Origin of the sequence: Stenotrophomonas sp. SAU14A_NAIMI4_5, assembly GCF_003086795.1 — a bacterium.
Classification (GTDB): domain Bacteria; phylum Pseudomonadota; class Gammaproteobacteria; order Xanthomonadales; family Xanthomonadaceae; genus Stenotrophomonas.
In genome coordinates this window covers 4,228,977-4,342,938 of sequence record NZ_CP026003.1, presented here as the reverse complement: position 1 = coordinate 4,342,938, position 113,962 = coordinate 4,228,977, and the positions used below count along the sequence as shown (strand labels likewise).

General features: G+C 66.4%; 101 protein-coding genes, 1 tRNA gene and 2 pseudogenes (1 of these 104 running past the window's edge). 53 read left to right on the top strand and 51 right to left on the bottom strand.

The genetic code is table 11. The features are described from left to right. Positions 1 to 52 precede the first annotated feature (52 nt). On the top strand, positions 53 to 1,849 hold the full coding sequence (locus C1925_RS19860) for a DUF885 domain-containing protein (RefSeq protein WP_108770399.1): 1,797 nt from the start codon (positions 53 to 55) through the stop codon (positions 1,847 to 1,849). A 153-nt stretch (positions 1,850 to 2,002) separates the two neighbouring features. Here the strand turns inward: C1925_RS19860 and C1925_RS19855 are convergent, their stop codons facing one another. Then, the gene (locus C1925_RS19855) at positions 2,003 to 2,461 is read right to left on the bottom strand and encodes a hypothetical protein (protein ID WP_108770398.1); all 459 of its coding nucleotides are present in this window, start codon (positions 2,459 to 2,461) and stop codon (positions 2,003 to 2,005) included. Between the two features lie 183 nt (positions 2,462 to 2,644). Between C1925_RS19855 and C1925_RS19850 the strand changes: the two genes are divergently transcribed. The 4 genes from C1925_RS19850 to C1925_RS19835 all read left to right on the top strand — a co-directional run bounded on the left by C1925_RS19850 (position 2,645) and on the right by C1925_RS19835 (position 5,275). Beyond that, positions 2,645 to 2,893 (top strand): hypothetical protein, encoded by a 249-nt coding sequence (locus C1925_RS19850; protein WP_108770397.1) that lies wholly within the window; start codon positions 2,645 to 2,647, stop codon positions 2,891 to 2,893. A gap of 152 nt (positions 2,894 to 3,045) precedes the next feature. Further along, a complete protein-coding gene (locus C1925_RS19845; RefSeq protein ID WP_108770396.1) occupies positions 3,046 to 3,963 on the top strand; it encodes a bestrophin family ion channel in 918 nt (305 codons plus the stop codon). A gap of 19 nt (positions 3,964 to 3,982) precedes the next feature. After that, positions 3,983 to 4,972, top strand: a complete 990-nt coding sequence (hemB, locus tag C1925_RS19840; protein ID WP_108770395.1) for a porphobilinogen synthase — start codon at positions 3,983 to 3,985, stop codon at positions 4,970 to 4,972. A gap of 33 nt (positions 4,973 to 5,005) precedes the next feature. After that, positions 5,006 to 5,275, top strand: a complete 270-nt coding sequence (locus C1925_RS19835; protein ID WP_108770394.1) for a hypothetical protein — start codon at positions 5,006 to 5,008, stop codon at positions 5,273 to 5,275. Between the two features lie 82 nt (positions 5,276 to 5,357). Here C1925_RS19835 and C1925_RS19830 read toward each other — a convergent pair whose 3' ends face one another. Then, a complete protein-coding gene (locus C1925_RS19830) occupies positions 5,358 to 6,221 on the bottom strand; it encodes a PD40 domain-containing protein (protein ID WP_108770393.1) in 864 nt (287 codons plus the stop codon). Between the two features lie 48 nt (positions 6,222 to 6,269). Here C1925_RS19830 and aroE point away from each other — a divergent pair, with 48 nt between their 5' ends. The 4 genes from aroE to C1925_RS19810 all read left to right on the top strand — a co-directional run bounded on the left by aroE (position 6,270) and on the right by C1925_RS19810 (position 10,311). After that, positions 6,270 to 7,115 (top strand): shikimate dehydrogenase, encoded by an 846-nt coding sequence (gene aroE, locus C1925_RS19825; RefSeq protein WP_108770392.1) that lies wholly within the window; start codon positions 6,270 to 6,272, stop codon positions 7,113 to 7,115. 3 nt (positions 7,116 to 7,118) lie between these two features. After that, positions 7,119 to 7,484 carry a hypothetical protein gene (locus C1925_RS19820; RefSeq protein ID WP_108770391.1) on the top strand — a complete coding sequence of 122 codons (366 nt, stop codon included), beginning with the start codon at positions 7,119 to 7,121 and terminating at the stop codon, positions 7,482 to 7,484. 228 nt (positions 7,485 to 7,712) lie between these two features. Next, positions 7,713 to 9,815 carry an ATP-dependent DNA helicase DinG gene (gene dinG, locus C1925_RS19815; protein WP_108770390.1) on the top strand — a complete coding sequence of 701 codons (2,103 nt, stop codon included), beginning with the start codon at positions 7,713 to 7,715 and terminating at the stop codon, positions 9,813 to 9,815. A gap of 205 nt (positions 9,816 to 10,020) precedes the next feature. Next, positions 10,021 to 10,311, top strand: coding sequence for a hypothetical protein (locus C1925_RS19810; RefSeq protein WP_108770389.1), 291 nt, complete (start codon positions 10,021 to 10,023; stop codon positions 10,309 to 10,311). Positions 10,312 to 10,366: 55 nt separating this feature from the next. Here C1925_RS19810 and ilvD read toward each other — a convergent pair whose 3' ends face one another. After that, entirely contained in the window at positions 10,367 to 12,205 is a 1,839-nt protein-coding gene (gene ilvD / locus C1925_RS19805; protein WP_108770388.1) for a dihydroxy-acid dehydratase, read from the bottom strand. 358 nt (positions 12,206 to 12,563) lie between these two features. Between ilvD and C1925_RS19795 the strand changes: the two genes are divergently transcribed. The 3 genes from C1925_RS19795 to C1925_RS19785 are packed head-to-tail and all read left to right on the top strand — an operon-like array spanning position 12,564 to position 14,975. Beyond that, positions 12,564 to 13,133, top strand: a complete 570-nt coding sequence (locus C1925_RS19795; RefSeq protein ID WP_079224108.1) for a DUF1190 domain-containing protein — start codon at positions 12,564 to 12,566, stop codon at positions 13,131 to 13,133. A gap of 7 nt (positions 13,134 to 13,140) precedes the next feature. Continuing rightward, a complete protein-coding gene (locus tag C1925_RS19790) occupies positions 13,141 to 14,319 on the top strand; it encodes a glutathionylspermidine synthase family protein (RefSeq protein WP_108770386.1) in 1,179 nt (392 codons plus the stop codon). Then, positions 14,319 to 14,975 (top strand): hypothetical protein, encoded by a 657-nt coding sequence (locus C1925_RS19785; protein WP_108770385.1) that lies wholly within the window; start codon positions 14,319 to 14,321, stop codon positions 14,973 to 14,975. Before C1925_RS19790 ends, C1925_RS19785 begins: the two co-directional genes overlap by 1 nt. Before the next feature lie 143 nt (positions 14,976 to 15,118). On the opposite strand, the pseudogene C1925_RS19780 reads toward C1925_RS19785, so the two are convergent. From C1925_RS19780 to C1925_RS19730, 11 genes and pseudogenes are all read right to left on the bottom strand, one after another. Continuing rightward, a pseudogene (locus tag C1925_RS19780) lies at positions 15,119 to 15,259 on the bottom strand (DUF58 domain-containing protein); the annotation flags it as partial. A gap of 161 nt (positions 15,260 to 15,420) precedes the next feature. Continuing rightward, positions 15,421 to 15,561: pseudogene (locus tag C1925_RS19775) on the bottom strand (DUF58 domain-containing protein); the annotation flags it as partial. A gap of 161 nt (positions 15,562 to 15,722) precedes the next feature. Next, complete coding sequence (locus C1925_RS19770; RefSeq protein ID WP_108770384.1) at positions 15,723 to 17,021, bottom strand: DUF58 domain-containing protein; 1,299 nt, start codon at positions 17,019 to 17,021, stop codon at positions 15,723 to 15,725. Beyond that, entirely contained in the window at positions 17,018 to 18,004 is a 987-nt protein-coding gene (locus C1925_RS19765; protein ID WP_108770383.1) for a MoxR family ATPase, read from the bottom strand. Before C1925_RS19765 ends, C1925_RS19770 begins: the two co-directional genes overlap by 4 nt. Then, positions 18,001 to 19,191, bottom strand: coding sequence for a DUF4350 domain-containing protein (locus C1925_RS19760; RefSeq protein WP_108770382.1), 1,191 nt, complete (start codon positions 19,189 to 19,191; stop codon positions 18,001 to 18,003). The genes C1925_RS19765 and C1925_RS19760 overlap by 4 nt, the downstream gene beginning before the upstream one ends. Beyond that, entirely contained in the window at positions 19,188 to 20,831 is a 1,644-nt protein-coding gene (locus C1925_RS19755) for a DUF4129 domain-containing protein (RefSeq protein WP_108770775.1), read from the bottom strand. Before C1925_RS19755 ends, C1925_RS19760 begins: the two co-directional genes overlap by 4 nt. After that, entirely contained in the window at positions 20,821 to 21,813 is a 993-nt protein-coding gene (locus C1925_RS19750; protein WP_108770381.1) for a stage II sporulation protein M, read from the bottom strand. The genes C1925_RS19755 and C1925_RS19750 overlap by 11 nt, the downstream gene beginning before the upstream one ends. Beyond that, a complete protein-coding gene (locus C1925_RS19745) occupies positions 21,810 to 22,499 on the bottom strand; it encodes an RDD family protein (RefSeq protein ID WP_108770380.1) in 690 nt (229 codons plus the stop codon). Before C1925_RS19745 ends, C1925_RS19750 begins: the two co-directional genes overlap by 4 nt. 123 nt (positions 22,500 to 22,622) lie before the next feature. Continuing rightward, complete coding sequence (locus C1925_RS19740) at positions 22,623 to 23,153, bottom strand: gamma carbonic anhydrase family protein (protein ID WP_108770379.1); 531 nt, start codon at positions 23,151 to 23,153, stop codon at positions 22,623 to 22,625. Between the two features lie 131 nt (positions 23,154 to 23,284). Then, positions 23,285 to 25,174, bottom strand: a complete 1,890-nt coding sequence (gene mnmG / locus C1925_RS19735) for a tRNA uridine-5-carboxymethylaminomethyl(34) synthesis enzyme MnmG (RefSeq protein ID WP_108770378.1) — start codon at positions 25,172 to 25,174, stop codon at positions 23,285 to 23,287. A 636-nt stretch (positions 25,175 to 25,810) separates the two neighbouring features. Continuing rightward, positions 25,811 to 26,326, bottom strand: coding sequence for a hypothetical protein (locus C1925_RS19730; RefSeq protein ID WP_108770377.1), 516 nt, complete (start codon positions 26,324 to 26,326; stop codon positions 25,811 to 25,813). A gap of 158 nt (positions 26,327 to 26,484) precedes the next feature. Here C1925_RS19730 and C1925_RS19725 point away from each other — a divergent pair, with 158 nt between their 5' ends. Both C1925_RS19725 and C1925_RS19720 read left to right on the top strand, forming a co-directional pair. Next, positions 26,485 to 27,447 carry a pyridoxal-phosphate dependent enzyme gene (locus tag C1925_RS19725; RefSeq protein ID WP_108770376.1) on the top strand — a complete coding sequence of 321 codons (963 nt, stop codon included), beginning with the start codon at positions 26,485 to 26,487 and terminating at the stop codon, positions 27,445 to 27,447. Next, positions 27,432 to 28,076, top strand: a complete 645-nt coding sequence (locus C1925_RS19720) for a YdcF family protein (protein WP_165835659.1) — start codon at positions 27,432 to 27,434, stop codon at positions 28,074 to 28,076. The genes C1925_RS19725 and C1925_RS19720 overlap by 16 nt, the downstream gene beginning before the upstream one ends. Positions 28,077 to 28,187: 111 nt before the next feature. Here C1925_RS19720 and bioC read toward each other — a convergent pair whose 3' ends face one another. From bioC to bioB, 5 genes are all read right to left on the bottom strand, one after another. Beyond that, entirely contained in the window at positions 28,188 to 29,072 is an 885-nt protein-coding gene (gene bioC / locus C1925_RS19715; RefSeq protein ID WP_108770374.1) for a malonyl-ACP O-methyltransferase BioC, read from the bottom strand. Positions 29,073 to 29,084: 12 nt separating this feature from the next. Then, the gene (locus C1925_RS19710; RefSeq protein ID WP_108770373.1) at positions 29,085 to 29,864 is read right to left on the bottom strand and encodes an SDR family oxidoreductase; all 780 of its coding nucleotides are present in this window, start codon (positions 29,862 to 29,864) and stop codon (positions 29,085 to 29,087) included. A gap of 29 nt (positions 29,865 to 29,893) precedes the next feature. Further along, entirely contained in the window at positions 29,894 to 30,673 is a 780-nt protein-coding gene (gene bioH / locus C1925_RS19705) for a pimeloyl-ACP methyl ester esterase BioH (RefSeq protein ID WP_108770372.1), read from the bottom strand. Positions 30,674 to 30,692: 19 nt separating this feature from the next. Then, positions 30,693 to 31,916: an 8-amino-7-oxononanoate synthase gene (gene bioF, locus C1925_RS19700; RefSeq protein WP_108770371.1), complete on the bottom strand. Its 1,224-nt coding sequence runs from the start codon at positions 31,914 to 31,916 to the stop codon at positions 30,693 to 30,695. A gap of 79 nt (positions 31,917 to 31,995) precedes the next feature. Next, positions 31,996 to 33,039: a biotin synthase BioB gene (gene bioB, locus C1925_RS19695; RefSeq protein ID WP_108770370.1), complete on the bottom strand. Its 1,044-nt coding sequence runs from the start codon at positions 33,037 to 33,039 to the stop codon at positions 31,996 to 31,998. A 144-nt stretch (positions 33,040 to 33,183) separates the two neighbouring features. Between bioB and C1925_RS19690 the strand changes: the two genes are divergently transcribed. From C1925_RS19690 to C1925_RS19680, 3 genes are read left to right on the top strand one after another with little or no spacing between them, the layout of a single operon-like run. Then, complete coding sequence (locus C1925_RS19690; protein WP_108770369.1) at positions 33,184 to 33,729, top strand: CbrC family protein; 546 nt, start codon at positions 33,184 to 33,186, stop codon at positions 33,727 to 33,729. 15 nt (positions 33,730 to 33,744) lie between these two features. After that, on the top strand, positions 33,745 to 34,179 hold the full coding sequence (locus tag C1925_RS19685) for a hypothetical protein (RefSeq protein WP_159097581.1): 435 nt from the start codon (positions 33,745 to 33,747) through the stop codon (positions 34,177 to 34,179). Positions 34,180 to 34,219: 40 nt separating this feature from the next. Beyond that, on the top strand, positions 34,220 to 34,516 hold the full coding sequence (locus C1925_RS19680; protein ID WP_254051351.1) for a hypothetical protein: 297 nt from the start codon (positions 34,220 to 34,222) through the stop codon (positions 34,514 to 34,516). Positions 34,517 to 34,546: 30 nt separating this feature from the next. Here C1925_RS19680 and C1925_RS19675 read toward each other — a convergent pair whose 3' ends face one another. Next, positions 34,547 to 35,296, bottom strand: coding sequence for an SDR family oxidoreductase (locus C1925_RS19675; RefSeq protein WP_108770366.1), 750 nt, complete (start codon positions 35,294 to 35,296; stop codon positions 34,547 to 34,549). 126 nt (positions 35,297 to 35,422) lie between these two features. Here C1925_RS19675 and C1925_RS19670 point away from each other — a divergent pair, with 126 nt between their 5' ends. The 4 genes from C1925_RS19670 to C1925_RS19655 all read left to right on the top strand — a co-directional run bounded on the left by C1925_RS19670 (position 35,423) and on the right by C1925_RS19655 (position 38,354). Further along, positions 35,423 to 36,334 (top strand): LysR family transcriptional regulator, encoded by a 912-nt coding sequence (locus tag C1925_RS19670; RefSeq protein ID WP_108770365.1) that lies wholly within the window; start codon positions 35,423 to 35,425, stop codon positions 36,332 to 36,334. 84 nt (positions 36,335 to 36,418) lie between these two features. Beyond that, the gene (locus tag C1925_RS19665) at positions 36,419 to 37,108 is read left to right on the top strand and encodes a ComF family protein (protein WP_108770364.1); all 690 of its coding nucleotides are present in this window, start codon (positions 36,419 to 36,421) and stop codon (positions 37,106 to 37,108) included. Positions 37,109 to 37,326: 218 nt separating this feature from the next. After that, a complete protein-coding gene (locus tag C1925_RS19660) occupies positions 37,327 to 37,887 on the top strand; it encodes a DUF308 domain-containing protein (RefSeq protein WP_108770363.1) in 561 nt (186 codons plus the stop codon). Beyond that, complete coding sequence (locus C1925_RS19655) at positions 37,884 to 38,354, top strand: hypothetical protein (protein WP_108770362.1); 471 nt, start codon at positions 37,884 to 37,886, stop codon at positions 38,352 to 38,354. The genes C1925_RS19660 and C1925_RS19655 overlap by 4 nt, the downstream gene beginning before the upstream one ends. A 40-nt stretch (positions 38,355 to 38,394) precedes the next feature. Here the strand turns inward: C1925_RS19655 and C1925_RS19650 are convergent, their stop codons facing one another. The 6 genes from C1925_RS19650 to C1925_RS19625 all read right to left on the bottom strand — a co-directional run bounded on the left by C1925_RS19650 (position 38,395) and on the right by C1925_RS19625 (position 45,596). Then, entirely contained in the window at positions 38,395 to 40,173 is a 1,779-nt protein-coding gene (locus tag C1925_RS19650) for an MFS transporter (protein WP_108770361.1), read from the bottom strand. Between the two features lie 65 nt (positions 40,174 to 40,238). After that, complete coding sequence (nagA, locus tag C1925_RS19645) at positions 40,239 to 41,351, bottom strand: N-acetylglucosamine-6-phosphate deacetylase (RefSeq protein WP_108770360.1); 1,113 nt, start codon at positions 41,349 to 41,351, stop codon at positions 40,239 to 40,241. After that, the gene (locus C1925_RS19640) at positions 41,348 to 42,124 is read right to left on the bottom strand and encodes a DeoR family transcriptional regulator (protein ID WP_108770774.1); all 777 of its coding nucleotides are present in this window, start codon (positions 42,122 to 42,124) and stop codon (positions 41,348 to 41,350) included. The genes nagA and C1925_RS19640 overlap by 4 nt, the downstream gene beginning before the upstream one ends. 34 nt (positions 42,125 to 42,158) lie before the next feature. After that, on the bottom strand, positions 42,159 to 43,493 hold the full coding sequence (locus C1925_RS19635) for a D-tagatose-bisphosphate aldolase, class II, non-catalytic subunit (protein ID WP_108770359.1): 1,335 nt from the start codon (positions 43,491 to 43,493) through the stop codon (positions 42,159 to 42,161). Between the two features lie 17 nt (positions 43,494 to 43,510). Then, positions 43,511 to 44,449, bottom strand: a complete 939-nt coding sequence (locus tag C1925_RS19630) for an ROK family protein (protein ID WP_108770358.1) — start codon at positions 44,447 to 44,449, stop codon at positions 43,511 to 43,513. After that, a complete protein-coding gene (locus C1925_RS19625; RefSeq protein WP_108770357.1) occupies positions 44,442 to 45,596 on the bottom strand; it encodes an SIS domain-containing protein in 1,155 nt (384 codons plus the stop codon). The genes C1925_RS19630 and C1925_RS19625 overlap by 8 nt, the downstream gene beginning before the upstream one ends. A gap of 323 nt (positions 45,597 to 45,919) precedes the next feature. On the opposite strand from C1925_RS19625, the gene C1925_RS19620 reads away from it, so the two are divergent. From C1925_RS19620 to C1925_RS19605, 4 genes are all read left to right on the top strand, one after another. Further along, positions 45,920 to 49,279 (top strand): TIM-barrel domain-containing protein, encoded by a 3,360-nt coding sequence (locus tag C1925_RS19620; protein ID WP_108770356.1) that lies wholly within the window; start codon positions 45,920 to 45,922, stop codon positions 49,277 to 49,279. A 131-nt stretch (positions 49,280 to 49,410) separates the two neighbouring features. After that, positions 49,411 to 52,386: a TonB-dependent receptor gene (locus tag C1925_RS19615; protein WP_108770355.1), complete on the top strand. Its 2,976-nt coding sequence runs from the start codon at positions 49,411 to 49,413 to the stop codon at positions 52,384 to 52,386. Between the two features lie 65 nt (positions 52,387 to 52,451). Next, on the top strand, positions 52,452 to 53,807 hold the full coding sequence (locus C1925_RS19610; protein ID WP_108770354.1) for a Gfo/Idh/MocA family oxidoreductase: 1,356 nt from the start codon (positions 52,452 to 52,454) through the stop codon (positions 53,805 to 53,807). A gap of 98 nt (positions 53,808 to 53,905) precedes the next feature. Next, complete coding sequence (locus tag C1925_RS19605) at positions 53,906 to 54,601, top strand: DKNYY domain-containing protein (protein ID WP_108770353.1); 696 nt, start codon at positions 53,906 to 53,908, stop codon at positions 54,599 to 54,601. Positions 54,602 to 54,707: 106 nt separating this feature from the next. Here C1925_RS19605 and C1925_RS19600 read toward each other — a convergent pair. The 8 genes from C1925_RS19600 to C1925_RS19565 all read right to left on the bottom strand — a co-directional run bounded on the left by C1925_RS19600 (position 54,708) and on the right by C1925_RS19565 (position 62,587). Further along, positions 54,708 to 54,784, bottom strand: a tRNA-Arg gene (locus tag C1925_RS19600). Positions 54,785 to 54,858: 74 nt separating this feature from the next. Next, entirely contained in the window at positions 54,859 to 55,956 is a 1,098-nt protein-coding gene (locus tag C1925_RS19595) for a DUF1972 domain-containing protein (protein ID WP_108770352.1), read from the bottom strand. Next, positions 55,953 to 56,993, bottom strand: coding sequence for a glycosyltransferase family 4 protein (locus tag C1925_RS19590; protein WP_159097580.1), 1,041 nt, complete (start codon positions 56,991 to 56,993; stop codon positions 55,953 to 55,955). Before C1925_RS19590 ends, C1925_RS19595 begins: the two co-directional genes overlap by 4 nt. Positions 56,994 to 57,003: 10 nt before the next feature. Beyond that, a complete protein-coding gene (locus tag C1925_RS19585) occupies positions 57,004 to 58,080 on the bottom strand; it encodes an acyltransferase (RefSeq protein WP_108770350.1) in 1,077 nt (358 codons plus the stop codon). Beyond that, positions 58,077 to 59,381 carry a hypothetical protein gene (locus C1925_RS19580; protein WP_159097579.1) on the bottom strand — a complete coding sequence of 435 codons (1,305 nt, stop codon included), beginning with the start codon at positions 59,379 to 59,381 and terminating at the stop codon, positions 58,077 to 58,079. Before C1925_RS19580 ends, C1925_RS19585 begins: the two co-directional genes overlap by 4 nt. A 9-nt stretch (positions 59,382 to 59,390) precedes the next feature. Next, entirely contained in the window at positions 59,391 to 60,833 is a 1,443-nt protein-coding gene (locus tag C1925_RS19575) for a hypothetical protein (protein ID WP_159097578.1), read from the bottom strand. A gap of 2 nt (positions 60,834 to 60,835) precedes the next feature. Further along, positions 60,836 to 61,357, bottom strand: a complete 522-nt coding sequence (locus C1925_RS19570) for a serine acetyltransferase (protein ID WP_108770347.1) — start codon at positions 61,355 to 61,357, stop codon at positions 60,836 to 60,838. Between the two features lie 63 nt (positions 61,358 to 61,420). After that, on the bottom strand, positions 61,421 to 62,587 hold the full coding sequence (locus C1925_RS19565) for a nucleotide sugar dehydrogenase (RefSeq protein WP_108770346.1): 1,167 nt from the start codon (positions 62,585 to 62,587) through the stop codon (positions 61,421 to 61,423). 597 nt (positions 62,588 to 63,184) lie between these two features. On the opposite strand from C1925_RS19565, the gene C1925_RS19560 reads away from it, so the two are divergent. From C1925_RS19560 to C1925_RS19550, 3 genes are all read left to right on the top strand, one after another. Continuing rightward, complete coding sequence (locus C1925_RS19560; RefSeq protein ID WP_108770345.1) at positions 63,185 to 65,410, top strand: polysaccharide biosynthesis tyrosine autokinase; 2,226 nt, start codon at positions 63,185 to 63,187, stop codon at positions 65,408 to 65,410. A gap of 107 nt (positions 65,411 to 65,517) precedes the next feature. Further along, positions 65,518 to 66,411 (top strand): 4-hydroxybenzoate octaprenyltransferase, encoded by an 894-nt coding sequence (gene ubiA, locus C1925_RS19555; protein ID WP_108770344.1) that lies wholly within the window; start codon positions 65,518 to 65,520, stop codon positions 66,409 to 66,411. 199 nt (positions 66,412 to 66,610) lie between these two features. After that, positions 66,611 to 68,041, top strand: coding sequence for a TIGR00366 family protein (locus C1925_RS19550; RefSeq protein WP_174213522.1), 1,431 nt, complete (start codon positions 66,611 to 66,613; stop codon positions 68,039 to 68,041). A 90-nt stretch (positions 68,042 to 68,131) separates the two neighbouring features. Here C1925_RS19550 and C1925_RS19545 read toward each other — a convergent pair whose 3' ends face one another. The 3 genes from C1925_RS19545 to C1925_RS19540 form a co-directional block, all read right to left on the bottom strand. Continuing rightward, complete coding sequence (locus C1925_RS19545; RefSeq protein ID WP_108770342.1) at positions 68,132 to 69,793, bottom strand: AMP-binding protein; 1,662 nt, start codon at positions 69,791 to 69,793, stop codon at positions 68,132 to 68,134. Between the two features lie 240 nt (positions 69,794 to 70,033). Continuing rightward, a complete protein-coding gene (locus C1925_RS21245; protein WP_216821982.1) occupies positions 70,034 to 70,252 on the bottom strand; it encodes a hypothetical protein in 219 nt (72 codons plus the stop codon). Positions 70,253 to 70,338: 86 nt separating this feature from the next. Further along, a complete protein-coding gene (locus C1925_RS19540; RefSeq protein ID WP_108770341.1) occupies positions 70,339 to 70,962 on the bottom strand; it encodes a YiiX/YebB-like N1pC/P60 family cysteine hydrolase in 624 nt (207 codons plus the stop codon). A gap of 155 nt (positions 70,963 to 71,117) precedes the next feature. Between C1925_RS19540 and C1925_RS19535 the strand changes: the two genes are divergently transcribed. From C1925_RS19535 to C1925_RS19525, 3 genes are all read left to right on the top strand, one after another. Continuing rightward, positions 71,118 to 71,639 (top strand): hypothetical protein, encoded by a 522-nt coding sequence (locus tag C1925_RS19535; protein WP_108770340.1) that lies wholly within the window; start codon positions 71,118 to 71,120, stop codon positions 71,637 to 71,639. Positions 71,640 to 71,731: 92 nt separating this feature from the next. Further along, on the top strand, positions 71,732 to 73,552 hold the full coding sequence (locus C1925_RS19530) for a M3 family metallopeptidase (protein WP_254051448.1): 1,821 nt from the start codon (positions 71,732 to 71,734) through the stop codon (positions 73,550 to 73,552). A 22-nt stretch (positions 73,553 to 73,574) separates the two neighbouring features. After that, on the top strand, positions 73,575 to 74,960 hold the full coding sequence (locus tag C1925_RS19525; protein ID WP_159097577.1) for a TPM domain-containing protein: 1,386 nt from the start codon (positions 73,575 to 73,577) through the stop codon (positions 74,958 to 74,960). 81 nt (positions 74,961 to 75,041) lie between these two features. On the opposite strand, the gene C1925_RS19520 is transcribed toward C1925_RS19525, so the two are convergent. Continuing rightward, the gene (locus C1925_RS19520) at positions 75,042 to 75,710 is read right to left on the bottom strand and encodes a VOC family protein (protein ID WP_108770337.1); all 669 of its coding nucleotides are present in this window, start codon (positions 75,708 to 75,710) and stop codon (positions 75,042 to 75,044) included. Between the two features lie 189 nt (positions 75,711 to 75,899). On the opposite strand from C1925_RS19520, the gene C1925_RS19515 reads away from it, so the two are divergent. The 7 genes from C1925_RS19515 to C1925_RS19485 all read left to right on the top strand — a co-directional run bounded on the left by C1925_RS19515 (position 75,900) and on the right by C1925_RS19485 (position 82,917). Then, positions 75,900 to 78,305 carry a TonB-dependent receptor gene (locus tag C1925_RS19515; protein ID WP_108770336.1) on the top strand — a complete coding sequence of 802 codons (2,406 nt, stop codon included), beginning with the start codon at positions 75,900 to 75,902 and terminating at the stop codon, positions 78,303 to 78,305. Next, positions 78,305 to 79,606, top strand: coding sequence for an aminotransferase class V-fold PLP-dependent enzyme (locus C1925_RS19510; protein ID WP_108770335.1), 1,302 nt, complete (start codon positions 78,305 to 78,307; stop codon positions 79,604 to 79,606). The genes C1925_RS19515 and C1925_RS19510 overlap by 1 nt, the downstream gene beginning before the upstream one ends. A 133-nt stretch (positions 79,607 to 79,739) precedes the next feature. Beyond that, positions 79,740 to 80,099 carry a hypothetical protein gene (locus C1925_RS19505; RefSeq protein WP_108770334.1) on the top strand — a complete coding sequence of 120 codons (360 nt, stop codon included), beginning with the start codon at positions 79,740 to 79,742 and terminating at the stop codon, positions 80,097 to 80,099. Positions 80,100 to 80,108: 9 nt separating this feature from the next. Beyond that, positions 80,109 to 80,435: a DUF2185 domain-containing protein gene (locus C1925_RS19500; protein WP_108770333.1), complete on the top strand. Its 327-nt coding sequence runs from the start codon at positions 80,109 to 80,111 to the stop codon at positions 80,433 to 80,435. A 283-nt stretch (positions 80,436 to 80,718) separates the two neighbouring features. Beyond that, positions 80,719 to 81,159 carry a DUF2231 domain-containing protein gene (locus C1925_RS19495; protein WP_108770332.1) on the top strand — a complete coding sequence of 147 codons (441 nt, stop codon included), beginning with the start codon at positions 80,719 to 80,721 and terminating at the stop codon, positions 81,157 to 81,159. Next, positions 81,152 to 82,462, top strand: coding sequence for a sorbosone dehydrogenase family protein (locus C1925_RS19490; protein ID WP_108770331.1), 1,311 nt, complete (start codon positions 81,152 to 81,154; stop codon positions 82,460 to 82,462). The genes C1925_RS19495 and C1925_RS19490 overlap by 8 nt, the downstream gene beginning before the upstream one ends. Before the next feature lie 47 nt (positions 82,463 to 82,509). After that, on the top strand, positions 82,510 to 82,917 hold the full coding sequence (locus tag C1925_RS19485; RefSeq protein ID WP_159097576.1) for a hypothetical protein: 408 nt from the start codon (positions 82,510 to 82,512) through the stop codon (positions 82,915 to 82,917). Between the two features lie 136 nt (positions 82,918 to 83,053). Here C1925_RS19485 and C1925_RS19480 read toward each other — a convergent pair whose 3' ends face one another. Further along, complete coding sequence (locus C1925_RS19480) at positions 83,054 to 83,716, bottom strand: exopolysaccharide biosynthesis protein (protein WP_108770329.1); 663 nt, start codon at positions 83,714 to 83,716, stop codon at positions 83,054 to 83,056. A gap of 169 nt (positions 83,717 to 83,885) precedes the next feature. On the opposite strand from C1925_RS19480, the gene yidA reads away from it, so the two are divergent. From yidA to C1925_RS19460, 4 genes are all read left to right on the top strand, one after another. Then, positions 83,886 to 84,719 (top strand): sugar-phosphatase, encoded by an 834-nt coding sequence (gene yidA, locus C1925_RS19475; RefSeq protein WP_108770328.1) that lies wholly within the window; start codon positions 83,886 to 83,888, stop codon positions 84,717 to 84,719. 333 nt (positions 84,720 to 85,052) lie between these two features. Continuing rightward, on the top strand, positions 85,053 to 87,359 hold the full coding sequence (locus C1925_RS19470) for a TonB-dependent receptor (RefSeq protein ID WP_108770327.1): 2,307 nt from the start codon (positions 85,053 to 85,055) through the stop codon (positions 87,357 to 87,359). Positions 87,360 to 87,892: 533 nt separating this feature from the next. Next, on the top strand, positions 87,893 to 88,258 hold the full coding sequence (locus C1925_RS19465; protein ID WP_254051350.1) for a hypothetical protein: 366 nt from the start codon (positions 87,893 to 87,895) through the stop codon (positions 88,256 to 88,258). A 112-nt stretch (positions 88,259 to 88,370) separates the two neighbouring features. Then, positions 88,371 to 88,667, top strand: coding sequence for a hypothetical protein (locus C1925_RS19460; RefSeq protein ID WP_108770326.1), 297 nt, complete (start codon positions 88,371 to 88,373; stop codon positions 88,665 to 88,667). Positions 88,668 to 88,715: 48 nt separating this feature from the next. Here C1925_RS19460 and C1925_RS19455 read toward each other — a convergent pair whose 3' ends face one another. Beyond that, positions 88,716 to 89,192, bottom strand: coding sequence for a cold-shock protein (locus C1925_RS19455; protein WP_108770325.1), 477 nt, complete (start codon positions 89,190 to 89,192; stop codon positions 88,716 to 88,718). Between the two features lie 185 nt (positions 89,193 to 89,377). Then, complete coding sequence (locus C1925_RS19450; protein WP_108770324.1) at positions 89,378 to 89,728, bottom strand: hypothetical protein; 351 nt, start codon at positions 89,726 to 89,728, stop codon at positions 89,378 to 89,380. A 736-nt stretch (positions 89,729 to 90,464) separates the two neighbouring features. Here C1925_RS19450 and C1925_RS19445 point away from each other — a divergent pair. The 4 genes from C1925_RS19445 (at position 90,465) to C1925_RS19430 (ending at position 98,261) form a co-directional block, all read left to right on the top strand. Then, positions 90,465 to 95,183, top strand: a complete 4,719-nt coding sequence (locus tag C1925_RS19445; protein WP_108770323.1) for an RHS repeat-associated core domain-containing protein — start codon at positions 90,465 to 90,467, stop codon at positions 95,181 to 95,183. A 731-nt stretch (positions 95,184 to 95,914) separates the two neighbouring features. Next, positions 95,915 to 96,259, top strand: coding sequence for a hypothetical protein (locus C1925_RS19440; RefSeq protein WP_108770322.1), 345 nt, complete (start codon positions 95,915 to 95,917; stop codon positions 96,257 to 96,259). 142 nt (positions 96,260 to 96,401) lie between these two features. After that, on the top strand, positions 96,402 to 96,926 hold the full coding sequence (locus C1925_RS19435) for a DUF6622 family protein (protein WP_108770321.1): 525 nt from the start codon (positions 96,402 to 96,404) through the stop codon (positions 96,924 to 96,926). A 423-nt stretch (positions 96,927 to 97,349) separates the two neighbouring features. Further along, a complete protein-coding gene (locus C1925_RS19430) occupies positions 97,350 to 98,261 on the top strand; it encodes a type II CAAX endopeptidase family protein (RefSeq protein ID WP_108770320.1) in 912 nt (303 codons plus the stop codon). A gap of 168 nt (positions 98,262 to 98,429) precedes the next feature. Here C1925_RS19430 and C1925_RS19425 read toward each other — a convergent pair whose 3' ends face one another. From C1925_RS19425 to C1925_RS19410, 4 genes are all read right to left on the bottom strand, one after another. Beyond that, positions 98,430 to 99,902 carry an EAL domain-containing protein gene (locus C1925_RS19425; protein ID WP_108770772.1) on the bottom strand — a complete coding sequence of 491 codons (1,473 nt, stop codon included), beginning with the start codon at positions 99,900 to 99,902 and terminating at the stop codon, positions 98,430 to 98,432. A gap of 658 nt (positions 99,903 to 100,560) precedes the next feature. After that, positions 100,561 to 102,198, bottom strand: a complete 1,638-nt coding sequence (locus tag C1925_RS19420; RefSeq protein WP_108770319.1) for a hypothetical protein — start codon at positions 102,196 to 102,198, stop codon at positions 100,561 to 100,563. Positions 102,199 to 102,470: 272 nt separating this feature from the next. Then, on the bottom strand, positions 102,471 to 103,682 hold the full coding sequence (locus tag C1925_RS19415) for a serine hydrolase domain-containing protein (RefSeq protein WP_108770318.1): 1,212 nt from the start codon (positions 103,680 to 103,682) through the stop codon (positions 102,471 to 102,473). A 447-nt stretch (positions 103,683 to 104,129) separates the two neighbouring features. Beyond that, complete coding sequence (locus C1925_RS19410) at positions 104,130 to 104,309, bottom strand: LytTR family DNA-binding domain-containing protein (protein WP_301553969.1); 180 nt, start codon at positions 104,307 to 104,309, stop codon at positions 104,130 to 104,132. 142 nt (positions 104,310 to 104,451) lie between these two features. On the opposite strand from C1925_RS19410, the gene C1925_RS19405 reads away from it, so the two are divergent. From C1925_RS19405 to ligD, 5 genes are all read left to right on the top strand, one after another. Continuing rightward, a complete protein-coding gene (locus tag C1925_RS19405) occupies positions 104,452 to 104,961 on the top strand; it encodes a DUF892 family protein (protein WP_108770316.1) in 510 nt (169 codons plus the stop codon). A 49-nt stretch (positions 104,962 to 105,010) separates the two neighbouring features. Further along, positions 105,011 to 105,913: a manganese catalase family protein gene (locus C1925_RS19400; RefSeq protein WP_108770315.1), complete on the top strand. Its 903-nt coding sequence runs from the start codon at positions 105,011 to 105,013 to the stop codon at positions 105,911 to 105,913. Between the two features lie 10 nt (positions 105,914 to 105,923). After that, positions 105,924 to 106,427 carry a hypothetical protein gene (locus C1925_RS19395; protein ID WP_108770314.1) on the top strand — a complete coding sequence of 168 codons (504 nt, stop codon included), beginning with the start codon at positions 105,924 to 105,926 and terminating at the stop codon, positions 106,425 to 106,427. Between the two features lie 64 nt (positions 106,428 to 106,491). Continuing rightward, the gene (locus C1925_RS19390) at positions 106,492 to 106,668 is read left to right on the top strand and encodes a DUF3606 domain-containing protein (RefSeq protein ID WP_108770313.1); all 177 of its coding nucleotides are present in this window, start codon (positions 106,492 to 106,494) and stop codon (positions 106,666 to 106,668) included. Positions 106,669 to 106,680: 12 nt separating this feature from the next. Next, positions 106,681 to 109,227 (top strand): DNA ligase D, encoded by a 2,547-nt coding sequence (gene ligD / locus C1925_RS19385; RefSeq protein ID WP_108770312.1) that lies wholly within the window; start codon positions 106,681 to 106,683, stop codon positions 109,225 to 109,227. Positions 109,228 to 109,246: 19 nt separating this feature from the next. Here ligD and C1925_RS19380 read toward each other — a convergent pair whose 3' ends face one another. From C1925_RS19380 to C1925_RS19370, 3 genes are read right to left on the bottom strand one after another with little or no spacing between them, the layout of a single operon-like run. Continuing rightward, positions 109,247 to 109,801: an isochorismatase family cysteine hydrolase gene (locus tag C1925_RS19380; RefSeq protein ID WP_108770311.1), complete on the bottom strand. Its 555-nt coding sequence runs from the start codon at positions 109,799 to 109,801 to the stop codon at positions 109,247 to 109,249. A 1-nt stretch (position 109,802) separates the two neighbouring features. Further along, positions 109,803 to 110,441, bottom strand: a complete 639-nt coding sequence (locus C1925_RS19375; protein WP_108770310.1) for a DUF6766 family protein — start codon at positions 110,439 to 110,441, stop codon at positions 109,803 to 109,805. 52 nt (positions 110,442 to 110,493) lie between these two features. Further along, complete coding sequence (locus C1925_RS19370; protein WP_108770309.1) at positions 110,494 to 110,991, bottom strand: DUF892 family protein; 498 nt, start codon at positions 110,989 to 110,991, stop codon at positions 110,494 to 110,496. 281 nt (positions 110,992 to 111,272) lie between these two features. On the opposite strand from C1925_RS19370, the gene C1925_RS19365 reads away from it, so the two are divergent. Beyond that, on the top strand, positions 111,273 to 111,680 hold the full coding sequence (locus C1925_RS19365; RefSeq protein WP_254051348.1) for a BLUF domain-containing protein: 408 nt from the start codon (positions 111,273 to 111,275) through the stop codon (positions 111,678 to 111,680). 144 nt (positions 111,681 to 111,824) lie between these two features. Next, positions 111,825 to 112,274: a BLUF domain-containing protein gene (locus C1925_RS19360; protein WP_108770307.1), complete on the top strand. Its 450-nt coding sequence runs from the start codon at positions 111,825 to 111,827 to the stop codon at positions 112,272 to 112,274. Between the two features lie 13 nt (positions 112,275 to 112,287). Here the strand turns inward: C1925_RS19360 and C1925_RS19355 are convergent, their stop codons facing one another. The 3 genes from C1925_RS19355 to C1925_RS19345 form a co-directional block, all read right to left on the bottom strand. Further along, on the bottom strand, positions 112,288 to 112,710 hold the full coding sequence (locus C1925_RS19355; protein ID WP_108770306.1) for a low affinity iron permease family protein: 423 nt from the start codon (positions 112,708 to 112,710) through the stop codon (positions 112,288 to 112,290). After that, a complete protein-coding gene (locus C1925_RS19350) occupies positions 112,707 to 112,961 on the bottom strand; it encodes a hypothetical protein (RefSeq protein WP_108770305.1) in 255 nt (84 codons plus the stop codon). Before C1925_RS19350 ends, C1925_RS19355 begins: the two co-directional genes overlap by 4 nt. Positions 112,962 to 113,096: 135 nt before the next feature. Next, a protein-coding gene (locus C1925_RS19345; RefSeq protein WP_108770304.1) for a PAS domain-containing hybrid sensor histidine kinase/response regulator crosses the window boundary here: on the bottom strand, positions 113,097 to 113,962 show its 3' portion. It continues 862 nt past the right edge of the window; 866 of the gene's 1,728 nt are visible here — the last part of the coding sequence; its start codon lies beyond the right edge, outside the window — the gene reads right to left on this strand; its stop codon occupies positions 113,097 to 113,099.

Genomic DNA, 113,962 nt, shown 5'->3' with positions numbered 1-113,962 from the left:
GCCATCGCCCTGAGCGCGTAAGTTGCGATCACCCCTTTCCCGGAGTGATCCCATGAAGCCGATCGCGCTCGCCGTTGCCCTGGCCCTGACCGCCGCCCCGCTGCTGTCCGCCCCGCCGGCCTTGGCCGCGCCGGCTGCCAAGGCCGCCACGCCGGCCAGCCCGGCCTGGGTCGCCCGCAGCAATGCGCTGGCGCAGATCCTGCTGGATGCGCAGGGGCCGTTCCAGCCGGAAGAGACCGGCTTCTTCGGCGTGCCCGGCTACGACGACAAGGTGGCCGACCTCGGCCCCGACAACGGCAAGCGCTACCGCGCGGCCATGGCCAAGGCCCGCGACGAGTTGAAGGCGAAGCTGGCCACCGAGAAGGATGCCAACGTCCGCCAGGACCTGGCTATCATGATCCACGCCGCTGACCAGAACATCGAAGGCAGCACGCTCAACGAGAAGTACCTGCTGCCGTGGAGCGATGCGCCGCAGACGGTGTTCAGCGGCCTCAACCTGCTGCTGTCCGACCAGGTGCCGGCCGAGCGCCGGGCCAAGGCGCTCGACCGCCTCAAGGCGTATGCCGGCCTGCAGCCGGGCGGCACGGCATTCACCACGCTGGCCCGCCAGCGCTACGAAGAACGCCTGAAGGACAACACGCTGCTGCAGCCGACGAAGATCGAAGTGCAGCAGTCGCTGGACAACGTCGAGACCTACATCACCGGCATCGAGTCGCTGCTGAAGAAGTACCAGATTGCCGGCGCCGATGTGGCGATGACGGCCCTCGCCGGGCAGATGAAGGACTACGCCGCCTGGACCCGCAAGGAAGTGCTGCCGAAGGCGCGCACCGACGCACGCCTGCCGGCCCCGCTGTATGCGTTCCAGCTCAAGCAGGTCGGCATCGACATCGACCCGAAGCTGCTGATGCAGCGCGCCCAGCTGGAATTCATGGAAACCCGCTCGGCGATGCAGCAGCTGGCACCGCTGGTGGCGAAGGAGAAGGGCCTGAAGGTCGCCGACCCGAGCGACCCGGTGGCGGTGATCCGCGCGCTGAAGGCCGACAAGATCGCCGACGACCAGCTGGAAGGTCACTACCGCAAGGTGATCAACGCGATCGATCCGCTGATCCGCGAACACGGCATCGTCGACGTGCCCAAGCGGGCCATGCAGATGCGCCTGGGTTCGGCGGCGGAAAGCGCGGCCAGCCCGGCCCCGCACTTCCTGCCGGCGCCGCTGGTCAACAACACCGGGCAGCAGGGCACCTTCGTGCTGCCGCTGGGCAATCCGGCCGCGGGCCCGGGCGCGCAGTACGACGATTTCAACTTCGGTGCGGCGGCGTGGACGCTGAGCGCGCATGAAGGCCGCCCCGGCCACGAGCTGCAGTTCACCGCGATGGTCGAGCGTGGCGTGTCGCTGGCGCGCACGATGTTCGCGTTCAATTCGGTGAACGTGGAAGGCTGGGCGCTGTACGCCGAGGCCGAGATGGTGCCGTACGAGCCGCTGGACGGGCAGATGATCGCGCTGCAGTTCCGCCTGCTGCGCGCGGCCCGCGCCATGCTCGACCCGATGCTCAACCTGGGCCTGACCGATCGCGCCAACGGCGAGCGCGTGCTGATGGAGCAGGTCGGCCTGTCCAAGGCGATGGCCACCCAGGAACTGGACCGCTACACCGTGCGCATGCCGGGCCAGGCGGGCAGCTACTTCTACGGTTACACCCGCATCCTGGAACTGCGCATGCAGACTGAGCTGGCGCTGGGCGCGAAGTTCGACCGCATGGCGTTCAACAACTTCCTGCTCGACCAGGGCCTGCTGCCGCCGGACCAGCTGGCCGAAGCGGTGCAGCAGCAGTTCGTGCCGAAGTACCGGTAGCGCCGGGCCATGCCCGGCGAGCGCAGCGGGAAAAAGCCGCCGGGCATGGCCCGGCGCTACCGATGCAGGGGTCGGATCCCTTTCCGCAGGGAAAGGGCTCTGACCCCGGGGATTACCGGAAAGGCCCATCCACGCATGGCGTGGATCTACTGATCAGCGCTGCGGGGTAATCGTCTGCGTCGGCAACCGTGCCGGGGCCTCCGGGTTCGGCACCCAGATCGCGACACCGGCCGCGCGCTTCTGCGTGGTCGGAATACCGATGCCGACGCCGCCGCCCACGTGCGAGCCGTAGCTGCCGGCGCCCACCGACATGCCCACCGGGGAGCCGCTGCTGCCCACGCCCATCAGGATCACGCCGTTGGCGCCCAGCGCTGCGGCTTCGCGCTTGAGTCGCGCCACGGCCGCATCGGTCTGGCCCTGGGTACCAAACCCCACCGCCGAGGACGATTCCAGCTGGGCGATTTCCAGCGAACCGGCCGGCGGGGTGGAATAGATCTGCACCTGCGCCGGGTCGATCGGCGCACGCGCGCGGCCCAGCATCACCTTGGAGGTGCTGGCGCAACCGGCAGCGGCCAGCAGCATGGCGGTCAAAGCGAGCCAACGGATGTTCATGGCGTTTACCCCTGTAGGACAGTTCGGATCATCGGCCGGGGACTCTGAATCGGCGCCAACACCTTCGCCCGGCGCATGGCCGCATGCTGGCACGGGGCGGGTGAGCGTGTCGCCAACGGCGGTAGGCGACAGCCACGGGACAGGCTAATGTTGGGGAAGGAACCGATCTGAGGGGAGCTGGGCATGGGTGTGATCAGTCTGTTGTGGGGCATCGTGGCGCTGCTGTGGATGATCCTGGCCCTGATCCCGCTGCTGGGCTGGGGCAACTGGTTCCTGATCCCGTTCGCGGCGGTGGGCGCGGTCATCGCCGCGCTGGGCATCCTCTTCACCCACCCCAGCAAGCGCGGCCGCGCCAAGACCGGGCTGGTCCTGAACGGCATCGTGGTGCTGGTCGGCATCGTCCGTCTGAGCCTGGGCGGCGGGGTGATCTGAGCGGCCTGCTCAGAGCGACCTGCTCCGAGTCGCGCCCATGGGTGCGACCGGGCGTCGCAGCCCCACGGCCCGGCGCCGGGCAGGGGAGTACAATGCCGGGCTGCGCGAGCCCCCCGCGTGCCTGTGAAACCGCGCCCGGCGCGGCTGACCCCATGATCATTCGTTCCCGTCCCCACGGCTGGCAACTGCTGTACATCCTGCGCGGTTCCATCGTGCCGGCCGTCGCGCCCAAGGTGCTGGCCATCCTGGTGCTGTCCATCGCCGTGGCGGCGGTGGTGGAACTGGCCCCGCCAATCGGCATCGAGCGTGTCTCGGTCACCCCGTTCACCCTGCTCGGCCTGGTCCTGTCGATCTTCCTCAGCTTCCGCAACAGCGCCTGCTACGACCGCTGGTGGGAAGGCCGCAAGCTGTGGGGCCAGCTGATCTACGAATCGCGTTCGCTGGCGCGCCAGGTGCACCTGCTGCTGGCCGACGACAGCGGCCGCCGCCGCCGCATCGCCTACCTCACCACCGCCTTCGCCCATGCCCTGGCCGCACGCCTGCGCGGGCGCATCGTCGCCCTGGTGGCGCTGCCGTGGCTGGACAAGCCGCAGCGCGAGCAGCTGGCCGAGCGCGAGAACGTGCCCGACGCGCTGCTGTCGATGATCGCCGCCGAGCTGGCCCAGGCGCTGCGCAGCGGCGAGCTGGAGCCGATCCTCTACACCCAGCTGGAAGACCGCCTGCACGCGATGTCCTCCATCCAGGCCGGCTGCGAGCGCATCCTCAGCACGCCGCTGCCGTTCGCCTACACCCTGCTGCTGCACCGCTGCGCGTGGATGTTCTGCGTGCTGCTGCCGTTCGGCCTGGCCAGCTCGCTGGGCTGGGGCACGCCGGTGCTGTCGGCGGTGCTGGCCTACGCCTTCTTCGGCCTGGACCAGCTGGGCGAGGAGATGGAAGAGCCCTTCGGCCTGGAGCCGAACGACCTGCCGCTGGACGCCATGGTGCGCACGATCGAGATCGACCAGCTCGACGCGCTCGGCGAACGCCCCCTGCCCGAACCCCTGCTGCCGCAGGGCTACCTGTTGCAATAGCCACTCCTCGGAGCCTGCCATGCCTCATCCCCATTACCGCCCGCGGCGCATGCGCCATGACGAGTTCTCGCGCCGCCTGATGCGCGAAAACACGCTGACCACCGACGACCTGATCTACCCGGTGTTCGTGCACGAGCTGGCCGGCCGCACCGCCGTTCCGTCGATGCCCGGCGTGGAGCGGCTGTCGATCGAGGAGCTGCTGAAGGTGGCCGAAGAGGCGCTGGAACTGGGCATCCCGGTGATCGACCTGTTCCCGGTGATCGACAGCTCGCAGAAGTCGCTGGATGCGTCGGCGGCGTGGGCCGAGGACGGCCTGGCCCAGCGCGCGATCCGTGCGCTGAAGACGCGCTTCCCGGAACTGGGGGTGATGACCGACGTGGCCTTGGACCCGTACACCACGCACGGCCAGGACGGGATCATCGACGACAAGGGCTATGTGCTCAACGACATCACCGTTGAAGCGCTGGTCAAGCAGTCGCTGTCGCATGCCGAAGCCGGCGCCGACATCATTTCGCCCTCGGACATGATGGACGGCCGCATCGGCGCGATCCGTCGTGCGCTGGATGCCGACCACCACCTCAACGTGCGCATCATGGCCTACTCGGCCAAGTACGCCTCGGCGTTCTACGGCCCGTTCCGTGATGCCGTGGGCAGCGCCGGCAGCCTCGGCAAGGCCGACAAGAAGACCTACCAGATGGACCCGGCCAACGGCGACGAGGCCCTGCGCGAGATCGCGCTGGACCTGGAAGAGGGCGCGGACATGGTGATGGTCAAGCCGGGCATGCCTTACCTGGACCTGGTGCGCCGGGTGAAGGAGAAGTTCGGCGTGCCGACCTTCGCCTACCAGGTCAGCGGCGAGTACGCGATGATGAAGGCCGCCTTCGCCAATGGCTGGCTGGACGAACGCGCCTGCGTGCTGGAATCGCTGCTGGGCTTCAAGCGCGCCGGCGCCGATGGCGTACTGACCTATTTCGCGCCGCAGGTGGCGCGTTGGCTGCGCGAGCGCTGACAATAGCGCTCACGACGGACGGAGGAACACGCGATGGGACCGGAAATGGGATGGATGCAATGGCTGATCTGGGGCACCGGCACGCTGGTGTTCGGCGCCATCATCGTCGGCGTGTTCGTGGCGGCTTGGCGTGCCAGCCGGCGCCCGCCGGAGCAGCTGTCCGCCGCCGCCCACGTGGCCCGTGAGCAGGCCCTGCCGGAAAGCGTGCAGGCCGAACTGGCCGCGCTGAACCGCCGCAAGGACAACGGCCAGCTGAGCGAGATCGATTACGAAAAGCAGCGCGCCCAGGTGTTGGCGCGCTGAGCGTCAATGCCCGGGGTCGGATCCCTTTCCGCAGGAAAGGGCTCTGACCCCATCACGGGTGCCATCCACGCACGGCGTGGATCTACCGCACGCACCCGGCCACGGCCGCCACCTTCGGCACCGCCAGCCGGTACACATCCACGCCACCGGCACGCGGTGCCCTGGCCGCACTGCTGGCCATCATCATCTCGCCCGGCTTCGCGTTGTCGACCACCGGCGCGCCGGTCCAGCCGCCGGTCTGGTTGAACGACAGGCCCAGCGGCTGCAGCGCGGCACCGGTCCAGGCGCAGGCGCTGGTGATCACCTGCGCGGCCTCGCTGTTGCCACGGCTGAACACCACCGCGCCGTCATTGCCCAGCCAGTCGCCGTCGGTCTCGTCAGCGGCCGTGTTGAGGGCGACCAACGCCACGGAGGCGCCGCGCACGCCCTGCGCATCCAGCGGCGCCACGAACAGATCCCAGCCCGCGCCACGGCCCTGGTCGCGCGCGAACAGCAGCCGGCGGCCATCGGCGCTGAGGGCCGCGCCACGCTCGGCGCGGCTGCCATCCTTGCCGGCCAGCGGCTGCGCGCGCCCCACGCTGCCATCGGCGGCCACCGCTGCGCGGTACAGCGCCCATTTCCCCGCGCGGCCGGCGGCGAACAGCAGCCAGTGGCCATCGCGGCTGAAATAAGGGTCCAGTACCTCGCCGGCCACGTCCACCGGCAGGGCCTGGGCCTGCTGCCAGCGGCCGTCCACCACCCGTGCCTGCCACAGCCCCCAGCCTGCCTCGCCGCGGCGGGCGAAGACGATGCGCTGGCCGTCGGCACTGATCGTCGCCCGGCCCTCGTCGGCGCGGGTGGAGACCACGCCCATGCCCTCGATGCCGTACTCGTTCAACGCCATCGCCACGGGGGCAGAGAGTAGACTGGCGGCAAGCACCAGCAGGGTCGGGGTGATGCGCATCATCCGGGTCCTTGCACGAAAGTGCACCAGTCTAGCCAGCTTGAGGATTCCATGACCGATCGTTACGCCGTCTTCGGACACCCCGTTGCCCACTCGAAGTCGCCGCTGATCCACGCGACGTTCGGTCGCCAGGAAGGCATCAGCATCGACTACCGCGCGATCGACCTGGCCCCGGACGCCTTCCTGGCCGGGCTGGACGCCTTCGCCGCCGAAGGCGGTGTCGGCGCCAACGTCACCTCGCCGCACAAGGAAGCCGCGTTCTCGGCGTGCACCACGCTGACCGCACGCGCGCGTCGCGCCGGCTCGGTCAACACCCTGCTGCGCAAGGGCGACCGTTGGCACGGCGACACCACCGATGGCATCGGCCTGGTGCGTGACCTGACCGACCGCCACGGCCTGGACCTGCGCGGCCGCCGTGTGCTGCTGATCGGCGCCGGTGGTTCGGCACGCAGCGTCGCCCCGGCGCTGCTCGATGCCGGCATCACCGAGCTGGTGGTGGTCAACCGCACGCCGGAACGCGCCGACGAACTGATCGACGCCATGGGCGAGCCGGGCCGCGCGCTCAGCCGCTACTGGGAAGACCTGCGCGACCTGGGCGATTTCGAACTGATCCTCAACGCCACGTCGGCCGGCCGCGACCGCGACGTGGAGTTCAAGCTGCCGCTGTCGCTGGTCAATTCGATGACCACCGCGGTGGACCTGAACTATGGCGAGGCGGCCATCGCCTTCCTGGCCTGGGCGCGCGCGGCGAACTGCCGCAATACCGTCGATGGCCTGGGCATGCTGGTCGAGCAGGCTGCCGAGAGCTTCCTGCAGTGGCACGGCGTGCGCCCGCAGACCGACGAGGTCTACCAGCAGCTGCGTGCCGGTGCCGGCGCGTTTGCCGGCCAGGACTGAGCCATGGACAGCTCCTCGCTGCTGCTGAGCGTGCTGAGCATGATCGGCGTGCGCCTGCCGGTGCTGATCGCGCTGTGCGTCGGCCTGGTCTGGGTGGTAGGCGCGCCGCGCGACGCGGCCCGCAGCGGTGCGCTGGCGGGCCTGGTGCTGCTGCTGGTGGCGAACCTCGGTGGCGTGGTTGCCAACGTGGTGCCGCTGTGGATGGTCAGCAGCGGCGATTTCACCGCCATCTCGGCGATGAGCGCGGTGCTGGGCGGCGTGCAGTTCGTGCTGTCGCTGCTGAGCGCCTTCGGCATCGTGCTGGTGATCTGGGCGCTGGTGCGCGTGCTGCGCCAGCGGCCGCCGCTGCCGCCTGCGGCAGGCCGGTAGCGCCGGGCCATGCCCGGCGGGCGCAGCGGTCCTGACAGAGCCGCCGGGCATGGCCCGGGGCTACCGTAGATGGGCTGGCAACGCCGCATCTGCCCCGGCCCTTTGCGGCCATGCAGTCCATGACCGCCAACCCCCGACGCCGCTGACCCTGTTCAGCGCCCGCGCCTCGGTCCCGGTGGCCGGCCATGCGACAATGGCCGGCCTGATCCAGCCACGGTAGTTCCCGGCGTGACCGAAACCGTCGCCGCCCCGCGCAAGCTCGATGACGCCTTGAAGGACGCGATCCGCAAGGCGTACACGACGCTGCAGGCCAACACCCCCGGCTTCTCCACCCGCCGCTCGCAGAGCCAGATGATCGGCGTGGTGTCGCGTGCGCTGTCCACCAGTGGCGGCGTCGGCGTGGTCGAGGCACCGACCGGCGTCGGCAAGAGTCTGGGCTACCTCACCGCGGGCGTGCCGATCGCCCTGGCCAGCAAGAAGAAGCTGGTCATCAGCACCGGCACCGTGGCCCTGCAGTCGCAGCTGGTCGAGCGCGATATTCCCAATTTCCTCAAGGCCACCGGCCTGGAAGCGACCGTGGCCCTGGCCAAGGGCCGCACCCGCTACCTGTGCACGCGCAATGCCGCTGAAGCGCAGGGCGAGGGCGCGCAGGGCGGCATGTTCGAGGACGAAGCGCCGCTGTACGACCGGCCGCTGGCGCCCATCGAGATGGATATCGCCAAGCGCCTGTCCGATGCATTCACCAGCGGCACGTGGGACGGTGACATCGACAACGCGCCGGAAACCATCAGCCCCGGCCTGCGCAGCCGCATCACCACGCCCGCCTCGGCCTGTGCTGGGCGCCGCTGCGCGTACTCGGCGCAGTGCGCGGTGCTGCGCTCACGCAACACCGTGCGCGATGCGCAGATCGTGGTGACCAACCACGCGCTGCTGCTGTCGGCGCTGTCCATTGGTGACAGCGACAACGGCCAGCCGATGATCGCCGCGCCGTCGGACATGCTGCTGGTGCTGGACGAAGGCCACCACATCGGCAACGTGGCCATCGACCAGGGCGCGGCCAGCCTGGCCCTGGACGAGATGGCCAAGCGCACCGGCCGCCTGCAGATCCTGATTGCCGGTGCCTACCGCGCGGTCGACAAGGACCGCCTGGGCAACCTGCTGCCGAACGAGGCCATCGACGTGGCCAGCAACGTGGCCAAGCAGCTGCGCGCCTTCCGCGATCACGTGGAAGCGGTGTGGATGCCGGCCCCGGCCGACGAAGACCCGATGTGGCGCGCCGCCAACGGGCGCCTGCCCGAGGCCTGGCGCGAGCCGATCGAAGCGCTGGCCGACGATACCCGCAGCCTCTACAACTGGGCCCACGCCGCCACGGCACAGGTGGCCAAGGGCAAGCCGGACGATGCCGCGCGCGAGCGCCTGCAGCGCAACCTCGGCATGGCGCTGGAAATGATCGAGCAGCAGTACAACCTGTGGCAGGCCTGGCGCCGCGAGGACAAGGACGGCGCGCCGCCCACCGCGCGCTGGGTCACCGCCACCCGCGAGGGCGACCTGGTGCTGCACGGCTCGCCGGTGTCGGCTGCGCACGTGCTGCGCAAGCTGCTATGGGATGAGGTGGATTCGGTGGTGATGACCTCGGCCACGCTGACCGGCGGCGGTGATTTCCAGTCGCTGGCCATCGATAACGGCATCCCGCCGGAAGCGGAAATGGTCTCGCTGGCATCGCCGTTCGACCTGCCCAACCAAGCCGAATTGATCATTCCGAAGTTCCCGGTCACGCCCGATGACCGCGAAGGCCATCCGCGCGAAGTGGCGCGCTACCTCGACCAGGAACTGGACTGGGCCAAGGGCTCGATGGTGCTGTTCACCTCGCGCTGGAAGATGGAGAAGGTGGCCGGCCTGATGTCCACCGCGCGCCGCAAGCAGGTGCTGGTGCAGGGCGACATGTCCAAGACCCGGCTGATCGACGAACACCTGCGCCGCGTTGCCGCCGGCGAAGGCTCGGTGCTGTTCGGCCTGAATTCCTTCGGCGAAGGTCTGGACCTGCCCGGCGAAGCCTGCACCACGGTGGTCATCACCCAGGTGCCGTTCGCGGTGCCGACCGACCCGCAGACCGCCACGCTGAGCGAATGGGTGGAAGCGCGCGGCATGAACGCCTTCAACCTGATCGCCATCCCGCACGCGCTGCGCACGCTCACCCAGTTCGCCGGCCGACTGATCCGCACGTCCACCGACACCGGCCGCGTGGTCATCCTCGATTCGCGGCTGCTGACCCGCCGCTACGGCAAGCGCATCATCGACGCGCTGCCGCCGTTCAAGCGCGTGATCGGCTGAGCCGCGCCGGTGGGGTCAGAGCCCTTCCTGCGGAAGGGATCCGACCCCATGCCGCGACCCCGGGGTCGGATCCCTTCCGCAGGAAGGGCTCTGACCCCAGCACGCATGGCACCGTAACCAACCAGCACGGGTAGTGCCGGCCGCTGGCCGGCAACCTCGAAGATAGGACTACCATGGCGCGACTGCACGCGCGGAGGGAAGCCACATGCACGACTGGACCATCATCGCGACCCACAGTGACTGGATCGCCGCGACGTTTGAACTCGTCCTGCGCGATTCAACTCAAACCGAGCGCCGCCTGCAGTTCGATGCGGTGGAGCACGTGATGCTGGACAGGAGCGAACCCTGGGGACCGAGTGCATCGGTCAACGACGTGACGGCCAGCGAAGATCGCGCCGAAGGTGTCATCCGCGTGATGTTTGAGCTGCAGTCCGGCGGTGCGATCCACATTTCAGCAGGGGCGTGCCGCCTGGATGGCGAGCCGTTCGTGATCTGACTGCTGTGCCGGGGTCGGAGCCCTTTCTGCGAAAGGGATCCGACCCCACGGCAATTCAATCGCCGAGCAGAGCGGTGTTGCGGACGGCGCCCTTGTCGGCGCTGGTCGCCAGCAGGGCGTAGGCCTTCAGTGCGCTGGTGACCTTGCGCGGGCGGGCTTCACGCGGCTTCCAGCCGCGCGCATCGGCGTCGGCGCGGCGCTGGGCGAGGGTGGCGTCGTCCAGCAGCAGGTCGATGCGGCGGGCGGGGATGTCGATGCGGATGCGGTCACCGTCTTCCACCAGGCCGATGGTGCCGCCGCTGGCGGCTTCCGGCGAGACGTGGCCGATCGACAGGCCCGAGGTGCCGCCGGAGAAACGGCCGTCGGTCAGCAGCGCGCACTGCTTGCCCAGCCCCTTCGACTTCAGGTAGCTGGTGGGGTAGAGCATTTCCTGCATGCCCGGGCCACCCTTCGGGCCTTCGTAGCGGATGACGACCACGTCGCCGGGCTGCACTTTGTCGGCGAGGATGCCGGCCACGGCCGCGTCCTGGCTCTCGAACACGCGCGCGCTCCCTTCGAATACGTGGATGGATTCGTCCACGCCGGCGGTCTTCACCACGCAGCCATCGACGGCCAGGTTGCCGCGCAGCACGGCCAGGCCGCCTTCGGCCGAATAAGCGTGCTCGACGCTGCGGATGCAGCCTTCGGCGCGGTCCACGTCCAGTGTGGGCCAGCGCGTGGCCTGGCTGAAAGCCACCTGGGTGGGAATGCCGGCCGGGCCGGCACGGAAGAAGTCGTGCACGCTGGATTCGTCGCTGACCGCAACGTCCCAGCGCTCGATGGCATCGGCCAGGGTGCGGCTGTGCACGGTCGGCACGCGGGTATCCAGCAGGCCGCCACGCGCCAGTTCGCCGAGGATGCCGTACACGCCGCCCGCGCGGTGCACGTCTTCCATGTGGTACTTGGGCGTGTTCGGCGCCACCTTGCACAGCTGCGGAACGCGCCGCGACAGCGCATCGATGTGGGTCAGGTCGAAGTCCACTTCGGCTTCCTGCGCGGCGGCCAGCAGGTGCAGGATGGTGTTGGTGGAACCGCCCATGGCGATGTCCAGGGTCATCGCGTTGGCGAACGCGGCCTGGGTGGCGATGCCACGCGGCAGCGCACTTTCTTCTTCGCCGCCGTACCAGCGATGGCACAGTTCGACGATCAGGCGGCCGGCGCGCAGGAACAGCTGCTCGCGGTCGGCGTGGGTGGCCAGGGTCGAGCCGTTGCCGGGCAGCGACAGGCCCAGCGCTTCGGTCAGGCAGTTCATCGAGTTGGCGGTGAACATGCCCGAGCAGGAACCGCAGGTGGGGCAGGCGCTGCGCTCGAATTCGGCGACCTTCTCGTCGCTGGCGCTTTCGTCGGCGGCGATGACCATCGCATCGACCAGGTCCAGCTTGTGCTCGGACAGCTTGGTCTTGCCGGCCTCCATCGGGCCGCCGGAGACGAACACCACCGGGATGTTGAGGCGCAGTGCGGCCATCAGCATGCCGGGGGTGATCTTGTCGCAGTTGGAAATGCACACCAGCGCGTCGGCGCAGTGCGCGTTGACCATGTACTCGACCGAGTCGGCGATGATCTCGCGGCTGGGCAGCGAGTACAGCATGCCGTCGTGGCCCATGGCGATGCCGTCGTCGACAGCGATCGTGTTGAATTCCTTGGCGACGCCGCCGACCTTCTCGATCTCGCGCGCGACCAGTTGGCCGAGGTCCTTCAGGTGCACGTGGCCGGGCACGAACTGGGTGAAGGAGTTGGCGATGGCGATGATCGGCTTGTGGAAGTCGCCATCCTTCATGCCGGTGGCGCGCCACAGGGCGCGGGCGCCGGCCATGTTGCGGCCGGCGGTGGAGGTGCGGGAGCGGTATTCAGGCATGGCTGGCGGAACGGGCGGGCCGTACAACGTGGGGGTCGCCCGATCATGGACAATTTTTTCGGTTGCTGCTGCAACCACCTTCGCCGCCTGCAGCGGCTTGGTGGTCCACGCATTTCTCCTTATCCCCGCGCCTTCGGCGCGCCCCCTTGAACAACAAGGGGGCTCCTCGCCGGAGGCTTGGCTGCCCCCGCCGGGCATGGCCGGGCGCCGCAGGGGTGTGCCAACCAAGGTTGGCACCTACCAGGGCGGTGCCCCACGAAAATGAAATTCCGTTCATCTTTCCCACTTTGCCGATTCCGGTTGTTGGTGCGGATTTGGCATCATTGGGGGAATTGATCCGATTCCGAGGCATGACGCCATGAAGCGTTCCCGCACCACCGCGCTGCTGCTGATGAGCGCTGCACCCCTGCTGTTCACCGCCTGCCAGAAGGAAGAGCAGGTGCAGGTGCAGGAAGGCCTGTACACCTCCGTGCAGGCCTGCACCGAGGCGACGGGCGATCCGTCCTCGTGCCGCAACGCCTTTGCCGAGGCGCAGCAGAAGGCCGCCGATGCGGCGCCGAAGTACGCCAGCAAGGAAGCCTGCGAACAGGACTACAAGCCCGAGCAGTGCGTGCAGCAGCACACCTCGGCCGGCACCTCGTTCATCGGCCCGATGATGATGGGCTTCTTCATGTCGCAGATGCTGAGCAACCGCGGCGGCTTGGCCCCGCAGGCGCCGGCTTCGGCCCCGGCCTACCAGGACAAGAACGCTGGCTGGGCGCGCCCGGCCCCGGGCGGCACCGGTGGCATGAACACCGCCAGCGGCATCGGCGCCGGCAAGGCCGGCCTGGCCCCGGTCAGCAGCGAGCCGAACCGTGCCGTCACCGCCAGCCGCAGCGGCTTCGGCAGCACCAGCGCCCGCCGCAGCGGCGGCAGCTTCGGCGGCTGATCGACCCATGCAGCGAATTCGCATTGCCGAGCGCGCCCACTGGCGGGCGCGCGCGGAGGAAGCCGGTTTCCGCTTCCACACCATCGACGGCCAGCCGTACTGGGATGAAAGCGCGTACTACGCGTTCACCCTGCGCCAGATCGAAGTCGACATCGAAGACCCCAGCGCCGAGCTGCACCAGATGGCGCTGGACCTGGTTGGCGATGTCATCGCCAGCGAGCGCCTGATGGACCAGCTGGCGATCCCCGCGCATTACCGCGACTGGATCGCCGAGAGCTGGCGCCAGCGCCAGCCGCACCTGTACGGGCGCCTGGACCTGGCCTACGACGGCACCGGTCCGGCCAAGCTGTACGAACTGAACTACGACACGCCGACCTCGCTGTTCGAGGCCAGCTTCTTCCAGTGGCAGTGGCTGGAGGACCAGCGCAACGCCGGCCGCCTGCCGCAGCACGCCGACCAGTTCAACGGCATGCACGAGGCCCTGGTCGAGCGCTTCGGCGAGCTCGCCGCGCGCCTGCCGCCGCCGCTGTATTTCAGCGCGGTAGGCAGTTCGGACGAGGACCGTGGCACGGTCGACTACCTGCGTGACTGCGCGGCCCAGGCGGGCCTGCAGGGCGAGGCCATCGCCATCGAGGATATCGGCCTGTCCGAGGACGGTCGCTTCACCGCGCTGGACGACACGGTGATCGGCACGCTGTTCAAGCTGTACCCGCTGGAAGACCTGATGGCCGAGGAATTCGGCCGCGCGCTGCCCGGTTCGGGCATCCAGCTGCTGGAGCCGGCGTGGAAGGCGGTGCTGAGCAACAAGGGCATCCTGCCGCTGCTGTGGCAGCGCAACGTCAGCCACCCGAACCTGCTGGAAGCGCACTTCGATGATGGCAGCGCGCTGGCCTCGGGTTGGGTGCGCAAGCCGCTGTTCTCGCGCGAAGGTGCCAACATCGAGATGCACCTGGCCGATGGCAGCACCCAGCGCAGCGACGGCCCGTACGAAGGCCCGGCGATCATCCAGCGTGCGCACCCGCTCACCCGCTTCGAAGGCGGTTACCCGCTGGTCGGCAGCTGGGTGATCGGTGACCATGCCTGCGGCATCGGCATCCGCGAGGACGACAGCGCGATCACCCGCGACAGTGCGCGCTTCGTGCCGCATGCGATCGTGGACGAGGCGCCGACGCGGATCTACGTCTGATGGCGGTGCGGCGGCCCTTGGGCCGGCGCGGGCGGACGACGCCGGTGCCGGGGCGGCACTTCGATGATGGCCGCACGCTGCACGCCTTCGCCGGGCGCGTGGCGGTGCGCTGCCATCGCTGTGACACGCCGGGCTGGGTGGTCGCCAGCTGGCAGCCTCACCGCTGGACGGCGCGCTTCCGTTGCACCGGCTGCAGCGTGGCGCTGGACAGCGGCGCCTGGGTGGGCGCGGTGCGCATTGATGGCCGCCGCCCGTGCGGTTACTGCGGTCACCAGTGGGTGTGCGTGCACCAGCATCGACCGTCGGCCTCCACGGCCGTGCCCGAGGTGCTGCCGGCCAAGTGCGTGCAGTGCGGGCGCACCAGCGAGGTGAAGGTCAGCGTCTGCCCGTTGCGCGATGCCGAGCCGGCAGATCCGCATTTCGGCCTGCCGCTGCGGTTGGTGGAGCCCACCCGTGCGGGCCTGCTGTGGGCCTACAACGCCGAGCACCTGCAGGTGCTGCATGACTACGCGACGTCGGCACTGCGCGAGCACGGTGGCGTGCACAACGCCTCGATGTTCTCGCGCCTGCCGCAGTGGATGAAGCTGGCCCGCAACCGGGTGCTGCTGCAGCGTGCGGTGGAACGGTTGCAGCGGCGATTGCTGGCGGCCGCGTAACCGGCGGCGTGGGTTTTGTGCCAACCAAGGTTGGCACCTACCAGAGCGTTCGCGAACCAGGGCGGTGTGCTGGTAGCGCCGGGCCATGCCCGGCGAGCGCAGCGGTGGTTCCCCATCCGCCGGGCATGGCCCGGCGCTACCCGTTACAGCAGCCCTTCGCGCTTCACGGCCAGATACCGTTCCACCAGCGCGGCAGGCAGGGCGTCGGCGGTCACGTCCAGCACCATCACCTTCTCGCTGCGCAGCGCTTCATACGCTTTCGCGCGCTGCTGCAGGGGAAGTGCCGGCCGCTGGCCGGCAGCTGTTTGCCTTGGGTTTCGTGCCAACCAAGGTTGGCACCTATCAGAGCAGTCGCGGACCAGAGCGGTTCGACGGTAGCGCCGGGCCATGCCCGGCGAGCGCAGCGGTGGTTCCCCATCCGCCGGGCATGGCCCGGCGCTACCGGTTACAGCAGCCCTTCGCGCTTCACGGCCAGATACCGTTCCACCAGCGCGGCAGGCAGGGCGTCGGCGGTCACGTCCAGCACCATCACTTTCTCGCTGCGCAGTGCTTCGTGCGCTTTCGCGCGCTGCTGCAGGGGTAGTGCCGGCCGCTGGCCGGCAGCTGTTTGCCTTGGGTTTCGTGCCAACCAAGGTTGGCACCTACCAGAGCGTTCGCGAACCAGGGCGGTGTGCCGGTAGCGCCGGGCCATGCCCGGCGAGCGCAGCGGTGGTTCCCCATCCGCCGGGCATGGCCCGGCGCTACCCGTTACAGCAGCCCTTCGCGCTTCACGGCCAGATACCGTTCCACCAGCGCGGCAGGCAGGGCGTCGGCGGTCACGTCCAGCACCATCACCTTCTCGCTGCGCAGCGCTTCATGCGCCTTCGCGCGCTGCTGCAGGTACAGCGCGGCGGCACCTGCCTGGGCGGCGTCTTCCAGCGTGTGCACCTCGCCCTCCAGCGCGGTATCCAGTTCGCGTTCGCGCAGGCTGGCCACGCACACCAGATGGCGGCGCTGCAGCAGGCGCACGGCGGCCAGCAGGTCTTCGATGTCTTCGTCGCGCACGTTGCTGACCAGCATCACCAGCGCACGCCGGCGCTGCCGCAGCGAGACTTCGGTGGCGGCGGCCAGATAGTCGGTGGCCACGGCCTGCGGCTGCAGGTCGTAACTGGCGCGCAGCAGGTGTTCCACCGTGCCCATGCCGCGCTGCGGCGCCACCCAGCGGCGTTCGCCACCCACCGCGAACAGGCCGGCGGCATCGCCCTGGCGCAACGCCAGGTAAGCCACCACCAGCGATGCGTTCAAGGCATGGTCGAAGTGCGAGAGGCCGCCTTCGCTGGCCAGCATGCGCCGGCCGCTGTCGAGCATCAGCAGCAGCTGCTGGTTCTTCTCGTCCTGGTATTCGCGTGAGATCAGCTTGCGCGCGCGGGCGGTGGCCTTCCAGTCCAGCTGGCGCAGGCTGTCACCGACGCGGTACTCGCGCATCTGGTGGAAATCGGTGCCTTCACCACGGCGGCGCTTCACGTGTGCGCCCACCAGGCGCGAGGCCTGGTCGGCACTGAACAACGCGAAGCGGGTGAGCGGCACGAAGTTGGGATAGACCCGCACGTCCAGCACCGGCGGCAGCGTGCGCTGCTGCCACCACAGCCGCCACGGCGAGCGGATGCGTACGTCCACGCCGTCGAACTGGAAGCGCCCGCGCTGCTGCGGCTGCACCTGGTAGTGCAGGATGCTGGCGTGGCCGGCGCGCAGCTGCAGGCGCTGCGGCAATCCTTCCAGCGGCCAGCCGCCGGGCACGCGATCGAACACCTGCACCTGCATCGGCTGCTCGGCGAACAGGCGCAGGCCGATCTCGCGGCGCACGCCCAGTGCCAGCGCCTCGGGCACCTGGCGCTGTACCTGCGGCGATGCACGTCGCCACTGCCGCCACAGATCGGCCAGTGCCAGCGCAGCCACCAGCGCACCGGCCACGGCCCAGCTCCAGTGCGGCAGCAGGCCGGCCAGCACCACGCCGCCCAGCGCGGCCCAGGCAGCCAGCAGGACCAGCAGCAGCGGCGCAGGCCTCATCGGCGCGGCGCTTCCACCTTGGCCAGCAGGGCACCGAGCACGTCGTCCGGGCCCTGGCCTTCGATCTGCAGTTCCGGTGCCAGCGCGATGCGGTGGCGCAGTGCCGGCCGTGCGATGTCACGCACGTCGTCGGGGGTGACGAAATCGCGGCCGGCCAGCACCGCCTGCGCACGCGCGGCACGCACCAGCGCGATGCTGCCGCGCGGGCCGGCGCCGACGGCGATGCCCGGCCAGGAACGGGTGGCGGCCACGATGCGCACCGCGTAGTCGATCACCTCGTCATCGACGGTGATGGCGGCGGTGGCCTGCTGCAGCGCCAGCAGTTCGCCGGCGCCGAGTACGCGCGGCACCTGGCTGAGGTCGAAATCGCTGGCGGCGCGGCCACGGGTGATGGCCGTGACCATGTGCTTCTCGTCTTCCAGCTGCGGGTAGTCGATCAGCACCTTCAGCAGGAAGCGGTCCAGCTGCGCTTCCGGCAGCGGGTAGGTGCCTTCCTGTTCCAGCGGGTTCTGCGTGGCCAGGGCCATGAACGGCGGCGCCAGGGTGAAGGCCTTGCCTTCGATGGTCACCTGGCCTTCCTGCATCACTTCCAGCAGGGCCGACTGGGTCTTGGCCGGGGCGCGGTTGATCTCGTCGGCCAGCAGCAGGTTGGTGAACACCGGGCCGCGGCGGATCTTGAAGCTCTCGCTCTTCGGGTCGTACACCGCATGGCCGCTGACGTCGCTGGGCATCAGGTCGGGGGTGAACTGCACGCGCCCGTAGTCCAGCTCCATGGCCTGTGCCAGCGCACGCACCAGCAGGGTCTTGCCCAGCCCGGGCACGCCTTCGATGAGCACGTGGCCGCCGGCCAGCAGCGCCACCATGATCTGGTCGAGCACGTCGGCCTGGCCGATGAAGGCGCGGCCGACGGCATCGCGGATGGCATCGACGCGTTCGATCAGGCGGGCGGCAGCGGCCGCCGGAAGCTCAGGGGCATCGGTCATAGCAGGGATCTCATCTGGAGCAGCAAGCGGATGCGCTCGCGCAGGGCGGAGGAATCGTGCGGCGAAGGAGCGGTGAGGGCGGTGGCCACGCGGCTGGCGGGCCACTGCAGCACCTCGGCGATGGCCTGGTCGCGGGCAGCGCCATCCAGCGCGGCCGCCACCGGGGCGCGCAGGCGCAGGCGATGCAGGAACAGCGCCTGCACTGCGTTGTACAGCTGCGCGCCCTGGCCGAAGCGCAGCAGCAGCTCGCCACTGGCACGCACGTGTTCCAGCAGCGAGCGGCGCTCGACCACCGGCGAAGGCAGCACGCTGCCCAGCCGCTGCGCGCGCGTCCACAGCCAGCCCAGGATGCCCAGCAGCAGCGGAATCCACACCGGCCAGCCCTGCAGCACGATGCGCGCCAGCAGCGTCGGCGGGCGGCTGCCGTATACCAGCCACACCGTGCCGCGCCCGTAGTTGGGGTCCAGCAGGTGGCGGGTCAGGTCGCGGTGGGAGAGATCGTGCAGGCCACCGCGCTGCGGTGTGTTTTTGGCCGTCGCGCCCTTGCGCGGCAGCGGAGCGGCGCCATTGCCGCGCATGAAATCCATGTCGGCCAGCACATCGATGCGGCCCTTGCCGTGGCGCAGGCGGGCGAAGGCCAGCCCTTCCTCGTTGCCCCAGCGGCGCTCGGCATCGGCACTGGCCCGGAAGCCGAGGCTGAAGCGGCGGCCGTTGCAGAACTCGACGTGGTTGGGATCATCCACTACATGGAACGGCTGGCAGTCCTTGCCATGGAACAGGCTTTCCACGCCGATGCGGTCCAGCAGCGGACCCTGCGTGGTGCTGGTCTTGTCCTCGCCCGGCGGCTGCGTGCGCAGCAGCAGGTGGCCGCCACGGGCAACCCAGTCCAGCAGTGCCTGCGCGGTGCCCGGCGGCATCTCGCGGGTGTCCTGCAGCAGGACCACGGTATCGGTGTCGGCCAGGGGCATCTTCGCCAGCTGCAGGCGTTCGCGCGACTGCACTTCAATGCCGTCCGCGCGCAGCGCCTGCCCCAGCACGTACAGCGGGTTGTAGCTGGCTTCGCCACGCGGCGGCAGCACCACGGTCTCGGTGACCTTCTCGTGCGTGCGCAGGAACAGGATGGTCAACGGCACGCCCAGCAGCACCAGCAGGCCGAGCAGCAGGGCCCAGAACGCGCGCGGGCTCATGCCTTCCACCCGAACTGCTGGCGCAGGGTCGCGGCCAGGCCATCGAACTCATCGCGCGTGGGCAGGCGGCCGCCGTACGCGGCGTACTGCCACATGCGCACGATGCGCGCGAACAGATCGCGGTCCGCCTGCTGAGGCATGCGCCGCGAAGCACGCAGGCACTGCGCTTCGGTGGCGCCGGGCGGCAACGCGTTGCCGGTGCGCTCGACCAGGGTGCGCACGCTGGCGCGGTAAAGCAGGGCCAAGGCCTGGCGCGGGCGTCCCTGGTCCCACAGCAGGCCGGCCTGGGTGGCCACGTCCGGCGGCAGCACCACCGGCAGTTCCACGGCCTCTTCCTGCACGCGCGGTGCGTCCTTCGGCGTGCGCCGGCCGGCGCCACGCAGCCACGGCCACCACAGGCGCGCGGTCAGCAGCAGCACCAGCACCACGGCGCCGAGCAGCGCCCACAGGCCCCACTCGGCCACCCGTGCCAGCAGCTTCAGGCCGCGGTTGCGTTCGCCATGCTTCTGGCCGGCCTTGTCGTCCCTGGTGTCTTTCTTCTCGGCCTTCTTCTCCGCCGTGGCGTCGTCGATCGGCTTCCACTCGGTGACCTGGCGGACCGGCCGCTGCAGCGGATCCTCGTAGGCACGGTTCACCGCCTGGCGGAAACCGGCCGTGTCCACCGGCTGCTCGCCGAAGATGCCGGCGGCGGCATTGGCCGGATCATTGGCGGCGTTGGCTTCTTCGCCGTCATCCTCGCCTTCGTCTTCATCCGCGTCGGTCTGTCCGGCCGCCCGGGCTTCGTCGGCGACCTGGTGGGCAGTGTCCGCATCGGCGTCCTGCGCGTGGGCGGGGGCCAGCGGCAGCGCCAGGCACAGCAGCAGGGCCAGCGTCGATGCCGCCGGCAGCAGCCGTTCGCGCAGGCGGCGCAGGGCGATCTCCACGTCCCACGCTTCCATCTGCGTGCGCCGGTTGAGGTACAGGCCGAAGCCCGCACCGACATAGAACGGGCCGATCAGGGCGGCGGCCAGCCAGCTCAGCAGGTTCAGCAGCAGGTCCGCCCACGGCGGGGTCTCGACGCTGATCATCGCCCAGGCCGCGCGCCACGAGTCGGGCAGCAGTTCCAGCGGAATGAACATGAAGACCGCTGCGATCGCGCCCAGCACCAGCACCAGCTCGAAGCCGAGGCAGATCAGCGCCAGCAGGATTGCCGGCCCAGCGGCGCCGGCGGCCACCGCGCGCCGGCGTGGGCCGCGCTGTGCGGGCGCGTTGCCTTCCAGCAGGTTGACCGGCAGGCACAGGCTGCGCAGCAGGCTGAAACGGCGCCAGCCGAGGTAGCCCCAGAAACCGGTGCCGCCCCAGTGCCGTTGCGCGGCCAGTGCCGCACGCGCGCCGACCGTCTCGCCGAAGATGCCGCGTGAGAGCACGTACAGCGGCGCGCGTTCGAACAGCGGCTTGCACCACCACATCGCCAGCGATGCCCAGGCGAAGCCGTCCAGCCACCAGGCCAGCGCATTGAACAGCACGAACAACGGCGCACTGGCCAGCAGCCAGCTGCCCCACACCGCGCGCGCATGGCGGCGGGCGAGGGCGGTGCCCAGTTCCATCGCTTCCCAGCCGCTGCGCGCACGCAGGGCCACGTCGAGGTGGTCAATCCGCACGTTCACCCCCGCGACCGCCGCGCCACAGCCACAGCAGCACGCCGACCCACAACACACCGGCCACGCTGTACTTGGCCCAGGCCGGGATCTGCGCGATCGACGACCAGAACGCTTCCACGAAGGCCGCCAGCAGCAGCATGAAGGCCACGCCCAGGCACAGGCGGGCGCCGATGCGGCCGCCTTCCACCAGCGCGTCGATGCGGCGGCGGCGGCCGGGCGCCAGCAGTTTCATGCCCAGCTGCAGGCCGGCACCGCCGGCGATCACGATGCCGGTCAGTTCGAAGGCGGCATGGCCGACGACGAAACGCCAGAACGGATCGCCATGGCCGATCTGCTGCAGGTGGCCCGCCACCGCGCCCATGATGACGCCGTTGAACAGCAGCACCAGCAGCGTGCCCAGCCCGGCCAGCAGGCCGCTGGCGAAGGTGCGCAGGGCGATGCTGATGTTGTTCATGATGTAGTAGCCGAACATCATCCAGTCGGTGCCGCTGTCACGCCCCAGCCGGTCCGCGGCCGGGTCGTACATGCGTTCCATCTCGGCGATCTGGCTGTTGTCCATCAGCAGATGCACGCTGTCCGGGTACAGCTGCACCACGGCGAAGCAGGCCAGCGCCGGCACCGCGAACATCGCCAGTGCCACCCACATGCTGCGCGCCTGGCTGCGCACCAGCATCGGGAAGTCGGCCACCAGGAATTCCAGCGCCCGCCGCCAGCGCACCGGCGGCGTGCGGTACAGCACACTGTGGCCCTGCTGCATCAGCTGCTGCAGGCGCTGCACCAGCTGCGGGCTGTAGCCGCGTTCGCGGGCCAGCGCCAGCTGCTGGCACAGGCGGCGGTAGCGCTGGGCGAAGGCGACGTCACCCGGATCAGCGGCTTCGGGCCTGCGCCGCCTGCGACGCGAAGCGCCCGCACGCTGCTGCAGCCAGAGCTCCAGCTGCTGCCATTCGTGCTGGTGGCGGGCGACGAACTGTTCCTGCTTCATCGGCGGCCCAGCAGCCAGTTGGCCATCGCATACAGGCGCAGCACGCCCACCTGGCCGGATGCACCGGTCAGCGGCTCGGCGATACCTGCCAGTTCCTGCTGGCGGCCCGGCGACAGGCGCGGCGCGCGTTCGGCAAAGGCGAGGACGGCGGCCTGTTCCTGCGGGCGCAGCGGCTGCGACGGCACCAGCACGCTGTCGATGGTGGCCGGTGGCGACAGGTAATGCATCGGCTCGTGCACCACCACGGTGCCGGCCACCAGGTCGCCGAGGCGGCGCCCGTACGGATCGAACAGGCTGCTGAGCAGGCCCAGGGCATAACCGAACGGCAGCATGTCCACGGTACGCAGCAGGTTGCGGGTGATCGAGGCCATCCAGCCCACCGGTGCGCCATCGCGCGACAGCACGCGCAGGCCGAGTGCACGCTTGCCCAGGGTGCGGCCCCACAGCGCCTCGCAGACGATGGGGTAGGCCCACATCAGCAGGAACATCGCGGCCATGTAGATGCCGCGGCCAAACTCATCGAGCAGGGCCAGCGGAATGGACAGCAGCACCAGCGCGCCGAAGCGGATGCCCAGGTCGACCAGCCAGGCCAGCGCACGCGGCATCGGCCCGGCGGTGGGCAACTGCAGCGGCACGCCTTCCGGCGTTACCACCTCGCGGTAGGTATCGAGCATGGGCGCGGTCATCAGTGCGATGGCCGCGGATGTGGGCGCTGGAGTCCTCTCCGGCGTGCTGCCACAGGCATGGGGGTCTCGACGGTTCCTGGTCGGGCCCCGACTTTAGCAGAGCCCAGTGGCCGACGAAGCGGCTCAGCCCAGGTATTCGTCCTTCAGCCGCACGTAGTGGTCGGCCGAATAGTGCAGCGACTCGATCTCCTTGTCGCTGAGCGTGCGTGCCGGACGCGCCGGGTTGCCCACCCACAACTCGCCCTCGCCGACCACCTTGCCCGGGCCGACCACGGCGCCGGCGCCGACGAAGGCATGGCGCTCGACGCGCGCGCCGTCGAGGATGCAGGCACCCATGCCGATCAGGCTGTAATCGCCGATGGTGCAGGCGTGGATGATGCAGCCGTGGCCGACGGTCACGCCTTCGCCGATCAGGGTCGGGTAGCCGGCCTTGTTGTACGGGCTGTGGTGGCTGACGTGGATGATGGTGCCGTCCTGCACGTTGGTGCGCGCGCCGATGCGGACATGGTTGACGTCGCCGCGGATGACCGTGCCCGGCCAGATGGAGACATCGTCGGCCAGCTCCACGTCACCGATGAGGGTGCAGGCCGGGTCGACGTATACGCGCTGGCCGAGGACGGGCATCTTGTCGCGGAAGGGGCGCAGGGGGTTCATCGCTGTCTCCAGGTGGGGCAAACACGACGATGATACGCGGCAGAGGTATCGGTAGCGCCGGGCCATGCCCGGCGGCTGTTCGCGTGCCGCTACGCTCGCCGGGCATGGCCCGGCGCTACCGATGATGCGCGTTACGCCACGCGGCCGCGGCGGGCGCGTTCCAGGTGCACCAGCAGCAGCGAGATCGCGGCCGGGGTCATGCCGGGAATGCGCTGTGCCTGGCCGATGGTCTGCGGGCGCACGCGTTCCAGCTTCTGCAGCACTTCGGCCGACAACCCACGCACGCCGGCGTAGTCGAAGCCTTCGGCGATCGGCGTCGCTTCGTGGCGCTGCTGGCGTTCGATCTCGTCGCGCTGGCGGTCCAGGTAGCCGGCGTACTTCACGCCGATCTCGACCTGCTCGGCCACCTTGCCATCGGCCACGGCCGGGCCCAGCGACGGCACCTGCATCAGCTGCGCGTAGTCCAGTTCCGGGCGCTTGATCAGGTCCAGCACGTTGGTTTCGCGGCTGACCGCCACGCCCAGCGTTTCCTGTACCTCGCGGCCCAGCGCATTGGCCGGGGTCGCCCACAGCGCACCCAAGCGCGCGCGCTCGGCGGCCACTGCGGCCTGCTTGGTCTCGAAGGCGCTCCAGCGGCGGTCATCGACCAGGCCCATTTCGCGGCCGGCCGGAGTCAGGCGCTGGTCGGCGTTGTCCTCGCGCAGCTGCAGGCGGTATTCGGCGCGGCTGGTGAACATGCGGTACGGCTCGTTGGTGCCGTGGGTGATCAGGTCATCCACCAGCACGCCCAGGTACGCTTCGTCGCGGCGCGGGCACCAGCCGTCCAGCCCGCGCACCTGGCGCGCGGCGTTGAGGCCGGCCAGCAGGCCCTGTGCGGCGGCTTCTTCATAACCGGTGGTGCCGTTGATCTGGCCGGCGAAGAACAGGCCGTTGACCAGCTTGGTTTCCAGCGAAGCCTTCAGCCCGCGCGGATCGAAGAAGTCGTATTCGATGGCGTAGCCGGGGCGGGTGATGTGCGCGTTCTGGAAGCCGCGGATGCTGCGCACCATCTCCAGCTGCACGTCGAACGGCAGCGAGGTGGAGATGCCGTTGGGGTAGATCTCGACGATGCCCAGGCCCTCAGGCTCGACGAAGATCTGGTGGCTGGCCTTCTCGGCGAAGCGCACCACCTTGTCCTCGATGGACGGGCAGTAGCGCGGGCCGATGCCCTCGATCTGCCCGCTGTACAGCGGCGAACGGTGCAGGGCGTCGCGGATGATCTGGTGGGTCTGTTCGGTGGTGTGGGTGATCCAGCAGCTGACCTGCTGCGGATGCTCGTCCACCGAGCCGAGGAAGGACATCACCGGGCGCGGCGTGTCGCCGGGCTGCTCGTCCATCACGCTGTAATCCAGCGAGCGGCCATCGATGCGCGGCGGCGTGCCGGTCTTCAGGCGGTCCACCTGGAACGGACGCTCGCGCAGGCGCGCGGCCAGCGTGGTCGCCGGCGGGTCGCCCATGCGGCCGGCGGCGTACTGGGTCGGGCCGACGTGGATCTTGCCGGCGAGGAAGGTGCCGGCGGTCAGCACCACGGCCTCGGCGTCGAAGCGCAGGCCGGTCTGGGTGATGACCCCGCGCACGGCGTCGCCTTCGATGACCAGGTCATCGACGGCGGCCTGGAACACGGTCAGGTTGGCCTGGCCTTCGACGATGGCACGGATCGCCATGCGGTACAGGTTGCGGTCGGCCTGGCAGCGGGTCGCGCGCACGGCCGGGCCCTTGGAGGCGTTGAGCGTGCGCCACTGGATGCCGGCGCGGTCGGCGGCATGCGCCATCGCACCGCCGAGGGCATCGATTTCCTTGACCAGGTGGCCCTTGCCGATGCCGCCGATGGCCGGGTTGCAGCTCATCGCGCCCACGGTTTCGATGTTGTGGGTCAGCAGCAGGGTGCGCACGCCGGTACGGGCCGCGGCCAGCGCGGCCTCGGTGCCGGCGTGGCCACCGCCGATGACGATGACGTCGTAACGATGGAAGGACTGGGTCATGGGGGCAGGTCAACAAGGGACGGGCGCGGCCGGGGCGGCGCCGGGGTGGCGATTTTAGCGCCATTCGGAGGGGGGCGACGGGCCCGGATCGGGGCCGGGATGAAATCCGCCCTAAAGTTGGCAGGATTTTTGCAGATAACCCAATAGCACCCATCGTGGCTGGCGCCGTAGGCGCCGTTGACCGGAATTGGAACAGGGGCCGGTACAGGCGCACGGTGGGGAAGCGGGGGGCCGGCAGTCGGGGGACTGTCCGGCCCTGTTTTTTTGGGTGGCCTGCCGGGAGAGGTCCCATCCACGCATGGCGTGGATCTACCAGGGCGGGGGATTTGCCGGGAGGGGCCCTATCCACGCATGGCGTGGATCCAGACAAGCCAAAAACAAACGGCCCCGCATCGCGGGGCCGTCTGCTTTCAGAGGTGCCGACATCCGACAGGGCCGGAACAGGGGGGATCCAGATGTTCCTGTCGGATATCGACGTAGAGCTGTTTGGGACGGGCCCTTAACGTTTTTGTCACTTTGTGACGCGGGCCGTCACCACCCGCGTAGAGTGCGGCCTGAACCGCGTGAAATGCAAGATGGTTCAGAGCCCAACTGTGCGCTGCGTCGCACGTTTCATGTTTCGCCGCAGGCAACGGTTCATCGTTCCAGGTTTCGCCACGGAGAACCGTTCGACTTCGGCGAACGCGGTGCCGGTGCCGGACGTGCCTGCGGCGGCGCGGACGGACGAGCCTGGGGCGCAGACGGACGTGCCTGCGGCGGACCCGACGGGCGGCCGGCCTGCGGCGGGCGACGCATCGAGTCCATGTTCCGCCACGGCGACCCACCGTTGTTCTGGCGCGGCGGCGGCGGCGGACGGTTCTCACCCCCGTTGCCCGGACGCGGCGGCGGCGGCGGGCGGTGGTTGTGCGGCGGCCGGTAGACCGGGCGCGAGTAATACGGGTTGCCGTAATAGCCGTAGCCACCGCCATAGCCGCCATACCCACCGTAGTAGGGGTAGCCATAGGTGGACGGGTAGCCATACGGATAGCGGTACTCCGTCGACGGGGCACCGTGGTAGTAACTGCCACCGCTGCCACCGCCGACATAGTCGTAGGTGGAACAGCCGGTGAGGGCCAGCAACAGGCCACCGGCAAGCAACAGGCGCGTTTTCATGTGGGTCCCCCCAAGGACGGGTGTAGGGCCAGCTTCAGGCGTGGGCATTGAATCGCCCCTTAATTGTGCCGGCCCAGGATGAATGGCGATGAAGGCCTGCATGCTGGCATGGCCGGGTGCGTGGCCACCAGCGTCGGGGCATACGTTAATCTTGCGTCATGAGCGATTCACTGTTGCCCCGCGCCGAAGATGTCCTGGCCGCCGCCGCGCGGATCGCGCCGCATGCCCATGTCACGCCGGTCCTGCGCTCGCACGCGCTGGATGCGCTGGCCGGGGCGCAGCTGGCCTTCAAGGCCGAGCATCTGCAGCGCGGCGGGGCGTTCAAGTTCCGTGGTGCCTGCAATGCGGTGTGGTCGCTGGACGCCGGGCACGCCGCGGCCGGTGTGGTCACCCATTCCTCGGGCAACCACGGTGCGGCGCTGGCCCTGGCCGCCCGCACCCGCGGCATACCCTGTCATGTGGTGGTGCCCGAAGGGGCGGTGGCCGCCAAGCTGGCCAACATCGCACGCCATGGCGCCACCCTCTGGCGTTGCCCGCCCACCATCGCCGACCGCGAGGCCACCTGCGCGCAGGTGCAGGCCGATACCGGCGCGACCCTGGTGCATCCCTATGCCGACCCGGCGGTGATGGCCGGGCAGGGCACGGCGGCGCTGGAACTGCTGCACAGCGATGGCCCGTTCGATGTACTGGTGGTGCCGGTGGGCGGTGGTGGCCTGGCCAGCGGCACTGCGCTGGCCCTGCAGCACGCCAGCCCGCAGACCCGCCTGGTGCTGGCCGAACCGGCCGGTGCCGACGACACCGCGCGCTCGCTGGCTGCCGGCGAGCGCGTGACCGCCTTCACCCCGGACACCTTCTGCGATGGCCTGCGCACGCTGGTCGGCGCGCCGAATTTCCAGCTGCTGCAGGCGGCGGGCGCCGAGGTGATCGTGGTGGACGATGACGCCACCCGTGCGGCGATGCGCCTGCTGTGGGAGGTGCTGAAGCAGGTGGTGGAACCGTCCTCGGCCATCGTGCTGGCGGCGGTGCTGGCCCAGCCGGCGCGGTTTGCCGGCCAGCGCGTGGGCCTGGTGCTGTCCGGCGGCAACGTCGATCTGCCAGCGCTGCGCTGGGAGGTGGCGTGAGCCGCGGCCGTCATCGACCCCGCACCGGCCTGCTGGGTTGGCTGTGGCGCCTGTTCGTGCTGGTGCTGGTGTGGCTGCTGGGCGTGACCGCCTGGATCGTCTGGGTGGGTGAGCGCGACCAGGCCGCCAAGGCCGACGCGATCATCGTGCTGGGCGCGGCGGCCTACGATGCCAAGCCGTCGCCGGTGTTCGAAGAACGCATCCGCCATGGCCTGGATCTGTACCAGGCCGGCTACGCGCCGCTGCTGATCTTCACCGGTGGCTACGGTGGTGCGGGCGCGCGTTTTTCCGAATCGCAGGTGGCACGGCGCTATGCGCTGAAGCACGGCGTGCCGGATGACGCGATCCTGATCGAGACCGCCTCACGCAACACCGTACAGAACCTGGTGGAAGCCAAGCGACTGATGGAGCAGCGCAAGCTGCACACGGTCATCATCGTCAGCGACCCGCTGCACATGGCGCGCGCGCTGCGCCTGAGCCAGGCGCTGGGCATCGAGGCGCTGGCCTCGTCCACGCCAAGCACGCGCTTCCGCAGCTTCCACACCAGCTGGCGTTTCCTGGTGCAGGAAATCTATTTCTTCCACCGCGACCTGGTGCGTCCGCCGCTGAGTTCGCCGGCGAATACCTGATCGCCAAGCCGCTGCGCTCGCCGGGCATGGCCCGGCGCTACCCATATCGTGCGTCCGGCGCGGCCCCTATCGCGCGTCTGGTAGCGCCGGGCCATGCCCGGCGGCTTTCGATCAGGGCTGCTTGCGGCGGATCGGGATGGCCGACACCGGCACCGAGGCGATGTCATGCCCGCCTTCGCGGATTGGGGCGCCCGGGTCCGGCGCCCAGGCGTGGGCGTAGATCACTTCCCAGCTGCTGGGCAGCTTGCCGTCGGCACGGCGCATCGGTTCGTACGCTGCAGCAGCGGCGGCAAAACGACCGCGGCCGGTCAGCGTGTGACGGCGGTCTACCCGTGCATTGGTCGCACCCATCGCGCGCAGCTCGCGCATCAGCGCGGGCAGGTCGTCGTAGGTCAGGGTGAACAGGTCGCGGTCCAGCACCGGATCGCGGAAGCCGGCCATCATCAACGCATCGCCGAACTGGGCGATCTGCGCGAAGCGGCTGACATGCGGGCGGTCATCGGCGGCGGCGAACGCTTCGTTGAGCTCGACAAGCGTTTCAGGGCCGAAGGTGGAGCACAGCAGCAGGCCACCGGGCTTGAGCACGCGACGGAAACCGGCGAACACCGCTGGCAGGTCGTCCAGCCACTGCAGGCACAGGTTGCTGAAGATCACATCGACGCTGTTGTCAGGCAGCGGCAGCGCGGCGGCATCACCGCACAGGCGCTGGAACGGCTTCCACCAGCCGGCCTGGCGCTTGGCCTGGTCCAGCATCGGCAGGGCCACGTCCATCGCGATCACCTGCGCCTTCGGCCAGCGCTTCTTCATCAGCGCGCTGGCGTGGCCGGTGCCCGCACCGATGTCCAGCACCACCTCGGGCTTGCGCGCTTCCAGGTAGTCCAGCGATTCGATCAGCCGCGACTGCACCTCGCGCTGCAGGGCAGCGGCGGCGTCATAGCTGTTGGCGGCGCGGGCGAACGCGCGGCGGACGTGGCGGGCATCGAAGTGGGACGGCATTGCGGAAGTCTCTTAGAACGTACCGGGGTAGGCGCCGCCGTCGATCAGCAGGTTCTGCCCGGTGAGGTAACCGGCCTGTGCACTGCACAGGAAGGCGCAGGCGGCGCCGAATTCGTCCGGCGTGCCGAAGCGGCCGGCGGGGATCTGCTGGCGGCGGCGGTCGGCCACCGCCTGCACGTCGCCGTCCTGGCCCGCAGCGTGGGCGAAGTTGGCGCGCAGGCGGTCGGTGTCGAACTGGCCGGGCAGCAGGTTGTTGATCGTGACGTTGTGGCCGACCGTGCGCCGTGCCAGCCCGGCGACGAAGCCGGTGAGACCGCTGCGCGCGCCGTTGGACAGTGCCAGCGTGTCGATCGGTGCCTTCACCGAGGACGAGGTGATGTTGACGATGCGGCCGAAGCCGCGCGCGATCATCGCGTCCACCGTGGCGCGGATCAGCGCGATCGGGGCCAGCATGTTGGCATCCAGCGCGGCGATCCAGTCGTCGCGCTCGAACGTGCGGAAGTCGCCCGGCGGCGGGCCACCGGCGTTGGTCACCAGGATGTCGACCTGCGGGCAGGCGGCCAGCGCCTGCGTGCGCCCGGCCTCGGTGGTGACGTCGGCGGCGACGGTGCGCACCTCGGCGGCACCGGGCAGGGCGCGCAGTTCTTCAGCGGCAGCCTGCAGGGCAGTTTCGCCACGGGCCACGATCACCACGTTCACGCCTTCGGCCACGAGGGCGCGCGCGCAGCCCAGGCCGAGGCCCTTGCTTGCGCCGCAGACCAGTGCCCAGCGGCCGGAAATACCGAGATCCATGCGTCAACCCTGCCGAATGCGGAAAGTGCTCATTGTCCGCCATCGGCCGGTGACAGGCCGGCAACAAAGTGTTGCAGGGCAGCGGCCACCTCGTCGGCGTGGCCGAGGAAGGGCGCATGGCCGCCGTGGGCGACGGTCAGCGCCTGCGCGCCCGGGGCCAGCGCGGCGGCGGCCTGCATCGCGGCCGGCGATACCAGACGGTCGCGCTGGCCGGCGATCCACAGGCTGGGCCTGCCCAGCGTGGGCAGGGCGCCACGCAGGTCGGTACCTTCCAGCAGGCGCAGGCCTTCCAGCAGGGCGCGCTCGCTGGGGGCACCGCGCTCGACCAGGCGCTGGCGCAGGGTGCGCAGCTCCTCGCGGGCATGTGCCGAACCCATCACGTCCAACGCCAGGAAGCGCTCCAGGGTGCCGCCGAAGTCCGTGGCCAGGTCACGCCCGAACTGCTCGAACACCACTGGTTCCACCGCGTGCGGCCAATCCTCGCCGCGCACGAAACGCGGCGTGGCGGCGATCATCGCCAGCCCGCGCACCTTCGGCAGGGTGGCCGCCGCATGCAGGGCGAACAGCCCGCCCAGCGACCAGCCGCACCACACCGCCGGCGGCGTGGCCGCGGCAATGGCGTTGACCACGTGCGGCAGGCGCAGCGGCGTGGCGTCGTCGCGGCTGTGGCCATGGCCAGGCAGGTCGACCAGGTGCAGGGTGAAACGGTCGGCCAGGCGCTGCACCAGCGGCGCGAACACGCCGCCCTGCAGGGCCCAGCCGTGGATCAGAACCAGGTCCGGCCCGTGGCCGGTGACGTCGATATGCATGGGGTACGACGCGTGCGGGTCAGGCCAGCGCGGGCAAGGCAGGCGGCAGCGCTTCGCTCGGCCCGGCAGCGACGCGGCCGCGCGCCTGGGCGATGGCTTCGACCAGCTCGCGCACCTGTTCCGGCGTATGCAGTGCCGACAGGGTGACGCGCAGCCGCGCCTTGCCTTCGGGCACCGTCGGCGGACGGATCGCGCCGACCAGCCAGCCGGCCTGCTCCAGCGCCTGCGACATCGCCACGGCGGTGTGGTCATCGCCACACAGCAGCGGCTGGATCGGGGTTTCCGAGGCCATCAGGTCCAGGCCATGGCGGCGCGCTTCACCGCGGAACAGGGCGATCAGGTCGGCCAGCTTGGCCCGGCGCCAATGGTCGCGGCGGGCCAGGCGCACCGCTTCCAGGGCCGAGGCGGCCAGGGCCGGCGGCAGGGCGGTGGTGTAGATGTAGGGGCGTGCGGTTTCGGAAAGGTGCTCGACCAGATCTTCGCGGCCCAGCACCAGCGCGCCGGCACTGCCCAGCGCCTTGCCCAGGGTGACCAGCTGCAGCGGCACGTCGTCCACGCCCAGGCCGGCGGTGGCGACGGCACCACGGCCATCGCCGAGCACGCCTACGCCATGCGCGTCGTCCACGTAGAACAGGGCCTGCTGCAGGCGCGCGACCAGCGACAGCGCACGCAGCGGTGCAACATCGCCGTCCATGCTGAAGACACCATCGGTGGCCAGCATCGCCGCACCTTCGGGCGCGTGCTTGAGCTGGCGCATGGCGCCTTCCGGATCCAGGTGCGGGTAGCGGCGCAGGCGCGCACCGGCCAGCCGCGTGGCATCGAGCAGGCTGGCGTGGTTGAGCTTGTCCTGCACGCAGACGTCGTTCTCTTCGCTCAGCAGCGCCTGCTGCACCGCCAGGTTGGCGGCGAAGCCACTGCCGAACAGCAGGGCGCGCGGATAGCCGAGCCAGTCGGCCACTTCGCGTTCCAGCGCGTCGTGCAGCGCGTGGTGGCCGCAGACCAGGTGCGAGGCACCGGCGCCTGTGCCATCGCGTGCGGCCGCATCCTGCAGCGCGTTGACCACGCTGAACTGCTGGGCCAGGCCCAGGTAGTCATTGCTGCAGAACCCGGTCAACCAGCGCCCGTCAATTTCCAGGCGCACGCCATCACGACGGGTGACCGTGCGCCGCGGGCGGCGACGGCCTTGTGCATCGCGCAACGCGCGCTGGGCTTGGAGGCGGGCGGTCAGGTCGGGGCGGGCCATGCTGGCTTCAGGCGACGACGGGGCGGCTAGGGTAGCGCGTTGCCGCCACGCCTGCTCGACGCCCCGATCACGCGGCATGTCACGCGGCGTGGGCGCAGCCACAGTCGGGGCCATCGGCGCTGATATCGGCGTTCACGGTACCGCCGTGGTCGTGGCCATCGGCGTCCACCTGCACGGGCATCGGCTGCAGGCCCAGGCGCGCGAACAGGGCCAGGTCGCGCTCGCTTTCCGGGTTGCCGGTGGTCAGCAGCTTCTCGCCGTAGAAAATCGAGTTGGCACCGGCCAGGAAGCACAGCGCCTGCAACTCATCGCTCATGGCTTCGCGACCGGCCGACAGCCGCACCATCGAATGCGGCATCGCGATGCGTGCCACCGCGATCATCCGCACGAACTCGAACGGGTCCAGTTCCGCGCTGCCATGCAGCGGCGTACCGGCCACCTGCACCAGCTTGTTGATCGGCACCGAATCGGGATGGGCCGGCAGCGTGGCCAGCGCCAGCAGCAGGCCGATGCGCTGCGCACGCGTCTCACCCATGCCGACGATGCCACCGCAGCAGGTCTTCAGTCCAGCATCGCGCACGTGGCCCAGCGTGTCCAGGCGGTCCTGGTACTGGCGCGTGTGGATGATCGAATCGTAGCAGTCCGGCGCGGTATCGAGATTGTGGTTGTAGTAGTCCAGGCCGGCATCCTTCAACGCGCGCGCCTGGTCACCACTGAGCATGCCGAGGGTGGCGCAGGTTTCCAGGCCGAGCGCCTTCACGCCGGCGATCATCGCAGCCACCTTCGGAATGTCGCGGTCCTTCGGCGAGCGCCACGCTGCGCCCATGCAGAAGCGCGACGCACCGGCGGCCCTGGCCTGGCGTGCCTTGGCCAGCACGGCATCGGTATCCATCAGTTTCTGCGCGCTCACGCCGGTGCTGTAGCGCTGCGCCTGCGGGCAATACGCGCAGTCTTCCGGGCAGCCACCGGTCTTCACCGACAGCAGCGTGGACACCTGCACCTGGGCCGGATCGAAGTGCGCGCGAAGCACGCTGGCGGCGCGGAACAGCAGTTCGGGCAGGGGCAGGTCGAACAGCGCCTGCAGTTCATCGTGCTGCCAGTCGTGGCGGATGGCGGGAGCCATGGCGGGACCTTGGAAGGGCGTGGAGCGAGGGCGGCAGTGTGGGTGGGTTGACAGAGGCTGTCAACTTCAATTTTTCTATTTAGGTTTACAGGTTATCGGCCCTGACCGCACCGCTACACTGGGCCGCCCAGCAAAGGAACTGCCATGGATCTGCCGCGCTTCACCTACCACCCCGATCCGATCGCCACCGGCAGCGTGGTGGCTGCCGACACGCCGTGCGTGTGCTGCGGGCAGTCGCGTGGCTACGTCTACACCGGGCCGGTCTATGCCGAAGAAGAGTACGGGCACGAAATCTGCCCGTGGTGCATCGCCGATGGCTCCGCGCACGAGCGACTGGGCGTCATCTTCAGTGATGAGGAAGGCGTCGGTGGTGGCGGCGAGTGGGATGAAGTCGATGAGGAGATCATCGACGTGATCGCGCAGCGCACGCCCGGCTTCAACGGCTGGCAGCAGGAACAGTGGTGGACCCACTGCGGGGATGCGGCGCAGTTCATCGGCCGCGCCGGTCGCGCCGAACTGGAAGCACACGGTGAAGCCGCCGTGGCGGCGATCCAGGACAGCACCGGGCTGGACGACGGGCCGCAGTGGCAGCATTTCCTGGCTGCGTTGGACAAGGACGGATCACCGACGGCCTACCTGTTCCGTTGCAGGCACTGTGGCGAAGTGGGTGGCTACCAGGACTGCGACTGACAGGAGCGGAATCACGTGCAGGAACGATATCCCGTTCACCGGTGGCTGCTGGCGGCCGTGACCGCCGGCCTGCTGGCGTGCATGCAGCAGGCGGGTGCGCAGGAGGCACGTGGTGCTTCCATTCCCTATGCAACACCCGATGAAGCATTGAAGGCCCTGCGCGCGCTGCCGCACGTACGCGAGCGCGAGGAGAACGACTGGGTGGTGCTGCAGGACTTCCAGGAGCAGGTGTTCTGGTCGGTCACCACGCCCGCTAATGGCTGGCATCCGTCGATCGTGCGCCGCGAGCTGGTCTCGCACGATGGCGACGTCAGTGTGGCTATGCAGGTGCGCTGCGGTGCCTCCAAGGCGGCCTGCGATGCGCTGGTGGAAACCTTCAAGGCCAGCAACGAGCGCCTGCGCATGCGTGCGAAGGCGATGGCACAACAGTCGTCTTCGGGCAAGGACTGACGGCATGACGGGTCCGTGGCGGCCGCTTACGCGGGCGGAGATGGAAGCGCTGGTCGCGAAGCAGCTCGGCGACTGCACGCCCGACCAGCAGGCTGCCTTCGCCACACTACGCGTGCTGTTCCATACGGTGCCGCTGCATCGCCTGGGTGGGGTCGAACCGGTCTGGGTGGTCGCCCATCTCGCTGACGGGTGGCTCTACTACGAGGATGTGGAAGAGGGATTCGAAGTGAGTGTCCCCGGAGAAGACGGTGCGCTGCCGGAGCGAGCCTGCAACCAGTACGAGCTGACGCACATCCTGTATCAGCAAGCGCATGCCGGCCTGGGCCGGCAGCGCTGATTCAAACCCGATCGCAGTGGCTGGCCGGCATTACACCTGGGCCATGCCGCCATCGACGAAGAACTCGATGCCGTTGACGAAGCTGGACGCATCCGAGGCCAGGAAAGCCACGGCGTTGGCCACTTCCTGCGGTTCGCCGAGGCGGGCCAGCGGTACCTGTGCGGCGAGGTGATCGAACAGACCCTGGCGTGCTTCGTCGGGCACCAGGTCGCCCAGGCCGGGGGTGCGGATCGGGCCGGGGCTGACCACGTTCACCCGGATGCGGCGCTCCTCCAGGTCCAGCGCCCACGAGCGGGCGAAGTTGCGCACGGCAGCCTTGCTGGCGCTGTACACGCTGAAGTTGGCCGTGCCCTGGATCGAGACCGTCGAGCCAGTGAGGATTACCGAAGCGCCATCGACCAGCAACGGCAGCGCCTTCTGCACGGTGAACAGCACGCCGCGCACGTTGGTGGCGAAGATGCGGTCGAAGTGCTCTTCGGTGATGGCACCCAGCGGCAGCATGTCGCCGCCACCGGCGTTGGCGAACAGGATGTCCAGGCGGCCGGCCTGGCGGGCGATCTGGGCGTAGACCGCATCGAGGTCGCTGGGCTGCGCGGCATCGGCGCGGATGCCGGTGGCCTGCGCGCCGATGGCAGCGACGGCAGCATCCAGTTCCGGCTGGCGGCGGCCGGTGATGAAGACCTTGGCGCCGAGGCTGGCCAGGTGCTGGGCGGTGGCCAGGCCGATGCCGGTGGTGCCGCCGGTGACGAGGGCGATCTTGCCGTTGAAATCAGTGCTCATGGTGTTCTCCTGTAAGGGCTGCCGGGGGAGGGGTGGCAGCGGGTGGGAGAATGATGGGCGGCGGCGCGGCTGCGATAAATCCTGCGCAATGACAATGACTGTGCATGTGTGTGCATAATCGGCGGCATGAACCAGCTCACTGCCATCCGTGCCTTTGCCCGCGTCGTCGAGGCCGGCAGCTTCACCCGCGCCGCTGATTCGCTGGACATACCCACCACCTCGCTGAGCAAGCTGGTACGCGAACTGGAAACCCACCTCGGCGTGCGCCTGCTGCAGCGGACCACGCGGCGCGTGGCGGTCACCGCCGAAGGCCAGGCGTATTACGAGAAGGCCGGGCGCCTGCTGCGCGACCTCGAGGATGTCGATGCCTCGTTCAGCGCCGCACGCGGTGCACCGCGCGGGCTGCTGCGCGTGGACATCGGTGGCTCCACCGCACGCGACGTGCTCATTCCGGTGCTGCCCGATTTCATGGCGCGCTACCCGGACATCCGCATCGAACTGGGCGTGTCCGACCGCTCGGTGAACCTGATCAGCGAGAACGTGGACTGCGTGATCCGCGGCGGCGCGCTGGATGATTCCACGCTGGTGGCCCGTCACCTGGGCGACGCGCACCTGATCACCTGCGCCAGCCCGCGTTACCTGAAGGCACACGGCATTCCTGCGTACCCGGAGGAGCTGCGTAACGGCCATCGGCTGGTCAGCTACCTGCTGCCGTCCAATGGACGCGCGGTACCGTTCCGCTTCCGTGGCGAGGACGGTGCGTTCGAGATCAAGGCCGAGCACCGCATCGGCATCAACGAAAGCAACGCCCATCTGGCCGCCGCCGTTGCAGGCATGGGCCTGGTGCAGACCTTCAGCTACGCGGCAGGCGATGCGTTGCGCAGCAAGGCGCTGGTGGAAGTGCTGCAGCCATGGCGACCGGCGCCGTACCCGTTCCACGTGGTGTACCCGAACAACCGGCATGTGACGCCGCGGCTGCGGGTGTTCATTGATTGGCTGGGGCAGGTGCTGCCGCCGTCGCTGGCGGGCGAAACGTAGCGGAGCGCTTGACCGGCCTTTGGCTGACGCAGGCGTGGGGGCTTCACCGATGGTTTCCGCATGCTGGTACGGCAACCCTGCGGCATGCGCCTTCCCCACGCTCTCGCAGACCATCTGCATTCCGCACTGCGCCTGCTGCTGCCGCTGCGCTGCCTGGTCTGCGACGATCCCGGCCACGATGGCCTGGATCTGTGCGCCGCCTGCCTGGCCGAGATGCCCTGGTCTGGCCGCGCCTGCCTGCGCTGCGCACTGCCGTTGCCGGACAGCGCGCTGCCGGTCTGCGGCACCTGCCGCGAGGAACCGCCGCCACAGGCTGCCACCCATGCCAGCCTGCTGTACCTGCCGCCGGTGGACCAGCTGCTGGTGCGCTACAAATTCCATCGGGACCTCGCGGCGGGTCGCCTGCTTGCCCAGCTGATGCAGCGCAGGCCGCCACCGTGGGCCTGCCCGCTACTGGTGCCGGTGCCGTTGCATCCGCGTCGGCTGCGCCAACGCGGCTATGACCAGGCCGGGGAGCTGTGCCGGCTGCTGCGGCAGCCGGTGTGGCGCGGCCTGTACCGGCGCCGGCATACAGCACCGCAGTCGGAGCGCAGCGCCGAGCAGCGTCGCGAGAACCTGTTCGACGCCTTCGATGTGCGGGGTGCGGTGCCACCGCACCTGACCGTGGTGGACGATGTGATGACCACCGGCAGCACGGTGCTGGAAGTGGCGGAGACGCTGCGGCTGGTGGGGGCGGCGGAGGTGCGCGTATGGGTCTGCGCGCGGGTGCCGTGAGTGCCCGTGCCTGTGATGCACATCGGTAGAGTCGACTGTTAGTCGACTAGCACTATCCGGATCGAAAGACAGTCGACCAACGGTCGACTCTACCCCGTCGATTCAACCAATCGACGCCACGCAGCGGAGGCCGACAGGTCTGCGCGCGGGTGCCGTGATGGTGTCATCAACGAGGCGGGCGCTAGGATGGGGCACGGAACCTGATCGAAGGAGTGGTCATGCTGTCTCCCGAATCCTCACCGTCGCCGTTGTTGTCGGCCATCGGCCGCAGCTGGTGGATCCTGCTGTTGTATGGCGTGGTCGCGCTGGGCTTCGGCATCACCGCGATCGGCTGGCCGATGGCCGCAGCCACCGCGCTGGCCTGGGCATTGGGCCTGATGGCCATCGTTGAAGGGGTCATCAGCCTGCTCGCGCTGATCAGCGGTGGCAGTGGCGCGCCGCGCGGCTGGCTGCTGCTGTACGCGGTGGCGTCGCTGGGCTTCGGCACGCTGGCGGTGATCAACCCGTTGGCCACCGCCAGCGTGCTGGTGCTGCTGCTGGCCGCCTGGCTGCTGGTGGCGGGCATCTACCGCATCGTGTTCGCCGTCCGCGTGCGCAGGCACATCCAGGGCGAATGGGTGCTGATCCTCAGCGGCGTGCTGGCCATCGTGCTGGGCCTGCTGTTTGCGGCCAACCCGCTGGCCGGGGTGGCTGTCACCACGTTGTGGATCGGCATCGGCAGCCTGTTGTATGGCCTGCTGCAGATCGTGGTGGCACTGAAACTGAGGAAGCTGAAGTGAGGGGCGCGCGCGCACTGTTGCTGGGCGCGGCGCTGGCCCTGACCGGATGCATGCCGGCGGCAACGCCTGAGGCAATGACGGGCGCGGCGCATGCACCGCGTCCGGGCGTAGACGTACGCCTGAGCGCGGTTGATGCAACCGGCAAGGGCACGCCCGCGCAGTGGCAGGGTGAGACCCTTGCCCTGCGCGAACCGCCAATTGCCAGCAGTGGTGATATCTCCGATGTGCGCTATGTGCTGGACCAGGCCAATCAGCCCGGCCTGCAGATCCGCTACCGGCCGGAAGCGCGCCAGCGCATACACGATGGCACGGAGGCGCTGGTGGGCCAGCGTGCGGCGATCAGCGTGGACGGCCGCGTGCTGATGGTGGCGACGGTACAGGGACCGTTCGGCGAATCGATGATGCTCAGTGGGCTGTCCAGCGTGGCCGAAGCGCAGGCGCTGGAGAAGCACATCACCGGCCGTTGATGCCCTCGCGATGTGCACGGAGGCCGACCAAGGTCGACCGCTACCGGGCGAACCGCGCCTCGATCTCCTCCAGCGACTTGCCCTTGGTTTCCGGCAGCCACAGCGCGGCCACCAGGAAGAACACGAACGTGCAGCCAGCCCAGAACAGGAACATGCTGGCATAGCCGTAGTGGCCGACGGTGGGCAGGAACAGCGCGGCGATGGTGGTGGACACGAACTGGTTGATCAGCAGCGCGATGCTCATGCCGTTGGAGCGGATGCGGTTGGGCATCAGCTCCGACAGCGCCAGCCACACGCAGACACCGGGGCCGACCGCGAAGAACGCCACGAACACCAGGATGCACGCGGCCACCGCCCAGCCATGGGCGGGCGGCGGTACCGGGCCGATGCGCGCCTGTTCGATGCGCAGCGGTGCCTGTGCGGCGCTGGCCGGGTCGGCGAAGGGGTTCAGGTGCAGGTGGCGGAAGAAGGCGCCGATGACGCTGTCCGGCTGCACGGTGCCGGCGCGTTCGATGCGCAGTTCGCGGTCGCCCAGGTTGTCGCTGCGCAGGGCGCGCACGTTGGTGAAATCACCATAGGCATAGGACACGGTCAGCTGCAGCGGCCGGCCCTCGCTGTCGGTGCTCCCCGCCAGGCGCTGCCACTGCGCGTCGTCCAGCACCAGCTGCAGGCCATCACCACTCACCGCGGCCTGCAGCTGCGGCTGCACGTCGGCGCGGCCGCGCTCGGCCTGGAAGAACAGCGTGGCAGCGGCCAGCAGGGCCACGCAGATGCCGCCGCTGCCCAGCATCAGCAGGAACTTGCGGCCCTTGCGGTCGACCAGCAGCAAGGCGACCACGGTCATCACCGCGTTGAGCAGCTTGATCGCCACGTCGGCGCCGTTGGCCACCGAGCCGGACAGGCCGGCCTGGTTGAGGATGTTGACCGCGTAGGCCAGCACCGAGTTGATGCCGGTGGCCTGGGTGCAGGCCAGCACCACGCAGGCCAGCAGGAACGGCACCACGTAGCGGCGACTAAGCAGCGGATCGCGGCGCCCGTCGCTGCTGCTCGATTCCGGTGCCTGGATCTGCGCCAGCGTGGCCTCCACGTCAGCATCGGGCAGCACGCGCTGCAGGCTGCGGCGTGCATCCTCCACGCGACCCCGGCGGACCAGCCAGCGCGGTGATTCGGACAGCCAGAAAATACCGGCGCAGAACAGCAGGCCCGGTGCCAGGCAGCTCCAGAAGATGGTGCGCCAGGCGTGGTCCTTCAGCACGAACAGCTCCTGTGCCTGCTGCGCCCGCGGCAGCGAGCGCACGGCCTCGGCGGCGGCGTCCACGGCGTGCGCCTGGTACAGGCCGATGAGTGCGGCCAGCACCAGGCCGATGGTCAGCAGCAGCTGGAACATGGCGGCGCCACGCCCGCGCCGCTCGGGGCTGAGCACTTCGGCCAGGTACAGCGGCACCACCACGCCGATCAGCCCGCCACTGACGCCCTGCAGCAGGCGGCCGAGCAGCAGCGGCGTGTAGCCCGAGGCCAGCGCCATGATCGGGATGGACGCGGTGAACAGCAGGCCGGCCAGCAGCATCGCGCCGCGGCGGCCGATCAGATCGGCCACCATACCGGCGAACAGCGAGGACAGCACGCTGCCCAGCAGCACCGCGGCGACGACGAAACCGAGCTGCTGGCTGCTGAGCTGCCAGGCGTGGCTGGCAGTCGCTTCGAGGTAGGGCAGGGCACCGGCGATGATGCCGATGTCGATGCCGTACAGCAGGCCGCCAAGGCCGCCGATGAACAGCAGGTAGCGTACGGGCCAGCGCGGGGCGGTGCGTGCAGTCATCGACAGGTTTCCTGTGCGGCGTTTCGGTGCGGATTGCTTTCTGTAGAGTCGAGCATGGCTCGACTCTACAAATCGATTACCCGCCCGCCGACGACCACCTGCTGCAGTCGCAGTCCGGCGTCCAGCACCACCAGATCGGCACGGGCGTCGGGCGCGATGCGGCCGCGATCGTCCAGGCCCAGGTAGGCGGCAGGGAAGGTAGAGACACGCTGCGAGGCATCGGCCAGGTCCAGGCCCACCTGCACCAGATTGCGCAGTGCCTGATCCATGGTCAGCGCACTGCCGGCCAGCGAACCGGTGGCCAGGCGCACGCAGCCGCCGCACTTGTGCACGCGCTGTTCGCCCAGCGCGTATTCCCCATCGGGCATGCCAGTGGCGGCCGTGGCGTCGGTCACCGCGTACAGGCGCGGGATCGCGCGCGCGGCCAGCCGGATCACGCCGGGGTGGATGTGCTGCAGGTCGGGAATGATCTCGGCGTACTGCGCATGCGCCAGCGCGGCGGCGGCAATGCCGGGGCGGTAGTGGTCGACGCCGGTCATGCCGTTGAACAGATGGGTGAAGCCGGACGCACCGGCCTGCAGCGCGGCCACGCCTTCTTCGTAGGTGCCGGCACTGTGGCCCAGCTGCACGCGGATGCCCATCGCTGACAGCGCGGGAATCAGTGCGGTGTGCTCGCCGATTTCCGGCGCCAGGGTCATCACCCGGATCGGTGCCAGCGCATGCAGCTGCTGCACCAGCGCCAGCGTCGCTTCGATCGTGCGGTTGGGCTGTGCGCCCAGCCGCTGCGGGCTGATGAAGGGGCCTTCCAGGTGCACGCCGGCAATGCTGGCCGCCTCGGCATCGGGGGATGCCATCGTCGCGGCCACGCCCTGCAGGGCATGCTCGATCTCGTCCAGGCCGGCGGTCATGGTGGTCGCCAGCAGGGTGGTGGTGCCGAAGCGCAGGTGGGTGCGGGCGATGGTGCGGGCCACGTCGCCGCCCTGCATCAGGTCCACGCCGGCCGCGCCGTGCACGTGCAGGTCGATGAAGCCGGGCAGGATCACCGGCAGCTGCAGGTCATCGGCGCCACTGTGGTCATCGACCTGCAGCTGGCGGATGTGCGAATCGAACTGGACATGGCCACGGCGCCAGCCCAGCGGGGTGAGGATGCGGCCGTGCAGGCGGCTGATGTCGGTCATGGCGGTGTCTCGGCGATGATCACTTCGATGCCCAGCCGCTGCAGCCCCTCGCGGGTGGCATCGTCGATGCCGGCGTCGGTGATGATGGCGTGGATCTGGTCCAGCAGCGCGATGCGGTGCAGGCTGACGCGGCCGAACTTGGAGGCGTCGGTGAGCACCACGATGCGGCGCGCGCGCTCGACCATGCGGTGGTTGAGGCGGGCTTCGGCTTCATCGTGGGTGGTCAGGCCGAACTGCAGGTCGAGGCCGTCCACGCCCAGGAACAGGGTGTCGAAGCTGTAGGAATTGAGGCTGGCTTCGGCCTGGCTGCCTTGCAGCGAGAGCGACTGCTGGCGCAGCAGGCCGCCGGTCAGCAGCACGGTGATGCCCGGCGCGTTGGCCAGTTCCCAGGCGATGTTCAGGCCGTTGGTCATCACCGTCACGTCGCGGTGGCCGCGCAGGTGGCGGGCCAGGGTCATCGTGGTCGAGCCGGAGTCGATGATGATGTTGTCGCCGGCCTGCACCAGCCGCGCCGCAGCGGTGCCGATGGACTCCTTCAGCGGCAGGTTCAGCGCATCCTTTTCGTGGATGTCCTGTTCCTGCGGCGGCGTGCGCACCAGGGTGGCGCCGCCGTGGGTACGGGTGGCCAGGCCCTGCGACTCGAAATGGGTGAGATCGGCACGGATGGTCACCGCCGACACGCCGAAGCGCTCGACCAGATCGGCCACCTGCACCGAGCCGTGCTCGATCAGCAGCTGCAGGATCTGTTGCCGGCGGGAGCGGGTGTTGCGCATGGCCATCTCTCGGTTTCGTCAAGAAAGGTAGAGATTAGCCGTTCGCAAGAACGGAGGCAGCCGAACTTGCGTTCTGCTTGCGGCTGCCGGCCTGGTTGGCGCTGCAGGCGCGGGCGTATTCGCCCAGGCACTGGCCGATGCGGTGCTGCACCAGCGCGCTGGGGGTATTGGCCAGGGCGCCTTCGCGCACGGCGCGGTACTGCTCGGGCAGATGCTGGCTGAGCAGCACCAGCGGCGGCGCCTGCCGTTCCAGGTTGGCGAACAAGGTCTGCACCGCCTGCAGCAATGCCGGCTCGCCCCAGTAGTAGCGGCAGCGGTCACTGAAGGAGAAGCGGCGCAGCAGGCGCAGCTCGGCCTCGTCGCCCTGGTAATACGGCTGCCAGTACTTCGGCTGCGCCTGCATCACTTCGTCCAGCACCTGCGGCAGGCGCGAGCACTGCGCGTCCGGCAGCAGTTCGGCCTCGATGGCGGCCAGCGCGAACAGCGCTTCGCGGTAGGCGAAGGTCGCCGCCGGGCCGACCTTGAGAATGGCGAAGTGGTCGCGCACCAGTGCGTGCAGGCCGCTCTCGCGCTGGTAATCGGTGGAATGCGCTTCGAACACGATGCGCGGCTGCTGTTCGAGGAAATCCGCGAGCGCACTGGCGGCCGCCGGGTCGTACTCGTGCACGCTGCTGTGGTCGAAGTCCACGCCCGGCTGCACCACCATCGCGATCACGCGCTGCCAGGCATCGCGCAGCTGCGGCGTGTCGAAGGCCTGCTGGTGGATGGCCAGGGTCTGCGCGGCAGCGGCCGGCGTGGTCACCTGCAGGCCACCGGCTAGCGAGGCCTCGCCACCGGGCACCGGCACTTCGGTGCCGATGACGTAGACCGGCGGCGGCAGGCCGTGTTCGGCAGCGGTGCGCTCGGCGATCTCGGCCAGTTCGGACGAACGCGCGGCGACGATGGCATCGGGCAGCGGCACCGGGTCATCGGCGCAGGACATGCTGCAGTCCAGGTGGATCTTGTGGAAGCCGGCGGCCACGTAGGCCTCGATCAGCACGCGCGCGTGGGTCATCGCTTCGGCGGCCGGGCGCTTCTGCCAGGCATTCGGGCCCAGGTGGTCGCCACCGAGGATCAGACGTTCGCGCGGGAACCCCTCTTCATCGGCCAGCGCGCCGACGTAGTCGCGGTACTGCGGCGGCGTCATGCCGGTGTAGCCACCGAACTGGTCGACCTGGTTGGAGGTCGCCTCGATCAACAGCACGGTGCCGTGCGCCAGCGCCACGTGCATGGCTGCGCGCAGCACCTGTTCGTTGCTGCAGCAGACGCTGTACAGGCCGACGTTGGCACCGGCGCGGTGGGAAGCAAGCAGTGTCTGCAGCGGGGACATGGTCAGGCTCCGGTCGATCAGGAAAACGAGGGTTGGCAGGCGAGCAGGGCGGCACCGCGTGCACCGCCGGCATCGCCGAAGCGCGGCGGCACGATGGGCGGCACCTGCGCGCCGTTGAACAGATGTGCGGCAACGGCGGCGGGCAGCAGCTGGTACAGCGGCGCGTACTGCGAAAGGCCGCCACCGAGCACGATGACGTGCGGGTCCAGCGCCAGCACCAGTGCGGCCAGGCTGTGGCCGAGCAGGTCGCGGTGGATGTCCAGCGCCTGGCGGGCACGCACATCGCCGGCCTCGGCCAGGGTGATCACTGCGCTGGCATCGCGCGCGTTGCCGCCGAGATGGCGCTCGATCATCGCCACGCCGCTGCCCGACACGTAGCGCTCCACGCAGCCCTGCAGCCCGCAGCCGCAGTCCAGCAGCGGCAGGCCGTGGCGCTGCAGCAGGTGGCCGGGCACGCTCCAGTGGCCCCACTCGCCGGCCAGGCCGTTGAAGCCGGTCAGCAGGCGGCCCTGCAGGCAGAAGCCACCACCGGCACCGGTGCCGAGGATGGCGCCGAACATGCTGGGGTAGCCGTCGGCGGCACCACCGTGCGCCTCGGACAACGCGAAGCACTGCAGGTCGTTGCCGAAGTGCAGCGGACGCGCCAGCCGTGCCTGCAGGTCCTGCGCCACGCACTGGCCGGTCAACGCCGGCACGTTCGCGCTGAGCTGGCGGCCGCTGCGGCGGTCGCGCACGCCGGGCAGGGCGATGCCGATGGCGGCGTCACTGCGCCCCAGCGCGGCATCGGCCTCGGCTACCAGCGCGACCACAGCCTGCAGGAAGCCGGCGTAGTCGCCCTGCGGCGTGGCCACGCGGCGGCGCCAGGTAACATGCATCGCCGCATCGCACGCCACCAGCTCGATCTTGGTGCCGCCGATGTCGATGCCGTAGCAGGCGTGGGCGATCAGCTCAGCCATGGTGGATGGTGACGCCCTGGACGACGCGGTTGACGGTGCCGTCCGGGAACGGATTGTCCGGGGTCAGGCCCAGCGCGGCCGAGCGCTGCAGCGCGAACAGCTGGGCAAAGCCCAGCCACACCGGCGCCAGCCATGGGTCGTCCAGTGCCGGCACGGTGAGCGTGTACTCGTCGTCCGCGCCGATATCCGCATGCGGACCGATCGCAAGCACCTGCCCGGCCACGCCGTCGCGGCGCAGTTCTTCCAGCAGGTCCTGTTCGTAGCGGCGTGCCAGCGGCTGCACGCTGCGCAGCACCACCACCAGCGTGTCGCCGTCCAGCGTGGACTTGGGGCCGTGGCGGAAGCCGAGCGGGGTGTTGGCCAATGCCAGCACGCGGCCGGCGGTCAGCTCCAGCACCTTCAGCGCGCACTCGCGGGCCAGCGCTTCCAGCGGACCGCTGGCCAGGTAGATCACTCGGTTGAACGGACGCTGCGCGAGTGACGCCACCGGTGCATCCCACTGCGCCAGGCCTTCGCGGCCGAGCGTGGCGATCTGCTTCAGGCGCGCGACGCGTGCCTCCCACGGCGAGCGGTCGAACACGGTCAGCGCGGCCAGCAGCATGCAGGTCAGGCTGCTGGTCATGGCGAATGCACGATCGCAGCTGGCCGAAGGCATCAGCAGGGTGCAGGTATCGCTGCGGCCGGCGCCGCGGCGGGCCAGTTCGCCATCGGCGTTGCAGGTGATGTCGAGGAAGCGGGCATCGGCCACGTCACTGCGCACGCGGTCGACCGCGGCCACGCTTTCCGGGCTGGAACCGCTGCGGCCGAACGACACCAGCAGGGTGGGGCGGTCGCGCTGCAGGTACAGCACCGGGTGGGTCAGCAGGCTGGTGGTATGCACCACGCGCACCTCGGCCGGCCACTGCGCGTTGATCGCATCGGCCACCATCTCGGCGATGAAGCCGGAGCTGCCGGCGCCAGTGAACAGCACGCGCTGGTTGGGATCGTTGAGGCTGTCGCCGAGGAAGGCCTGCAGGCGGTCGCGGGCACGCGACAGGTCCTGCGCAAGGGCTTCCCACAGCGCCGGCTGCTGGGCGATTTCGGTAGCGGTATCGGCTCCGCCGCGGCGCTGCCAGGCGGACACATCGGAAAGCAGGGTGACGTCCATTCGGAGGTTCCAGTTGGGCCAGCGCACCATCAGCGTTTTCTTTCGAAATGTCAAACATCGAAAGCAAAAAGAAAGAAATAGGCTGACCTGACTTACCCGTGATGGCGTCGATCGCGAAACGCAAGAATCGGCCGGATGCCGTATCGCACAATGCTTAACAGGGGGTTGCAAGCGCTTACACAAAGTATTGCGGCGCAACAACTTTCGTTTCTATCAAATATATCTTCCTTTTTCCTTTCAGTTTATTGACATCTTTCGAATCACTGCCCTAGAGTCGGCCGCAACTGCTTTCGAAACGCCCGGTAAACGGGTTGGGAGTTCGTGTGGAGAACCGCATTCGTCGCTCGCCGCTGTTGCTGGCCCTGCTGCCGGCATTGATGCTGGCAGCGACATCGGCCCAGGCCGAGCCGGTCGGCAACCTGCGTTCGGTCAGCGCCAGTGACAGCCGTGACGGCGTGCACGGCTGGGATCTGCAGACCGACAGCGGCGCGCGCATCCGCATCGAACTGCCGGCCGCGGACATCATCCGCGTGCAGGCCGGCCGCAAGGGCACGTTGACCGGGGCTGGCGACAAGGCCGCGCCGATCATGCTGCCGCAGCCCAAGGCGAACGTGCAGGCGCAGCTGGAAGAAGACGCACAGGAGATCCGCGTGCGCACCGACGCACTGGTGCTGCACGTGCAGCGGCAACCGCTGCGCCTGCGCCTGGAACGCCTCGACAACGGCCAGCCGACCGCGCTGTGGCAGGAACTGCAGCCGCTGGACCTGGACGCCACGCAGAGCGTGCAGGTGCTTTCATCGCAGGCCGACGAAGGCTATTTCGGTGGTGGCCAGCAGAACGGCCGTTTCCAGTTCAAGGGTCGCGAACTGGAAGTGTCCTACTCCGGCGGATGGGAAGAAGGTGATCGCCCGAGCCCGGCGCCGATGCTGCTCAGCAGCCGTGGCTGGGGCATGCTGCGCAACACCTGGAGCGATGGCAGCTACGACCTGCGCCAGGCCGACCAGGCCACCCTGCTGCACCGCGAAGACCGCTTCGATGCCTACTACTTCGTCGGCGCCGACCTGCCGAAGCTGATCGAACGCTACACCCAGCTCACCGGCCGCCCGAACATGGTCGCGCGCTGGGCGCTCTCCTACGGCGATGCCGACTGCTACAACGACGCCGACAACAGCAAAAAGCCCGGCACCGTGCCCGAAGGCTGGAGCGACGGCCCGACCGGCACCACGCCGGATGTGATCGACAGCGTGGCCAAGCAGTACCGCGAACATGACATGCCCGGTGGCTGGATCCTGCCCAACGATGGCTACGGCTGCGGCTACCAGAAGCTGCCGGAGACTGTGCAGGGGCTGGCGAAACATGGCTTCCGCACCGGCCTGTGGACCGAGAACGGCGTCGACAAGATCGCCTGGGAAGTGGGCAAGGCCGGCACCCGCGTGCAGAAGCTGGACGTGGCCTGGACCGGCAAGGGCTACCAGTTCGCGATGGATGCCAACCGCCAGGCCTTCAACGGCATCCTCGACAATTCCGACTCGCGCCCGTTCCTGTGGACGGTGATGGGCTGGGCCGGCATCCAGCGCTACGCCGTGGCGTGGACCGGCGACCAGAGCAGCAGCTGGGACTACATCCGCTGGCACGTGCCGACCCTGGTGGGTTCGGGCCTGTCCGGCATGGCCTACGCCAGCGGCGACGTCGATGCGATCTTCGGCGGCAGCGCTGAAACCTTCACCCGCGACCTGCAGTGGAAGGCGTTCACTCCGGTGCTGATGGGCATGAGCGGCTGGTCGTCGAACGCACGCAAGCATCCGTGGTGGTTCGACGAGCCCTACCGCAGCATCAACCGCGATTACCTGAAGTTGAAGATGCGCCTGACCCCGTACATGTACGGGCTGGTGCACGAGGCCGCGCAGACCGGCGCGCCGCCGGTGCGTGGCCTGATGTGGGACAACCCGCGCGATCCGCATGCGCATGATGAAAGCTACAAGTACCAGTTCCTGCTCGGCCGCGACCTGCTGGTGGCGCCGGTGTACCGCAGCCAGGCAGCCAGCCGTGGCTGGCGCCGCGACATCCATCTGCCCGCCGGTGGCTGGGTCGATTACTGGGATGGCCGCCGCGTGCAGGCCGGCGCCGAGGGCCGCCAGCTCGACCGCCAGGTGGATCTGGCTACGCTGCCGGTGTTCGTGCGCGCCGGTGCCATTCTGCCGATGTACCCGACGATGCTGTTCGATGGTGAAAAGCCACTCGATGAAGTGACGTTCGACCTGTACCCGCAGGGCGATGCGCAGTACACGTTGTACGAAGACGACGGCAACACGCGCCGCTACCAGAAGGGTGAATCGAGCACGCAGGTGGTGCGCGTGCAGGCGCCGGCGCAGGGCAGTGGCCCGGTGCAGGTGCAGATCGACGCGGTGCAGGGCAGCTACAACGGCCAGCTGGCACAGCGACGCTACGGCCTGCGCGTGCTCAGCCGGCACGCGCCGCGCGCGGTGCAGGCCGCTGGCCGGGCGCTGCCGGCGCTGGCCGATGCGGCCGCCTTCAACAACGCCAGCGAAGGCTGGTACTTCGATGCCAAGGATCGCCGCGGCACGCTGCACGTACGCACGGCCACGCAGGACATCCGCCAGCCGCTGCAGCTGCAGCTGGACTTCGCAGTCGCCGCTTCCGCCGCCGACGATGTCTTCCCGGCCGCACCGGTGCTGGGCCGCGAACTGCCGGCCGACAGCCTGCTGGTGGTCAACCGCCCGGCCGAAGAACCGGGCCACGCGCTGGAAAATGCCTTCGACGATGACCCCAACACCTGGTTCCGCAGCGTGCGCAACCAGGCCGTGCGTACCGGTGCGCATGAGTGGGTGGTCGGCTTCGGCGAGCGGAAGATGATCGACGGCATCGAGATCGCGCCGCGCAACGACAAGAACTGGAAGCACGGCCAGGTGCGCGACTACGAGGTCTACCTGGGCGACAGCAATGGCGAGTGGGGCGAACCCATCGCGCGTGGCCGCCTGCAGTTGAAGGAAGGCGTGCAGCGCATCGACTTCCCCGCGCATGCCGGCCGCCTGCTGCGCTTCCGCGTGCTGAGCGTGCAGAACCCCGAGGGCGACGGCGCCAGCAGCACCGATCCGATGGTCACCGCCGCACAGGGCAGCGCCCGCGCATTCGATGCACTGCAGCCGCGCGATGTCGGCCCGATCGCGCTGTCCACCTTCCACATCCTCGAACACCAGGAACCGGAGCGACCAGCCCGGCAGCAGTATCTCTCCGAGCTGCCGGTGCCGGCCGCGCTGGCCAGCCAGGTCCGCGCCGACCAGTCCTTCCGTGGCGACGCCGGCCTGCGCATGAACGGCCTGCAGTTCCGCCGTGGCCTGGGCGTCGGTGGCAACAGCCGCATCGACCTGCGCCTGCAGGGCGGCTGGAACCTGCTGCGCGCCGATCTCGGCATCGACGATGCCTGCCGCACCGCCGGGGGCCTGCAGTTCCAGGTCTGGGGCGATGGCCGCCTGCTGTACGACAGCGGCCTGGTGAAGGCACCCGGCGTGGTTAAGCCGGAGCTGGACATCCGTGGTCTTTCCACCCTGAGCCTGCGCACGCTGGGTGCGCAGGGCAGCCAACCCGCCCAGGTCTGCGCCAACTGGGCCAACGCCGTGCTGATCGGCCAGGAGGGCGACTCCGCCAGCATCGTCGCCCCATGACCCCCACGTAACACCGCTCCTCCCCCGCCCATTCCGACCATGGCTCCAGAGCCGTGGCCCGGGAGCGTTTTGCCCGCCAATCGCTTTCGCGCCGCCCACCCGCTGCGCACCCCTGCCAGGAGAGAACCCCGATGTTGCCCGCACGCCACCCCCGTCCGCCCTGTCGTTCCTTCGCCCCGCTGTCGCTGGCCATCGCCGGCGTACTGCTGTCGATCGCCCTGCCTGCTGCCGCCCAGGACAGCAAGGACAACGCCACCGATCTGGCCCGCATCGAAGTCACCGGCTCCAACATCCGCCGCACCGACGTTGAAACCGCATCGCCGGTGCAGGTGATCAGCAAGCAGGACATCCAGAACATGGGTGCGCGCACGCTGCTGCAGGTGCTGGACAACCTGCCGGCCGCGCGACCCGCGCAGCAGGATTCGCGTTCGCTGTTCACCGGCTCGGACGGCGCCTCGCAGGCCAACCTGCGTGGGCTGGGCGCGCAGGGCACGCTGGTGCTGTTGAACGGCCGCCGCCTGTCGTACTACGGCGCACCGGCAGGCTTCCAGACCCAGTTCGTCAACATCGATGCGATCCCGGCCGCGGCCATCGAACGCATGGAAGTGCTGACCGACGGCGCCTCGGCGGTGTACGGCACCGATGCGGTGGCCGGCGTCATCAACGTGATCACCAAGCGCAACTTCCAGGGCGCGGAGATCAACTTCACCAACGACACCTCTTCGCGCATTGACTCCTACGGCGAGCGCCAGGCCAGCATCACCGCCGGCTTCGGCGACCTGACCGAGAACCGCTTCAACGTCTATGGCGCGGTGAACATGTACCGCCGCGACGCGATTCCGCTCAGCGATTTCTACGACAAGCGCCCCAGCCAGTACTACGTCAACAACCCCAACTACCTAACCAACCTGCGCCTGGGCGTGGGCAGCAAGCCGGGCCAGTTCAACCCGGGCACCTACTTCGCCTTCGATCCGGTCACCGGCCGCCGCGTGCAGGAAGCCGCGCCGGGCTGCCAGAACGTGCTGCAGGGCCAGGCCGCCGGCCCCAGCTGCGTCTGGGAAACGTGGATGAACAACGAGATCGATGCCGGCGCCAAATCCGAGCGCAATACCGCCTACCTCAACGGCACCTTCCTGGTGGGCGACAACACCGAGATCTTCGCCGAGGCCACCTACACCGACATCGACCTGCGCGCCAATGGCGGCACGCCGCGCACCTACAGCACCACCACCGGCAACCCGACCAGCTGGTTCTCGCGTGATACCGGCACCTCGGTCAACCAGTTCCTGTACCCGTACCTGGGCCCGAACAACGAGTACAACCACGCCAGCCCAGAACTGAAGGCGATGATGGGCGGCGTGGTCGGCCTGCAGTACCTGCTGCAGGATGCCGGCGCCAACTACTTCGGCCAGCGCAACACCGACCAGAGCTACCGCGTGCTGACCGGCGCGCGTGGCAACGTCGGCGACTGGAACTGGGAAACCGCGTTCGCTACCGCCGGTACGCACTCCACCACCTACCAGACCATCAACGTCAACCTGAAGGGCTTCGAGAAGGCCTTCGGTCCGTACTCGGTGGATCCGGGCACCGGCCGGGTCATCATCTCCGACCACCCGGCGTACAAGTTCGGCGAGATCAGCGAGGCCAACGCAGCGCTGATCCGCGAGGCTTTCCCGACCTTCGACATCCAGTCCTGGACGCGCCTGCACACCCTGGACGGCAAGATCGAAGGCCCGCTGTTCCAGCTGCCTGCCGGTGAGATGCGCGCGGCCTTCGGCTTCAACGCCAGCCGCGAAACCTTCTACACCCCGGGCAACCCGGATGCTGCCGCCGGCCTGATCACCCAGCAGGGTGGCTCGTGGTTCGACGGCGCACGCAACACCTATGCGCTGTTCTCCGAAACCGTTGCGCCGATCACCGACAAGCTGGAACTGGACGCGGCGCTGCGCGTGGACAAGTACCCGAACTTCAGCGCCAACGTCGCACCGAAGATCGGCTTCAAGTACCAGGCCTTCAAGCAGCTGATGCTGCGCGGTACCTATTCCACCGGCTTCCGCGCGCCCAGCCTGGCCGAGTCGGGCAGTGGTGGTGTGTTCGCCCAGCTGGGCGGCTACCGCGATGAGGTGCGCTGCGCCGAGACCAACGCCATCGCCGACCTGCTGCGGCAGTCGCAGCGTGCCGGTGACGTGGACCTGGGCAAGAGCCTGGCCAACGTCGACTGCAGCCGCACCGTCGCGCGCATGACCCAGCCCAACCAGGACCTGAAGCCGGAGAAGGCCAAGATCGCGACCCTGGGCTTTGTCTACGAGCCGGCGAGCTGGCTGTCGGTGTCGGCGGATTACTGGTTCATCTACCGCAACAACGAGATCGTCGCGCCGGACTTCAGCCGCGATACCGACATCATCTCCTCCTCGCGCTCGCCGATCACCGATGCCGACCGCGCCAACCTGGCCCAGCTGGCGGCGATGTGCGCCGACCCGGCCAGCGGCGTGAGCTGCCCGGCCGTGCTGCCCGGCTACAGCGTGGGCAACGTGGCCAGCGTGGTGGGCCAGTACAAGAACCGCGGCAAGACCCTGGTCGACGGCTTCGACATCGATGCACGCAGCCGCTTCTCGCTGGGTGAATGGGGCGGGCTGAACGTCGGCCTGGCCGCCACCATCGCCAACCGCAACCGCTACTACATGGATGACGAAAGCGGCTGGTACTACGGCGACGTGGTGGGCTACTACAACAACCCGCGCCTGCGCGCCACGCTCAACGCCGACTGGACCTACAAGCAGGTGACCACCAGCATGTTCGTCAACTACGTGGGCGGCACCAAGTGGGCGCGCGACCGCGTGGACGAAGTGGACAACAACAAGGAGACCTGCACCGCCGGTTTCCTGGCCCTGGAAGCCAGCAAGTGCGATGGCGCACCGTCGTGGTGGACCGCCAACCTGAGCGTCACCTGGCGCCCGGATGATGCCTGGAACCTCAGCTTCACCGTCAAGAACCTGTTCGATCGCCTGCCGTTCTACGATCCGAACAGCTTCCTGGGCGATTCCAGCGATTACGCCACCATCTTCGGCCGCGGCTACAGTGTGACCGTCGGCTACCGGTTCAAGTGATTCCGTTCGTGTGACCCTGGTGCGCCGGTCGTGGCCGGCGCACCTTCAAGAGGAGAGTGTTTGCCATGAAGCGTAGGGAGTTCATCGCGGCCAGTGCCGCCGTCGCCACCAGCAGCCTGTTGCCGCAGACGCCCGCCTGGGCCGCTGGGCGCAAGGTGCGCCTGGCCATGATCGGTACCGGCATGCGTGGCCTGGTGCTGCTGAAGGAGCTGGTGCGCCGGGACGACGTGGAGGTGGTCGCGCTGTGCGACATCGAGCCGATCATGCTCGGCCGTGGCGTGGAAATGGTGACCAAGGCCGGCAAGCCCGCGCCGAAGGCCTATGGCCAGGACCGCGACATCAACGCGTGGAAGCGCCTGCTGGAACAGAAGGGCATCGATGGCGTGATCATCGCCACGCCGTGGCAGTACCACGCGCCGATGGCGATTGCCGCGATGCAGGCCGGCGTGGCCGTGGGCTGCGAAGTAGTGGCCGGCATCACCCTGCAGGACCACTGGGACGTGCTGAAGACCCAGCTGGAAACGCGCACGCCGTACATGTTGCTGGAAAACGTCTGCTACCGCCGCGACGTGATGGCCGCGCTGCAGATGGTGCGGCAGGGCCTGTTCGGCGAGCTGGTGCACCTGCAGGCGGGCTACCAGCACGATCTGCGCGAGGTGAAGTTCAATTCCGGCGATCCCAATCAGCCTTATGACAGCGGCGTGGAGTTCGGCCCCAAGGGCTGGAGCGAAGCGCGCTGGCGCACCGAGCATTCGGTGCAGCGCAATGGCGAGCTGTACCCCAGCCACGGCATCGGCCCGTGCGCGATGTACACCGGCATCAACCGCGGCAACCGCTTCACCCACATCAATGCATTTGCCAGCAAGGCGCGTGGCCTGCACGAGTACACGGTGGCCAAGAGTGGCGGCACCACCCACCCCAGCACCAAGGTGAAGTTCAAGCTGGGCGACATCGTCACCACCACCCTGGCCTGCGAGAACGGCGAGACCATCATCCTGCAGCACGACACCTCGCTGCCGCGTCCGTATTCGCTGGGCTTCCGCGTGCAGGGCACCAAGGGCCTGTGGATGGACGTGAACCATTCGATCCACATCGAAGGCCGCAGCCCGCCGCACCAGTGGGAAGAGTTCAAGACCTACCAGGACCAGTACGAACACCCGCTGTGGAAGCAGAACGCCGACACCGCCGCCAGCGCCGGCCACGGTGGCATGGACTGGTTCGTCATCCACGCCTTCGTGGAAGCGCTGAAGGCCAAGGCGCCGATGCCGATCGACATCTACGATGCGGTGACCTGGAGCGCGATCACGCCGCTGTCCGAGCAGTCGATTGCCAACAGCTTCCAGACGCTGGAATTCCCGGATTTCACCGCCGGCGCGTGGAAGCAGCGCAAGCCGATCTTCGCATTCGACGGCAAGTACTGATCCGCCCCCTGATCTGACGGTAGCGCCGGGCCATGCCCGGCGTTGCTGTCTCCGCGCGCACTACACTGATGCTCCCAACACCGGCGGAGCCCCAGCCCATGGCATGGCAGAAGATCAGCGACCAGCCGGACCAGCGTTTCCTCGGTCCGTTCCGCATCGAATTCTGGCGCATCCACGAGGGCCGGGTGTTCCACCAGGGCCGGCTGCTGCGCAAGGCCGATGCAGCGAGCTTCGAGTTCATTCCGGCGCACTTCTTCATCGGGCGCGATGCGCACGCGGTCTACCACGCGTGGACCCGGCAGACCTCCATCGACCGCGACAGCTTTCGCCAGTGTGGCGAATACTGGCTGGACGACCATGCCGTCTACTTCGAGTACGAGACCTCGCTGAAGTCGCTGGCCGGGGCGGACTGCACAACGTTCCGCGATCTCGGTGGCGGCTACGGGGCCGATGACCAGGGCGGCTGGTACTGCGGCCGGCGGATGAAGCACTGCCTGCGTGGCGACCTGCTGCAGGGGGTGGCAGAGGACCCGCTGTACGCCGTTGATGACAGCAACGTCTACTGCGACGGGAAGCCGCTGCCCGGGGTGGATCGCGCGCGCTGGCAGCTGCTGGACGGGTGCTTCTCGGGTGATGGCAGCCGGGTCTACTACCTGGAACGGAAGCTGCCGCGGGTGGACGCGGCGACGTGGCGCTGGCTGGAGGGGAGCTGGTCGCGGGATGCGACGCAGTTGTTCACCATGCATCTGGTGGAGAAGGATGCCGGGGTGCGGGCGCTGCATGGGTTTGAGTGACGGGCGCGAGCGGCCGAGCCGCCGAGCTCCGGGAGCCGTGGTGTTGCTTGGGGGAACATCCTGCTGTGAGGCAAGGTCTGCAAGGGCAGACAGGAGCAGGGAAAGATGGCGCGCCCGGAGGGATTCGAACCCCCGACCAATGGCTTCGGAAGCCACTACTCTATCCGGCTGAGCTACGGGCGCGCAGGCCGGACAGTGTAGCGGAAATTTCTCAACGATGCGCGATCCCTATCTGAATTGCATCGTCCGCAGGTTACTCAGGCGAACTTCTCCAGCAGCTGCTCGTACTGGGCCAGGATGCTGGGCCAAGTCAGGCCGTTCTGGAATCGCTGGAGGCTGGACTGCTTCATCTGCTCCAGCAGCTCAGGAGATTTGCTGATCGCATCCAGCACCTCGGCAAAGGCATCTTCCGTACCGAAATAGCGTGCACCTTCACCAGCGACCCAGCGATTGAAACGGTTGTCGTGGGCAATGACGGCATTTCCCGCGCCCAAAGCTTCGACCAGCGAAGGATTGGTTCCTCCCACCTGGTGACCATGTACATAGGCAGCGCAGTGGAAACGAAGTGCCTGCACGATCTCCTTGTCATAAATAGCGCCTGCGAAGAGCACCTCGTCGCTGGCGGCATCCAGAACGGACTTCTGGTACGGATGCTCAGTGGAATAGTTACCCAGTACCAGCAGTTTCAGTCCCCTAGGCCTGCGCGAGAATGCACGGACCACTTCCAGAACGGAGTTCTCGGGCTCGGCGCGGGCGATCAAGGTCAAGTAGCGGTGCGGCTGCAGTCCCAGCGCAATGACCGGCGCGGCGGGCGCATCGACGACTCTTTCGGCGCCGTAAGCGATCGTGGTGATCTTCGCCTCGCGGGTGCGGCTGGAAAGATGCCGCTTGATCTCGGGATGGTCGGCAACCAGATGGTTGCCAAGCCAGCACCCGGCCCAGTCGTTGAGCCAGAACCAGACTTTTGCGATGGCTCCCCACTTGGCGCGTGACCACTCAATGCCATCCATATTGATGACATTGCAAATGCCGCTGGCCCGGAGCCGCGCGCAGAATACCGCGGTGTTATAACCAAGTGTCAGGCACGCGTCGCGATGCTGCGCCGCATGGGCAATGGACTTCCAGTCAAACACGATCGTCCCAGCAGGACCTGGCCTGGAGACGGGAATGTGCACGCGCTCGATGCCATTCCACGTGTCCTCCCAGATTTCGCTGCCTTCGTCTTCCTGGCAGTAGACGACAACCCTCCAGCCGCGCTCGACCAGGTAAAGTGACAAATACTCTGCAAACGTCTCGAAGCCACCGTGGGCAGCGGGCAAACCTCGAATGCCGAGAATCCGAAGCGTCCGGCTCATGGCGCTTCTCCCGTCATGGTTGCATCCCCAGGAGGCTGCAGCTCATGGCTTTTTCCGGCCAGTTCGGCATATATCCCGGTCAGTCGCTGCGCGATCCGTGTCCGGGTTATTCCAGTTGCCAGGAACGCTTCGCGGATTCGCTCCGCTGGCACACGTTGCGACAGCACGGACGCTACCGCGTTTGCGATCTGCACGGGATCGCTGTCCGCCACCACGGCGGAGCCGGGGACATCGGCAAGCATGTCCCTGACATTGCCCACATCGCGAGCTACCACAGGCGTCCCACAGCACAGTGATTCCTTCACCGAGTTCGGAGAGCCCTCGTAGTCAGAGGTGAGTACATGCACCGAGGCGGCCGCAAACATCAGGGGCACCTTCCGCCTCTCCTGTCCGACCATGACCAGCTCCTCGATCTTCATGCCCGGATTGTCGAGTCTGACCTTCTCAACAACACTGCTGAAAATATCGTAGCGCTTCTGCTCCCGGAACTTGTTCTTCGAACTCACGAACAGCAGGTAATGGACATCGGCAGACAGGCCAAGCTCTGCTTTTGCGGATGCTCTGTCCATGATCTGAAAGAACTCCGAGTCAACGCCGTTCGGAAGGTTCAGGACCTTGCTGTTGCCTTTCAATTCGGCCGGGACCGGGCTCTTGAATATGACCCGCGACGACAGTGAAACCGCAAGCTTGCACGCCAGCTGCTTGATCCACTCCACCCGCAGGCCCTTCACTTCATACGTCCAGTCGTTGAGGAAGGAGAGGACGATTGGCTTCCTGCCAGGAACTCCAGCCAGCGCTGCGACGAACAGGGAATAGGCGTGATGGCAATGCACCACATCACATTCTCCCATCCTGCCGCGGATCGCAGATATGGCGGAAAAATAAGCCTTCTTTCCTTCTTCCCGTCCATTGATGAACACAACCGAACTCTGCACTGTCTCTGGCAGTGATTCGATTTGCTCCTTGACGAAGACTCCGTACTCCGGCGTCCCCTTGCACGGATACGCATTTGTAACATGCAGTGTTCTGATGCTCATTCCATTGTACTCAATGCTTTGAAAGGCCAATCCCTGCCGCTCTGTTGCGATTTCCATCCGCATAGGGAACGAAGGGTCTCAGCCATCGCGTGACAGGTTTCTCGATGGCCACGTGGATGATCGAAGCGCCCACTAGTGCAGCGGCCACACTCAGTATCACCGACAAGGCCGGGGCGTCGACGCCGAGTCGCTTGAGGACTTCCGGGACCGCCGGCGAAATCAATGGGTGGAAAAGATAGAGTGCGTAGGATGCCTCACCGAGGAACAGGATCCATTTCGGCACCCGACCCTTCAGCAGGGGTTCGGCGCCGATGCACAGCAGTACGATCAAACTGGCAGTGAGGAAGCCACCGACTGAACGCGCCTTCGCGGCGATCTCAACCCCGAAGAACATGTTGCCCAGGGCCAGGGCGGCCAATCCGACCACACTTGCCGCCAACAGCACCCGGGCATCGATCTTGTCCTTGATCAACGCGAAGACCATGCCCACGAAAAAGAAGCCAACGATGGGGTTGAAGTACATGGTTGCCGCGTTCCAGCTCGGTTCCCGGAATGCGGAGATCAGAATGCAGACACCCAGCACTGATCCGACGAACGCGATCACGTTGGTGCGCAACACCAGAGCGAGCGTAAACACGGCGTAGAAAAACATTTCAAAGATGAGCGTCCAGCCGACACCCAGCAGTGGTTCGAAGCGTCCATCGACGTTTGTGCTGGGCAGAAGTAGATACGAGAGCACTACCTTGGACGGCTCCAGTTCCGCGTGCAGCACGACGCTCGGTACAACCAGCAGCGAAATGAGCTTTATTGATGTCGCCAGCCAGTACATCGGCACGATTCGGAGAACCCGGCGTGCCGCGAACACCTTCCAGCCATCGGGGCGATTCATGAAGCCATCTGCAGTAAGCATCATGACGAAGCCACTGATGACGAAGAAGATGTCCACGCCGATGGCGCCAGGGCTCCACACCGGCATTTCACTACTCAGGCGTTCGTGCGTGTAGAAACTTGCATGAGTGATGACTACCAGAAGCGCAGCGACCAGTCTCAGCGCCTGGAGGCCATCCTGTCGTTCACTTCCCTTCATTGGGGCGGCTCCTTGTTGATCGATTCGGGTGTATCGGTTCTAGCGAAAGCGAGGAACACCGCCAGGGCTATGAGGAAGAACTCGTTGTTGAACGGGACCGATGCAAGTGAAATGATCACGGCCGCAATCCAGGCCATGCTTGCCAGCGCGGAGCTGTGGGAGCGGGTGCTGGAGTAGCGGCGCAATGCAGGAATGCCAAGGCGGAAAATGAATATCAGGTACGCTATCAAGCCGATGTAGCCTGACTGTCCGAGAATCTTTGGCCAGAAGACGTCGGTAATGAAGTTTCCTGTTTCCTGGGAAATGCCATAGACCCGGTCCAGGCCGTACACGCGATAGACATCGCTGTAGCCCAGCTTGTAGGAAGGTGCGCTGGCAAAAGTACCGGCGCCACTGCCAAGTGGAAAGCTGTCATTCGCAATCTTTACGGAAGTCGTCGTCAGCGCGGTGCGAGCCATTTCCTCACTACCTTGGCCGAGGTAGTAGGAGAGCTGGCCGGATACGGCTGCACCAACAGGCGTGAAATTCCAGACTGCAACAATCAGGCCGAGCAGGCCCGCGCCCCACATCAGCCGCATGGCCGATCCGCGGCCGGCATTGACGATGAACATTGCCGCACAGAACAGTGCGATGGTCTCCTTGGCGGAGAAGTGCAGTACCACCAATGACGTGATGAAGGCCAGTGCGAGCAGGCGGAAGATCGACTTCCTCTCGAGGAAGAGGTAGTAAGCGCAGCCACTCGCAATCAGCATTACCCAGACGCTTTCGGTATGCGAATAGAAGATGCCGTTGGGCTGGAAGAGGCCCACGCGGGGCACGAGCGCCTGGCCATGTATGCCAACGCCGTTGGAGAACAGGTCGACGATCACGAAGGGGGCGTTTGCCAGGCCCAATGCCAGGAAAATCCAGCAGATCTGCGACAGGTCCTTCCGATGCGCAGTCGATCGCAGGGAAATGATATGGAACGCGAGGAATACGATCAGTAGCTTGGATTCCAGCGCAGCGTCGTACAGGCTGGCCATCGGCTGCGGAACGCCGCCATAGGGAGAAAGCAGGGCGGAGACAATGCCGATGATCGAAAAAATTCCGAACGGAACCAGCAGCGGTGCATGTGCACGCCAGCGCCTGCTCAAGCCCAATGCAATCGTGGGGACGAGCAGCAGGCACATCAGCTCATCGATCGGTGTAGGGCTGTTCTCATTCTGGACCAGAAGCAGGTAAAGGACCTTCGCTATCACGAAGGCGCCGATCCATGCGGGTGCGACACGCAAGGCGATTGTGTGGGTCTGGGGTGCGTTCATGTGCATCATCTAGTCGTGTGCGGCTGGCAGTGGCGCGCGCTTGAGAAGCGCTATCAGATTCCTGCCAAGCAGGACCAAGAGCAGTACATAAGTAATGCTGCCCATCGCGGTGCGGGCAATCAGATTGAGGATCGCATTGTCCATCTGGACCACCGAGGTGGTGCAATAGAGCGCGATCGAGAACCCACACAGCAATGCAATCGATCCCGTCGGAAACCGTATCCCCGCCATGCGCATGGCCAGTCCGGCGGATGTGGCCAGGCCGGCGCATGCTGAAACCAATAGGGGAACGTTCAGCAATGCGTCCGCAGTCGGCCCCCAGCGGTCCTGGAGAATCCATGCTGTAACCACGTGGACGACGATCGAAACCATCGTGCCCCATATCGCGAGGTGCGTCTTCTTGGAAATGACGAACAGCGGATCAACAGCGTAGACGCGCAGTGCGATCAGGCCGGCCGCAATGGTGGCGGGAAGCGCGGACTCGATGAATGCATCCTTGAATGCTGGCGGTGGGAACAATTCGCCGATCTGCGGATACACCGCGAGGAAGCCCGCAATGCAGGGGAGCAGCAGCATGGAGGTGCCCAGCACCTGGGTGCGCGTAGAGGCGCTGGCATCCTGGCGGTCCATCAGGCGTATCGCCTTGGTCAGGATGACGATGTTGATGACCGTCCCTGCGGAAAGCAGGACGCGCTGTGAAAGATCGATCATCAGCAGGCTTCCCGCCAGGTCAGCCTCATTTCCCCATGCCAGGGCAAGCGCTCTTACCAGGGCGGGAAACAGAGCCGTGACGATCGACGATACGGAAACATAGGCTCCATATCGGAAGATCTCCGCCAGCGTCTTCTCCGGCGCACCCGCCTGCTTTGGCGTGGCGCGATGGGATACGCGAAAGAATGCAATGGCAGAGGCTGCGTAGGCAAGGGCGAGGGCGGCGATGCCCAACGTTGCTTCACCATAGAAGTGGGAAGCAGTGGTGAACAACAGCAGCGCTGCTGCTCCGCTGGCGGTCCACGACAGCGCGTAGCTTCTGTTCAGTTCTCCCGCACGGAAGAGGGCCTGTTGCCCATCGAAGCAGCCTTTCGCGGCGGCGAAAAAGAGGCAGGCCGAGGCCAAGGTCGCCCAGGGGAATGCGTGCTTGAGCAGCAGCATCAGAACCGCCGCGGCTATCGTCACCGATCCGAGCAGAGCGTATCCGCGCTTCAGCGGGGTGCTATACGCAACCAAGTGCTTGCCATCGGAATGGGAAAAGCGAAGTGTTGAAATCCGCAGCCATTCAAAAAGTGCAACCGACAGCAGCTGCGCAACGGACCACAGCGTGGAAAAGCGTGCGTACTCGCCAGCCGTCAACAGATGCGGAGCCAGAAGCTGGATGCCCAGCATGGCTGCAATGGCAAGTGCCATCGACAGCGGAACGGCGAGCATGGACAGGAGATTTTCCAGCTTTTTCACAGTCAGCGTGCCGCGCGGCGAGGAACTTCACGGGCAGGAACGCCCGCAAACACAGAGCCTGCTGCGACGTCCGTATTGACGAATGCGTTCGCGCCGATGATCGCCCCACGGCCAATGTTGACGGCGCCGACGATGACCGCGCCGGCATAGATCGTTACACCATCCTCGACGATTGGATAAGCCAGCGAGTCAGGGACCGAGGTTCCCAACGTGACGCTCTGATAGATGGTCACGTTGCTGCCGATACGCACGCGTTCACCAATCACGATTGACGCTGGGTGCGGGAGGAACAGGCCGCCACCGATGGTGCAGCGGGGATTGACGTGGCATGTCGTCAATAGGGTATTGAGCCGCCAGGTCAACAAAGCGAGCGGTTTTCCAACAACAGGCACCCGCCGGAGCCTCGCTGCAGTCCGGTGCAGGAGGAGCAGAAGGACTGCTGGCGAAAGCAGTGGAGCAACTAGCGCCTTGGGGCCAGACCAGTGGTTGGCCCTCAGGTCGTGCTTGAAATGCTGGAATGCCATGAAAATGGGGCCTGATGAGTACAGCCTTCACGCTGAGATCGGGCTTTGGTTTGAAGCCGCTGTTCAGTCTGCGCCAAAGATGTCGCGCGTGAAAACTTTTGCGGCTACATCGGTCAGCTCATCTGTGAGCCTGTTTGCAATGATGATGTCGGCACCCTGCTTGAACTCAGCCAGAGAGGTGACGACCGGCGAATGGAAGAAGTGTTCAGACTTGTGGGACGGCTCATAGACAATCACTCGAATTCCCTTTGCCTTGATCCGCTTCATGACGCCCTGGATTGCAGAGGAGCGGAAATTGTCCGAGCCGGCTTTCATGGTGAGGCGATAGATGCCGACAGTCTCAGGGTTGCGCTTGATTATTTCGCTGGCGATGAAGTCCTTGCGCGTCCGGTTCGCTTCGACGATCGCGTGTATCAGGTTCTGCGGAACGTCGCTGTAGTTTGCCAGCAGCTGCTTCGTATCCTTGGGCAGACAGTAGCCGCCGTAACCAAACGAGGGATTGTTATAGTGGCTCCCAATTCTCGGATCGAGGCTCACCCCGTCGATGATCTGCCGGGGATTCAACTCGTGCGAAGCGGCGTATGTATCGAGTTCGTTGAAGAAGGCGACACGCATGGCGAGGTAAGTGTTGGCGAAAAGCTTGATCGCCTCGGCTTCACTCGAATCGGTGAACAGTACCGGGATGTCCTTGGCAATCGCGCCTTCCGCCAACAGGGCAGCGAACAGCTCCGCGCGATCGGATCGCTCGCCTACAATGATCCTGCTTGGATAAAGGTTGTCATGAAGGGCGCGGCCCTCCCGCAGAAATTCCGGCGAGAAGATTACGTTGTCGGTGACGAATAGATCCTTCAGTCGCTTCGTGCAGCCCACGGGTACCGTCGACTTGATGATCATCACCGCAGACGGGTTGATTTCCACGACGTTTCGTACCACGGACTCGACAGACTCAATGTCAAAGCAGTTCGTCGACGGGTCGTAATCGGTGGGCGTGGCAATCACGACGAATGCGGCGCCTTCGCATGCATCCTTGACGTCCAGAGTCGCCCGCAGATCCAGGCGATGGTTGGCCAGGTACGTCTCGATCTCCGGATCCGCGATCGGCGAAATCCGCGAATTGATTTTATCGACACGCTCTGCGGATATGTCGAACGCGACTACTTCGTGATTCTGGGCAAGCAGTATTGCGTTGGACAGCCCTACGTAGCCAGTGCCGGCAATGGCAATCTTCATCGATCTGTTTTCCATTTATTATTGATTGGAAAAAGTGGCAAAAATGCACACTCTTTCAGGCCATGCTTCCTGCGGCGGATGCCTCGCGTCTTGGCCGACGGCATCCATTGCCTCGATGGCTGCAGCTTACCCAACCTACTGATCGTACTACACTGCGTTGATCTGGGCGGCGCTGGGCCCAAGGCGCGTGCTGGTCAGGTTGGGCGGTCGCCTCCGGAAGCCAATTTCGCTTGATCGGGGTGGTTGAGGTCCCGGAACTCGGTCACAGTTATGCTTGACAGGCCCCGGCGGCCGGAATGGCACGCTCCGTAAAGGGTCGGCGATGATAGCAGCACAGGGGATTGCAGGCTTCGGGATAAGCCGGGGGGCTGTCCCACCCTGGCGGGGGCTGGAAGCAAGCCGGATTCAGATGAGGTATGCTGGGAGGCTGTCTGTACCCAGGTCGCGCGGCTTGCCGGCAATGGACGTCTTGCTTGGGGATGAGTGACCTTGATCGAATGCCCCTGACGCAGGGAGCCGCTTGCGCGACGCGCACGGTTTTTGGATTCAGTACGAACCTTCGTATACGTCGATGGTTCCCGAGATGAAGTGGAAGCGATGACTAAGCAAACGGATGCACGCGTAGCCAAGGACGACGAAGTTGATCTGCGGGAGCTCTTGGGGACGTTGCTGGATCGCAAGTGGTGGATCATCGGTGCTACGGCGCTGTTCTTCATCGTCAGTGCGGCGTATGCGTTGATCGCGGCGCCGGTCTATCAGGCTCAGGCCATGATCCAGGTCGAGTCCAAGATGCCCTCAATTCCAGGTTTGGCGGACCTCGCTTCGCTGGGCGGAGGGGGGAGCACTGCCGCCACCACGGAAGTTGCATTGCTGACGTCGCGGACTGTCGTTGGGATGGCCGTTGATCAGTTGAAGTTGGACACCACTGTGGAAGCGCAGCGCTTCCCGCTGATCGGCGGCTTCGTGGCGCGCAGATTCAAGCCCATGAGCGCTGATGAGCTCGCGCCGGCACCGCTGGGCCTCACGCGTTACGGTTGGGGTGGTGAAGCGTTGGACGTTCACCTGCTTGCAGTGCCCGCGGCGCTGATCGATACGACGTTGGTGCTGGAGGCTGGTGACAAGCCCGGCACCTTCAGTCTGTTTGACCAGGACGGGGAGCAGGTGCTGCGTGGCGAGGTCGGCAAGCCGGCTACCGGCCAAGGCGTAACGATCGAGATTGCCACCCTGCGTGCCAATCCGGGCACAAGGTTCGACATTACGAAGCTGCGGCGGCTCGATGTCATTGCTGATCTGCAGGAAGACATCAAGGCATTCGAGAGGGGCAAGGACTCCGGCATCCTGCAGCTGAGCTACGAAGGTTTCGACCCCGCGCTGGCCGAGTCGCTGGTCCAGCGGGTGGCCGATGGCTATGTGCGCCAGAATGTGGATCGCAGCTCTGCCGAAGCAGCCTCACAGCTGCAGTTCGTCAAGGATCAGCTGCCAACCATCCGCCGCCAGGTCGAACAGGCTCAAGAGGCGATGACGGCCTATCAGTCGCGCGCCAATTCGGTCGACATCACCATGCAGACCAAGGGGCTTCTGGAACAGGAAGTTGCGGTCGAGGCCAGCATCCAGACGCTGCGTCTCAAGCAGGCGGAGATGGATCGCAGCTTCACTCGCGAGCACCCGGCGTATCGCGCCCTGCTCAAGCAGATCGGTGACTTGGAAGGACGCAAAGCCGGTTTCCAGCGCCAGGTTGGCCAGTTGCCTGATACCCAGCAGGAGCTGCTGCGTCTTACGCGCGACCTTCAGGTCAGCAATGAGCTGTACACCGCACTGTTGAACCAGGCACAGCAGCTGGACGTTGCGCGGGCGGGAGCGGTGGGCAATGTCAGGATCGTCGACCAGGCCGTTGTCGATATTGCAAAGCCGGTCAAGCCGCGCAAGGCTTTGATCGTAGGCATTGCAACCCTGCTGGGCGCGTTCTTGGCCATTGTGCTGGTGCTCCTCCAGCGCATGCTCAACCCGGGCATCGAAGATCCGGCGGACATCGAGGCCCTGGGCCTGCCGGTCTACGCCGCGATCCCGCTCAGCGTGTCCAACACGCTGCCCAAGCTGCGCAAGGGCAAGCACGGTACGCGCGTGGTGGCCGACGGTCGCCAGCACCTGCTGGCGGTGACCGCCCCGGCCGATCCGACCGTGGAAGCGCTGCGCAGCCTGCGTACCAGCCTGCACTTCGCCATGCTGGAAGCGAAGAACAACATCCTGACCATCTCGGGCCCGCGCCCGGGCGTGGGCAAGACCTTCGTGTCCACCAACCTGGCCGCGGTCATCGCGCAGGCGGGCCAGCGCGTGCTGGTCATCGACGCCGACATGCGCAAGGGCACGCTGCACAAGATCCTGGGTGTGTCGCACCAGAAGGGCCTGTCGGACGTGCTGGGCGGCAAGCTCAGCGTCGACGACGTGATCCATCCGGTGTCCGGCTTGGACAACATGCACTACATGGTGCGTGGTGACATTCCGCCGAACCCGGCCGAGCTGCTGATGCACCCGCGCTTCGCGCAGCTGCTGCAGGACATGTCCGGCAAGTACGACCTGGTGATCGTCGATACGCCGCCGATCCTGGCCGTGACCGATCCGGCGCTGGTCGCCACCCACGCTGGCTCGAGCCTGCTGGTCACCCGTTTCGGCGTGAACCAGTCCAAGGAAATCGAGCTGACGCTGCAGCGCTTCGAGCAGAACGGCGTGCAGATCAAGGGTGCGATCTTCAACGCGGTCGAGAAGCGTGCCACGGGCTATTACAGCTACGGTTACTACGAGTACAAGTCCGACGAAAAGGCCTGATCTTTTCGCAGGGCAGGACACCGGGGCCCGGTGCGCGCAGGCGCATCGGGCCTTGTCTTTTCGAGGCCCGCGCCGCCGACCCTCCAGCGCAGGAGTATCCTATCGCCATGGCTGACACCCCCCTTTCCGCGCCGCATCCGGCGCCGACGCCGCGCTGGCGTCACTACTGGTCCCTGATGCGCGCCGATCGCCCGATCGGCACCCTGCTGCTGCTGTGGCCCACCTGGTGGGCGCTGTGGCTGGCCACCGGCGGCCTGCCGCCGCTGTGGACGCTGTTCGTGTTCACCGCCGGCGTCTGGCTCACCCGCTCTGCAGGCTGCGTCATCAACGATTACGCCGACCGCTGGCTGGACCCGCACGTGGAGCGCACCAGGTCGCGCCCGCTGGCAACCGGCGCGATCAGCGGCCGCGCGGCGCTGGCGCTGTTTGCCGTGCTGATGCTGGTGGCCTTCGGGCTGGTGCTGACCCTGAACTGGCTGACCATCGCCCTGAGCTTCATCGGCGTGTTCCTGGCCGCCAGCTACCCCTACCTGAAGCGCTACACCCACCTGCCGCAGGTGTACCTGGGCATGTCCTTCGGCTGGGGCATCCCGATGGCCTTCGCCGCCGTGCAGGGCGAGGTGCCGATGCTGGCGTGGCTGCTGTATGCGGGCAACATCCTGTGGTCCACCGCGTATGACACCTGGTACGCCATGGTCGACCGCGAGGACGACCTGAAGATGGGCTCGCATTCCACCGCCATCCTGTTCGGCGAGCTGGACCTGGTCATCCAGGGCGTGCTGTACGCGCTGTTCCTGGCCACGATGGCCCTGGTGGGCGTGCGCGGCGGGCTCGGCGGGTACTACCTGGCCGGCGTGGCCGTGGCCGCAGTGCTGGTGGTGTACGAATTCTGGATCTGCCGCAACCGCGAGCGCGGCCCGTGCTTCAAGGCCTTCCTGCACAACAACTGGGTGGGCGCGGCGCTGTTTGCGGGCATCGCAGTGGACCTGGCGCTGCGCTGAGAAGCGTGGGGTCGGATCCCTTTCCCACCGGGAAAGGGCTCTGACCCCATCTTGGGGTGCCGGTAGAGTCGAGCTTGCTCGACTGATCCGCGCGGCCAAGCCAGAGCAGTCGAGCAAGCTCGACTCTACGACCAATAGGTGGCTGACAGCCCGCACCTCACCGCCCAGAATCGGTCCATCGAACCTGGGAGGGTAGGCGATGGCCTCGTCAGCAGCGGCAGCAGTACAGGACGGCTGGATGGCGCGCGCAGCGCTGCGCTCGGCCGCCTGGGCGGAAAAGTGGTTCCCCGACGCGTACGTCTTCGCGGTGCTGGGCGTGGTCATCGTCGCGGTGGCGGCGATGGGCTTCGGCTCGACCCCGCAGGCCACGGCCAGCGCCTTCGGCGACGGCTTCTGGAGCCTGATCCCCTTCACCATGCAGATGGCCTTCGTGGTCATCGGCGGCTACGCGCTGGCCACCGCGCCGGTGGTGGCGCGCTTCATCGATTTCCTTGCGCGGGTGCCGCGCACCGGCCGCGGCGCCGTGGTCTACGTCGGCCTGGTCAGCATGCTGGCCTCGCTGCTCAGCTGGGGCTTCTCGCTGGTGTTCGGCGGCCTGCTGGTGCGCGCACTGGCCCGCCGCGCCGAACTGCGCATGGATTACCGCGCCGCCGGTGCCTCGGCCTACCTGGGCCTGGGCGCGGTGTGGGCGATGGGCCTGAGCTCCTCGGCCGCGCAGCTGCAGGCCAACCCGGCCAGCATGCCGCCCGGCCTGGTGGAAATCACCGGCGTGCTGCCCTTCACCGAAACCATTTTCCTGTGGCAGTCGATCGCGCTGACCGCGGTGCTGATCCTGGTGTCGCTGCTGATCGCCTGGCTGACCGCGCCGGCTGCGGGCAGTGCGCGCACCGCCGAGGATTTCCCTGGTGCCGCACAGGCCGAGCCCGAGCCGCTGCAGCAGCGCACGCGCCCAGGCGAATGGCTGGAATACAGCCCGCTGCTGACCGTGCTGCTCTCGCTGCTGGCGTTCGGCTGGCTGTTCAACGAGTTCGCCAACAAGCCGGTGGTCACCGCCATCGCCAACCTCAATACCTACAACTTCCTGTTCATCTCGCTGGGCCTGCTGCTGCACTGGCGGCCGCGCAGCTTCCTCAACGCGGTGGCCAAGGCGGTGCCCAGCACCACCGGCGTGCTGATCCAGTTCCCGCTGTACGGCGGCATCGCGATGATCCTCACCCATGCCGCCGGCGGCGACGGGCAGACCCTGGCGCATCGCCTGTCCAGCCTGTTCGTGCACGTGGCCAGCACCGATACCTTCGCCCTGGTGATGGGCGTCTACTCGGCGGTGCTGGGCTTCTTCGTGCCGTCCGGTGGCGGCAAGTGGATCATCGAAGCGCCGTACGTGATGCAGGCCGCCAACGAACTGAAGGCACACCTGGGCTGGGCGGTGCAGGTCTACAACGCGGCCGAGGCGCTGCCGAACCTGATCAACCCGTTCTGGATGCTGCCGCTGCTGGGCGTGCTGGGCCTGAAGGCCCGCGACATCGTCGGCTTCACCTTCATCCAGCTGCTGGTGCATATCCCGCTGGTGCTGGGCCTGCTGTGGCTGCTGGGCATGACCCTGACCTATGTGCCGCCGGTGATGCCGTAGGGGATCGCCCTGTAGAGTCGAGCTTGCTCGACTGCTTCGCGCGGCCACGCCAAAGCAGTCGAGCAAGCTCGACTCTACGACAGGAAACCCTCAGCCTGCCGCCTGCTTCTCGATCTCCGCCTTGCGCAGCAAAAACCGCTGCACCTTGCCGCTGGGCGTCTTCGGCACCGCCACCACGAACTCCACCTGGCGCGGGTAGGCATGCGCGGAAAGCCGATGGCGAACGTGCTGCTGCAGTTCGTGCGCCAGCGCGTCGCTGCCCTCGAACCCGTCGCGCAGGATCACGAAGGCTTTGACGATCTCGGTCCGCTCCGGGTCGGGCACGCCGATCACCGCCACCTCGGCCACGGACGGATGCTCCATCAGCGCGCTCTCCACGTCGAACGGGCCGATGCGGTAGCCGGAGGAAGTGATGAGGTCATCGGAGCGGCCGATGAAGCTGATCGAGCCGTCGTCCTCGCATTCCACCGAATCGCCGGTGCGGTAGTAGCCATCGGCGATGGCCGGCGTCTCCGCCTGGTAGTAGCCGGTGAACCACATGATCGGTGACTGCTTCAGGTCCACCGCGAGGATGCCGGGCGTGCGCGGTGGCAGCTCGTTGCCCTGGTCGTCCAGCACCGCCACGCGGTAGCCGGGCATCGCAAAGCCCGACGACCCGGGACGCACGCTGTGGGCCAGCGCGTGGTGGTTGTTGACCACCATGCCGGTCTCGGTCTGCCCGTAGTGGTCCAGCACCGTGGTCTGCAGGTGCTCGGCAAACCAGCGGGCGATTTCCGGGTTCAGCGGTTCGCCGGCGCTGCTGACCACGCGCAGCTGGCCCTTGATGCCGGCACTGGCGGCGGGGCCGGCAGCAATGATCTGCCGGTATGCAGTGGGCGAACCGGCCAGGTTGGTCACCCCCAGCTGGCCGATGATCGTGTTCAGGCCGTGCACGCTGAAGCCGGCTTCGCTGAAGGTGGTGGCATGGCCAAGCATCAGCGGGCCGATCACCGCGTAGTACAGGCCGTAGGCCCAGCCTGGATCGGCGATGTTCCAGAACACATCGTCGGCGCGCAGGTCCACGGCCAGTTCCATGTAGCTGGCGAAGGCCATCATCGCGCGCAGCGGCACGGGCACGCCCTTGGGGCTGCCGGTGGTGCCGGAGGTCGAGAGCAGGGCCATCAGCGCATCGCCCGGCAGCAGCACGGGCTCCAGCGTGGGCGCTGCGGCCGCGGTGGCGGCGCGCCAGTCGATGTCCCCGTCGCGCAGTGCCTGGCCGGGTGTCAGTACGGTGGCCACCTGCGGGCAGGCATCCAGTTCGTCCAGCTTGCCGCGGTGCGCACTGTCGGTCACCACCAGCCGGGTGTGGCCGGTCTTCAGGCGGCTTTCGATGGCCTTGGGGCCGAACGCGGTGAACAGCGGCTGGTAGACCGCGCCCAGGCGCCAGGTGCCGAGGATGGTGGCCAGCAGGTCGGGCGTGCGCGGCAGCAGGCCGGCCACCACATCGCCGGGGCCGACGCCGGCGGCACGCAGCACCTGTGCGGCGCGGGCGGCGGCATCGCGCAGCTCATCGAAGGTGTACAGGTGCAGCGCACCCTGTGCGTCGATCCAGCGCAGGGCCAGCCGATCACTTCCGCAGTAGCGGTCGCAGCACTCCACGCAGGCATTGAGGCCCTCGTCCAGGCGCCCCTGGAATCGGGCCTGCCACTGCGAGATATCGAAGCGGTCGCGGGCTTCATCGTAGGAAGGGCGTACTGCGGTCTGCGGGGCCATGCGCGTCTCCGGCGGGTGTCCGCCTGACCATAGCGGTGCCGCGCGCGGCTGCAAATGGGACCTTGGGATGAGGCCGTCATGCGCGCGTCACACGGGCCAAGGCCGCTGAATGCGGGTGTTGCCGTGCGGGCATGAGCACATGCATTCGCCGCATGAATCCTTCAGGGGCTTGTGCGGCAAGGGGCGCGCGGTGTTTTCGCGGGCGCGTGCACGCCAGCCTAGCTGGGTTGCAACGCATGGTTAACCTTCGGCTGCAGACGATGGCCCCGTCCACCGCATTCCGCGCGTGGCTTCGGAGACACGGACATGGCACAGCAGAACCAGCAGAACCAGAAAGGTCAGCAGAACCAGCAGGGTCAGCAGAACCAGCAGGATCAGCAGCAGGGTCGCGGTCGTGACCAGCAGCAGCAACAGCAGCAGGACCAGCAGCAGAAGCGCAACCAGCAGCAGGGCAGCCACGACGAAGAAGAATGATCCTGGCTCCTCCCAGGTCTGAACACTGAAGCCCCGCCTCGTGCGGGGCTTCGCTTTTACAGCACGCCGGTTTAGAGCACGCCGACCCGTTCCAGCACCGCGCTGGCGGCCATGTCGTTGGGGTTGGTGCCGGGCAGGCCCTGCGGCACGTCCATGCCCATGCCACGGTACAGGTCCACCCAATGCTGGGAGATTTCCCCGGTCTGCGGGTTGCGGAAGTTCATCGGCTGCAGCGCGAACACGTGATGCGCACGGAAGGCACGCTCGATGAAATCCGAGCAGTAGTAGCTGTCCTCGTTCAACACGTAAGCCGTGTTGTACGGCTTGCCCAGCATCGTGCGTGCCTTGGCAACCGCATCGGTGATCGCACCGGCCGGCGCCGCACGCAGCCGGTACAGGACGATCTGCCGCTGCTTGCCGCGCGCGTCGCGCTGGAAGTCCACCAGCGTCTGCTGCCGCGAGCCCTTTTCATCGGCATGCAGTACCTGCCAGCCGTGCGCACCGGCAGCCACCAGGGCCACGTGGTCGAAGCTGGTCGCGCCCTGCGTGGCGGTGGCATCGTCGATGGCCGCACTCAGGCCGCTGTGCCCGGCGGTGACGAACAGCAGGTCGCCCTCGCGCACCTGCACGCCTGCGGCGAGCGCGGTCGAGAAAGGGGAGAGCAGCAGGCCGATGACCAGCAGGAAGGTGCGCATGGGAAACCAGGGGCAGGCGGGAGCGGGCTAGTCTACCCCGCGGCCCGCGGCGGTTCCGGGCCACGGATGTGGAAGCGCAGTTAACCCGACCGTGGCTATGCTTGCCTGCCCCGCGCCAGGCACCCGCGCGACCGACCCGGAATCAGGAGGATCCCTTGAACCAGCTTCACTACGCCGCCCTGGCACTTGCCTTCGGGCTGGCGCTGTCGGCCTGCAAGCCCGCGCCACAGGCCGCACCGGCCGAAGCTGCGGCGCCGGCCTCGACCAGCACGGCCGCCACTGCCAGTGCCCCGGCCGCGCCGGTTGCGGCCCCGGCCGACGCCGGCACGCAGTGCCCCCATCCGGTCTTCGAGGATTTCCTCGCGCACTTCGGTCATGAGATCGCCCTGCAGGAAGCGGCCACGGCCGATCCGCTGCTGGACAGCTACATCGATGCCGGCGCCGAGCCCGAGCCGGCCACGGTTGAGCGCACCGTCGCGCTGGCCGAGGTCGAGTGGCCGGTGATGCCGGACCCGGCCACGCTGAAGGGCCGCGGCCGCGAAATGCAGGTCACCGCCCTGGCCGATGGCCAGATGCAGGTGCAGATGCGCACCCCCGACACCAGCGACCAGCAGACCTACACCTTCGCCCGCAGACCGTGCTGGCAGCTGGTCAAGCGTGAAGACGAATCGATCTGACCCTGCCGTAGAGTCGAGCCTGCTCGACTGCGGATGAAGCCAGTCGAGCATGGCTCGACTCTACAAAGGACGTTGTCATGAACACCCGCAGGATGCGATCGATCACCGCCAGCGTGCTGCTGCTCGCCACCGGCACGCTCAGCGCGCAGACGCTGCACGCCGACGACCGCAGCTGGTTCGCCGATGCGGCGGCCGAGCAGGCGGCACGCACCAGGCTCTCTGCTGCCGTCGCCACACTGCGCGATGCCGGCCCGACGGACCCCGCGACGCGCGTACAGCAGGCCGAGCGCCTGCTCGGCGAATGCCAGCGCCATCGCGCCTACCTGCACCTGCAGGCCGCCCGCAATGCACGTGACTCCCGCCCGGTGCAGGCGCAGCGCGCCGTCGCGGATGTGTGCGATGACGCCGCCGGCATCGCGCGCAAGGCGCTGGTCGATGCACCGGCCGATGCGCGCTGGGTGGCGCCGTACGCCTGGCTGCGCACGCGCGCGCTGGGCAACACCGGTATCTCCACGACGCCGCCTGCTGCAGGCGTGGAAGATGCCGTGGACGAGGTGGCCAGCCCGGCCCTGGATGCATTCGCACGCCTGCAGCGGCAGCTGCTGCAACACGCCAGCTATCCGTCATTCCCCAGCAACGGCGGGCTGCTGGACAGCCGCAAGGACAGCACGGCGCTGTCACGACACCCGGACCGTGCGCTGCGCGAGGCTGGCTGGAAGGGCTACTGGCAGGGCGTGGCATCGCAGCGTGAGGCCATGGCCAGCACGCTGCTGGCGCTGGTGCAGGTCAACGATCGCGCCTCGCAACTGCAGGGGGACGGCAGTGCCCCTGAGCACAGTTACCGCCGCATGGGCCTGGACCCGGACGCGGTGCAGGCAACCCTGGCCGCCGTGCAGCGCCATGCTCCGCAGCGCCGTGCCTACCAGCACGAGCTTTTGCGGCATGCCGAGCATATGGGCATGGCCGACCCGCAGATCTGGGATCTCAGCCTGCCCGATGCAGGCTTCGTACCGCCGGTCCTCACCCTTGAGCAGGTGCGCGATACCGCCACCGATGCGATGCGCGGGCTGGGACCAGCGTATGCCGGTGAAGTACGCGCACTGCTCGACCCGGCGCAGCGGCGCATGGACATGGCCCCGACGCTGGGTCCGCGTAGCGCCGATGCCTTCCCGGTCGCAGCCCCCGGCGTGCCCTCCCTGCTGTTCGTCGGCCAGCGCGGTGGCACGCTGGAAAGCGACGTCGAGGTCGTGCATGAGGCCGGGCATGCCGTGCATGGGCAATGGATGGAGCGCGGGAACGTGTCGGCGTTCTATCGCAACGGTACCTCGTGGTTGAACGAGGCCTACGCCATCTTCAACGAGCTGGAATTCCGCGACCAGCTGTACCAGCAGGCGCAGGACCCACGTGCCAAGGCCTATTACCTCACGTCGCTGCTGGATGACATCGTGCTGCAGCTGTTCATCGCCTCCGAGGAGGCGCAGCTGGAGCAGTCGATCTACCAGGGCGTGGCCGCTGGCACGCTCGGCACTGCCGATGATCTCGATGCGCTGACCCTGAAGGTGCTGTCCGGCTACGGGATGATGGCCGAGCGCTACCCCGCGCTGGGCGCCACCTGGGAAACCAAGCGGCTGATGTACGACGATCCGCTGTACCTGGCCAACTACCTGTTCGCCGGCCTCGTCGCCGTGCAGCTGTACGTGCAGGAGCAGCAGGATCCGCAGGGCTTCCGCCAGCGCTATCTGGCCGTGTTGTCCGAAGGCTTCGACCGCGCGCCGCAGGAACAGGTGGCGCAGCTGCTGGGCCACGTACCGGACTGGTCGGCGCTGGTGGATGCGAACCTGCAGGTGTTCGACGCCCAGGTGGCGCGCCTGCAGGCGCTGCATGCGCAGATCGAAGCCGGGCAGGGCGGCTGAAGGAACAACGATGGAGAAGGTGATGGCACGACCGCAACACATGCACCGGCACCTGCTGGCCTACCTGTGGTGCGCGATGCTGCTGTTGGCAGTGCCCCTGCTGGCCATCGCCCAGACCCGGATCCCCGTGCTGGATTCGCCGGTGGTCGATGTCACCGGCGTACTTTCGGCCAGCACCACCGACCGCCTGCAGCAGCAGTCGCGCGCGCTGTTCGAACGCAGCGGCGGCGCGCAGCTGCAGGTGCTGGTGGTGGGCAGCACCGGTGATGAGAGCATCGAAGCCTATGCCCAGCGCGTGTACGACCAGTGGCAGCTGGGGCGCAAGGGCGTGGACGATGGCGTGCTGCTGCTGGTGGCCGTGCAGGACCGGCATGTGCGCATCCAGCCGGGCTATGGCCTGGAAGGCGCCATTCCCGATGCGTATGCCAAGCGCATCATCGAAGAAACGATCCTGCCGCGCTTCCGCGACGGTGATATCGACCAGGGCGTGATCGACGGCAGCGCGCAGCTGGTCCAGCTCATCGATGGCGAGCCGCTGCCACCGCCGCCCAGCAACAATCCGTTGGACATCGCCTGGGGCAACTTCGATACGGTGGTGTTCAGTACCGCGCTGCTGGCGTTCTTCGTCGGTCTGTGGCGATCACCGCGGATGATGGACCCGCCCCCGCTGCGGCGGCCGGGTGGGCCGCGCAAGAAGCGCCGGAAAGCCGCTGCAAAGGCCGCGGACGCAGCGGTGGGCGATGGCCCCAAGCCGCGCCGCTGGTGGCGCGCACCGCTGGAGTGGCTGGGCGTGATCATCGTGGGCATGCTGTTGACGGCGATCTTCCAGCCGCGCGCGGCGCTCGGCATGGGCATGCTGTTGACGTTCTTCGTGCCCGTCTTCTGGGGCTGTGGGCGCAGTTGGCGGCGCAGCCGCGGCACCCGCCGCACGCTGTTTGCCATGCTGGCCATCAGCGCGGTGCTGGCGTTGACCCTGCAGCTCACGCCCGGCGTGTTCCCCGGCCTGGTCATCCACGTGGCGGCTTACATTGCGCTGGGCGTGCTCACGTTCCTGGTCATGCTGCCCTGCATCGTTGCGCGTGATTGCTGGCAGCGCAGCCGTGTCGAGTTCGCGGTGCGGCTGCTGTTGTTCCTCATCGTGGCCGGGTTGGCGGGGCTGTGGATCGTCGACGCGACACGCGATTCCGATGCCGGCATCTTCCTGTCGTCGGTGGCAGGGTTTGCGGCGTACGTCGGCTGGATCCTGTTGATGTCCAAGGGCGGCGGCGGCGGCGGTGGAGGTGGCGGTTCGGGCGGCAGCTCGCGCTCCTCGTCCTCCTCGTCGAGCTCTTCGTCGTCCTCGTCGTCGTCCAGCTGGTCCGGCGGCGGTGGCAGCAGTGGCGGTGGGGGCGCGTCCGGCAGTTGGTAGGTGTCAACCTTGGTTGACACGCCTCTCCGCGCCGGGACAGTGTCCGCCGGGCATGGCCCGGCGCTACCGTGGACCGCGAATTTACGCGACCACCCGCCACCCCTGTGCGGCATCGGCCAGCTCGCCGCTGCCCTGCACATCACCCACGCGCAGCAGCAGGCCCTGTGCGTTGGGCAGGTCCTTCTGCTCGGGGAACCAGCGACGATCCGCGGCCACCACGATCAACAGACCTTCGTCATCGCCCATCGGCGCGAAATGCGATGAGGGCGGGCTGAGCGGCTGCAATCCGAAACGCGCGCTGGCCTCCTCACGCACCGCATCCACGTCCGCACTCGGCAGGCCCACTTCACTCAGGCAGGTCAGCTCACTGCCGTGGAACGCGCCGCTATGCGTACTGGCCGGCAGACGCTTGCGGCCGATCAGCTCGAGGATCAATCCATCCGGCCCGGTGAAGTACACCGACTGCGACTGCCAGTTGCTCTCCAGCGCGAAGTAGTCGATGCCCTCGGGATTGCGCTGCAGTAGCACGCGTTCGCGCAGCCATGTCATGGCCTCGTTGAAGCGGTTGTCAGGCACGTTGAAGGCCAGGTGCACGCCGCCCAGCGGCTGTCCGTTGGCCTCTTGCAGTTCGATCGTGCTCCAGCCGATGTGCACGTGGTTGCCGACCACGCGCAGCTGCATCACGTCGTGGAACCAAGCGGCGACCGTGCCCACATCGGACACCGGCAGGGTGAGGTGTAGCAGGCGCATGATGCGGTCTCCTTGCGTGCGCGATGCTTTGATTCTATTACGCGCGTGCTGAGGGTGCCGCCCACGACGACTTCCTCCTGTCGCGTTCACGTAACGTCCGCTTCACACATCGTGCCGAGACTGCGCGACTTGTCCAGGCCGCCTGTACAGGCGCGCCTGACCCTGTCGTGCAGTCCCGGAGTACCCGTCGTGCAGAGCTCGTTGTTGTCGCGTTCCATCCTCCTCGCCCTTTCCATGGTCAGCGCAGGAGGCGCGATCGCAGCAGATGCCAGTACGGCAGGCACCCCCGATGGCGGCACCCATGCCGCGCCGACCCAGCTGGATGCCATGCTGGTCACCGGCACCCGCGCCTCCAACCGCACCCAGTTCGAAACGCTGGCGCCGGTGGATGTGTTCACCAAGGAAGACATCACGTCCGTCGATTCCACCGACCTGAAGGACGTGCTGGCGCAGCTGGTGCCGTCGTTCGTGGTGCAGCGCCTGCCGATGGCCGATGGCCAGGTGTTCGTGCGCCCGGCCACCCTGCGTGGCCTGTCGCCGGACCAGACCCTGGTGCTGGTCAACGGCCGCCGCTTCCACCGCAGCGCGCTGCTGGGCAACCGCGGCGCACAGGCCGCTGACCTCGCGCAGATTCCGACCAGTGCCATCAAGCGCATCGAAGTGCTGCGAGATGGTGCCTCGGCGCAGTACGGTTCGGACGCCATCGCCGGCGTCATCAACATCATTCTTGAAGACAGCCCCGGCACCGAGATCACCGCGGGCTACTCGCAGTACGCGCAGGGCGATGGTGCCTCGCGTGATTTCAGCGCCCGCACCGGCTGGGCGCTGGGCGACTACGGCAGCCTGGCGCTGTTCGCCGAATCGTCGAACTCCGATGCCACCTCGCGCACCCGCCAGCGCCCCGATGCCATCGCCTTCCAGGCCGCGCACCCGGATCTGGACGTGCCCAACCCAGTGCAGCGCTGGGGCCAGCCGGAGCTGGAAAGCCGCCGCGTGGGCTTCAACCTGAAGGCCAACGCCAGCGATACGCTGGAGGTCTATGCCTTCGGCCTGTACAGCCACAGCGATGGCGTCAGCGATTTCAACTGGCGCAATCCGGACACCACCACCGGCGCCTACCGCACCACCAGCATCTTCCCCGGCTGGGATCTGCGCTCCATCTATCCGGTGGGCTTCAGCCCGCAGTACGGCAACGTGCAGAACGACCTGCAGCTGGTCGGCGGCCTGCGCGGCGAGATCACCCCCAAGCTGCGCTGGGATGTCAGTGCGTCGTACGGTCGCAACGCCATCGATTACAGCCTGGACAATGCGATCAACGCCTCGCTGGGCCCGGACAGCCCGACCTCGTTCGACCTCGGCCGCCTGACCCAGACCGAGAAGAACGCCAACGTTGACTTCAACTACGAGTGGGACGTGGCCGCGCTGGCCAAGCCGGTCAACGTCGCCTTCGGTGCCGAGTTCCGCCAGGAAACCTATGAAGTGCGCGCCGGCGATCCGGCTTCGTACGCCGTCGGTCCCGGCGCAGCGGCCGGCCTGGAAGCCAATGCCAACGGCGCACCGGGCTTCTCCGATACCCAGGCCGGCAAGTGGGACCAGCGCAGCCACGCCGCCTACGTCGATATGGAAGTGCCGCTGGGCGAGCGCTGGAGCATCGGTGCCGCCGGCCGTTATGAAGACTTCTCCAGCTTCGGCAATACCGTGGACGGCAAGCTGTCGGCGCGCTTTGCGATCACCCCGGACGTGGCCCTGCGCGGTACGTTCTCCACCGGCTTCCGCGCGCCCACCCCGGCACAGTTGAACACCACCAGCACCACCCAGGGACTGGACACGCGCACGCTGCAGATCTTCACCAGCGGCCGCCTGTCGCCGAATGATCCGCTGGCGCAGCTGCTCGGCGCCAAGCCGCTCACCCCGGAAGAATCGCGCACTGCTTCGCTGGGCCTGACCTGGCGCACCGATGTGGGCTTGTCCGGCTCGGTGGATGTGTACCGCATCAAGCTCAGCGACCGCTTCAGCCAGTCGGCCAGCTTCGCCATTCCGGCCGGCACGCCCAATCCGCTGGGCTACACCTCGGTCAACTACTTCACCAACGATTTCGACACCACCACCAGCGGCGTCGACGTGGTCGGCAACTACCTGCGAGATCTCGGCACCGGCCGCATGACGCTGACCCTGGCCTACAACTTCAACCGCACCCGCGTGGACAACGGCAGCCTCTCGGTGGCGACCAACGAAACCCAGCGCGTGCTGTTCGAAGACCGCCTGCCGGAGCACAAGGGCAGCTTCACCGGTACGTGGGACGTGGGTGCGTGGTCGCTGATGGCGCGCGTGCGCTACTACGGCGCCTGGACCGATTCGACCGGCAATGCGACCGGCGATATCTACCAGCGCTTCGGTGACATGACCTTCCTCGACCTGGCCGCCGGCTACCGCATCAACGAGCACCACAGCCTGCGCGTGGGCGTGGACAACGTGTTCGACCGCTACCCGGACGAGGCGACCTTCCAGGCCAGCCGCGGCCTGATCTACTCGCGCAACGCACCCTACGACACCGACGGTGCCAACGTGTACGCGCAGTACCGGCTGACCTTCTGATGGACAGCCGCCGCCGTAACCTGCTGCGCGCCGGCACCCTGCTGCCGGCCGCCGCAGCGCTGTCTTCACTGCCTGCCATGGCTGCTGCACGCTACCCTGCGGCCATGGAAATTCCTGCAACGACCGTGGCGCCGGACGTGCTGGCCTGCGATGAAGGCTACTGGGCCGCCGTGGCCAGCCACTTCGACATCACCGATGAAGTGAACCACCTGGAAAACGGCTACTGGGGCGCGATGGGTCGCGAGACCCTGGCCAGCTACCAGCGGCACACCGCCGAGGTGAACCGTGGCAACGCCTGGTACGGGCGCCACACGTTCCCCGCCGAGTACATGGCCGTGCACCGCCAGGTGGCTGACATGCTGGGCGTGGGTGCCGACGAAATCGCACTGACCCGTGGTGCCACCGAGGCGATGCTGGCCTTGATCGGCGGCTACAATCGCCTCGCGCCGGGCGACCAGGTGCTGTACGCCGACGTGGACTACGACAGCATGATCGGCGCCATGCGCTGGCTGCAGCAGCGGCGCGGCGTGCAGGTGGAGCGCATCGCCCTGCCGGCCGTGCCCGACCGCGCGCAGATCCTGCAGGCCTACGATGCGGCCTTCGCGCGGATGCCGAAGCTGAAGCTGGTGCTGCTGACCCAGGTCAGCCACCGCCATGGCCTGGTGCTGCCGGTGGCCGAGATTGCCGAGCGTGCGCGTGCACGCGGTATCGATGTGATCGTCGATGCCGCCCATGGCTTTGGCCAGATCGCCTTCGCCGTGCCGGACCTGAAGGCCGATTTCGTGGGCATCAACCTGCACAAGTGGATCGGCGCGCCGGTAGGCGTGGGCGCGATGTACGTGCGCAAGGGCCGCGTGGCCGACCTCGACCCGTACATGGGCGAGGCCGATGATGGTCGCGTGGGCAGCCGCGTGCACACCGGCACGGTCAACTTCGCCGCTTACCTGGCGTTGCCGGAAGCCATTGCCCTGCACCAGCGCATCGGCTCGGCCAACAAGCAGGCACGCCTGCGCTACCTGCGCGAGCGCTGGACGGTGCCCGCGCGGCAGATGGCGCACCTGGAAGTGCTGTCCTCGCCGGACCCGGCATTGGCCAGCGCACTGGCCAGCTTCCGCCTGCGCGGCCGCACCAGCGTGGCCGACAACATGGCGCTGCAGAAGCGGCTGCTGGATGAGCACCGCGTGTTCACCACGCACCGCGATGGCCTGGAATCAGGCGCCTGCGTGCGGGTCACGCCCTCGGTGTTCACCCGGCCGCAGCAGATGGACGCGCTGGTGGAAGCGCTGGCCGCGTTGGCCTGAGGCCGCTCTGGTGTGGGGTCAGAGCCCTGGTGGGTGCCGACCGTTGGTCGGCACATCCCTCCGGGCGCGGCACGCCCGACCCATGCCATCATGCATGGGCCATGTCTCGCGGCCCTTTGCTCAAGGAAGACCGATGGTCAGGAAAGACCCGGACACCGAAACCCCCGTGGACGAGGCCTTCCGTCCCACCCTGGCCTGGATGGCCAACGAGATTGCCGCCGGCCGCGCGCCACAGGCCGCGAACGTGCCCACATGCAGCGCCGACACCTGGGATGTCATCACCGGCATCCTCGAGGACTACGGCGAAACCCTGGTGCCGCTCCCCGAGGCCGCCTGGGAAACCTCGGTCAGCCAGTGGTACGGCGAGCGCTGGAAGGTCCTGGTCGACCTGCATACCGTCGCGGAAGGGCGAAGTGACCTGGTAATGGACGTGGATATCATCGAAACGGAAGCCGGTTTCGAGTACACCCTGCATCTGGTCTACGTCCCCTGAGGAGGCACCATGAAGCCGAAACAATTCCGACTCACCGCCGAGCAGATCAGCCCGCTGCTGGAGGGCTATGGCGCGTGCATCGCCACCGATCGCATCACCGTTGACGGCCAGCCCGTGGGCTACTGCTATCGCGAGGAGCCCGACAACGACGTGGACAGTGGCTGGCGCTTTCTGGCCGGCGACGAGACCGAGGAGTACCTGGACGAACCGGGAAACTCTGGTGTGTACAACGTGAACACCATCGCCAACTACGATCGTGCCGTCCTGGCAGTGGTGGACGCGCCAGCGGGTACCGCCTTCGAACGCAGTGAAGACGGAAGGCTTCTGCCGGTCTGATCGGTGATGCCACGATTGGCGGATGCCGCCGGTTGGTCGGCACATCCATCCACGCATGGCGTGGATCTACTGGTAGATGCCAACCTTGGTTGGCACGTCCATCCGGGCAATTGATCCCGGCATCTCCCATCCTGGTGGGTGCCGACCGTTGGTCGGCACATCCCTCCGCGACCGTGGCACATCCATCCAAGCCCGGCGGCACTCCCATCGACCATCATCGCGCGACCTCCCCGCCGGCTGTGCTACTACGGCCGTGTCCCCCCTTCCTCTCCGGAGCACGACCATGGTCAACCCCGTCGCCCAGGCCCATCGCGGCTTGGGTACCACGCTTTTCAGCCTGCTGAATCCGATACCGTTCGGCTTCTTCGTCGGCGCCCTCATCTTCGACATCCTCTACCTCAACACCGCCGAGGTGATGTGGGGCAAGGCGGCCGCCTGGCTGATCACCTTCGGCCTGCTCATCGCCATCATCCCGCGGCTGATCAACCTGTTCGCGGTCTGGCGCCGCAACGGCACCGCCACCGGCCTTGACCGCGTGGATTTCCTGCTCAACCTGGTCGCCATCGTGCTGGCCATCTGGAACGCCTTCGTGCACAGCCGCGATGCCTACGCGGTGGCCGTGCCGGGCACCCTTCTTTCCGCGTTGACCGTGGGCCTGATCGCCATCGGTTTCATCCTGCTGTCGCTGCAGCTGCCGGTGCTGCACGGAGGTCGTCATGGCTGATCGCATCCTGCCCACGCTGGGCATCCTCTCGCTCTCGGTGATGCTGGCCGCCTGCGCGGGCAAGGCCGAATACCACCCGGCCGACCAGTCCGGTGCGCAGCCGCCGCTGCCCAAGCCGGCCAACTTCCTCATGCCGCCCATGCAGGTGCCCAAGGGCGTGGGCTGGGCCGACGGCCAGGCGCCCACCGTGGCCGAGGGCCTGAAGATCGAACGCATCGCCGCCAACCTGCAGCACCCGCGCCGCCTGCTCACCCTGCCCAATGGCGATGTGCTGGTGGTGGAAGGCAACGGCCCCGGCGAAGAACCGGTCACCACGCCCAAGCAGTGGATCGCCGGCAAGGTGAAGGCGCGCTCGGGCAAGGCCGGCAAGGGCGGCAACCGGGTCACCCTGCTGCGCCGCACGCCGGGCACCGATACCTGGACCCAGCACGTCTACATCGAAGGCCTGCATTCGCCGTTCGGCATCCAGCTCATCGGTGACACGCTGTACGTGGCCAACACCGGCAACATCATGCAGTACCACTACGTGCCCGGCGAAACCCGCATGACCGACAAGGGTCGCGAGTTCACCGACCTGCCCAGCACCATCAACCACCACTGGACCAAGGATCTGCGCGCGAGCGCCGATGGCAGCAAGTTGTACGTGGGCGTGGGCTCCAACAGCAACATCACCGAGAACGGCCTGGCCGTCGAATACCGCCGCGCGGTGGTGCTGGAAGTGGACGTGGCCACCCGTGGCAGCCGCATCTACGCGTCGGGCATCCGCAACCCCACCGGCCTGGACCTGGAGCCGAGCACCGGCAAGCTGTGGGCGGTCGCCAACGAGCGCGACGAGATCGGTGCCGACCTGGTGCCCGACTACCTGACCTCGGTGAAGGAAGACGGCTTCTACGGCTGGCCCTACAGCTACTACGGCCAGCACGTGGATGAGCGCGTGCAGCCGCAGCGGCCGGACCTGGTGGCCAAGGCCATCGTGCCCGACTACGCCATCGGCTCGCACGTGGCGCCGCTGGGCCTGATGTTCTACACCGCGCAGGCACTGCCGGCGAAGTACCACGGTGGCGCGTTCATCGGCGAACACGGCAGCTGGGACCGTTCGCCGCTGAGCGGCTACGAAGTGGTCTACGTCCAGTTCAAGGACGGCAAGCCGATCGGCCGCCCGGAAGCGGTGGTCAGCGGCTTCACCTCCAAGGATGAAAAGACCCTGATGGGCGCCCCGGTAGGCATGGCGATGGACGCCGACGGCGCGCTGCTGGTGGCCGACGATGTGGGCGATGTGGTCTGGCGGGTCTCGGCGAAGTAGAGTTCGCCCATCACCAACACCAGGCCATGGGCCGAGGAGTGACAGGGATGTCCAGGGCACTGATGTGGGCCGCGCTGCTGTGCACGGGCCTTGTGGTTGCCAACCCGGTGTCCGCATCGGGTTGGCAAGGCAGCTATTCCAACGTCTGCGTGCACCCGCAATCGGGTGACCTGCTGGGCGCGGAGTTGTCCTTCATCGCCTACGGCGGCGGCACGGCCGTGCTCTGGCAGCCCTTCGAAGGCGAGGGGCTGCCACCGCAGGTGCTGGTACTGCGCGAGGAAGGCGGTACCACGGTTGCGGCCGAGGCTGCGGGAGCGCCGGCGCTGTTTTCGATCACCCGTGAGCGCACGCGGATTCGTGTGCGTTACCTGCAGGGGCAGGATGGGGAAGCGATCGTGCTGCGGCCCGGTGCCGCGCAGTGGATGGGCGCCCGCCCGCCGGTGTGCCGGGCCTGAATTCCTGTTGCCCTGGCCTTTGTAGAGTCGAGCTTGCTCGACTGCTGTTGGTAGAAGCAGCCGAGCATGGGCTCGGCTCTACAGAAGATCAGAGGCAGTCGAGCAAGCTCGACTCTACACATTGGCCAGCACGCGTTTACACAGACGCGCTACTACCCCGCATCCCACTGAACACCGATTCCGCCGCAAACCCCACGCCCCCCAGCAGCACGCCGAAGTACACCACCGTGGCCACCACGAACGCATAACCCGCCGCCACCGCCGCGCCATCGCGCTGGATGAATCCGATTGCGAACGACATCAGCGCCAGCGCGGGCAAGGTGTTGCTGAAGGGAATCGGCCCCGCCGGCGCCATCAACAACAGCGTGGCAAACACCAGCGCCAGGTTGTTCAGCCGCATCATCTTCTTCGAACGCACCATCACCGCCAGCCGCATCGGCTGCGACAGCCGCTCCATGCGGTGCACCCACTTCAGGGCGCGGCCCAGGTTGGCCTTCAGCTTCTCGGTCGCCACCTCGCGCTCGGCCAGGCGGCGCGGTACCCACAGCGGGCGGTCGCGTACGCGGCTCAGGCCGATCAGCAGGATGGACGCACCGAACACCGTGCTCAGCCCGGGAATCGACACCGGAATCAGGAAGATCGCCGAGAGCAGGATCACGATCAGCATCAGCCCCTCATCGCCCAGCGCCTGCAGCAGCGTGCCCACGCGGATCTGCTCGCCGGGCAGGCCGTGGATCAGGTCTTCAATCTGCTCGGCCAGCGGTGCGGTGTCGGTGGCCTCGGGGGCGCGGTAGGTCATGCGTCTGGATCTCCAGGGTAGGGCGGTCATGGGGGCCGTCCTGCGGTGGGGGGCGCACAGGCTTGCTGAGTATCCCTGCAGCTGCGCCCGGCGGTATGAACCGCGCATGAGGCGGGCAGGCGCGCGACTGCCCTAAAATAGCGGTCCCCACATGCAAGGTTGGACGTTGATGGACATGGGCCGCAGGCAATCGACCATCGCACTGGTCGCCATCGATATGGATGGCACCCTGCTGGACCCCGCCCATAAGCTCACCGAGCGGGCCAAGGCGGCCATCGCGCAGGCGCGCGCGCTGGGCGTGCACATCGTGCTGACCAGCGGCCGCCCCGTGTCCGGCCTGGCGCCGTTCCTGCAGGAGCTGGGCATCAACGGCGATGATGACTACTGCATCGCCTGCAACGGCGGCCTGGTGCGGCGCCTGGGCACCGGCGAGAACGTGGCCGAGTTCCCGCTCAGCTTCGAAGACTTCCGTTACTGCGAACAGGTCGCGCGCGATATCGGCGTGCACTTCCAGGCCCTCGATGGCCAGCGCCTGTACACGCCCAACCAGGACATCAGCCGCTACACCGTCATCGACTCGCACCTCTCGCACGTGCCGCTGTCGTACCGCCGCGTGGAGGACATGGACCCGTCGATGTCCTTCATCAAGCTGATGATGATCGATGAGCCCGAGGTGCTGGACGCGGCCATCGCGCGCCTGCCGGCCGAACTGACCGAGCGCTTCGCCGTGCTGAAAAGTGCACCGTTCTTCCTGGAAGTGTTCGACCACCGCGCGGGCAAGGGGCCCAGCCTGCAGAAGCTGGCCGAGCACCTGGGCATCGACCGCGCCAACGTCATGGCCATCGGCGACCAGGAAAACGACCTGACCATGCTGCAGTTTGCCGGCACCAGCGTGGCGATGGGCAACGCCATCGACGCAGTGAAGGCGGTGGCGCGCTTTGAAACGGCCACCAATTCAGAAGATGGCGTGGCCAAGGCCATCGAACGTTTCGTGTTGCAGTAAGCCACTGCTCCGGTAGATGCCAACCTTGGTTGGCACACGTAGAAGCAACGCGCCGACCAACGTCGGCCTCTACCAGGCCCGCACGATACCTGCGTATAACCGCGCTGTACCACGGTGCAATGGTGCGCGCGGCACGGCAGTGCCACACTGCCGCCCGTCGAAACCACCCCATCGCCTCACCCGGCAGTTGACCGTCTTCTGCTGCCCCTGATCGGCGCGAACCGCGCCGCTCCCCCTTCAACGCAATCGCATTCCAGCCACAGCATCGCCGCCGGTGCTGCCACGCGCTGGGCATGCGCCTGCGTCCTCTTCCCCCTGCACCTGGATCTGGCCATGAACACTCCACCCACGACCCTGCTCGCCCTGGCACTCAGCGCCGCCCTCGCCGCACCGGCCTACGCCGCCGAAGCCAACGACGCCCCCACCACCCTCAATGCCCTGCAGGTCATCGCCACCCCGCGTGGTGCGGCCGTTGCCCCCACGCAGGTGGTCGGCCCCAACCGCTACATCATCAACGCCACCGACCTCGATGCCATGGTCACCGGCAACAACGGCCTGGCCATGCTCAAGGCCGTGCCCGGTGCCAGCTATACCGCCACCGATGGCCTGGGCCTGGATATCTCCGCCACCAGCCTGTTCGTGCGCGGTTTCCGCATGAATGAAATGGGCATCACCTTCGAAGGCGTGCCGCTGAACGACAACGGCTTTCTCTCCCTTACCGGTACCAGCGTGGTGAACGTGGGTGTGCCCGATGGCATCGGCGCGATCACCGTCAGCCCGGGTGGCGCGCCGGTCAGCGTGTTTTCCAGCAGCGCCAACGGTGGCAGCCTGGAATATCGCCTGCGCGACATGCAGGACACGCCCAGCCTGCGCATCAAGCAGGGCGTGGGCAGCAACCGCACCCTGGTCACCACGGTCTCTGCGCAGACCGGTCAGCTGGGCGAGCGCGGCCCGAAAGTGCTGGTGGACCTGCAGCGCGTCTCGGCGGACAAGTACCAGGGTGCAGGCACGCAGGATTTCCTGCGCGGCAACCTGAAAGCGCAGCAGGATGTGGCCTGGGGTGACTTCACCGTGTTTGCCTCCGACAGCAAGGCCAAGGTCTGGGGCTACAACAACATCTCCTTCGACATGATCCGCAAGCTGGGCTGGAAGGCAGACAGCTTCTATCCCGATTATGCGTGGGCGTACTACGTGGCCTCGCCAGAGAATGCGGACAAGTCTTGCGGTGCCTATACCTGCGGCGAGCTGTCCGAACTGATTCCCTACGATACCGGCCAGATCACCCGCGACCGGGTAGCGTCCATCAACCATCGCTTCCAGATCACGCCCGCACTCAGCGGCAATGTGCAGCTGTACAACGCCAACAGCCACACCCAGGCCACGCTCACCGACCCCACCGTGCCATCGCCCAACGGCGCGCCGTTCTCCGAGCAGGTGCAGACCCCGCGCGTGAACCGTCTCGGTGGCATGGCCAACCTGCAGTTCGAAGCCGGCGCGCACACGCTTACCGCAGGTTTCTGGCAGGAACAGAGCAAGGCCGCCGCCCGCACCGACTGGTACCAGCAGCCGCTGCTGGGGCAGGGCAAGCCGCTGAAGGCCACCGGCCCGTTCGATGTATATGGTCCGGCCTTCCTCACCGACAACGCCTCGCGCTGGGTCACCCGCTCGCAGCAGTTCTACCTGCACGATGACATCGCGCTGAGCGATACGTTGAAGCTGGGCGTCGGCTTCAAGGCCGTGGATTTCCGCACCGAAGGCGGTGGCCTCGGCGATGCGCCGGATCGACCGGTGTATGGCGCGCTGCGTGCCAAGGACAACTTCCTGCCGCAGGTCTCGCTGTACTGGAGCCCGAGCGATTCCACCGATGCCTTCATCGACGTGGCCAACACCATGAACGGCTACCGCGTGGCCCAGCGCGGCAACATCGGCTATACCGCCTCGGCGTGGACGATCACTGACCAGGACGAGTTCGACCGCGTGGCCGGCACGCTGCGGCCGGAGAAGAACTGGAACTTCACCATGGGTGCAACGCACCGCTTCGAGCGGCTGACACTGACCGGCGATGTGTTCTACAACGATATCCGCAACCGGTTGCTGTCGGCGGCCATCGGCACGCAGTTCGCGCAGATCAACACCGTGCGGCTGATGCCGAAGATGCATGTGATTGGTGCGGACCTGGGCATTACCGCGGACCTGAGTGAGCGCGTGCAGTTCTACCAGGGCGTGGCCGTGGCCCGCTCGTACTACGGCAGCGATTTCGTGGTGGGCGATACCGTGTACCCCATCAAGGGCAATGCCCAGCCCGGGTACCCGCAGGTCTCGCTGGTGAGCGATCTGTCGGCGCACTTTGGTGACTGGCGCTTTGGTGCCACCAGCACCTCGTACCTGCGCCAGCCGTTTACGTACGAGAACGATATCCGCGTGCCCACGTTCTGGCAGGTGAACACCTATGCCGCCTACACGCTGGGCGAGGGCAGTGTGCTGCCCGGGCTGGAGCTGCGGCTGGATGTCAGCAACCTGTTCAACCGCAACAACATCGGCACCGCCACGATTGCCGGCTCCTCGTTCTCGGGCGATTACCAGACGCTGCAGCGCAGCGCCCCACGGCAGGTGATGTTCAGCACCGCAATGCAGTTCTAACGGCGGGGTCGGATCCCTCCGCGCATGCGTAGGGCTCTGACCCCATCACCGTGAAACCTGCAATCCGGTAGCGCCGGGCCATGCCCGGCGAAATGTCTCCGGCGCACGCATCACCCGGGGTCAGAGCCCTTTGCTCCACAAAGGGATCCGACCCCTCACCGCGCTGCCCGCAATCCGGCGCGGTCGGATCCCTCCGCGAACGCGGAGGGCTCTGACCCCACCGCCGCGAATCCTGCCGACCGGGGCGCGCACGCCCCAGTAGATCCACGCCATGCGTGGATGCTCTTCGCAACCGGGGTCAGAGCCCTTTGCTCCGCAAAGGGATCCGACCCCTCACCGCGCTGCCCGCAATCGGGCGGGGTCGGATCCCTCCGCGAACGCGGAGGGCTCTGACCCCATCAACGTGAACCCTGCAACCGGGGGTCAGATCCCTTTGCTCCGCAAAGGGCTCCGACCCCTCTCTCCGCCGCACTTTGCACAACCCGCACTGATATTCCGGCACCAACGCAAGGTTCCCACAATGTTGCTGGGGCATGCTGTCCACCATGGCCCAGCCCGATCCCGTCTACCTGCCCACCCGCCCGCGTGCCCACGGACGCCCGCGCCCGGTGCCTTACGCGGCGCCGACGGTCGATCTCAAGGCCGAATACCAGTTCTGGCAGGCCTACGAACGCCTCGTGCGCCCACTCCCCGGCGGCGGCCTTCGCCTGGCCTGGCTGGTCTTCCAGAACGTCTACCGCGCCCGCGAACGCTTCCCGGATGACACCCACGAAGCCGCGCTCGCACGCGTCCTCTTCGGCAGCAACATGACGGCGAAGCGCGCCGCCGAGCTGCAGGACCTCTACGGCCTCGTCAGCCGCCGCCTGGCCACCGTCGCTGCAAGGGCCCCTAGGCCGTAGGTAGGTAGAGTCGAGCTTGCTCGACTGCTCCCCGCAGGAAAGGGCTCTGACCCCAGCCCAAGGCGTATCGTAGAGACGCGGCCACCCATCCGCGCCAGCGCAGGAAACGCCGATGTCTCTGCCCTCAGGCCATTACCGCATCCTCGCCTACCGCGGGTTCCACGACCTGCCGCGGCTGATGTGGGTGGCCGATGAGGCTTCACGCCAGTGGCTGCTCGATTGCCCCTTTGACGATGCGCTGGATGACTACGCAGCCGAGTACCGCGTGCACACCATGGGCACCGATGTGGAGCGCGCAGTGGAACCCTGGGAGAAGCACGCGTTAGGTCTGCTGGCCATGGTCGGTACCGTGCCAGTAGCTGCCCTCCACTTCGACGCCACCCACCGCGCCTCCTTCCACCTCACCTAGCACCCGACCCGTAGCGTCGAGCTTGCTCGACTACGCCTCACCTACCACCTATCGCCCAAACACGCACCGCTCCTCCTGCGGCACGCCCTCCACAACGTCCCGCAACCGCGCCTCCAGCCACGACGGCTCCCCGCGCTCGCCCATCGATCGCGCATCGCTCGGCTCCTCCACCAACCACTGCTGGAAGCTCTCCAACAGCCGCGCAACATCCGGTGCCCGCATCAGCGCATCCGAGGGCATCCGCAGCAGCACACGCGCGGGCGCGTTCTCCACCTCCATCACCGCCACGCCCTTGCAGCGAATCTCGAACGAGCCCGCGCCATCAGGGCGCGCATGGAACGAGAGCCCCTGCAGTGCCTGGCTCGACGCATACCCCATCGCCTCGCTGCGCAGTAGCCGGTACTCAACCACCGGCAGCTTCCGGTAAGCCGACACCTCATCGCCTGCGCGTGCGGGCCACTGCATCCACACCGCCCCAGCCAACCCCACGCACAGCACCGCCAAGGCGAAATACCACTGCTTCATCCCACACCTCCATCAACCCAGGCCGCAGGGGTCAGATCCTCCGCGCAGCGGAGGGCTCTGACCCCAACACCCCCAAACCACTGAGGCCGGGCCGCGGGGTCGGAGCCCTCCGCCACGCGGAGGGCTCTGACCCCAAGTAGATCCACGCCACGCGTGGATGCCCTTCGCGAGCAATCCAAAAACCCTCACCCCTCCGGCCGCACCCGCTCCTGGATAAACGCCGTAAGCGCAAGCGCAGCCATCGCCAACCCCTCCAACACGCGATCCCCCACGTACTGGTCAGAGTCACCGTTCTGCTGCGCGCGAATCGCCGCCAGCAGAATCTCCTGCACCACGCGCTGGCCTGCCAACGCGCAGTCCGCATCGGCCATGGCGATCTGCCGGCCGCGAAGGTGATGGCGCTCAGGCCACGGCTGTCCATCGGACGCCGCACCCGCACCAATGCTGCGCAGGAGGGCGATGAGGGTGTTGGGGTCCAGGCCGGGCGAGGGCGCTTCCTGGATGGGATGCGGGGGAGGGGAATGCGGCGTGTTCATGGCAGGCTCCGTGCAAGCAGGCAGAAGCCGCCACCGTTAAAGGTGGCGGACGATGCGTGGCTCGAAAACCGGATGCTGTTGTACCGGCGGGCACGAGGCCCCCACGCACCGTCCGCCATAGCCGGCAGACGGATTGCCAGCCGGCACCACGCGGGGTGGTGCCGGCTGACAAGCGTAAACAACAACAGCAAATCGGGTTTTCGACGCCCGGCCACCCTTTGTCGGTGGCGCTGCCAGAGTTGCCTGATGTTGTTGCGATTGCCAAGAGGTTAGGGGCAATGCCGCCACAACCCAAGGCACTCTCGTAATTTTCGTATTGGGGGCGGAAGCAGGATCGGCCTGGCGCATAAGGATTTCGGCGTTTTCGCGGCGGATGCGTCAGTTTCCCCATGCGACCTTGTGAGCATGGCAGATGCGACAGGACTGCCATCGTCAGCTTTCCGGAGCGTCGTCGTCCCAGCCATCAGGTCCATGCGCCAAACTGCCTGCTGGAGGGATCTGGTTTGCCGGTGGGCAGGACACCGGCATCAACAACAGCGGGCCCGGGCACTGAATTTAGGATTCAAACGAAATCGATACGGCGCGACTTGCAACCGAACAGCATCTGAGGGATAAAGACCCCGTTCAGCTCCACCGAACATCGGCTCAGGGACGATCCGGAAGATGACGTGATGTCGCTCGCGCTCACGTTCTCGTCCCCGCCGACGCTGCGTTCGTCCACTGAGGGAAAACAGGGATGTTGAATCGACTCAAGACGCTATCGCATGCCGCAGTGGCAATGCTGGTGCTCGGCTGCATGGCTCCGCTGGCGGTGCAGGGCCAGGAAAGCAAAATTACCTGGCGTATTTCCCAGCCTGCCGGCAATGCCTCGGAATTCAGTACACAGCAGGAGGCAGTTGAGGCCTTCAAGACGCTGCCTGTGCCGCCTGGTGTGCCTGCTGAATACCAACATGTTTGGGCGAACGTAAAGACGATCAAGTCGAAGTCTGTTGCCTTTGGCGGAAGTGTGGCCATCACCTATTGGATAGGGATGAGCGAGCCTACTGATCCCGAGTGGACTTACAACATGCGCTTTGAGACTGAAGCGGAGTTGATCGCTGATTTCCTGCAGTACGAGCAGAACCCCTCCTGCCCTGGAAGAGCGTTGACACCTCTGGGGGCCTGGCAGGAGATCTATCCAGGGATGGAGGGTCGCGTCGAGTTGCGGCACTACCGCTCAACCGTCATGTACGGAGACAACATCGACTATCCCTGTGAGGCATTCGAAAGCGAGATTGCGATCTCTCGCATGCGCCGCCTCAACTGTCCCGTTGAAGCAACCGGGTGGTCCGACAAGTACGAAGCGTGTGTCAACGAAGACTTCGTCGCCACCATCACTTCCAAGACAGTGGAATGCGATGCCAGTGGCGGTGGCGGTCTGTGCGGCCAAGGCGGCGGCCGGGCAAGGTGCGATGGAAGTGTCGGCAACCCCTGCGATGTGAAAACCGGCGAGAAATATGAAATCGCCGAAGACTTCGACCTTGGCTGGATCAATCTGACCCGTCACTATCACTCCGGCATATCCACCAGCATCGGTGGTTTTGGCCACGGATGGACACACTCACTGGATGTGCAGTTGGCGTTGGATGACAACGACAACGTGGGCCTTATCGAAGGCACAGGCTACCAGCGTCCCTTCAAGCGAGTGGGGCAGGCATTTGAGGCCGCTGATGGCAGCGGTGATCGTCTTGTCCAGAACGGCAACTGGACCCTGTACTCGGCCGGCGAGGTCTCCACCTTTGATGCTAACGGCCGCTTGACGGCCAAGCAGTTCACGGACGGCACTTCGCTGGCATACCTCTACGACGACAGCGATCGCATCGCGGCCGTTGTGCACAGCAGTGGCCGCAGGCTGGAGTTCGTCTACCCGTCGAACGACTACGATGCGTTGATCAGCTCGGTGCTGGTGGAAGGCGTGCCGCTCACCACATACACCTACACCCCGCAGAACCAGGTGGCCACGGTGACGCACGCAGGGGGAGGTGTGCGGACGTACCACTACGAAAACAGCAATTTCCCCCAGCACCTGACCGGCCTCACCGCTGAGGATGGTCGCCGCTACAGCACCTTCATCTACGATTCGATCGGTCGGGTCATCTCCAGCCAACACGCAGGCGGAGCCGATGGCGTAACCCTCGCCTACAGCCCCGCAGGTGGTGCGGTCGTGACCGACGCACTCGGTCGCCAGACCGATTACACCCTGACGCCGGGTGGTGCCACGGCGCCGCCACGCAAAGTCGCGGGTGTGAGCGATTCCCAGGGCGCGGTAAGCCGCACGTACTACGACCAGAGCGTTGATTTCCGTCGCCGGCTCGACACCTATACCGACCAGCGCGGCGTCCAGACCAAGCACACCTATGCCGAAGCCTCCGATCCGGTGAGTGGCCGCCCGGTCAGCATCCATACAATGAACGAAGCCGTGGGTACGCCCGAACAGCGCACGACACGGATTACGCGCGACGTGCAGACGAACGTGGTGCTGGCCACCCAGGTGGGCAACCGCACCGTCGGCACCACCTACAACGCCCGCTTCCAGCCCACCGCTACCACCGTAACCGACACGGCTACCGGCCAAGCGCGCACAACCCTCTACAGCTACTGCGACGCTGCTGATGTAGCCGCCGCGGGCGACTGCCCGGTGGAGGGCCTGTTGAAGCGTGTGGACGGCCCCCGCACCGACGTGGCCGACACCGCCACGTACGCCTACTACGCCGGAGACGACGCCGGATGCGCGACCAATGGTGCCTGCACCCATCGCAAGGGCGACGTGCGCAGCGTTACCAATGCACTCGGGCAGACGGTGGAGACGCTGGCCTACGACACCTACGGGCGGCCGCTGTCAGTGAAGGATGCCAATGGTGTGGTCACCGACTACACCTACCATGCCCGTGGCTGGCCGACTTCGGTCACCGTGCGTGGGGCCACCACGGCTAAGGATCGTGTCACCCAGATCAGCTATTGGCCGACCGGCCAGGTGCAGCAGATCACCGAGCCCGATGGCAGCAGCGTGACCTATGTCTACGACGCCGCGCAGCGGCTGACGGACGTGGCTGACAGTGCCGGTAACACGATTCACTACTCGCTGGACAATGCCGGCAACCGCCTGGACGAAAACACCGTTGATGCCGGCGGCACGCTGCGGCGCACACTGGCGCGTACCTACAACACCTTGGGCCAGCTGACCGCCTTGAAGGATGCCAGCGGCCACGCCACCGGCTTCACCTACGATGCCAACGGCAATCCGCAGACGGTCACCGACGCCCTGCAGCGCGTGACCCGCCAGCAGTACGACCCGTTGAACCGTCTGGCGCAGACCCTGCAGGATGTCGGTGGCGTGGAGGCGGAGATCGGCAGCCAGTACAACGCCTTGGACCAGGTGACCCAGGTGACTGACCCGAAGGGCCTGCACACCACCTATGCCTACAACGGCTTTGGTGACCTGACCGGGCAGGTGAGCCCGGACAGCGGCAGTACCGGTTTCACCGTGGACGCAGCGGGCAACCGCAAGACAGCTACCGACGCGCGGGGTATCACCGCCGCGTACACCTACGATGCGCTCAACCGTCTAATCGGCGTGGCCTACCCCGACCCCAACATGGATGTGGGCTATCACTACGACGTGGCCCCGGCGGTGTGTGCAAGCGACGAGCGCTTTGCCAAGGGCCGGCTGGGGCAGGTGCTGCATGCCAATGGCAGCACCCAGTACTGCCATGACCGCTTCGGGCAGATCACCCGCAAGGTGCAGACCGTGAACGGCGTCGCCAGCACCTTGCGCTACACGTACAGCAAGTCCGGTAGCCTCGCATCGTTGACCTACCCGGATGGCAGCGTGGCTGACTACGTGCGCGACACGCTGGGCCGCATCAGCCAGATTGGCCTGACGCGACCGGGGCAGGCGCGACAGGTCGTGGTCAACGACGTGACCTATGCGGCATTCGGCCCGGCCACCGGCTGGACCTACGGCAACGGCCGGCAGCTGCAGCGCCCGCTGGATCTGGACTACCGCCCTCAGGCCGTGCACGACCCGGCTACCGGCGGCCTGTCCCTGGGCTTTGGCTATGACGCGGTGGGCTCGATCACCGAGTTGAAGAACGGCACCGGTTCAGCCGTGCTTGCGAAGTACGCCTATGACACGCTGGGCCGCCTGACCCAGACCCAGGACGGTGCAACGAGCACGCCAATTGAAACCTATGGCTATGACGCCACGGGCAACCGCACCTCGCTCACCACCTCGGCTGGCACGTCGACTTACAGCTATCCGGCCACCAGCCATCGCTTGACCGCCGTGGATGGCGAGGCGCGCAGCCATGACGCAGCGGGCAACACCACCAGCATCGGCAGCAAGGTGTTCACCTACAACGATGCCAACCGTATGAATGCGGTGAAGCAGGGCAATGCAGTGCTGGAAAGCTACGGCTATAACCATCGCGGTGAGCGTGTACTGCGCGCCCCGGAAGGCGGAAATACCCAGATCACGGTGTACAACGAAGCCGGGCAGTGGCTGGGCAACTACTCGGCAACGGGGCAAGCCCAGCAGCAGGCGATCTGGCTGGACAACTACCCGGTGGCGTTGATCAATGCGGCGGGTGCTGGTGTGCCGGAGCTGGCATACATCCAGCCGGATCATCTGGGCACCCCACGCGTGGTGATCGATCCTGTGCGCGATGTGGCGATCTGGGAGTGGAGCAGCAAGAGCGAAGTATTTGGTAACCAAGCGCCGGCCAATGATCCCGATGGGGATGGTGTGGAGTTTGATCTCGCGTTGCGCTTCCCGGGGCAGCAGGCGACGGAGGCAAGTGGGCTGTTCTTTAACTACCACAGGGAGTATGAGCCGAACGTAGGTCGCTATTTCCAGAGCGATCCGATAGGTCTGTCCGGCGGTATTAATACCTACTTATATACCGGGGCTGGTCCTGTTGCGAGGATTGATCCGTTAGGGCTGGATTACCTTATTGTTGGTGGTGGCGTTCGAGAGGGTAGTCTAAACTTCTTCGGACATGTCGGGATTGCTATTAGTGACAATGGGATGTATAGCTACGGAAACGACACGCCCCTGGGAAGTTCTCCCGTTGAATATCTGCGTTCGCAGAGTGAAGTCCGCAATCAGACCGTTGTACTGGTGCCTGCGACGCCGCAGCAGAGCCTGGCGTCGGCGCAGTACCTTTCTCGCGCACACCCTGGAATGAATAGTGTTGGATTTTTTGATAATTGCGCTGTGCGGTCAAATGAGGGCTTGATGGCGGGCGGAATGTCTACTTTGCAGAGTCCATTTCCTGGGGGTATGACAAGAGCGGCCTCTAGGCTTCCGGGGGCGCGAACGTTCTACATCCCCAAGGGCGGTGATATTCCGAAAGAGCTGTTGGATGCCCTGCCGGCTTACGAAAAAAAGGCAGTCATGTCGGGAGGTAATCGTTGAAAGCTTTTCTCTTTATCGTCGTGGCCCTGGTTGTAATCTATATCGGGAGTTGTTCGGCAGTATCTGTTACAACCACAAAGAAATTTGATCAAATTCGAGAGGGGGATTCTAGAGTCTCAGTGCTGGAGTCGCTGGGTAGAGCTGATTTCGTTGAAACCGAGGGCGAAAGATTCACTCGATATGCGAGTGTCAAATGTAGCCAGAGGTGCGTTGAGCGGCTGTGGTATGAGAACAGGCTTAGTCTAGACACTGAAGCGTGGTCTATCGAAGTGGATGCCAACGGAAACGTCATACACACTGCGCATTGGACATCGCCCTGACCTGCTGGTACATAGGAAGCTCGCTCTACAGATTGCCTGTGAGTCGAGGATTCATCTGACTGCTCACTTGAGATTGCGGACAAATTCTCATTAGAACTCCCGAGCTGAGCTGTGAGTTTGGGTGCGCAAACAGCATTGGGTAGCAATGTCCGCTTCTGGCCGATAGCGGACGTAGGAAGGACCTAAACAGCCAGCCCGGTGCTGACGTCAGCTTTTGACCCAGAGCATAAAAATGCACTTATGTCGTCAATCGTTTGTTGGATGAGGCGCTTGGGAGTGTCATTAAGCGCTGACGACAGCAGATCGACAGTGCGAAGCCCGCCCGTATACATCGGGCTGCCTCTGCCTTGACAGGGTCTTGGCGCACGCCGTGGATACTTCGGCCGTCGCCACCTTGCAGGAGCTCCCGCCATGAGTGCCCGGTTAGATGCAGCGCCGAAAGTCGTCCGTCAGGAGGCTCTGCCGCTGGATTGCGGCGAGTCGGTGGTGGTGGTTGAACTGGACAGCGTGCCGGGGCGCGGCTGGGCCAAGGCCTTGAAGCGGGTCCTGGCGGATACGGAAGGTCTCGAGTCCACGCAGCTGCGATGCGATGGCCGCTTCGCCTACCTCATCGGCGTGGACCTGGACCAGCGCGGTACCACGCACCGCATCAACCAGGCCCTCGCCGCCGCCAGCGAGCGGACTGGGGGCGGCACGCCGGCGATGGCGCCTGCCGCTGCCATACCCGCTGCGGCCGCAGCCGCTCCGCCGGCCTGAGCGGGCGTCCTTTACCCGCGCCCGGACGCAGCAGCAGTCATCTGGTATCGCTGACACCTGTCACTTGTTCAGGTAGCCCGGTCCATCAATAGTGAGCGTCACCAACCGCCCTCCGTGCGGGCACTCACTGAAAGGACCTCCCGTGAACCTGCTGCTGCCCATCCTCTCGCACACCCCGATCTGGGTCTGGGTGATCCTGGCGTACCTCATCACCCGCGGCGTCGCGGCCATGCGGCCAGGACAGACCTCGCTGCGGCGGCTGGCGATCGTGCCGGCGCTGTTCACGGTGTGGGGCATCTGGTCGATCAGCCACCGCTACGGCGGTTCGCTGGTGGCGTGGAGCGAGTGGCTCGCCGGCATCTGCGCGGGCGCGATGCTGGGCTGGGTGCTGCTGCGGCGGGCGACGCTGACGGTGAATGAAGCGACGGGCCGTTTGTGGCGCAGCGCGGATTACAGCCTGCTGCCGCTGCTGCTGGTCACGTTCCTGGTGAAGTACGGGTTCGAGGTGGCGCTTGCGGTGTCGCCTGCGCTGAGTGCCAATGGAAACTTCAGTGCTGCGTATCTGCTGCTGTCCGGTGGGTTCACCGGCATCTTTGTTGGCAAGTACGTGCGGTATCTGTCGGTGCTGCGCAAGGGCATTCCCAGCAATCTGGGCCCGGTGCATTGAGGTAGGGAGGGGCTTGGGGCTTTGCGGGCTCCCTTCGACCTGCTGCCCTATGACGGTGTCTGCTGCTGGCCGAAAGAGGACGTTCGGGGCGGCGGAGGAGCCGAACGCTGGTAATGTCCGCATCCGACGGCGGTTTCAACTGGTCAATGGAACACTTTATTGATATCGCTCGATCAGTGTTTGGAAGCTCAAGGCCTTGCATGGCCGCGCTTTCAGTCGCCTGGCCACGCTGGTTGAGCTTGGCTTGGGAGAAGCTCGGCAGATCAACGCCCTTCGGGAAACAGTGACGCAGCAGATCAGTGCCCTTTCGTCGGCGATCCAGGTGATTGATCGGCGGCTTCTGGGGCTCGGTCGCAAACGGGTTGCCACGTCCCCGCGTGGATGGCAACGTGCAGCGGCGATCACGTCCACCTCGAGCCCCGCATGACTCCCGTTGCCCTGTATTCGCCCGATCCAGCCCGCGGCTGGCTGCCTTGGGTCTGGCTCACACCGATCCTGATGATCCTGTTCAACGCGGTACCGGTGATCGCGCTGGACGGGTGGATGCAGTCGCAGCATTGGTCGACGCCGAGCGGCGATCCGATCGGACTCGCTGGTTTGCATGCGCTGCTGTGGATCGGCTTTGCGCCAACGCTGGCGGCCGTGCTCGCCTGGGTACGCTTGGTCGAAGGGCGCTCGCTGGCGAGTATCGGGCTGACCGGTCCGGTACCGCTGAAAACCGTCCTGCGCGGACTTGCCGTTGGATTCGGCACAGTCGCGCTGGTCGTAGTCACGATCTGGATGGCAGGCGGCATGCAGGCCGCAGGCTTGGGGCAGGCATGGCGCTCGCCCGTGAGTCTGCTGCACATCGGTCTGCTGCTAGTAAGTTTCATGTTCCAGGCGAGCGTGGAGGAAGTCATCTTCCGCGGTTGGATGCTGTCGGCGGTGGCGCGCAAGACCAATGTCGCCGTGGCAGTGCTGCTGGTGTCGCTCGTTTTCTGCTTCCTGCATTTCAGTCCGCACCAGCCGCCTCTGGTCATGCTCAGCACGTTCCTGTTCTCGCTGTTCGCCTGCGCCTGGGCACTGTGGACCGGCAATATCTGGGGCGTGATGGGCTGGCACGCGGGGTGGAACTGGTTGCTCGCAACCGGCTTCGAACTGCCCGTCACCGGCATGGATGCGCACTTGCCGGCGCTGCTGGTTGCGCTGCGCCCGCAAGGCCTGGACACCCTCACCGGTGGCGCGCAAGGGCCGGAAGGTAGTTACCTGTGCAGCGTTTTCTTCGTCGCCGCGGTCGCGTGGATCCAGTGGCGAAAGACGCGTGGAGCTCACAACGTCTCGCCGACCAGCAGGTAACGCCACTGCCGGGGCGGCACCTCCCCGATCCGGCTCCTACCGATCGCATGCTGGTTCGCGCCGTACCGGCGACGACCAAGCAATGGAGCGCCTGCTAGCGATCGTCGGGCCGATCTCAAGTGGCTTGAGCAAACTTCCGGGTTTTGCGCGGCGCCCAGATGGGGCGACTCAGCGCCAGGCCTCATCAAGGGTGGCCATCGCGTCTGCGGCCGGAACCGGGCGGCCGAAATACCACCCCTGCCCAACGGCATACGGAGCAATCTGAGACAGCACGCGCGCCTGCTCCTCGGTCTCCACGCCTTCTACAATGACATCGAGCCCCAGCTCCAGCGCGATGCGACACATTCCTGGCAGGACCGGCCGCAGCGGAGAATCCTCAGTGATGGCTGCCACGAACATGCGATCCAGCTTTACTCCTCCGAACGGAGATTGGGCCAACTGGGAGAAGTTCGCGGCACCGGTTCCAAAGTCGTCGATCAGAAACTGGTAGCCCAGACGCGAAAGCGCGCGCATGTTGTCCTTGGCAGTCTCGGAAACGAGTTCTTCCCGCTCGGTAATCTCGATGCGAAGCTGGTGGGGGCAAACGCCAGAATCCCTGGTGATGCTGGTGATATAGCGAACAATGCAGTCCTGGGCCATGTCTGTCGGCTCGGCATTGACGCTCACGTAGAGACTATCGTGCTGACGGAATGCGGGAGACAGCTCATCCATCGCCGTGGAAAGGACGTACCGGAAGAGGTCAGCCGTCAGCCCAAACCTGTGGGCGATCGGCACGAAGAAGCTGGGCGGAATTTCGTCCTCGCCGGGTGGTCGCCAGCGACTGAGTACTTCAAATCCCACCAGCTCACCCGTGGCGATGCGACGCAGCGGTTGATACGCCAACTCGATCTCACCCTGTTTCAGTGCGAGCAGCAAGCGTCGCTCGATCGTCTGCCGCGCTGTAACGTGATGTCTGATCAGAAGGAGCGCGAGGAGCAGGCCGACGCAGGCGCCCACCGCAAGAATGGCGGCAAGCAGCACCAACGGCAGTTCCCACACGCCACTCCTGGGACTGGTGACGAACGCACAGATATCTGTCACACGGCTGCACTGCTGGGCGTGCACTGCGGTTCGCCCCTCCTCACCGCCTAGCGCAGGCAGGCTGCGGAAGGCGAAGGATCGGTCCTTCTTCTCCACGCTGATGGAGCTGGTGCGTGCAGGGTCCAAGCTCTCAAAAGCTGTAGGGGAAGACACGGTGAACGTGTCACCTTGAGCAATCAGATTCGTACCACGGTAAGGCGAGCCCGCGATGTCCGATGAGTACCAGAGGCGGATGGAGCCGCTGGCGAACCGCGGGGGCGGCAGGCTGAATGGGCGCGATAATCCCCATAATGCGCTGCACAGAACGCGGCCGCCTCGAATGCGCCCTATATCGCTGATGTAGCTGGAGCTGAAAGCGATCTCTTTCAAAGCGTCGATGTCGTCGGCAGAGCAGGTTGGCCGCTCGAGGCGAGAGGCTTGACTGGACGCGATACGCCTCGCCTCGGAAATGGCCTCCGCGCGCGCCAACGCAGCGTCGGCAAGTCTCTCCGATTCCTCCATGTCGCGGACGTAAAGCACTGCCTGGGCGACGACGAGTACCACGAGTATGCAGGTCGTCATTGCTCCAACGACCGTCAACACAATGGGAACGCGATCTACTGGAACCTTCAAGGCAACCCCCGATCTGAATAGCGCCATCGCTTCGCTGGGCCCATTGCCTTCCACACCTGGTCACTGGGTTATCGGCGAGCCTGGCAAAGTCTTCAGCGCTAACTTACAAGGCCTGCGGACGCGGGGGTGACGCAAGCGCGGCCGACCCTGAACCGTACATCTGAGCCCATGCTCTGCGCTGCACGAGCTCTATGGCAACGCCATTGCAGGACTTGGGCGAGCTGGTTGTGGCCTGCCGGAGGTGCATCTGGCCTCAGTAAAGCAAGGCAGGCCGAGGCCGTCACCACGCGGAGCCTGTGGGACAGGGTCGCTGAGCTGATTGAAACGGCTTGCTGCATTCAGCGAGACAATATCAAGACTCGCCAGACACTCACCGTTGTTGATGGGTTGAACGGACGGTCAGTTCATCAGCTCACTTGGCTGATCGCATCCACGGGGGCTGAATCCTGCGCTACCTCGTACGACTGCATCAAAAGCTCGGCAGCCCGTCAGTCGCTCAAGCTGGACTTCGACGCTGGCCGAAGCTGGTCTTCCGGCTGCAACTCAAGCCGAGTCTCGGTAGCGATGCGATGATTTCCGTGCGCATCCTCCTCGCTTCGCCTCGATATCACTGTCGCTTGTGAAAATCCCACATGCGCGGTTCAAGGGTCCAGAGGTAGTGCCGCAGCTGCACCTGGTGTATCGGCGCCTGCGTGGCGATCTCCACACGGTAAGGCACGTCCCGGCTTTCCCAGGCCAGTGGCAGCTCATCCTTCGCGCTCACTTCCCGGATGACGAGTGGCAGTACCGAAAGTTGTCGGGAAGGGATTTCCTTTCCCTGTGCATCCAGCGGCACGGCCACGGTCCACAGACCTACCGAGCCCTGCTGCGACGCCCGTGCATGCAGCACGGAAAGGCGCGTGGGTGAACTCGACTGCAGTTCGACTCCGGCGTTCACTGATGAAGCGTGGTGCAACGGAATGGTTTCTTCCGATTGCCACTGGTATACCTCCGCCATGACCGTCGCGCGCAGCGTGTGGATCCGTTCGCGCGCGGACGGATCCAGACCCAGCGGCAAACGGAACGGGAAGCCCGGCTCATGCTCTGCGGCAGTGAAGCGGTCACCCAGGTAGATCCGCGGCAGCACGGTCTGTACGACGACGTCGGCAAGGACATCGCCAGCCGCGTCCAGCGCCAGCACCGGCCCCAGCTGCGCCACCAGCACGGCCTCATCGGTGCGCCCGCGCGACAACCGCGACAGCGCGCCAATCGCCAGCCCTGGCGCGCCCCTGCCTGCCGCCTGCACCCAGCTGAACCCCATGTTGCGCTCAAGCGCTGGCAGTGCATCAGAGGCGACCATGTGCGGCTGCAGTGCACCGGCGGGTACTTCGCTCAGGCTGTATATCGATGGGTCGCCTTGGCGGCCGTCGAACGGTGCCCCCGCTAGTGCCTGCTGGATCTGGCCGACGTAATCCTGGTACAGGCTCAGGTCCTGCGCCATTTCCAGATGGGGCGCGTGGCGCATGGTGGCAACATGCACCTCATGGAGGCTTGCCGGTTGCCGGCCCCGCGCGTCGAAAGCGAGCTGCATGCGCAATTCAATGGGCATGCCATCGGCCAGACGGACGGCGGCGCGGCCATCGCCCCGCAGGCCCTTTTCAGCCACCTTCAAGGCCAGCAGCGCCGTCTGGCTGGAAACATCCAGAACCCGCACCTCGGCCATGAACGGACCGTGCGGCTCGATCATCATCGGAACGCGAACGTGCTGGCCAACATGCAAGGCCACCGGCAACCGCATGGGGCGTAGCCCCGCCGCCTGACCCATCTGCAACTGGCGCTGGGCCAGTTGTGGATCATACTTTTTCAAGCGCGCGAACGCGTCTGCGTCTGCACTCCGCAACGGGCCGGGGGCGCCCGATGATGCAAGGGTGGACAGGAACCCTGATCGCAGCACGGCGATGATATCTGCGTCCACAGCCGCACGTGGATCAAGCGCTGCCGTGCCGGCATCGCGCTCCGGCGCATCAGCGCTGCGGATCCACAGCGGCTGGAGGTGCACGCTGCCAGCCTGGGCTTCGGTGAACAGGGTGGCGCGGTGGAAGCCCACGCTGCCCGCATCGACATCAGGCGCATCGGCGTTGTGAACCGAGTGGAGGACGTAGTACAGCTCAGGATTCGCCGTGGCCGCTTTCGCCGCGCCGGCTACCGGCGAGCAGCACAGCGCAGCCATCATCACGTACAGCGTGGTGGTCAAGACTTTCTTCATGCTTTTGTGACGTCCTTGTTCGCGCGGTATCTGACGGTACTGCGCAGGATGGCGATATCCGCAGTGTCGACTGCAGGCCGCAGTGTATCAACCGCTGCGCCATCTTCAGTGCGTCACCGAGCGTGAGGAGCCGAGCCAAACGGGTTACGCTTTGGTATCCGCAGGATCGCCCTGCGCCTGATTTCTCACGGCACTGGCAGGCTGGGAAGGACCTGGGCACGCGATGCCACGACGCCGAATCCTTACGCTTGGTTTCTCCAGTGCCTACAATGTCAGCCCTCTGTGGCGGCGGGAACGAGCGTTTCGGCCAAGCGCAGCACATCGGCTGGGAATGTCGCGTAGTCATCCAGCGGTGCGGCATGGTCGTCGCGACGGTGGATGAGCCTGACAGCCACCAATCTCTGCTCCGGGACGATGACAAGATGCTGGCCAAGATACCCGTTGGCAGCGTACGCAGCGATCGGCCCGCGCTGCACATCGAACAGATCCGTCAGCTTCAGCCCGCGACCGGTGATCTGTTCACTGTACTGCTGGGGCCAGTTGGGACCCAGTTGGTCGGCCAGAAAGGCAAGCAGTTCGGTCTTGCTGTTGAAGCTGCGCCCATCCGCCGCCAGCATGGCCTGGCTGACATCGCCAGAGACACCGCGCTCTGTCAGGCGGCTGGCTGCGGGTTCCGTCAGGCGATAGCGCTCCCATTGCGGAATGCGCCACCACAGCATACCCACGTCCGGCGAGCGCGCACTTGCTGCGGTAAGCAGTGCCACCGAGCGTTCACTCATCAGGCGCCGCCCGCTTGGCGCCACACCACCATCGAGCATGAGCTGGCCGAGGGCAGCCAGGTCCGTGGCCGACAGCGAAAGTCCCGCCATGCCCATCGGTGTTCCGCTCTCATCCCGCATCCAAGTGTGGCCGGTGATCCCCAGCGGCTTGAACAGCGTGTCGTTGAGATACTCATCCACAGGCATGCCGGCCAGCTTCTGGACGATGCCGGACAGCAGGTTGGTAGCTTTGTTGTTGTAGGCGAAGGTGGTGCCCGGGTCGGCGGCGAGTTCAGCGGCCAGCGCAAGTTTCACCAGGTCTGGTGCGCCTTCCAGCTCTGCACCGGCGTTGGGCACGTTCTGCAGGCCGGAAGTGTGGTCCAGCAACATGCGGACGGTGATGTCCCGCTTCCTGCCCTGGCGCCACTCTGGGTAAACCGTGCTGACTGGCGTGTCGATGGAAGCGAGGCGTCCGTCATCGAGGAGCAGTGCGATGGCCAAGGCCAGTACCGACTTCGTGGCTGACATCAGGTGGATGGGCTCACGGATGCCACTGGCGCCGCCCTGCAGAAGCAGGCGGCCTTCTTGTTGCACAAGCACGGCATCGGAATGCGCGGCGCTGGCGTGGCGCTCGATGGCATCCAGCGCATCGGCGGTGTTGGCCAGTACCGGCCCCACGCAACCCAGCAGCAGCGACAGCACCAGCACAGTCCATTTCTTCTTCATGAGCACCTCCCTGAGCGTCGAGGGTGCCATGTTGACTACAGGTGTAGTCAATGTTCAGTGCCTTAAGTAATGCCGTCCGGCGCTGGCAGCCTTGCGGTTGGATCACCTTTACGCGGGCGATCCCAAGACCACGTGCAGCGACGTTGGCCAAGCGGCGGCTGACGAGACCGTATTGGTCCTGCACTTCGACGGCACGCTGGGGCGTTGTATGGCTGCCGAAGAGAGTGCGTGCGAGCGCGGCTGCGTGGGCACCACCCAACGGCGCCAGCTGCCAGGGGCATTGCGGGCGCTCTTGCGAGTCATCAGGGCTGGGAGTAGTCCTCAAATGCTTGGATAAGGGAGCGCCCTTTCAATAGGTTTGAATCTGCGAACCGTGCCACGGAGGGGCCGGTCGCTGGATATCCGGATCAAGCACGAGGCTGGATCCGGTTGACCAGTGCACCAGGGTCAACTGCTGCCCAGAGCCTGTCGCACGATAGGCAGCTGCCGACGGCTGCAGGGCAATCGCGTGCCATCGGCCATGTGTAGTATCGCCTCGCCGCTATCGGTGGGCTCGATGGCGCGCAGGTAGTCCCGGTTGGCTGTATGCGCCCGGTCAGGAAGGTGCATACGCCGCGTTCCGGCCAGCGCTGAAAAGCTCCAGCAGGCTCGACGATGGCGTTCGCTGTTGCTTCACATAGGCGTCGCTCATCCCTTCACGCCTGCATCGCCCCCGCACCATGTGGCCGCCGATACGGTGGGGTCTCCCCCAAACGGAAGCGAGCAATTCATGGCAGAGCTCAAAGAGAACTTGTTGGACTGGCTGCGCGATGCACACGCGATGGAACAGCAGGCAGAAACCATGCTCAAGGGACAGGCCTCCCGCATCGAGCACTACCCGGCGCTGAAGGCACGCATTGAAGAGCACATCGAAGAGACCATCGGTCAACGGGAACTGCTGGAAGGGTGCATCAAGCGCCTGGGAGGCTCGCCCTCGACCCTCAAGGATGTGATGGGAAAGATGGCCGCTTTTGGTCAGGCCGTCGGCGGCATGACGGCATCGGATGAGATCGTCAAAGGCGCGATGGCCGGCTATGTCTTTGAACACTTCGAGATTGCTTCGTACACGGCGCTGATTGCCGCAGCGGAGACTGCCGGCGACGCAGAAACCGCGCGCGTCTGCGAGCAGATCCTTGTGCAGGAAGAAACCATGGCCGACTGGCTGGCAGCCCACCTTCCTGAGATCACCGAGGAGTTCATGGTTCGCGACGCCACGCCGGGCGTCGAGGCAAAGAAGTAGACGCGCGCCTGCGTATTGCACCTCCCAGCCATCGCCAGAGGACCACATCATGTTCCTGCACCATAAAAAGCTCATGTATACCGTCAGGGTTGAACGCTCTGATCCCGCGCTTGCCACGCTCATGCTGGAGCAGTTCGGCGGGCCACAGGGCGAACTTGCCGCCGCGATGCGCTATTTCACCCAAGCGCTGGGCGAGACGGATCCGGGCCGGAAAGATCTTCTCTTTGACATTGCCACCGAAGAGATCAGCCATCTGGAGATCATCGGCACCATCATCTCGATGTTGAACCAAGGCCCGAAGGCGGTTCAGTCCGAAGGCATGGCCGAAGCCGAAGACATGCGCAATCTGGGTGGCAACAGCACCAGCCATACCCAGCAGATTCTCTACGGCGGCGGCCCTGCGCTGGTGAACTCCAGCGGGGTGCCCTGGAATGCGGCCTACGTCGACTCCATCGGCGAGCCGACGGCGGACCTTCGATCCAATATCGCTGCGGAAGCACGGGCGAAGATCGTCTACGAACGCCTCATCAACGTGACGGATGATCCAGGTATCAAGGACGCGCTGCGCTTCCTGATGACGCGCGAAATCGCCCATCAGAAATCGTTTGAAAAAGCGCTGTACAGCATTCGTCCCAATTTCCCGCCTGGGAAAATGCCCGGCGATCCGGCGTTCACTGATCTCTACATGGATATGTCACAGGGCGAAGGCGACGTTGAAGGCAGCTGGAACAGCGGGGACCTGTGGGAGCGCGTGAGCGATCGTGATGCCCAGGCAGCCTTGGACGGTGGAGACGGCAGCTGTGGGGTCGGCCTCTCCGAGCGTGAGACGCTGGCTGTGGAAGCAGTGAGCCTGCGCACTCTTTCAGACCCTGAAGAAGAACCGCTGACGGGCGCAGAGCTTTCCACCGGTGAGGGTGCAGGTGCGACGAGGAGCCCGGCTCGCGAGCCGTGAAATCTCTGATATGTGGGCGCACAACAGTCAAGGCCTGGCATACGTCATCTACCTCGTGTGGCTGGGCTTTGGCTGTGTGGATTTTGCCATCCACCGCCGCACGGCTCTGGCCCTGACATCGGGCCTGAGGGAGAGCGCGTTGCACGGCCTTCAAATGCTGCTTGTCGGCGCGGGCGTGTTGCTGTGGGCGGCGTTGGACAGTTCACGGGCCGTTGCAGCCCTGCTGGCGTGCATTGCCGCCGCGCACGCGGCCGCCGCCTACGCCGACACGGTGGTGGCAGTCCAGGAACGACGTGTCACTCCACTGGAGCAGCATGTGCACAGCGTCCTCGATATCGCTCCTTGGACTTTCGTCGGTTACGCCGCGTGGACCGCGGAGCCGACGTGGACACTGACGTGGCAACCCCAGCCCCTATGGGTCTGGGTAGCCCTCGTTCTGCCCACGTTGCCGACGGTCCTCCTGCCGTGGATGGCTGAATTCCGCGCTGCGTGGCTGGCAGGGCACAGTGACTGACAGGCCTCTGGCGAAACAGGGGCGCATTCCCTACCTGATACAACGAAGATGTGAGGATTCGACAATGGCAGATGACAAGACCAAAACCGGCGCAGCCGACCGCAACCGCATCAACGTCAACGAAGACTACGAGCTGCACTATTGGACGAAGGCGTTGGGCGTGTCCGCCGATGAGCTTCGCGCGGCGGTGAAAGCTGTGGGCCCCACGGCCGCAGCGGTTCGCGATCACCTGGGCAAGTAAGGAGCATTCATCGTGTCCTTGGTCGAATACCGCCGCAAGCGCCGCTTTGACCAGACCAGGGAGCCGGAGCCTGGCAAGGTTCTGCCCAAGGGACAGCGCGCCATCTTCGTCGTGCAGCTTCATCACGCCAGCCGACGCCATTACGACTTCCGCCTGCAGGTGGGCGATGCCTTGAAGAGTTGGGCGGTTCCCAAAGGTCCCAGCTACGACCCCAAGGTCAAACGCATGGCGGTCGAGGTCGAGGACCATCCGGTGGACTACGCGGGTTTTGAAGGCGAAATCCCCAAGGGACAATACGGTGGCGGTCACGTGGCGCAGTTTGATCACGGCGTATGGGCGACCCAGGGCGACCCGGAGGCTCAGCTTGCCAAGGGCCACCTGCGCTTCGAGCTGTTTGGTACCAAGCTGAAAGGCGGCTGGCATCTGGTTCGATCCGGCAAGCCCGCGCGTCAGCCGCAGTGGCTGCTGTTCAAGGACGACGATGCGTTCGCCAGCGATCTCGAAGCGGACGATCTGCTGGCCGACGTGTCTGCTCCACCTGCAGAGGACCTGAAGCGGGCGGGTGGAGGAAAGGCGGACAAGAAGAAGCTCAAAGCCGTGCCCGCCAGGAGGGCGCGCCGAAAGAACTGGGCCAGAAAGGCCATGTCCCTGTCCAACGCGAAGGAGGCTGCCGCTCCCTCGGGTCCCTTCGAGCCCCAACTGGCCAAGCTGGGGGAGGCGCCACCCCAAGGCGATCAATGGATCCACGAGATCAAATGGGACGGGTATCGAATCCTGGCCACGGTGGCCGATGGCGCCGTCCGGCTGTGGTCCCGCAACGCCTTGGAATGGACTGACAAGGTCCCCGAGATACGTGATGCCATCGCAGCGCTGGGGCTCACCTCCGCTGCATTGGATGGCGAACTCATCGCCGGGTCAGGCACCAGGGAGGACTTCAATCTGCTGCAGGCGACGCTGTCCGGAGAGCGGCAAGGGGCGCTGGCTTACGCCTTGTTCGATCTGCTGCACATCGATGGCGTGGACGTGGCCGCCGCGCCCTTGGTGGAGCGCAAAGCGCTGCTGCAGGAACTGGTGGAGGGCCAGACCGGCCACCTGGCCTTCAGCTCTCACGTCCAGGGCGACGGCGACCACGCCTATCGGATGGCCGGCGAGCAGCACTTCGAGGGCATCATTTCCAAGCGGGCGGATCGCGGCTATCACAGTGGCCGAAGCGACGACTGGCGCAAGACCAAACAGTTGGCCAGCGATGAGTTTGCGGTGGTCGGCTACACGGCGCCCAAAGGCAGCCGCAGTGGTTTCGGTTCGCTCCTGCTGGCCAAGCCCGACGCCAAGCATGGCTGGCTTTACGTTGGGCGGTTGGGCTCTGGCTTTTCGGACCTGCTGATCAAGGAGATCAGCGAAAAGATCCAAGGCGGTGGGAAAAAGCCAACGGCCTACGTTGCTACCGAGGACACGGATCTGCGGGCCGCGAAGTGGTTTGAGCCGCGGTTCGTGGTGGAAGTCTTCTACCGGGGAATAGGCGGGCAGCAGCTGTTGCGGCAGGCATCGCTGAAGGCGGTGCGGACTGACAAGGACGTGGACGATCTGCTGGACTCTGACCGCGCCGCCCAAGGAAAGCCCGCCCGGGGGAAGCGAGCATCGACGACACCGCCTACCCGCATGGCCGCCGCAAAGCCCCCGGCCGATCGTGCGCCGCCCAGGCTTTCCTCGCCCAGCAAAGTGCTCTTCCCGGGCGATGGCTATACCAAGCAGGACGTCTGGGACTATTACTCCGCGGTGATGGATCACCTCCTGCCGGAGGTGATCAACCGGCCGCTGTCGATCATTCGCTGCCCCGCCGGCACCGGTAAGCCCTGTTTCTTCCAGAAGCACCACACCGCCGGGCTGGAGTTGGTGGATGCGGTCAAGCTGAAGGAGGACAGCGGCATCAACGCTCATTATCTGGTGGTGCGCGACGCCGCCAGCCTGCTGGAGCTGGTCCAGTTCAATGCCTTGGAGTTCCACCCGTGGGGCAGCCATGCCGAAGCGCCCGACCGGGCCGACCGGGTGGTGTTTGACCTCGATCCAGGCCCGGACGTGCCCTTCGCAGAAGTGAAAAAGGCCGCCACCGATATCCGGAAGCTTCTGGCCCAACTGGAGCTGGAGTCCTTCCTGCGGGTATCTGGCGGCAAGGGCCTGCATGTCGTGGTGCCGCTCAACCCAGGCTGCGACTGGGATCTGACCAAGCGCTTCGCCAAAGGGTTTGCCGACGCGCTGGCGCAGTCGGAACCGCAGCGCTTCCTGGCCACCGCCACCAAGGCCCTGCGAAACAAGCGGATCTTTGTCGACTACCTGCGCAACGGTCGAGGCGCCACCGCCGTGGCGTCCTACTCCCTGCGGGGCAGACCGGGCGCGCCGGTGGCCATGCCTTTGGCATGGACCGAGTTGGCAAAGCTGAAGCGTGCCGATGCGTTCACGATCAAGGACGTCCCGGCCAAACTGAAACGTCGGCGCAAGGATCCATGGGAGGGTATTGATTCGCTGCGCCAGAACCTGGCCCGATGGGCTCGAGAAGAGTGATTGCGTGTGATCACGCCCATCAGGTGAAGCCCAAGCCTGGAAGAAAGGAATTCGCGCAGACCACGCGCGCTGCACCGGATTGACTCAGCACGTCCAGGGAAGCAGTCCTGCGCTCGGGCAAGCAGGCCACCGCCTGCTCCACCACGAGGCACTCGTACTCCCTTGAATTGGCATCGATGGCCGTGGCAAGCACGCACGAGTCCAGCGCCATTCCCGTCAGCACCAATGGCCCCGCTTCCAGTTTCTGCAGCAGAATCTGCAGGGGTGTGGACAGGAACGCCGAGTGCTTGGGTTTCAAAACAGAGTAATGACCCGGGTTGGGGAACAGTGTGCGGGCAATTTCCTGGGGCGCTCCAGGCGTCCGCAGGCATTCCTCGGCAAGCTCGCGGAAACCACATTTCCAGTTCCCGAAATTGTCATTGGCGTAGATGACAGGCCAGTCCCTTTCGTCAAACGCCTCCCGGATTGGATGGAGCGCGTGTGCCGCCTCTACGGCGCGGGGCGCCAAGCGTTCTCCGTCCGGAAAGTCGAAACGGCTGAACATGTCAACGATCAGAAGGGCTGGAGTGGGCATGTCAGTCCCCGGTCTGCGAATGGGGCGCCTCTACCGGCTTGGATTGGGGCGAGTCCTTCTGCCTCAGGAAGATGGTAAGCACAACAAGTGCCAGCACGGCCAGGAACTCGCTCTGCCAGTTCTGCATGGATTCAAACCAGAAGTCGCTGCTGAAGAGGTGGTCCATGAACGAGGGTGGCAGCATTCCCTGGAGACGGTCCTCGTCACACTTGGCACGCCAACTTCCCAAGGCATGCAGCGCAAAGGACATGGCAAACAGGGCGAAGAAGGCGATCGCAAGCGAATGCTCATAGAGGTGCTTGCAGACACCTCCTTGTCGCACCGGCCAAGGAGCTCGGCCCTTTTCGACCCGAGGACGTTCTTGCGACGGGTCCAGAGGTCGGGACTCCGCCGAGCCCCGTTGCCGCAGGCGAACGGTCAGCAGCACATACATGCCCATCTGCAGGAACTCGCTTTCCCAGTTCTCAAACGTGGCGCTGCTGAAGTGGCCGGTGGCCAGGTATGGGAGTAACCCAAGTGTGTGAGCCCCGTGCTGGGATAACTCTTCGTTGTGGACCTGCCATCCGGTCAGCGCTTGGGCGACCAGAAAAACAGCCATCAATGCCAGCAGCACCAAGGACAAGCCATTGCGACGCCACATCTCTCCGCTCCTGAGAGGCGGGCCCCGAGGCCCGCTCCAACGCCGGTGCCTGTCAGGCAGCCTCTTCCGCGTCTTGGTTGCCACCCTGTTCCGCCAGAAGGGTCAGCTTTTCGTCGGTGGCTTTCTCTTCTTCCAGGGTTTCCAGCAGATACGGCAACGCGTCCTTGTAACCGAGCTGCTTGGCCAAGGCAGCGATGGTGCCGTAAGAGGCGATTTCGTAATGCTCCACTTTCTGCGCGCCGCCGATCAGTGCAGCGTCTCGCACGGGGCCCTTTTCAATGGAATCGATGACTTCCTTTCCCTCTTCCACCAGGCCTTCCATGGCCGCGCACTTGATCCGCTTCAGGCGGATACCGAGGACTTCAACGACCTGGTCGATGCGCTCGATCTGACCTTGCGTCTCTTCCAGATGGGTTTCGAAAGCAGCTGAGAGATCCGGGTTGGCTGCCGCCCGGGCAAGACGGGGGAGCGCCTTGGTCAACTGCTTCTCGGCGCTGTAGATGTCCGAGAGCTCGTGGACGAACAGTTCTTCTGCGGTCTTGATGGCCATCTTTCACTCCTTTCGGATACTGGTCAGGGAAAGCCCACCATGCATCCAGATCCGTCAATGGAAGCGTCAAGGTCTCGCCCAGGCAATGTGATCCCCCGTGATGGTTGCGTTTGAGAATGACCGGTTAAGGGAAACGAGGGGCTTGGCGCAGAGGATGAAACAGGCGCAGGTGCCCCGCGGAAGTACTGAGCTGGGAAATCCGTCACCCCGCGCTTCTCAGGGGTGCCCTATGGTGCTGGTTCCTTGAGGAGAACAGTGTGCCCTTTCGAGCAGTTGGCTACATGAGCCAGGTCAGGCAGCCTTGGAACCGCGAGGAGCTGGACGCGTTGGTTCAGCGTGCAGCCGCCTTCAACCTCGAGGCCGGGGTGACCGGGGTGCTGCTCTTTGACGGCGTCAGTTTCCTGCAATACATCGAGGGGCCGGAGGAGGGGGTGGAGCGGGCCTACAGACGAATTCTTGCGTCGGCGTTCCATTCCGAGATCGTGGAACTGGGGCGCGGCACAGTCGGTGGCAGGCTTCTGCCCTACTGGTCCATGCACTGGCTCCTGGCCGATCCCAGTCAGCTGCGCTCGGTTGCCTGTGCTGACTGGACGGGGTTCGTTAGATCAACCCACCCGTCCCCGCGACGGTCCACTGCAATGGACCGCCTTCATGTTTATCTGCATCCCTACCTCGCACGGCCTCAGTAGCACGTCCCCGTTGGCACGCGCTGAATGCCGCTGATCGGACCGAACGTGATCTACCCGGAGAATGCACGCGATCGGAACACGCCTTCCTCGCATCAGGCTTATCCTTGGGGGATTCCGGGGGGATTCGCAAAAACGGAGCAGCCGATGCCTATCAGGGCCGTTGCATACATCAGCGAAGCGGGCCCAGCCGTTGCGGGTGACACGTTGGGCCTGGACAGTGGAAAGCTGGACGAACTGGTTGACGACGCCGCGCGGTTCAATCGCGATGCCGGGGTCACCGGAGTGCTGCTGTTCGATGGCCTCCGATTCCTCCAGTACATGGAGGGACCCGAAGACGGCTTGAGCGTGGCCTACTCGCGGGTACAGGGTGCATCAAGCCACACGGGGATCATCGAACTGCACCGAGGCAGGGTGGGAAGCCGGCGCCTGCCGTTCTGGCCGATGCGCTGGCTCCCGATGCAGCCCGATGAGCTGGCGCGGCTGGCCCACGCTGACTGGACCGGCTTCGCACAGCGCAGCGGGGATGCGGAGGCGGCCGAAGCAGCAATGGATATTCTGACGTCGTGGGTTGAACCGTATACCTCGGTCGCGTAACGCGGCGTGCTCTTCAGGGGTGGATAGCCGGATCGCCTTCGCAGGGCATGCAGCGCTCCTTCTTCGACTTGATATCCGCCGCCGTCTTCGCAAGCGCCTCGTAGCGCTGGCGGATCTCCTCAAGGTGAGCCGGCTCCATCGACTCCAGATTCAACAGCTCCTGGTTGGCATCCTTGCTGACCCGGATCAGCTCATCCAGCTTGATGTGCAACGCAGCGGTATCGGCGTTCTGCGTATGCTGGATCAGGAACACCATCAGAAAGGTGACGATGGTGGTACCGGTATTCACCACCAGCTGCCACGTGTCGTTGAAGTGGAATGCAGGCCCGCTGGCGGCCCAGGTGATGATCACGCCCAGCGCGGCGACAAACGCTCCCAGGCTGCCGGACAATCGTGCGGTCGCGGCCGCGACGCGCGCAAATCGCGGCCGGATCATTGGTCACCTCCCGTGGCCTCCTCATCCGTGCGCCGGTCTGGCAACTTCACCCGCTCATCGAGGCGCTTCTGCTGTTCTTCCGGCGTTGGCGCGGCAACGAACGGCGAGATGGGGTCACTGGCGGGAAACGTTTCCTTCAGTGCTTCATCATGATTGCGGTGGTTGTGCAGTTTCGCCCGCAGCGGGCTGACAGGATCGGCAGACTGCGCTTCGGGATCTGGGTGGGGAAGGTCTTTCTGATCGTGCTGCATGGTGTGTCTCCAGTGGGGGCGCCATTGTTCCGATGGCGTGCCCAGCATAGAAACTGCACCGTGATTGACCCCATCAAGACCAAGGCAAGGGGGCGTCAACCTTCCAGCCAGCAATCGTTAACACGTCTGCTGTGTTCATGACAGCGTGCGCCACACGGTTTCATCCCCAACCGGCTCAACCGCCGCACACGACACCCTGGGCGGGTTGATCGCCCGGGCCAGATCACCCAGCGTGTAGGGCTTCCGCAGCAGCGCAAAGCCATGATCGGTCTCTCGCGCCAGCAGTTCGCTGTAGCCACTGGTCAGCACCACATGCAGATCGGGATAGCGCTCGCGAAGCGTTTTGGCCAGCTCCAGGCCGCTGATGCCCGGCATGACCACATCGGAAAAAACAGAGTGGTAGCGCTGACGGTTCTGCTCCAGCTCGGCCAAGGCATCGCTGCCGTTGCGGGCAAGGAAGACGCCGCAGCCGAGCTCGCGCAGTGCAGACACCGCAAATGCAGCCACATCCACGTTGTCTTCCACCACCAGCACGTTCAGGCCCTTGGCGTCGTGCAGCGACTGCGTCTCAGAAACACCGACGGCCGCGGGCGTCTGATGTGTCAACGGCAGATAGAGCACGAAGGTGCTGCCTTCGCCCACCGTGCTTTCAACATCCACCTCGCCCTCGGATTGCTTGACGAAGCCGAACACCTGGCTGAGCCCCAGCCCGGTGCCTTCACCCACGCCCTTGGTGGTGAAGAACGGATCGAACACGTGGGTCATCACCGAAGCATCAATACCGCAGCCGTCATCGCTGACCGAGACCGCGGCAAACGTGCCCTTCAGCGGTGGCGCAAAGCGTACCGATGGCATCGCCTCGACCTGACGCACGCAGATGCGCACCGTGCCGTGCTCGGCAATCGCATCGCGCGCATTTACCGCCAGGTTGATCAGCGCGGTATCCAGCTGTGTCTTGTCCAACAGCACATGCAAGGGTTCGTCGGGAAGCTCGAGCTGCA

Coding starts and splice junctions, on each gene's coding strand:
- C1925_RS19430 (WP_108770320.1), top strand. CDS start 97,350: ATGACTCCCGTTGCCCTGTATTCGCCCGATCCAGCCCGCGGCTGGCTG.
- C1925_RS19810 (WP_108770389.1), top strand. CDS start 10,021: ATGCACGACTGGACCATCATCGCGACCCACAGTGACTGGATCGCCGCG.
- bioB (WP_108770370.1), bottom strand. CDS start 33,039: ATGGCTCCCGCCATCCGCCACGACTGGCAGCACGATGAACTGCAGGCG.
- C1925_RS19570 (WP_108770347.1), bottom strand. CDS start 61,357: ATGGCATTCCAGCATTTCAAGCACGACCTGAGGGCCAACCACTGGTCT.
- C1925_RS19725 (WP_108770376.1), top strand. CDS start 26,485: ATGAGCGATTCACTGTTGCCCCGCGCCGAAGATGTCCTGGCCGCCGCC.
- C1925_RS19445 (WP_108770323.1), top strand. CDS start 90,465: ATGTTGAATCGACTCAAGACGCTATCGCATGCCGCAGTGGCAATGCTG.
- C1925_RS19490 (WP_108770331.1), top strand. CDS start 81,152: ATGGCTGATCGCATCCTGCCCACGCTGGGCATCCTCTCGCTCTCGGTG.
- C1925_RS19540 (WP_108770341.1), bottom strand. CDS start 70,962: ATGCGCACCTTCCTGCTGGTCATCGGCCTGCTGCTCTCCCCTTTCTCG.
- C1925_RS19450 (WP_108770324.1), bottom strand. CDS start 89,728: ATGAACACGCCGCATTCCCCTCCCCCGCATCCCATCCAGGAAGCGCCC.
- C1925_RS19820 (WP_108770391.1), top strand. CDS start 7,119: ATGGACAGCTCCTCGCTGCTGCTGAGCGTGCTGAGCATGATCGGCGTG.
- C1925_RS19420 (WP_108770319.1), bottom strand. CDS start 102,198: ATGAAGAAAGTCTTGACCACCACGCTGTACGTGATGATGGCTGCGCTG.
- yidA (WP_108770328.1), top strand. CDS start 83,886: ATGGACATGGGCCGCAGGCAATCGACCATCGCACTGGTCGCCATCGAT.
- C1925_RS19640 (WP_108770774.1), bottom strand. CDS start 42,124: ATGCGCAACACCCGCTCCCGCCGGCAACAGATCCTGCAGCTGCTGATC.
- C1925_RS19560 (WP_108770345.1), top strand. CDS start 63,185: ATGACTAAGCAAACGGATGCACGCGTAGCCAAGGACGACGAAGTTGAT.
- mnmG (WP_108770378.1), bottom strand. CDS start 25,174: ATGACCCAGTCCTTCCATCGTTACGACGTCATCGTCATCGGCGGTGGC.
- C1925_RS19390 (WP_108770313.1), top strand. CDS start 106,492: ATGGCAGATGACAAGACCAAAACCGGCGCAGCCGACCGCAACCGCATC.
- C1925_RS19650 (WP_108770361.1), bottom strand. CDS start 40,173: ATGACTGCACGCACCGCCCCGCGCTGGCCCGTACGCTACCTGCTGTTC.
- C1925_RS19375 (WP_108770310.1), bottom strand. CDS start 110,441: ATGTGGCGTCGCAATGGCTTGTCCTTGGTGCTGCTGGCATTGATGGCT.
- C1925_RS19745 (WP_108770380.1), bottom strand. CDS start 22,499: ATGACCGCGCCCATGCTCGATACCTACCGCGAGGTGGTAACGCCGGAA.
- C1925_RS19500 (WP_108770333.1), top strand. CDS start 80,109: ATGAAGCCGAAACAATTCCGACTCACCGCCGAGCAGATCAGCCCGCTG.
- C1925_RS19760 (WP_108770382.1), bottom strand. CDS start 19,191: ATGAGCCCGCGCGCGTTCTGGGCCCTGCTGCTCGGCCTGCTGGTGCTG.
- C1925_RS19480 (WP_108770329.1), bottom strand. CDS start 83,716: ATGACCTACCGCGCCCCCGAGGCCACCGACACCGCACCGCTGGCCGAG.
- C1925_RS19460 (WP_108770326.1), top strand. CDS start 88,371: ATGTCTCTGCCCTCAGGCCATTACCGCATCCTCGCCTACCGCGGGTTC.
- C1925_RS19595 (WP_108770352.1), bottom strand. CDS start 55,956: ATGAGCCGGACGCTTCGGATTCTCGGCATTCGAGGTTTGCCCGCTGCC.
- C1925_RS19740 (WP_108770379.1), bottom strand. CDS start 23,153: ATGAACCCCCTGCGCCCCTTCCGCGACAAGATGCCCGTCCTCGGCCAG.
- C1925_RS19585 (WP_108770350.1), bottom strand. CDS start 58,080: ATGAAGGGAAGTGAACGACAGGATGGCCTCCAGGCGCTGAGACTGGTC.
- C1925_RS19395 (WP_108770314.1), top strand. CDS start 105,924: ATGTGGGCGCACAACAGTCAAGGCCTGGCATACGTCATCTACCTCGTG.
- C1925_RS19525 (WP_159097577.1), top strand. CDS start 73,575: ATGGCACGACCGCAACACATGCACCGGCACCTGCTGGCCTACCTGTGG.
- C1925_RS19380 (WP_108770311.1), bottom strand. CDS start 109,801: ATGCCCACTCCAGCCCTTCTGATCGTTGACATGTTCAGCCGTTTCGAC.
- C1925_RS19605 (WP_108770353.1), top strand. CDS start 53,906: ATGGCATGGCAGAAGATCAGCGACCAGCCGGACCAGCGTTTCCTCGGT.
- C1925_RS19510 (WP_108770335.1), top strand. CDS start 78,305: ATGGACAGCCGCCGCCGTAACCTGCTGCGCGCCGGCACCCTGCTGCCG.
- bioF (WP_108770371.1), bottom strand. CDS start 31,916: ATGGCCCGCCCCGACCTGACCGCCCGCCTCCAAGCCCAGCGCGCGTTG.
- ubiA (WP_108770344.1), top strand. CDS start 65,518: ATGGCTGACACCCCCCTTTCCGCGCCGCATCCGGCGCCGACGCCGCGC.
- C1925_RS19365 (WP_254051348.1), top strand. CDS start 111,273: ATGAGCCAGGTCAGGCAGCCTTGGAACCGCGAGGAGCTGGACGCGTTG.
- C1925_RS19470 (WP_108770327.1), top strand. CDS start 85,053: ATGAACACTCCACCCACGACCCTGCTCGCCCTGGCACTCAGCGCCGCC.
- C1925_RS19680 (WP_254051351.1), top strand. CDS start 34,220: ATGGAAGCGCTGGTCGCGAAGCAGCTCGGCGACTGCACGCCCGACCAG.
- C1925_RS19485 (WP_159097576.1), top strand. CDS start 82,510: ATGTCCAGGGCACTGATGTGGGCCGCGCTGCTGTGCACGGGCCTTGTG.
- bioH (WP_108770372.1), bottom strand. CDS start 30,673: ATGCATATCGACGTCACCGGCCACGGGCCGGACCTGGTTCTGATCCAC.
- hemB (WP_108770395.1), top strand. CDS start 3,983: ATGCCTCATCCCCATTACCGCCCGCGGCGCATGCGCCATGACGAGTTC.
- C1925_RS19675 (WP_108770366.1), bottom strand. CDS start 35,296: ATGAGCACTGATTTCAACGGCAAGATCGCCCTCGTCACCGGCGGCACC.
- C1925_RS19405 (WP_108770316.1), top strand. CDS start 104,452: ATGGCAGAGCTCAAAGAGAACTTGTTGGACTGGCTGCGCGATGCACAC.
- C1925_RS19545 (WP_108770342.1), bottom strand. CDS start 69,793: ATGGCCCCGCAGACCGCAGTACGCCCTTCCTACGATGAAGCCCGCGAC.
- C1925_RS19660 (WP_108770363.1), top strand. CDS start 37,327: ATGCTGTCTCCCGAATCCTCACCGTCGCCGTTGTTGTCGGCCATCGGC.
- C1925_RS19790 (WP_108770386.1), top strand. CDS start 13,141: ATGCAGCGAATTCGCATTGCCGAGCGCGCCCACTGGCGGGCGCGCGCG.
- C1925_RS19530 (WP_254051448.1), top strand. CDS start 71,732: ATGCGATCGATCACCGCCAGCGTGCTGCTGCTCGCCACCGGCACGCTC.
- C1925_RS19550 (WP_174213522.1), top strand. CDS start 66,611: ATGGCCTCGTCAGCAGCGGCAGCAGTACAGGACGGCTGGATGGCGCGC.
- C1925_RS19425 (WP_108770772.1), bottom strand. CDS start 99,902: ATGACGACCTGCATACTCGTGGTACTCGTCGTCGCCCAGGCAGTGCTT.
- aroE (WP_108770392.1), top strand. CDS start 6,270: ATGACCGATCGTTACGCCGTCTTCGGACACCCCGTTGCCCACTCGAAG.
- C1925_RS19665 (WP_108770364.1), top strand. CDS start 36,419: ATGCGCCTTCCCCACGCTCTCGCAGACCATCTGCATTCCGCACTGCGC.
- C1925_RS19580 (WP_159097579.1), bottom strand. CDS start 59,381: ATGAACGCACCCCAGACCCACACAATCGCCTTGCGTGTCGCACCCGCA.
- C1925_RS19465 (WP_254051350.1), top strand. CDS start 87,893: ATGCTGTCCACCATGGCCCAGCCCGATCCCGTCTACCTGCCCACCCGC.
- nagA (WP_108770360.1), bottom strand. CDS start 41,351: ATGACCGACATCAGCCGCCTGCACGGCCGCATCCTCACCCCGCTGGGC.
- C1925_RS19710 (WP_108770373.1), bottom strand. CDS start 29,864: ATGGATCTCGGTATTTCCGGCCGCTGGGCACTGGTCTGCGGCGCAAGC.
- C1925_RS19670 (WP_108770365.1), top strand. CDS start 35,423: ATGAACCAGCTCACTGCCATCCGTGCCTTTGCCCGCGTCGTCGAGGCC.
- C1925_RS19765 (WP_108770383.1), bottom strand. CDS start 18,004: ATGACCGATGCCCCTGAGCTTCCGGCGGCCGCTGCCGCCCGCCTGATC.
- C1925_RS19505 (WP_108770334.1), top strand. CDS start 79,740: ATGGTCAGGAAAGACCCGGACACCGAAACCCCCGTGGACGAGGCCTTC.
- C1925_RS19625 (WP_108770357.1), bottom strand. CDS start 45,596: ATGGACGTCACCCTGCTTTCCGATGTGTCCGCCTGGCAGCGCCGCGGC.
- C1925_RS19495 (WP_108770332.1), top strand. CDS start 80,719: ATGGTCAACCCCGTCGCCCAGGCCCATCGCGGCTTGGGTACCACGCTT.
- C1925_RS19850 (WP_108770397.1), top strand. CDS start 2,645: ATGGGTGTGATCAGTCTGTTGTGGGGCATCGTGGCGCTGCTGTGGATG.
- C1925_RS19610 (WP_108770354.1), top strand. CDS start 52,452: ATGAAGCGTAGGGAGTTCATCGCGGCCAGTGCCGCCGTCGCCACCAGC.
- C1925_RS19415 (WP_108770318.1), bottom strand. CDS start 103,682: ATGAAGAAGAAATGGACTGTGCTGGTGCTGTCGCTGCTGCTGGGTTGC.
- C1925_RS19350 (WP_108770305.1), bottom strand. CDS start 112,961: ATGCAGCACGATCAGAAAGACCTTCCCCACCCAGATCCCGAAGCGCAG.
- C1925_RS19845 (WP_108770396.1), top strand. CDS start 3,046: ATGATCATTCGTTCCCGTCCCCACGGCTGGCAACTGCTGTACATCCTG.
- C1925_RS19360 (WP_108770307.1), top strand. CDS start 111,825: ATGCCTATCAGGGCCGTTGCATACATCAGCGAAGCGGGCCCAGCCGTT.
- C1925_RS19860 (WP_108770399.1), top strand. CDS start 53: ATGAAGCCGATCGCGCTCGCCGTTGCCCTGGCCCTGACCGCCGCCCCG.
- ilvD (WP_108770388.1), bottom strand. CDS start 12,205: ATGCCTGAATACCGCTCCCGCACCTCCACCGCCGGCCGCAACATGGCC.
- C1925_RS19830 (WP_108770393.1), bottom strand. CDS start 6,221: ATGATGCGCATCACCCCGACCCTGCTGGTGCTTGCCGCCAGTCTACTC.
- C1925_RS19440 (WP_108770322.1), top strand. CDS start 95,915: ATGAGTGCCCGGTTAGATGCAGCGCCGAAAGTCGTCCGTCAGGAGGCT.
- C1925_RS19520 (WP_108770337.1), bottom strand. CDS start 75,710: ATGCGCCTGCTACACCTCACCCTGCCGGTGTCCGATGTGGGCACGGTC.
- C1925_RS19835 (WP_108770394.1), top strand. CDS start 5,006: ATGGGACCGGAAATGGGATGGATGCAATGGCTGATCTGGGGCACCGGC.
- C1925_RS19455 (WP_108770325.1), bottom strand. CDS start 89,192: ATGAAGCAGTGGTATTTCGCCTTGGCGGTGCTGTGCGTGGGGTTGGCT.
- C1925_RS19400 (WP_108770315.1), top strand. CDS start 105,011: ATGTTCCTGCACCATAAAAAGCTCATGTATACCGTCAGGGTTGAACGC.
- C1925_RS19730 (WP_108770377.1), bottom strand. CDS start 26,326: ATGAAAACGCGCCTGTTGCTTGCCGGTGGCCTGTTGCTGGCCCTCACC.
- C1925_RS19855 (WP_108770398.1), bottom strand. CDS start 2,461: ATGAACATCCGTTGGCTCGCTTTGACCGCCATGCTGCTGGCCGCTGCC.
- C1925_RS19355 (WP_108770306.1), bottom strand. CDS start 112,710: ATGATCCGGCCGCGATTTGCGCGCGTCGCGGCCGCGACCGCACGATTG.
- C1925_RS19750 (WP_108770381.1), bottom strand. CDS start 21,813: ATGAAGCAGGAACAGTTCGTCGCCCGCCACCAGCACGAATGGCAGCAG.
- C1925_RS19785 (WP_108770385.1), top strand. CDS start 14,319: ATGGCGGTGCGGCGGCCCTTGGGCCGGCGCGGGCGGACGACGCCGGTG.
- C1925_RS19590 (WP_159097580.1), bottom strand. CDS start 56,993: ATGAGCATCAGAACACTGCATGTTACAAATGCGTATCCGTGCAAGGGG.
- C1925_RS19690 (WP_108770369.1), top strand. CDS start 33,184: ATGGATCTGCCGCGCTTCACCTACCACCCCGATCCGATCGCCACCGGC.
- C1925_RS19795 (WP_079224108.1), top strand. CDS start 12,564: ATGAAGCGTTCCCGCACCACCGCGCTGCTGCTGATGAGCGCTGCACCC.
- C1925_RS19615 (WP_108770355.1), top strand. CDS start 49,411: ATGTTGCCCGCACGCCACCCCCGTCCGCCCTGTCGTTCCTTCGCCCCG.
- C1925_RS19630 (WP_108770358.1), bottom strand. CDS start 44,449: ATGGCTGAGCTGATCGCCCACGCCTGCTACGGCATCGACATCGGCGGC.
- bioC (WP_108770374.1), bottom strand. CDS start 29,072: ATGCCGTCCCACTTCGATGCCCGCCACGTCCGCCGCGCGTTCGCCCGC.
- C1925_RS19635 (WP_108770359.1), bottom strand. CDS start 43,493: ATGTCCCCGCTGCAGACACTGCTTGCTTCCCACCGCGCCGGTGCCAAC.
- C1925_RS19565 (WP_108770346.1), bottom strand. CDS start 62,587: ATGAAGATTGCCATTGCCGGCACTGGCTACGTAGGGCTGTCCAACGCA.
- C1925_RS19770 (WP_108770384.1), bottom strand. CDS start 17,021: ATGAGGCCTGCGCCGCTGCTGCTGGTCCTGCTGGCTGCCTGGGCCGCG.
- C1925_RS19370 (WP_108770309.1), bottom strand. CDS start 110,991: ATGGCCATCAAGACCGCAGAAGAACTGTTCGTCCACGAGCTCTCGGAC.